Source organism: Arthrobacter sp. Soil736 (assembly GCF_001428005.1).
Taxonomy (GTDB): Bacteria; Actinomycetota; Actinomycetes; order Actinomycetales; family Micrococcaceae; genus Arthrobacter.
This window is the reverse complement of record NZ_LMSB01000009.1, coordinates 1-95,077: the sequence shown is the minus strand read 5'-3', so window position 1 is coordinate 95,077 and position 95,077 is coordinate 1. Positions and strand designations below refer to the sequence as shown.

The following is a 95,077-nucleotide window of genomic DNA, read 5'->3' as shown; positions in this document are numbered from 1 at the left end:
TCAACACCGCGGCCGACGTTCACTATGGGTTGGCTGCGGCCAAAACCGTTCAGCGGTCGGCGACCCTGGCCGCCGCCCGGACCCGGAACCCCGAACGCTTCACCACCACRGCCGACCCGAAGATCCTCGCCCTGCCCGGCACGACCTGGATCAACAAACCTCCCGAGAAAAGCCAGACAGACACGGAGCCAACGACCCACAAGAAACTAGCCGCCTAAACTCACGCTGGCCTCATTCACCTTGACAAGTTCCGCGCTTAACGACGAAGTCGTCAGCCTTGGCCTCAAGCGTGTCCTGGTCGCCCTGCCCGGCACGACCTGGATCAACAAACCTCCCGAGAAAAGCCAGACAGACACGGAGCCAACGACCCACAAGAAACTAGCCGCCTAAACTCACGCTGGCCTCATTCACCTTGACAAGTTCCGCAGCGGTGCTCCAGGGCACAGCAAGTGATTGAGTCACAGTCTGAGATAGATAAGCGGACAAGCTTCCACTCAAGCCGTGGATCCGACTCGCAAGTACACCTACGTCGAGATCTCGCCCTGTTCGCATCCATGGCCGCTACTTTCAAATGGGCGAGGAAGCGGAGCTGTACTGAGACCGAACAGGATGGACGTCGCAGCGAAATCGCCGACGTCGTCCCGGGTGCTGGCTGGAGACGTCCTTCGCCATGACGCCACACAGCGGGACCTTTGACCCTTGCATCGTGGACGGCCTCCACGGAGCATGGTGGAAGCGGACGGTGCCGGGACAATGCAACCGCAAACCCGGCTTCGTCGAAGTTGGTGTTTTGAATGCATGAATGTCCTAACCGAGGGCCGCCGGTAGGACCTCGTCGGCATACTTCACGCCAGACCCAGATCTCGCCGGTTTCCTTCACGTTGCCGCGGGCTGCCTCCGCCAGCTCGGCGGATTCAATCAGTCTCCCGAGATCCTCGGCATGGATCAGCGCCGCAACACGGCGGCCGCGCCGCAAGGGCTGGGTGCGGAACGGACCGACGTTCACCCCCGTTCCCCAAGATGGTGACTTCGGGCCTTGTCGGCGGCCGCGGACGGCCGTAAGACTAGTGGCATAACACGGCTCGCTTCCCGCGACCCGGCAGGACGGTAGCACCCTAGCCCAGGAGGATAATGCCATGGAAAATGACGAACACCCCGGAACCGTTTTGTCCGACGGCCAATCGTGGAGCGTGCTCGAACGATGCCAGCATGGTCGCCTTGCCGTAAGCGTTATGGGCGAGCCAGACATTTATCCCATCAATTTCATCGCGCACGACGGTGTGCTGCTGCTACGGACGAACCCGGGCACAAAGCTGGCCGAACTGACGGTGAATGACAAAGTGGCCTTTGAAGTGGACGAGGTGGCCGACAACGAGGCCTGGAGTGTGGTGCTCAAAGGCACAGCAAGAGTGATTGAGTCACAGTCTGAGATAGATGAGGCGGACAAACTACCTCTGAAGCCGTGGATCCCGACGCGCAAGTACACCTACGTCGAGATCACGCCTCATCGCATCCACGGCCGCCACTTTGAACTTGGCGAGGAACCGGAGCGGTACTGAGATCGTAAATGATATAGATCGACGCGCAGTTGGCTCCGGGCAATGGTGACGGCTCATGGCCGACAGCGACGCGTAGCGGATCACCTGGACTCCTGCCTGCAGGAGGTTCACCCACTGGGGGAATGCGTGTTCGGTCTCCAGGGTCGGCGGGTTCCAAATCCAGCTGGAACGGCGGATATGCGTCGCCCATGAGGGGCCACGTACGTGATTACGCGGGAGATCCAGCGGTTCAGGCCCAGGAGAAGGTCAAAGAGTCCGGTCCGGTAGCGTCCCGTGAAAAGCAAGATGAATCCAGCGATGAGGACGAGCAGCCCGATGAGCGAGATTCCCCCGGTGTCTTGGAAGCCCACCCAACCGCCGTCGCGCGCGCCCCCCAGGGCATCTGCCGCGGTCTGGTCATTCATATCGTCCAGCAAGGCCGTGCCGCCCCTGGCCACGACGCTCCACGCTTCCTCCGTTGCGGGCTCGTACCCGTCGATTTCGAAGGCAGCGGGCTCGTCCTTAGCGGATTCCCATAGCATTGTCCCCGCGGCCGTGCGGAACACGATGCTACGACGCTCAATAACAAAGTTCACCGGGAAGATTTCGGGGTGGCCATCGACGATGACGGCCAGCCTCCCTACACTGCCAGAGGACAACAGCTCCCAGCAGTATCGAATGACAGCTCATGGCTATTCGGTAAATCGCTCATGGTTACAGATGCTACGGCTCGTTGAGGTCCAGCGGCAGGGCGGGCGGCCAGAGGGAGCGGGCCGTGGGTCATCCTTGAAGGGCGCACTGCCGTCGATGATGCCAGCCCTGATGACCGTCTCGGGCGGGCTCCCGGACGGCACGCTGCCCCGCAGATCCGGCCCTCGGCGTGCTCTCCGCAGTCCATCTAGCTTTCCAGTGATCCCATGGCTGGGACGCCCAACCCGCAAGGGCAGCCGCGAAAAGCGGATGATCGGCCACAACGGGCCACACGACGGAAGCCGGCCGTGGACGCCTCCGCCATCACCGGGCGGCGGCATCGTGGCGAGGTGGAAGGGGATTCCTTGCCGACGGAGCCCTCCGTGGCGCGTGGATTTCGACGAGCCGTCTAGGATCGGAGGTGTCGCTTCCCTATGCTGGGGCGCATGGAAGCCTCACCGACAACGAGCGCGAAACCGATTCTTACTCTCACGGTGAACCCTGCTCTGGACGTCAGCACCTCTACTGAACGGGTCTTCAGCGGTCATAAACTCCGGTGCGGCATGAGCCGTCTCGATCCGGGCGGCGGAGGCGTGAACGTGGCAAGGGTGGTTCAGAGACTCGGCGGTCAAACCCTGGCGGTGTACACCGCAGGCGGTCCGACAGGAGATGCCTATCGTCGGCTCATTGAAGCCGAGCGCATCCCCACCTTGGCGGTGCCGATCCGGGGGAGTACTCGACAGGACTTCACTGTTGATGAGACGGATACTGGGAAGCAGTTCCGTTTCGTCCTCGAAGGTCCCGAACTCAGCGACGAGGAATGGCGGGCCTTTCTGGCTGTTGTTGCGGCCTCGATCCCCGTGGGAGGGTTCGTAGTTGCCAGCGGCAGTCTGCCGCCGGGGGTTCCGAAAGATTTCTATGCCCGGGTTGCCCGGCTGTCACGCGAGTGCGGTGCCCGCTGCGTAGTGGATGCCTCCGGCCCGGCCCTGTCCGCAGCGCTTGCCGAGGGGGTCTTTTTGATCAAACCCAGCCTGCGTGAGCTGGGCGAGCACCTAGGCGCGGCCCTCGACACCGAAGCGAGCCAGATTGGGGCGATCGAGACCCTGGTCGCGGACCGTGCCGCGGAATACGTCGCGCTGACCCTCGGTGAAGCGGGCGCGGTACTTGCCTCGAAGTCCGCCATTATCCGACTTCCAGTGCCAGCGGTGCGCGTGATCAGCACCGTCGGGGCTGGTGACAGTTTTCTTGGCGCGTTTGTGCTCCGACTCGCGCAGGGTCACCCTGTGGAGGCGGCCTTCCGGGCTGCCGTTGCCGCTGGAACCGCAACAGCGATGACGCCTGCGACCGAGCTCTGCCACCGTGCCGACGTCGAGCGGCTGGAAGCAGAGCTGGCGGCGGCGGTATTTTGAATTGCATGGGGCATCAAAGAGCATGCCCCAACGTGGGGGTGCGGGGTCGGTGTGGCCAAGGACAACCCATGCTAATGAACCTGTGACCGAGGCAAGGGCGTCCGAGGCCCAAGCCCGCGCCTGGATTCTCCTCGGACTGGACCCCGTGCCTTGGGCTTCCGATCACCAGAACTTCCCGAGCCGTAACGGCTTACAGCTTGTCCTTGGCGTCCTGCCCTGTGCTGTTGCGCCGGGAGATTAGCACAGGACCTTTGACATGGTGAAGGACTGCATGGGCGGTGGAACCGATGGTGCTTTTATGAGTCCGTGGCCTTTGGTCCCCACGACTGTCATGTGGACACGTGGGATGCGTTGAGGATGGCTCGGGGGATGGAGGTATCGGTGAGCAGTTGTTGTTCGACGGTGGTTCCGGGGGCCAGGTCGCGGGCAGTAACGACGGCTGAGTTCAGAAGTGCCCCTGCTGCAGGGTAAGTGTCCACGGGATCCCGAAGCATTCTGTAGCCAGCCGGGGCATGCTCTACGTGAACGATCTTGAGGTCTGCTCCTGTGGCGCTGGCCAGCGTGCAGGCATCTTCGAGTGCTGTTGCGGAGCCTGAGCTGTCCATGGCGACCAGGATGGGCCCGTCAGGGTGTTGGTCGGACCGGATCACTGCAACGGGACAGGCTGCGGTGGCTGCCATTTCGAGACTGACGGATCCCACGAGCAGTCCCGTGAACCCGCCGATGCCGCGGCTTCCGACGACGAGCACTTCTTCTCCGGCCGAAATTTTGGGGAGATGTAGACTGGGCCGGCCGTATAGGAGGGAGGTTTGGATTTCCACGCCGGGCGCGGCACGCTTCGCTTGTGCAAGGCCCTCCTCGAGGGTTGCTTGCGCGGACCGTTGCCGTCCGCTGTCCGCCACGTCGGGGACCGGGTCGAGGTTGAGGGTCAGCGGCGGCGACAATGTGCAATGCACCAGATGGAGGGGACAGTTGCGCAGGGCTGCTTGCTCGGCGCCCAACGAACGGCTTGTCCCGCGTGGACCGAGCCGTCGTAGCCGACCACGATGGTCTTTGACTTATGCACGATTTCCCCTTGTTTGGTTTCACGCTCGGATGCGTGTTCTGTCAGGCACGCTGCGGACCGCGGAAGTCCGGTCACGTTGCCTCTGAGGCTACTGTGTGGCCCTCAGGGCCGCGGGGGATCAGCTTGCGGCCTCCTCGTGGATGCAGTGCTTCTCCGTGCTGCTGGCAGCCTTCGAAATCGCGGTACCGGGTCCCTCTGAAACCAGGAACCACGACCGCAGCTCCTGATCCCCAGGTCAGCAACCATCCGTCGGCGGCCCCGTCGTGCATACTAAAGGCTCGGTCGGCCGTGGCATGGACATGCACTAGGCAGCAGGTTCCAGGAGCTCCTAGTTCCTCGTACGCTGATCGCGGCGCGAACAGGCCGTCCAGCATCGCACCTACCGCCTTCATCTCAATTGTCAGTCACCACGCAGGGCTACGACACCGGCGTCGGGTGCCCATGGACCAAGGCTTGGCTGACGCAAATGCATGTCAGTTTCGCAGAGATGGCACCATTGCGAGCATCGGTTAAGGATGCCCGCTCACGTCAGTCTGGTTCACGGCCCGGAGTGCTCCGTGGGGCCGGGCCAGGCGTTCGCGCAGCCGGCTGTTCTAAGTCCGCCCACATGGACTACGCCCCGTCCGCACTGTCTGAAACTTAACGATTCCCCTGTTTGAGTGTGCGTCATCTGGTCCGAGGGACAGAGAACAAAGTCCTGCTCTGTCCCCCGGGACCGGAGATGGCGGTCTACAGAATCTGGGTGGTAGGAGTCACGGGCCCGTCGGGTCATCTGGTGTGACCTTGGGCACTACCTGTTTGGATAAATAGCGCGGATTCTAAAGGGGTAGCCAGTCGGCAAGAGCGAACACCGGCTTAAGACTTCGACTACCGGCTCGGCTGCCGTCGCGGGACGCCGTGTTGGCCGGACAAAGTGCACGTTTGGCGACACTGAAAACGAAAAGCGCAGGAGACCAAGGATGTCGCTCTCGGAACACGAGCAAAGAACGCTGGACCAGATCGCCGAACAGCTCGAGCGGGAGGATCCGAAACTCGCCTCAAAGTTGGGCTCCGGCCGCATCGAAGCTGTGCCGGGACGACTTGTCGCAACGGGTGCACTTGCCGTCGTCGTGGGATGCCTGGTCCTCGTAACGGGTATCGCCACTCAGGCACTTGTTATGGGCGTCACTGGCTTCGCAATCATGAGCCTCGGCGCATATTTGGTCACCCTCCGGGTGCGCTTCTCCAGTGTCCGCTCTGCCCAAGGAACGCACCCGGCCACGGGCCAAACCGGGCTCGGTTAGGCCGCCATAACATGGGCTCCGCCCCTACGTTTGGGCTCATCCGTGGACTCGCCACGCACGGTTCCGAGTAGCAAGACGGCCTCGCCTGACTTGCAGCCTGCACATGGTCGTCACCGATCTTTGATTTGCTGCGAAGGTCGCTGTAAGGAAGGTATCGGGGGAGTGGAAGTCCGCGAAACCTTGACCGGGGTCTACGTCGTCGCTGACTCTGGTGCCAACCACCAAGGGCTGGACAACTGGCTGGCGTCGCCGTCGTATCAGCCGAGTATCACGGCGTCGCCCGGTTCGAGGTGGGCTCAGAAGCATGTGGGTTCGGTTTCGTGTAGAGGTTCGCCGGGTTGTTGCTCGTGATGGAGCGGGCGGAGCGCGGCGGTTTGCGGGAACCAGAGCACGGTGTCGTAGCGCCCTGCCATGCGGGTGGGAACGTAGTCACCAGTCTCGCGGTGCGGATCGTAGACCACACCGATGGCTCGGTGGCCGTGCCGGGCGGTTAGCCTGGGACCGGTACGGTCGGGGCCGAACATCAGGAGGGCAGCTTCGCCGAGGCCCTGGTTGAGGAGGTCTTCGTGGCTGCCGGGCTGGGCGTTCGGCATCGTCATGATCTGTTCGGGAGCGCCCCAGGCTTCCGCCGCGGTGACCGTTCCGGAGTAGGACGCGAAGCCGGCCAGGAGCACCTCCCCTGGGTGGCGCTGGCGCATCAGCTGTCCGATGTTGACCATCCCGGCGCGTGCCATGTCTGTCGCGCGTGCGTCGCCGATATGGGTGTTGTGTGCCCACACCAGTCCTTTGGAACCGGGCCCGTGGTGGTGTGCGATGCGGTCGATGGTATCGCTCATGTGGTGGTCGCGGATGTTCCAGGACTGCCGGTCGCCGCGGACCATGGTCCGGTTGTAGCGTTCGGCATTGGCTGCGATCAAGGCGTTCTGCGCGCCGTCGAACGCGGCCGGATCGCTTTGCAGCCGGCCGTGGGTTCGCCGGTGTTCCTATGCAAGCAGCGCGACGACGACGTCCGCCTCGCAGGATTGAAGTCGCAGCCGGCTGCTCCCGGCCTACCGATGTGGATCCTCTCCGAACGGCAGGAAGCAATGCCAGGCCCGCCGCGCCGCAGGCGGGGCATCGGGCGCGTTTGTCTCGAGCCATGTGAAGATCTCCCGCAGCGAGTCCCATAGTGAGTACACGTCGAGACCGTAGAAGCCGGTGTGCTCGTGTTCCGGCCGTGCGAGGTTCCACTTACGCAGCCAGGTCAGGAACTCAGCAACCTCATGGTTGGCCCACATCCATGTCGGCCAGCGCTCGAAGCGGGCGAGCAGCTGGCACGCGTCAAGGTCCCGGTCTCCCTGCCCCCTGGCCCAGCGGTTGATACGCCAGCAGTCGGGCCAATCGCCCTCGACCCCGATCCAGCTGAAGCCGTGCTCTTCGATCAGTCGACGGCTGATCATTGCCCGCCACCGGTAGTACTCGTGGGTGCCGAGGGACGCCTCACCCAGACACACGTAACGGGCCGCGGCGGCGAGGCGGACCAGGGCATCCAGGTCCTCGGCCCCGGCCAGCCGATGTGCCAGGACGCGGATCTGAGCGAGCTCAGCCGCCCGACCCGCGGTTGTGTACCCGGTGCTGCGGTTCACAGCTGCACCTCCGGGGCAGGTTCCTCGTTCCCGGCGGGCAAAAGGTATTGGATGAACCATTCAGCGGCCAGGGTGGCCGCCTGGGTGAGTGTTCCGGGTTCTTCGAAGAGGTGTGTGGCTCCGGGGATGATCTCCAGCCGGGTCGGTGCCCGCATCAGGGCCATGGCCTGGCGGTTGAGTGCAAGGACCTGGGGGTCGGCGCTGCCGACGATCAGCAGAGTCGGGGCACGCACGGCGGCCAGCCGCGGGCCGGCCAGGTCCGGGCGCCCGCCCCGTGAAACAATGGCGCCTATCCGTGCGCCGGGTTCGGCCGCGGCCCACAGCGCGGCACCGGCACCGGTACTGGCCCCGAAATAGCCGACAAGACCGGATGAGGTGTCGTTCCTGGTGCCCAGCCACCGGGTTGCCGCCATGAGCCGCCGGGCGAGCAGGGCGATGTCGAACACGTTCTCCCGGTTGACTTCCTCAGCGGGGGTCAGCAGATCCAGCAGCAAGGTGCCCAGCCCGGCGCGCTGAAGGACCGAGGCGACGAACCTGTTGCGGGGGCTGTGACGGCCGCTGCCGCTGCCGTGGGCGAACACCACGATCCCGTTGCACCGTGCGGGCAGGTGCAGGTTGCCCTGGAGACCTATGGCACCGGACGGGATTTCCACCTCTTCTTCGACGCCGGGCCCTTCCGCTGCCAGGACACGGTGCAGCCGCCGGGCTGCGGCGTCGAGCAGTTGCACGACCTCCTCGTCCGCTATGGGGGAGAAGTCGCTGTAGTGGTAGCCGACGGCCTGGAAGTTCCGGGCGGAAATCAGGCAGACGACGTCGTCCGGCTCCGTCAGCGAGGCCAGCATCTGGGTCGGGGCTACAGGCACGGCCAGAATCACTCTCGCCGCACCCAGTTGCCGTGCAACCCGGCAGGCGACACGGGCAGTGGACCCGGTCGCGATACCGTCATCGACGATTATTACTGTGCGGCCCTTCAGATCCGCGCGCACCCGCCCTTGGCGGTACCCCGCAACCCGGGACTCCAGAAGGTCCCGCTCACGCCGCTCGACCGCCTGCAGGTCGGCTTCGGTAACACCTGACAAGGAGATGACACGTGCGTCAAGCACCCGGGCGTTTCCTTCCCCGATAGCACCCATCGCCACTTCCGGCTGGAAAGGCACACCCAGCTTGCGAACCACAATCACATCCAGCGGCGCGTCGAGCGCCTTCGCAACCTCGAACGCGACCGGAACGCCGCCGCGGGGCAACCCCAGAACCACCACGTCCTGCCCCCGCAGCTGAGCCAGCCTTTGCCCCAGCCTCCGACCTGCATCAACCCTGTCGCGAAATTCGTACATCACGCTCACCCTCGTGTAGGGATTCCAGCCGGACTTGAACTGGACCTTTGACGGTGCGTTCACCAGGTGGGGGCTTGTTTAGGGCCCTGGTGTAGTTCCCACGTGGCGGGCTGCCGCGTGGCGGTCCCCGGTCAATCGCGGGACTCCAAAAAGTCCCGCCCCTTACACGGTTGTCTATTCTTCCTGCTCCAGCGCGGAAACCGCCGCAGCAGACCATGACAACCGCAGGACAAAATGGCCGTCTGCGCTGTTTCTCGCAATGACCGCCCCTGCGTCCCCTGCCAGTTTCACTCCGAACTCAATTTCCATGTGCTCGGGAGCGACTTCCCTCATTGCCTCTACCACTGCAGCGGCGGCTGGGCGGACACTGGCCAGAGCATCCTCCAGACGCCGGCCCACATTCAAAATTCCCTCTGCGTTCCGGGCAGGGTGGTTCACGCCATAACTGTCCCCATCCACTTCAACGAGTACAGTCCCGGATCCGACTTCATATCGCAGTACCTCAGCCATGCCAGTGCCTCTCTCGTGCGGCCTGGTGGGGCTCCCGGCGGCGGGCAGTACAGCGGCCCCGGATACTGCCCCGGCCAGCCCGGGTGAGGTGAACCCGATGTTCCCGTGGCTGTCTGCCCAAGGGGCCTCTGTGCAGTTCGTAGTGCGTTCGGGTCACCAGCCGACGGATTCCTCAGATCCCCGCCCGGAGGGGAACTGGCTCGGTTATCGGGTGGGATGCTGTGGCCCCGGCTCCAATGGCGGTGGTACGGGTTACAGCAGCGGTCAGGACCGGGGCGGTGCGCCTGTGCTGTACCGCCACGGGATGCCGTGCCGGTGGTCTTCGGGCTGGACTGCATCGAAAAACCGCTTGGTGCCGTGGGCGGCGAAGGCGCTGTGGGCCTGGTTCCGGATGAACACCATGTCCTCCGCCGTGAGCCGGATCTGCCCGTGGGGGTCCTGGGGGAGCGGTTGCTCCGCGGCCCGGCACAGGGCCGCGGAGATTGTGCGGGGCACGATGGCGGTGCCGGTGTGGTCCATGAACCACTGCCGAGTTTCTGGGTCCAGTCGGGTCCACAGGGATCTGATCTCCAGAGCAGTTCCGGTGCCGGAATCGCCGGCACCGGAACTGGTGCCGCGTTTCGAGAAGGGCATCGCTAACCGCGGGTAATCGGGAGTTTCTTCGGAGCCTCGGGCTGGGCAGCCTCGTCGGGAAGGGGGGTCCGGACTTCCAGCACCCCGTCGTTGTAGGAGGCTTTGATGTCTTCTTCCTTCACCCCCTCGGGAAGCGGGATGCTCCGGCTGAAGGAACCGTAACGGAACTCGGAGCGGAAGTGGCCTTTATCCTTGTGTTCTTCCTTTTCCTGGCGTTCAGCCCGGATGTGCAGGTACCCGTCATCGATAGTGATCTCCACGTCTTTGTCGGAATCGACGCCAGGCATCTCGGCGCGCACCACCAAGGTCTTGCCGTCGACGAATTCCTCGACGCGGATCGGGGCAGGGCCGGTCGCGGAGTCAAACATGCGATCCAGGGAGTCCATCAGCTCCGATGGGTGCCGCAACAGGGTGCTGAACGGCCACCGGGGTGAAGCGAACGGGGACCATTTGAGCAAATCAGACATGGTATTTTCTCCAAACTCTGGGCAGGGACAGCCCCATGGATGGGCCGGTGTTCTTTCAGTAGATACCCGCGCGGAAACGGCTAACAGGGACTAAAGGCCCGCCGGTGCTGCGAATGCCATTGCGAGCACGGCCCCCGCACGTCCATGGCGCCGTCATGGGCCGTCGACAGGATCCGGACGAAACTGATCACCACCGGAGCCTCGCGCTCGTCCCAGCGATTGCTTTCGTCATCATGCGCCGTCTCGGCGGCCCTGCACCAAGCCGCCACGGACGCGTCCGGCAGTCTGCGCCATCGACAAGCTGGGCTCGCTTGCCCTGCGTGGACTCCCCAAGCTTGGACCAGACATCTCAACACCTGCCAGGCATCGGCAGTTAAGGAGTGTAGAGAAGCAACGCAATACAGGACACCTGCTGGAATGGTCGCCGGGAACCACTCGGCGGGTTCCCGGCCAATAGGTCCCCGATGAACCTGCTCATGGGGCCGGTCAGATGCCTCTGGTCTGCCTGTTCTTCGGCTGCTATCGGCGTCCGGATGACTGCGGTGAAACCGGCGGGGTCTTAGAACAAAATCATGGCCCGACGCCACAAGTCCGGCAATGACTAACGGCCTCGTCCTTCTCCTCCTGTCGGGCTTGTGAGACTATCCGGTAATGGGCAAAGTCAGCAGCGAAGATGGGGACGAAGAGGTTCCCGGGACTGGCGTGAACGACCATGCATGGGAACGGGAGCACCGGCATCCTACGACGGGGCAGCTACGGTCTATCGGCTACCGGAGAAGGGACGCGGAAGCAAAACTGGAACAGCATCAGCAGCCCGGCACAGGGCCGAGAAAGATCACGACAACCACGACGGCTAATTCCGCGAGACTCAAATACGTCTGCTCCGCTCTGCTCTGCTCCCGCAGGAGGCGTGGCTGCAGCTTTTCGATGGAACGTAGTCATATCCCAGTTCTTCACAGTGTCCGGCCCCGGGAGACACGGATCCGAAAGGACTTTCTGCCCGGATGCGTGCGAGGGACCACATGCGCGGGACTTTCTACTCTAGGCAGCAAGACCGGGCGGGAGTCCGATGGAACCATGACGGCAGGAACCGAACCATCCACCCGCTGGCCCACCATTTCCAAGGACATCTCCGGCTTCCCGGTCCGGCCGAATCTAGTGGACTACGAGACGGCCTTTGCCGCGTTCTCTTGGGATGAAGCCCGGCGCGCCCTTTCGGGGCTGCCTGGTGGCCGGGGCGTCAACATCGCGTACGAGGCGGTGGACCGGCATGCCGCCGGTGAGCACGCCGGCCGCGAGGCATTGCGTTTCGTCCGGGCCGACGGCAGCACCCATTCCTTCAGTTTCGCGGAGCTGGCCGGGCAGACCAACCGGTTCGCCGCCGTGCTGCGCAGCCTGGGAATCGGGCGGAGGGAGCGCGTCTTCTCACTTACCGGCCGCGTGCCCGCCCTGTATATTGCGGTGCTCGGCACATTCAAGAATGCCAGCGTCTTTTGTCCGCTGTTCTCCGCGTTCGGGCCCGAGCCGGTCCGTCAGCGGCTGCACCTGGGATCGGGCCGGGCGCTGGTCACGACGCGGGCGCTGTACCGCAGGAAGATTGCGCAACTCCGCGATTCGCTGCCGGAGCTTCAGCATGTCCTCCTGACCGACGCAGACGGCGATCCGGAACCAGGCACCCTGGACCTCGCCGCACTGATGCGGGAAGCCCCCTCGGACGGGGAGATTGCCGTGACGCAGGCCGAGGACATGGCCTTGCTGCACTTTACGAGTGGCACGACTGGGACACCGAAGGGAGCCATCCACGTGCACGACGCCGTCACCGCCCACCATGCGACCGGCAGCTTGGCACTGGACCTGCATCCCGGGGATGTCTACTGGTGCACAGCCGACCCAGGCTGGGTCACGGGCACCTCGTACGGCGTGATCGCCCCGCTCACCCACGGGGTGACGACTATCGTGGACGAGGAGGAAATGGACACGGACCGGTGGTACCGGATCCTCGCCGAACAGCGCGTCACCGTCTGGTACACCGCCCCCACCGCCCTGCGGATGCTGATGAAGGCCGGGGCGGAACGCGCCGAAGGCCACGATTTGTCCGCCCTGCGCTTCGTCGCCAGCGTGGGTGAACCGCTCAACCCGGAAGTCGTGGTCTGGGGCCAGGAGGCCTGGGGTCAGCCCGTGCACGACAACTGGTGGCAGACTGAAACGGGCGGGATCATGGTCTCCAATTACGCAGCCACGGAGATCCGGCCCGGTTCCATGGGTCGGCCGCTGCCCGGCGTCGAGGCTGCCCTCGTGGCGCGCGATGATGAGGACAGGCCGATTGTCCGCGACGGCGAGGCGGTGCTCGTGACGGCTGCTGATACGGCGGGCGAACTCGCGCTCCGGCCCGGCTGGCCGTCGATGTTCCGCGGGTATCTGCACGAGGAAGAGCGCTACCGCCGCTGTTTCGTGGGCGGCTGGTACCTCACCGGGGACCTCGCGAAACGCGACGCCGACGGGTACTACTGGTTTGTCGGCCGGGGCGACGACATGATCAAGTCCTCGGGGCACCTTATCGGCCCGTTCGAGGTGGAAAGTTCCCTAATGGAGCACGAGGCCGTAGCCGAGGCCGGGGTGATCGGCGTCCCCGACCCGGTGGCCGGCGAGGTCGTCAAGGGCTTCGTGGAGCTCCGTCCGGGCTGGGAGCCTTCCGAGGCCCTGCAGCTGGACATCATCGGTTTCGCCCGCAAGCGGCTTGGCCCGGCGGTGGCCCCCCGCTTGCTGGAATTCACTACCGCGCTGCCCAAGACCCGCAGCGGCAAGATCGTCCGGCGCCTACTCAAGGCCCGCGAACTAGGCTTGCCGGCGGGCGACACCTCAACCATCGAGTCCTCTCCCGAGGCTTCCCCTCCGAAGGCCCCGCCGGAGGATCACAAATGACCGACCCCATGTCCGCGACACGCAGCCCCCTGGATCCCGAGCACGGCCGGCACCTGCTGCTGCAGATGCTCCGGGTGCGCCAGCTCGAAGAAAAGTGCGTCGAGCTATACAGCGCCGTGAAGATCCGCGGTTTCCTGCACGTCTACATCGGAGAGGAAGCCGTCGCGGCGGGCGTTCTGGAGACCCTGTCCCCGGACGACGCCGTCGTCGCCACCTACCGGGAGCACGGCCATGCCCTGCTCCGCGGCGTCGCCGCGGGTGCGATCCTGGCCGAAATGTACGGCTACGCGGAGGGCTGCTGCCGCGGACGCGGCGGATCGATGCACCTCTTCGACGCCGCGACGCACTTCTACGGCGGAAACGCGATCGTCGCCGGCGGGCTGCCGCTCGCCGTCGGGCTGGCCCTCGCGGACAAGATGGCAGGGCGCTCCAACGTCACCGTGTGCTTCTTCGGCGAAGGCGCCGTCGCGGAAGGCGAGTTCCACGAAAGCCTCAACCTCGCCGCACTCTGGCAACTACCCGTGCTGTTCTGCTGCGAAAACAACCTCTACGCCATGGGAACCGCACTGGGCCGCTCGGAATCGCAGACGGACATCGCGCTCAAGGCCGCAGGCTACGAGATCTCGGCCTGGGCTGTGGACGGAATGGATGTCCTGGCCGTGGAGGAGGCCGCACGTCGCGCCGTGGACGCCGTCCGTTCCGGCGGCGGCCCACATTTCCTGGAACTGCGCACCTACCGTTTCCGCGCGCACTCGATGTTCGATCCCGAACGGTACCGCGAGAAGGCCGAAGTCGTGAGATGGCAGGAGCGGGACCCGATCACCCTGCTCCGCAGCAGCATGGAGGCGGCGGGCCAGCTTGCCGAGGAGGACTGGGCGCAGCTCCAGGCGGACGCCGAGGCCGAGATCAGCGCCGCCGTCGACTTCGCCGAAGCCGGGACGCTGGAGCCGGTAGAGGAACTCACGCGCTTTGTCTACAGCGAGCGGAGCGCGCCATGAAGTCCAGCTACCGGGAGGCGTTGCGCGCCGGGATCCGCGACGCGATGCAGCGTGATCCGGGCGTGTTCCTGATGGGTGAGGACGTTGGGATCTACGGCGGATCGTTCGCGGTGAGCCTGGGACTGCTGGAGGAATTCGGCCCCGAGCGCATCCGGGACACCCCGCTGTCGGAGTCCGGCTTCGTTGGCGCCGGGATCGGCGCGGCGCTCGGCGGGATGCGGCCCATCGTGGAGATTATGACCGTCAACTTCAGCCTCCTCGCCCTGGACCAGATTGTGAACAACGCCGCATCCCTGCTGCACATGTCCGGCGGGCAGTTCCACGTGCCGCTGGTCATCCGGATGACCACCGGCGCCGGCCGCCAGTTGGGCGCCCAGCATTCGCACAGCCTTGAAGGCTGGTATGCGCACATCCCAGGCCTGCGCATCCTCGTCCCGGCCACTCTCGAGGATGCCCGCGGAATGCTGTGGACGGCGCTCGAGGACCCGGATCCGGTGCTGATCTTTGAGCACGGCTCGCTCTATAACGTCGCCGGCGAACTCGACGACAATGCCGGCCCGGTGGACATCGACACCGCCGCAATCCGGCGTCCCGGCAGTGACATTTCGCTGATCACTTACGGCGGGACGCTTCCTGCCGTGCTCGACGCCGCGGAGCAGCTCGCGGGGGAAGGTATCGACGCCGAGGTGCTGGACCTGCGCACGCTCCGGCCGCTCGACGAGGCGACCATCCTCGCATCGGTCACCCGGACGCACCGGGCCGTGGTGGTGGACGAGGGGTGGCGCAGCGGGAGTATTTCGGCGGAAATCAGCGCCCGGATCACCGAGAACGCCTTCTATGACCTGGACGCGCCTGTGGGCCGAGTCTGCAGCGCGGAGGTGCCGATCCCCTATTCCAAGCACATGGAACTGGCCGCCCTGCCCTCCGTCGAGCAGATCATGGCCGCGGCCCGGGAGGCGGCAGGGGCCCGTGGGTGACTTCCTGATGCCCTCCCTCGGGGCCGACATGGACCACGGCAAGCTCGTCGAGTGGCTCGTCAAGCCCGGCGACTACGTGCGCCGCGGGGATCTGGTGGCCGTCGTCGACACCGACAAAACCATCATGGACGTGGAGTCCTTCCAAGAGGGCGTGGTCGCTGACCTTCTGGTCGGCGTCGGCGAAACGGTGCCGGTGGGCACGCCGCTGGCCCGGATCACGCAGACCCCGGCCGAGACCGGCCCGCCGGCCCATGAGGCGCCCGGCCGGGCGGCGGGTAAGGCTGCTTTTTCGAAGACGGCGGCGCCGAACGCTGTCGCCCCCAAAGCCCCTGAGACAGCAGCCCCGAAAGAAGCCGGCATCATCGCGCCACCGGTCCGGCACCTCGCGCACCGGCTGGGAGTGGACACGGCGCAGATTCACGGCACCGGCAAAGGCGGGGCGATCACCCGGGCCGACGTGGAGCATGCCCTCGCCGCCGGCCCCGGCAACCGGATACGGTCCTCGCCCCGGGCCCGGCGGTTAGCCGCCGAACTCGGCGTCGAGCTCGCCACCATTACCGGCACCGGCCCGCAGGGGGCCGTGACCGAGGCGGACGTGCACCGCGCCGCGGTCGGCAAGGCGGAGGCGCTGGTCCCCGAGATCCGCGCTCCCGTCCCGCCGGCCCTCCCGAACGGCACGCCGGAAGAGCCCGTCAAGCCTTCGGAGGCGCGTGAGCGCGTGGCCAGCCTGCGCCGCGCCATCGGCGCCCTGATGTCACGCTCGAAGAAGACCATCCCGCACTACTACCTGAGCACCACCCTGGACCTGCGCGCCGCCGTTGACTGGATGCAGTCCGCCAACGACCAGCGTCCCGTCGCCGCCAGACTTGTCCCCTCCGCACTCCTGCTCAAGGCCACGGCGCTTGCGGCCCGAGAGGTACCCGAAGTCAACGGTTTCTACGGCGACGGCGGGTTCCGGCCGAGCACCTCGGTGCATCTCGGCGTCGCGGTGGCCCTGCGCCAAGGCGGGCTGGTGGCTCCCGCGATCCACGACGCCGACACTTTGCCCGTGGAGGTGCTGATGGAGCAACTGCGGGACCTCGTCAGCCGCGCGCGTGCCGGCCGGCTGCAGCGTGCCGAAATGGCGGATCCGACCATCACGGTGACCAACCTTGGGGATCTCGGCGTCGAGAGCGTGTATGGCGTGATTTATCCCCCGCAAGTCGCGATGGTCGGCTTTGGGCGCGTGATGGAACAACCCTGGGCACAGGACGGAATGCTCGGGGTGCGCCACGCGGTCATTGCCACCCTGTCGGCCGACCACCGGGTCAGCGACGGCCTGCGCGGCGGCCGCTTCCTCGCGCGCATCGAAGAGCTGCTGCAGAAACCGGAGGAGCTGTGAATGAACAGGAAGCCCGCATGGCGGTCAATGCCGCCATCGGTAAGGTCGCGCCGGATGTGGACATGGCGGACGTGGGCGAGGATTCCCGGCTGCGGCAGGACCTTGAACTTGATTCACTGGATTTCCTACGGCTCGTGGAAACCATCGACACGGACACCGGCGTCAACATTCCCGAGCGGGACTATCCTGCGGTGGCCACCGTCAAAGGACTGATCGCTTACCTTGCCGCCCATGGCTGAGCAGGCTAAACGCGTGGCTGGGCGAAGAACGGCGCCCGCTTCGACCGCTGCAGCGGGCAGCCCTGAGCGAGCGGGCTTCCCGGCCGGGGCTGTATCGGAGGCGCGAAGCCTGGTTTTTATTCGATTCCGGCCCGAGTGGCATCGTCCAGGGGGGTTGTCCACTGCGTGGTGGGAGTGAGGGTGAAGCGTCTTCCCGTGACTGAGTCGGGCTCGATCCTGACGAGGTAATCTTTGCCGATTCCCTGCCAGGGGAACAGTGCGCGGCCAACTGCATCGATGGCCTGGTCGGTGGACGTTGCCCTGACGGCCCGCCCCTTCACTACAACGCTCCACGCCACGCCGAATTCGGCGCTCACCCTGTCGGCCTCCAAGGCGACCGGAATGCCTGCGTCGAGTGCCTGTTGTTTGGTGCCTGTTCCGGTGCGGAAGACAAGGGATTCGTTGTCCACTTTGTAATTCACGGGGAAGACGTCGGGATGGTCATCCACGATTACGGCCAGACGCCCCACTGATGCTTCACGGAGCAACCTCCAGCACTCTTGCGCGTCGAGGACCTCCGCTGCCGGGATCATGTCTTTGCTATTCATGCAGACGATGCTACGGCTGGGACCCGATACGAAACAGGGCATAAGTACCCGACCGGATGTTTCCCTGCGCTCGGAAACTACACCAATTGGCCGCCGGACGGCGAACTTCTTGAGTTGGCTACACCGTCAGCGACGCGCTGCGGGCTCCATGCGGGCGGCGGGGACCGCAGCGCCGGCATCGAGCCCGGCATGGTCTCCTCACACCACGTTCGGCGATGGGGGAGGGTGCGGGCCTGTCCCGGGAAGCGGCGCGGCCGGCGAGGAAAGCGAAGCGGCTTCGGGCCACGGCGACTCCGGGCATTAACCGCAGGAATGGCTGGGCGGCAGGAGAGGTCCTACCGGCTTGCCACGCGTGCCTTCCGGACGTGACTTTCGGCCCTACGTGCGGACCCGGCGTGAGCGGAAACTTGAGGTACGTCGCGGATTCACAAGTCCAACGCGATTCACACGTCCAATGCGTTCGGGTCCATGCGCCCGCCGTAGCGCCGGCGGCCCGAGGCTAGACAGGCATGGGCAGCGGAACGGGAGCACCATGAAACACCAGCAGGCGACCCTCCGGTTTCTCGGAGCCACCGATACCGTCACCGGTTCCAGGTACCTGATCGAATCCGGCGGCCAACGCGTGCTGGTCGACTGCGGACTTTTCCAGGGCTACAAACGCAGCCGCGAACGCAACCGCGCACCCTTCCCCGTCGCGCCAACTTCCATCGACGCCGTGGTCCTGACCCACGCGCATCTGGACCACACGGGATACGTGCCCGCGCTGGTCCGGGACGGCTTCGGCGGACCTGTGTACGCCACAGAGGGCACCCTCGAACTCTGCAAGCTGATCCTCCCTGACAGTGGGCATCTGCAGGAAGAAGATGCCAGGTACGCATTCGACCGCGGATCGTCCCAATACAGCCCGCCGCTTCCGCTCTACACGGCGGCTGACGCCGTGAAGTCCCTCAACAGCTTCACAATCCATGGGTTCGACACCCCGCTGGAGCTTGGCGGTGGCATGGAACTGACGTTCCTGCCCGCTGGTCACATCCTGGGGGCCGCTCAGGTCCACGTCCGGATCGGCTCACACTCCGTGCATTTCACCGGGGATCTGGGCCGAGCGGATGATCCTTTCATGTACCCGCCGCGCCCCCTCGCTGAGACCGGCGTGCTGGTGACCGAATCAACCTACGGCAACCGGAAACATTCCGCCGTGGATCCGGAGAAGCAACTGGGGGAGATCATCACCCGGGTCGCGAAACGCGGCGGGGTCATCATGTTCGCGGCGTTCGCCGTCGGCCGGGCTGAGACGCTCATGTTGTACCTTTCCAGGCTCCGCAGGAAGAACGCGATCCCGGACATCCCGGTATACCTTAACAGCCCCATGGCCATCGACGCCTCCGGAATGTACCAGCGGCACCGCGAGGAACACCACCTTAGGCAGGACGAATACGAGAACATGTACAAGCTCGCCAAACTCACCCGCACCGCGGATGAGTCTAAATTGCTGAACCTGCGGGGCGGCCCAATGATCATCATCTCGGCCAGCGGCATGCTGACCGGCGGCAGGATCTTGCATCACATCGCAGCCTACGGACCGGACCCGAAGAACGCCATCATCCTCAGCGGCTACCAGGCCGGCGGCACCCGCGGCGCGATCCTTGCCGCCGGGGAGCGTGAGCTCCGCATCTACGGTGAGGGCGTCAAGATCCGCGCCGAAGTCATCCAGATGGAAAGCCTGTCCGCCCACGCCGACTCCGACGGCCTCATCGCATGGATGAAGGAGGCGGAAAAGGAGCCACGCATGACCTACATCACGCACGGCGAACCCGAAGCATCGGATGCCCTGCGCATCCGGATCAAACGGGAACTCGGCTGGCGGGCCCGGGTGCCTGAGCATCTGGAACAGATCTCCATCGAGGATCCCCGATGAATCCCGGCAGGGTTCAAAATGCACAACGGTGCGCGGGACTGCTGGCAACATACGTCAACAGTCCTCTGCACTCAGCTGTTTCCGCGTGAACCGGTGTAGGCGACTCCTGAAAATGACAGACTGGTCGGGGGGAGTGGTAGCCCCGGGACTGTTTCAGTCCTAAGGAAACGGGATAGTGAGCAAATATTCCTGTGCAGCAGACGCGGAGCGCCTGGGCGAAAGGTGTTCGCCTCCTCTATCAGAGCCCAGTGGGCGAATTCGCTAATCTCGTCCGGTGCGGACGTCTTCGTTGACGAGTCAAAATCCCTCATTGCTCAAGTGATCCCGGAAGAAGGCGAGGATGCGCCTGCGCGCGTCCTCGGCAGAGGGCTCGTGATAGTTGGCGGCAACCAGCTTCGCGAGCACCTTGTCCCCGAACGTGAGGTCCGACGGGCCATGCTTGTTGAGGAAGCCATGACCGGCACCGGCATAGACCTTGATGTCATGGTCGATGCCTGCGGCGACGAGTAGAGGCTCAAGACGCGCTGGTACCTTCCGCACCCCCGGCCAGCGATCCCTGTCGCCGAAGCTCCCAACGATCGGGCATGCGCGAGGCATTGCACGGGCGGTTTCGTCGTCGAGGCCGCCGTAATTCACGCTGGCTGCGGCGAAGCCATGGCCCGGGGCCAGCATGAGGGCAAATCCGCCGCCCATGCAGAAGCCAATTACGCCGATCCGGCCGCTGCAGTCGTTCTGCCCAGCCAGCCAGGCGCGGGTGAGATCCAGGTCTTCGAGGGGCCGCCAGCCGCGGATGAGGGACCATAAGCAAGTCGCCCGACTGCCCCAGTAGAACAGGTCGGGCGCGACTGTGAGGTAGCCCTCGCTGGCCAGCCAGTCCGCGTGGTTGCAGGTATCGCGGGTCAGTCCGAGGGCATCATGGATGACGACGACGCCGGGCCAGGGGCCAGCGCCGGCCGGTGTCGCGGCGTAGGCAGGCATGTCCCCGCGTTCAGTGCGAATGCTCACCTCTGTCACGTGGTCTCCCGGGATTCTCCGATTCGTCACGACCTGCTTATCGGTTTACCAGCGTCGTCCCATTCGTGGGAAGAGCGCTCACTCGGGCTCTTCCAATGCCTAGAAGCTCGAAGAACTACCCGAGCCGGAGAAGCTTCCGCCACTGTTTCCGTATCCGGTGGTACCCCCGCCGCCCCGAGCGGTGCTGACGCTGCTGACTCCTGTGTTGAAGCCGGAGTTGAAAGTGGGGACGGAGAAGAAGTAATACGACGGGTACACGGTGCCCAGGATGCTTGGTTCGTGCGTTCGCCGGTGGTCGTGCTTCCCTCCCTCGCGCGCACTCTCCATCTCCTTGCGCATCAGCTTGGCTTCGCGCTCATTGTTAGCGAAGCCTTCGATCACGGTCTCCGCGTGGTTCTTCAGGAGTTCAGTCAACCGGGTTCGGGCGTCCAGCAGGCGGTCCAGGGTTACGTCCGGTGTCGTCCTCCCATCGGCAAGCTGGGCAGTCCACCGTTCGATGTCGCGCAGGCTTTGGTCCCGGAAGGACCGGAGCGCCGCCGCGGTGGCGGAATCCCCTTGTCCGTGTCGCTTGCTGAGCAGCTGTTCCAGCCCGGCCAGGTCGGCGCGGAATGGCGCCAGTTGCCGGTCCCATGCTGTGGGCCAGGTGCTGGCCCGGTTGAATAGCGAATTTGTGTCTGCGATTGCGTCGTCCAGGGCGTCCAGTTCGGAGGTGGCGTCCGCGTATTCCCGGGCGAGTTTCAGGTTTGATCTCCGGCTCAGTGACCGGGATCCAAGGGCATGAACCCGGTTCGACAGCTCCGTGGCGGTGTTGTACCGGCTCAGGAACGTGCGGTGCTTCTCCACGACGGTGCTGCCGTATTTCGAAGAAACCGGGATCGTGCTGGCGTTCAGCTCCGTAACGTTAAGGTCCATGGTCACGTTGGCATAGCTCCGGTCGCCGCGTCGTAGTTCTTTCCGGCTGCTGGCCCTGGTCATCGCCCGCACGATGAGCAAAGCGGCTGCGCCGAGGGCGGTGACTGCACCGGTGGCCCACGCCGTAATCATGAAGGCAACCGAGCGATACCAGGGCTGATTGATCAGTTCGGCACCGCGGCGGATCCCCGCGATGGTGCCGTCCGTCCACTGGGCGTCACGTAATAGGTCCTTCGTGGCGTTTTGAATGTCATCGCGTTGCTCCAGGGACACTTTACGGTCTTCGCCCATGTACGTCCCGACATGCCGGCCCACGGGATCCAGGGCGAAAATGAACAGTCCGTCCGCCCACTTCTGCCCATCGACGCTGATCCACTCCGGATGTTCCGCTCGGGCGAACCTCAGTATCTCCTCGTTGAGATTGTCTGCTGGCTTGCCGTTGTACGTGTAGACGGCCACTTGGGTGGGCTCGTAGAAGTCGATCGCCTCGATGGCGGGAACCAGGGAGTTGCGGTCCAGCACCCCGGCCCGGTCCTCCACGACGACGCGGACCGGCGCGACAGCGAAGGTCGCAGGGGCGCTGCCCAACAGCATTACGAACACCAGCAGCATGGCGCTGACCGTTCTGCGCATGGTCCCCTTCTCCAACTGTCTTCCCGTTGGTCCCCCGACTGCTTTCAGGATCGCCTGTATCCGAGGCGTCCAAAAGGGCCAAAGGACACGGCCCCAGGCAGCCTGGCGGGGTTCTCAGCTGCAGCTGCGGGCGTGCCGGTCCCTACCTTCGGCCGCGTCATGTGTCGGGGCCGGGGGAGGATTTCTCTACGGCTGGCAGTTGGTTAGGGGGCGAATTCGTCGACCGGGCGGGGTGTATGGACGACGAGGACGGGGCAATGGGCGTGGGCGACACACGCCGAACTCACTGATCCTATCGACAGGCCAACGAATCCGCCGTGACCGCGGCGGCCAACAACGAGGAAGGAAGCATCTTTGCTTGCGTTGATCAGTGACGGTCGCGGCGCGCCGTGCACAAGTCTGGGACTCACGTTCGGTGGTCGTTCCGGACCGAAGGCTTTTGTAATGGCCGCCTGCAGTGCCTCCTCAGCCGTGTGGGCGAATCCGTCCGTCCCCATCGCTTCGTAGGCCTCATGTCCGACGGGGAACTCCCAGCAGGACCAGGCTTCGACCTTGGACCCCAGACCCAATGCTATGTGTTGGGCCTGGCGCAGGGCCTCGATCGAGGAATCGGAGCCATCAACGCCAACGATGATCCTTTTATTCTGTGGGCCCGTCATGGTCGCATTCCTCTCCGTCAAGATTGCTGTCTTTCTAAGAATCGACGGAACGTTCACGTTGAAACTAGGGCCCAAAGTCACTTCATCGTTGACCTACGCTCTTCGTCGTAAAGCCTTGCGTGGACGTGGGCCAGGGCTGTCAGCCCGAGAACTCCGCCGAGTGCGATAACGAGTGAGGCAGCGAAGAGGGCGGGTGAAGGCCATGTCAGCATGAAGAAATCCTGGAGGACGGGGACTGTTAACACGAGGGCAAGTCCCGTGCACATGGCGGCGATGATGATTACGCGCGTGCGGTTCAGCGGCCGGGAGATTTCTGCCAGAATGCTGAGCGCCACCAGCGAAAGGGTGATGACCGAGGCGGTTCGGGTGACGTCGGGGGCATGGCCACCGGAATGCGAATACAGGTTCACGGCAAGGACGGTGGCCGTGACGATGAGCCCGGCAGGGACGGCGAACGAGAGCGAGCGTTTGAGAAATCCGGGCCTATAGCGGCGGGAGTTGGGCATGAGGGCCAGGAAGAACGCGGGGATGCCGATGGTGAGTCCGTCGGTGGCGGAGAGTTGGCGAGGCAGGAAGGGGAAGCTCCACAGCAGCGACCCAAACGTCACAGAAAGGGCGACTGCATAGGTCGTTTTGCTGAGGAACAGTATTGATACTCGCTCGACGTTCGCAATGACCCGGCGGCCTTCCGCGAGGACGGCGGGCAGCCTGTCGAAGCGCCCGTCCAGAAGCACCAGGCGGGCCACGGCCTTGGTGGCGGCGGCAGCTGAATCCATGGCGATGCCGAGATCTGCCTCTTTCAGTGCCAGGGCATCGTTGACGCCATCACCCGTCATGGCCACGGTGTGCCCCTGCCGCCTGAGCGCCAGGACCATCTCTTTCTTTTGCATCGGCGTGACCCGCCCGAAGACCACATGGTTCTCAAGTGTCTGTTCCAGCAAGAGCGGGTCCTTCGGCAACTGCCGGGCATCGTATCCACCGTCTGGGTCGATGCCGACTTCACGGGCGACTGCGGCCACGGTCTGAGGATCATCGCCGGAGATGATCCTCACGGCCACGCCCTGTTGGCGGAAATAGGACAGTGTCCGTTCTGCGTCGGGGCGAATCTTTTCCCGGAAGGTCAGCAAGACTACGGGGAGCGGGTCCACTGGCAGCCGTGCCCGTTCCAGCCCTTGAGCAGGCAACGTCCCGGGTGCGTAGGACAAGACCAGCGTGCGCAGGCCTGTCGAGGCCAGTTCTTTCGCCGTCTTCAGGGCACGAGCCGCGTCCAGGTTGTCCCCGTCCAAAACCATCTCCGGTGCGCCGAGGACCCAGGTGCCCGCAGCCGCGTGATTCCGGCCGAAGCTGACCGCGCTCCACTTCCTGGTGGAGGAAAAGCCGGCCACAGAGGCGGGCTGGAGGACACCGTCGGCGGGAAAGGCCTCCGCCAGGCACCGGGCTGTTGCGTTGGCGTTGGGATCGGCGCCAAACCACCCCAGGGCTTTTCTCCAGCCAGGTACAGGCGGCGCAGCGATCTCATGTACAGCGTCAAAGACGATCCTTCCCTCCGTCAGGGTGCCTGTCTTGTCGAGGCAGAGGATGTCCACGCGGGCGAGACCTTCAACGGCCGCCAGCTCCTGAATGAGCACTTTGTCCCGGGCCAGCCGCACGCCCCCGACGGCAAAAGCAACGCTGGTCAGGAGCACAAGCCCCAAGGGGATCATCGCGATGATGCTTGCCACCGCGCCCACTGCTGCGGCGGCCCAAGTGCCCGAGCCCAGGGCGCGGTCCCAGCCGCCCTGGGCCTGCATCTGCCCGTTGACGACGAGGGCCGTGACGGGAAAAAGTAACCAGGTGATCCAGCGCAGAACCCTATTGAGGCCGTTGCGGATCTCTGAGTTCACCAGCGAAAAGCGCTTTGCCTCGGCGGTGAGGCGGCTGGCGAAGGAGTCTGCGCCCACGCTCAATACGCGTGCCCTTCCCTGCCCTGCAACTACGTTCGAGCCTGAGAGCACCCGTGCGCCGGGAACTTTGCCCACGGGGTCGGATTCTCCGGTCAGCAGCGATTCGTCAACTTCCAGGCCTTCGCCGTCCAGGACGGCGGCGTCTGCTGTCACCTGGTCCCCAGTCCGCAGAATCAGGATGTCGTCGCGGACGACGCCCCCCACGGCAATGTCCTTAACAACGCCGTCGCGGAGCACGCGTGCGCGCGGGGATTCGAGCACAGCCAGGCGGTCCAGCGTCCTTTTGGCCCGATACTCCTGCACTACGCCGATAACTGCATTGCCGACTGCCGCGAAGCCAAACAGTGCGTCCCTCCATTGGCCCAGCAGCAGCAGCAGTATGAAGCTGCCGCCAACAATGGCATTGAAAAGCGTCAGGACATTAGCCCGGAATATCTGCCACAGGCTCCTGCTGGAATAGTCAGGGACCTCATTGACCAGGCCAGCGAGGACGCGAGCCTTGACGTCCTCACTCGTCAGGCCCGACTCTGCCTGTGAGGTCCTGTCTTCGTGGCCCGGGGTGTTCTCCTGGCTCATAGGGCGCTCCTTTTCCATGGCAGCGGCCACCACTCTGCCTCTTGCCTGAGGCGACGGATTGGCGCAATTCCTGTCCTTCCGAGGTCTGAGTCAGGAGTCGATTAGGATGTGGGGGACAGCGCGGCGGCGAGGATCCCGCCCCACTCGCGTGCCCCACTCGCGTGCCCTGTCCCGTTCCTCCGGTAAGAGACGATTATCCTTGCCGACGATGAAGCTGACTGGCTTGGCCACGAGTTCGCATCCGTGCTGTCCGAGCTGTTTGGCGATGCTTTTGGAAGCGTGGCCTGTCAGCATTTCTGGACCTTGGAGCCGTGTGTCGAAGGCGGCCGCTTTCCCGGTTCCCGTCTTCATGGCGTCGAACGATTCACGTAGCCCTGTTCCACCCGCCGCAGCATCGGTTTGCAGACCCTTTTCCGGATGTTCCAGGGCGTCTTTCAGCGCCGCGTCGCGTAACGGTTTCCGGCTCATGCCGTGAATGTGTGTCGGTCCTCCGACTACCAGCAGGTCCACGCGGCTTAGGTCAGTGCTTTGAGCCTCTTCGACAGACAACACCTCTGATTCGGCGGCCGGTTCGAGTCCTTCCGCTATTGCTTCAGCTACGGAGCGTGTGTTTCCGTACATGGATTCGTAGATTACAGCGGCTTTCATGGGTCCTTCTCCTTTTCGGTGCCATTTTGCGGGTCACCGCACTGCTGTGAGGGCCAGGGGTTAGTCCAAGTGTGCTTTCATGCCGTGATCACGACTTTCAGGGCCTTCGTTTCTGCCGCGCGGGCGAAGGTGTCATAGGCCTCCATGAACTGGTCGAAGGTGAAATGGTGCGTAGCGAAGCTGTCCGCCGGGATCTTCTGCTGCGCCACGAGCTTGAGGAGCATGGGTGTGGAGTTTGTATTGACGAGCCCCATGGTGATGGCGATGTTCCTGATCCAAAGGCTTTCCAGATGTAGGTCCACAGGCTTCCCGTGCACGCCCACGTTGGCGACGTTGCCGCCCGGCCGGACGATGTCCAGGCACATAGTGAATGTGCCCGGGATTCCCACCGCCTCAACGGCGACATCGACCCCCTGCCCGTCAGTCAGCGCCAATACCTGTTCCTTCCAGTCCAAAGAACCGGAAAGCACCGTGTTCGTGGCGCCGAATTCCTTGGCCCGCTCCAACCGGTTGGCGTCCAGGTCCACGGCAATGACGGCCGCGGCGCCGTAGAGGCCGGCGGTGGCGATCACCGCGAGTCCCACCGGCCCTGCACCGATCACGGCGACGGTGTCTCCAGGTTTCACACGCCCGTACTGCACACCGATTTCGAATCCTGTGGGCAGGATGTCTGAGAGCATGACAGCCTGTTCGTCGCTCACGCCGTCGGGTAGCCGGTGGAGGGAGTTCTCTGCGTAGGGTACGCGGACGTATTCGGCCTGGGTGCCGTCGATGAGGTGGCCGAACACCCAGCCGATGCCGGAGGCGCCTTCGTCGCCTAGGCAATGTGAGTAGAGGCCACTCCTGCAATTCTCGCAGTGCCCGCACGATTTGATGCAGGAGATGATCACTCGGTCGCCAGCTTTGAGGCTCGTCACCGAGGATCCGACTTCGGTGATGGTTCCCACGCCTTCATGGCCCAGTATCCGGCCGTATTCAACGGCCGGAACGTCGCCTTTGAGGATGTGGAGGTCGGTGCCGCAGATGGTAGTTGTGTCCACCTTGACTATGGCGTCAGCGGGGTTCTTGATTTTCGGGTCCGGGACGTCGGTCCAGGATTTCTTCCCCGGTCCGCCGTACACGATGGCTTTCATATCGTTCCTAGGTGTTGGTTGTGGTCCGCATGGTTCATGCCGCGGAACTCTAACGGGCGCCGTCACGGGTGGTCAGATCGGTTCGGGCAGATGCCCTCAGAAGCGCGATTGCAGACACTCCGCTCGTCATGCTGTCGGAGCTCCAGGACTGCGGTTGGGGACGGGGAAGGGAATCCGGCCGCCGCAGGTCATTTGTGGGATTGCCATACTGTCCTTGTCGGCAGATTCAGGAAATAGGGTTGCCGTTGCGATGCGAACTAGTTCTGCAGCCGGCGGCCCCTAGCGCTGTCGAGGCCGCCCGAGACCAAGAATGACGGCAGATCTGCGGAATGGAAAGGGACGAAAGTCCCGGTTTGGAGGGGTGGTGAGCACAGTTCCTGCAGGGCCCAGGCCGGGCCTAAGGCCTTCAACGTGGAACGCAGACCTTCTGTGGTGCATTTAGGTCTGGGGCCGGTGGTCGGTGCTGCGCATCCGCACGCCCACCAGCACGCCGGATGCCGCGGTGAGGGCGGCGACGACGCCGACTGCTGCCGGGATGCCATAGGCGTCGGCGATGAGGCCGGAGAGCAGGGCGCCTATGGCGAACCCGCCGTCGCGCCACAGCCGGTAGATCCCGACAGACCGCGCCCGCCAGATGGGGTGGGCAACGTCCCCGATCGCCGCGAGGAGGGTGGGGTAGACCATGGCCGTGCCGGCACCAAGCAGTACAAGGGCAGCCAACCAGATCCCGAAGTCCGCTCCGACGGCGACCAAGGCCAGGCCTGCCGCCTGGACGAGCATGCCTCCGGCGATCAGTGGTTTGCGGCCGATCCGGTCAGAGAGGGCACCGGTGACCAGTTGCCCGGCGCCCCAGACGGCCGGGTACACGGCGGCGAGGATGCCGATGCGTTCAATGCTGAGCCCTGAGGCGGCGAACAGAACCGGGAACAGTCCCCAGGCCAGCCCGTCGTTGAGGTTGTTCACCATGCCCGCCTGACTGACGGACGACAGGGACTTATCCCGGAAGCTAGTCAGGGTGAAGACGGCACGGTTGCTGAGGTGCGCCTGCGTTCCTGCATGGACGGAGACGTGGGTGGCGGCCTCAGCTTTGGCATGATGGTGCGTTTCGCGGACGGTCAGCACGGTCAGCCCGAGCCCGACGGCGATGAAGGCGGCGCCCAGCAGGAACGGCCCGGGATGCAGCCCGTAGGCGGACGCGATGTAGCCGGTGGCCAGGGCAGTTCCTGCTACGCCGAGGTAACCGGCTGCTTCGTTCAGGCTCATCGCCAAGCCCCGGCGCTCGGGGCCAACGAGGTCCATTTTCATGATGACGGTAGTGGACCAGGTCAGGCCCTGGCTGATGCCCAGCACCACATTGGCCGCGACGATCCAGTCCCAGGAAGGCCCGAAGATCAGAAGGAAGGGGACCGGGAGGGCGATGAGCCAGCCAGCGACAAGTACCGGCTTGCGCCCGTAACGGTCCGAGAGGGTGCCTGCGAAGTAGTTGGTGGTGGCTTTGGCCACGCCGAAAGCGAGGATGTAGGTCAGTGCGCTGGTGTAGTGGTCCAGGTGGAAGGCCTTTTCGGCAAGCAGCGGCAGCACCGTGCGCTCCTGGCCCAGGGTGCCGCCTACAAGGGCGTTGACGGCCACGAGGAGCATGAACTGCGCCAGGTTCTGGCGCAGGCCCAGCGTGATGGCATCCCTTTGCCCGGGGTGCTGCGGTGAAGAGGTGTTGCCGGATGTCATTAACGCGCTCCAGTGGTCGGTGCTTCCGTTGCCGGGGACACAACTTTGGCGGCGGCGGGGTGCTCCGAGCCGCCGCCAAGGCTTTCAATCAAGGCTTGGCGGTGCCTTGATTAGTTGCTGGGCAGGGACTCCCGTGCCTGCTGCCAGGCGGTCCAGCCGGCGTAGCTGCCGTCGAGTTCGACGACGTCGTACCCGGCGCGGCGCAGGGCACTGGCGGCTACGGAGTTCCGGACGCCGCTCTGGCAGTAGGTCACGATGGTGCCGTCGGTGGGAAGTTCATCGAGGTGCCACATGATCCGGCCGCCGCTGAGCTGGTGGGATACGGGGATGTGTCCGGCGGTGTGCTCGGTGCGGTTGCGGACATCCAGCACCATGGCTGCACCGAAGTCGGCCAGGTCGGCGGGCTGGACGAGCTTTGGGGTGGACGTGGGCAGGCCCTGGATGCTGGTGACGTAGCCGGCGACGTTGTCGATGCCGACGCGAACCAGGTGGTCCCACATGTCCTGCGCGGCTTCCTCGTCCGGGGCCAGGAGCACTAGGGGGTTCTTGTCGGTTTCGGGGTCTACCACCCAGGCGCCGTAGCTGGCCACGGACTTGCCGGCAGGGACGTTCAGGGAGCCGGTGACGGTGCCTTCGTGGACTTCGCTGTTGGAGCGGGTGTCGATGAAGGTGACCGTGTCCCTTGCGAGGTCCTTGGCGACGTCGGCGGCGTCCAGTTCCTGCAGCGGGTTGCGTTCGCCCATGACGGCCGGTCCTTCGCGGTTTTCGCGCTTCATCCGGCCGAAGTAGGCGTGGGCGTCGGGCTGGCCGTCGAGGAGTTCGTCGATGAAGCCCTGCTCGTCGTTGGCGGCCAGGTACGGGCCCCACCAGGCGTAGAGGCGTTCGTAGCCGACGGTGGAGGAGGGGATGGCGCCGAGTGCCTTGCCGCAGGCGCTGCCCGCGCCGTGGGCAGGGTGCACCTGGACGTAGTCCGGCAGGGTCAGGAACTTGTCCCGCAGGCTGGCGAAGAGCTGCTTGGCTCCGACGAACCGGGTGTCCACGCCGCCGGCTGCCTCATCAAGCAGGTCCGGGCGGCCCAGGTCACCGGAGAAGACGAAGTCGCCGGAGAGCAGGTAGCCGGGCTGGTCGCTGAATGCGCCGTCGGTGACCAGGAAGGACAGATGCTCGGGCGTGTGGCCCGGGGTGTGGACGGCCTGGATGGTGATGTTGCCCAAGGTGATCTTGTCGCCGTCGTGGAGCCGTTCGCCGTCGAATGCGTATTGCCAGTCCGGGCCGCCTTCGCCGGAGACATAGACAGTGGCGCCGGTAGCAGCGGCCAGTTCGCAGGTGCCGGAGAGGTAGTCGGCGTGGATGTGGGTCTCGGTGACGGCCACGATCTTCATGCCGTTCTTCTTGGCGAGATCCTGGTAGACCGCGATGTCGCGGCGGCCGTCGACAACCACCGCCTCGCCCTTGGCCTGGCAGCCGATCAGGTAGCTGGCCTGGGCCAGGTCTTCGTCGTAAATGCGCTCGATAAGCATCTGGTGCGCTCCTTCTGAAAGGGGTCGGTCGTTTCCTGTGTTCTGCTAACCAAAATAATACCCCTTGGGGTATTCTGCAGCGTTGCGTGTGCCGCCGTGCCCAGGGGTTTGCAGGTGTTAGGCCTGCTGCTGTGCGGCGTCGGCCCGGATCTTCTCCATGTCCAGGTTCCTTACGCCTTGAATGACCTCTTCCAGCCCTGTGGAGTTGAGGGCCCCGGGCTGGGAAAAGACCAGTGTCTTGTCCTTGAACGCCATCAGGGTGGGGATGGAGGTGATGCCGGCCGCCGCGGCCAGGGCCTGTTCGGCTTCCGTGTCCACCTTGGCAAAGGTGATGTCCGGGTGCCTCTCGGCGGCGGCACCGTAGGTGGGGGCGAACATGCGGCAGGGGCCGCACCAGGCCGCCCAGAAGTCGACGAAGACGATGTCGCTGTTCTCCAGGGTCTCAGCGAAGTTCTGTTCGGTGATGTCGATGGTTGCCATAACCTGTTCGTGTCCTTCCGTGTGTTGTCTGAACTGGTTCTATGATGTGTGATCCCTTGCGGAAGAGTCAGGTGGTGGGGAGGCCCGCACGGGTCCAGGCGATCATGCCGCCCGCCATAGTGTCCGCGGTGAAGCCTGCGCCGTTGAGGGCTTCCGCAACGCGGGCGGACCGGTTGCCGCTGCGGCATACGGCGATCACTGGAACGGCAGGGTCCAGTTCTGCCAGGCGTGACTGCAGTTGGCCCATGGCGATGTGCAGGGCGCGCGGGATCATGCCTTCGGCGACTTCGAAGTCCTCGCGGACATCAAGGATCAGGGCGGTGGAGCGGCGCCGGTCGGTTTCGGTGATGGTGATTTCAGCCAAGGGTTTCTCCTTCGAATAGTTCGGCCGTGATTAGCGGACGGGTTCGCCGGCCCGGCGCCAGGCGCCCGTGCCGCCGCGGACGGAGTAGGCGTCATGGCCCTGTCCGGCGAGCAGGCACGCGGCGGAGGCGGAGCGGACACCGGACTGGCACATGGCAATCACGGGCCGGGTCTTCTGGATCCCGGCAGTGCTGGTCTGGAGCCTGTCCAGCGCGAGATGCTTGGCTCGCCGTGCGCGCCCCAAGCGCCACTCCTGGGTGGTGCGGACGTCGATCAGGGTGGCACCTGAGGCCAGAAGTTCCTTGGCCTCAGCGACTGAGACGGTCTTGTAGGGCTTGCTGAAGTCTTTCTTCAGAGAGCTGATGAGGCCCATGCTGTTCTCCTTGGTAGTGAGGGATTCAGGCGGGCGAGGGAACGTTGCGGTTGCGCAGCGGGCAGGAACTGACGAAAAGCCAGCAGATACCGGCCGTTGCCGCTGTCAGGAACGCGGTGCCGGCGGCGATGAACCAGCGCAGGTCGGCCGGGGCCTGCTGGATGAGGACGAACGTTCCCATCGCCAGGACAAACCAGCCGAAGGCCTTCCGAAGTGCGGCTTCCGGGATGTTGCCCGCGAGCCGGGAGCCAATGAGCGTCCCGACGATGGCTGCGGTCGTCACGCCGAGGATGACGCCCCAGTCAAGGTGGACAGTGGTGAGATAGCCGGCGAGCCCTGCAAAGGACTTCATGGTGATGACCACCAGCGAGGTGCCCACTGCAACGGACATCGGCAGGCCGCCGAGGAGCGCCAGGGCCGGGACCACCAGGAATCCGCCGCCTGCCCCGACCAGGCCGGTCACGAGCCCGACGACGGCGCCGTCCAGCAGGACCCTGCCAAGGGGCAGTTCGTGCCTGACCGGTGCAGCGCCGTCGGACTTTTTCCTGCGGCCGCGGAGCATGGCCACGGAGGTGGCCACCATCATGATGGCGAAGGCGATGAGCAGGATCTGGCCCGGGATGTGTCCGCCCAAGAGGCCGCCGACGAACGCGCCGGCCATGCCGGCCGCACCGAAGATCAGTCCGGTCCGCCACATCACGCGTCCTCCGCGGGCGTGGCTGAACACGCTCACGGACGAGGTGACGCCGACGACGAATAACGATGCGGCGATGGCTTCCTTGGCCTCAAACCCTGCCACGTAGACCAGGATCGGCACGGTCAGGATCGATCCGCCGCCGCCCAGGACACCGAGCGAGAGCCCGATGACTACCGACAGGGCAAGGACGAGGAGCAAGGTGGCGGTCATTATGCCCTGGCCGCGGCGATCATATCGGCGTTGGCTTTGGCCTTCACGTCGGTGTTGACGGGCAGGGCCAGGATGGCGCTCTCGCGGGTGGGCTCCTTAGCGGTCTTGTTCCACGGCATGGCGGAGATGGCCTGGCCCATGGCGCAGGTGTTGGTCGCCGCGGAGAAGGTCAGGCCAGCGCCGATTGCTCCGGCCAGCATCCGGATCCTGGGGGAAATGAACTTGCCGCCGGCCAGGCCCAGGACCACCAGGCATCCTGCGGCGAGGCGGACCTGCCGTTCCAGATCCCAGCGGTCCTTGCCTTTCACGACGTCGCCGCCGGCGGCTGCGAAGCCGGGAACGCCGCCGGTGAGGACGTAGGCCGTGTCGATGCCGGCCTTGCCGAGGCGCTGGCGTGCCTGCTCGGCGCGGGCTCCGGACTGGCAGGCAAGGACGACGCGGCTGCCAAGACGGGCAGCGAGTTCGTCGGCGTGCTCGGACAGCAGCGGCAGCGGAACGTTATAAGAGCCGCGGATGTGCACGGACTCGAACTCGGCAGCGGAGCGCACATCGATGACCACGAGGTCCTGATGCTCGGAGATCCAGGTGTGCAAGGTGTCCGGGGCGAGCGCCGTAACAGCTGTGTTCGTGGAAGGGGAAGTCATTGATGTCCTCTCAACTGACTGACTATTGAATACCCTGCCGAGTATTACAGATACCCCAGGGGGTAGTCAAACACCCCGTGGGGTATATAGTTGATGGCAAGACCCCACCCTTGGAGACCTCATGCAACTCGATTCGACTGAACTGACCCCGGTGGTCAACCGCCTCAAGCGCGCCCAGGGCCAGCTGGCGGCTGTGACCCGGATGCTGGAGGAGGGCCGGGACTGCAAGGACATCGTCACGCAGCTGGCTGCCGTTTCGAAGGCTCTGGACAGGGCCGGCTTCGCCATCATCGCCAGCGGCCTGGAGCAATGCATCGTCCGCGAAGACACCACCATGGACAGGAAAGAGCTGGAGAAGCTCTTCCTCTCCCTCGCCTGAGAGGCGGGGGTCCACAGGCCCCGTGCCGGGGTGCAGGTTCCCCCAAACTGCCCCCGCACGGGCCCAATCTGACGCCCCCGGACCGCATCCGGGGACATAACTGTGACCATGGAGCCGCGCGTGAGCTACACACACACGGTTACCCGTCCCGCTGTCCTGGGCAGACGCCGTCCAGCGAACCCGCGAGGTACTCGGGGAACAGGACTTCGGCATACTCACGGAAATCAACGTCCGCGCTACTTTTGAGTCCAAACTCGGGACCGACGCCGCCGATGCCCGTCGGTGACTATGTCATCCTTGGTGCCTGCAACCCCACCCCGGCCAGCCGCGCCCTCGCTGCCGAGCCGGAACTCGGCGCGCAGCTTCCATGCAATGTCGTTGTCCGACGCGGCAAGGACGCGGGCGAGACCACCGTTGAAGCCATCGATCCCCAGACCACGGTCCAGCTCAGCGACAGCCTGGCCGTTCGGCAGGTTGCGGACGATGCCGATGCCCCTCTCCGCAAAGCCCTCGCAGGCCTGGGCGCCCTAAAGGGAATTTCCGACTGACCGAACTCGAAGCGCGCCTTCACGCCTGGCTGACGACCACGCCGAGGACGGAATTGGAACCGGACGAGCATGCGACCGGTGCTGACGGCGTGCAGGCTGCCAACGCCCATATCGCTACGCGCTAACGGAGCAATTGGGCGAAGGCCCAGCTCTGACCATCCCCATGGGCCGCCTCTGCCCCTGTAGGCAATCGCCATCGGTTGACAGGGGCCAGTGAAGGCTTATCCTGGTTCTTCGCCGCGGGTACTCGGAGCTGCGGCTCGGAAACGGCTGCTCCTTGCGTGGCGGCACCTGGGCGAAAGCTAGGTGGATCGGCGTTGTAGCCTTCCGTCCGGGTCTGATGCTTATCGGCTGGGGATTTTGGCTTGAAGCGTGCCTGTTCGCGTGCGAGCTCTCGTCAGCCCTTCAGGTTAATCCTCCGACGCTGGGATACGACCACCGTAAAATCGCGACAATGGGACTACGGGCTCAACGTTCTGGACATGGCCCAGGTTCGGGGCGGGTGACGTGGCGGACGCTGCAGCTCAGCCTTCAGGCCCTTGAGGTTTCCTCCGGGTTGTGCCGCGAAATCAGTACGGGACACCTGGCGTGGTGAAGGACAGCGTGGGCTGTCGACCCGACCGTTCCCCTGACGAGCCCTTGGCCCTTGGTCCCGACAACGATGAGCGCGGCACCGCGGGCGGCATTGAGAAGGGCACGGGGAGTGGACGTGTCCTCCACCAGTTCTTCCTCCACTCTTGCTCCCGGGGCCATGCCCCGGGCGTTGCGTACTGCACTCTCCAGAGCCTTCTCGGCAGCCTTCCGGGTGCCGACGGATCCTACACCGCCTTTTCCCGCGCCGAAGTGCATTCTGAGGACATGGATGACCTTCAGGTCCGCCCCTGTTGCTCTGACCAGTTCGCACGCATCGTGGAGGGCCGCCGGCGACCCGGATGAGTCCACGCCGACGACAATGGGGCCGCTGGGGTGATCGTCAGATCGGACCACAGCAACCGGGCAGCTTGCAGTCGCTGCCAGCTCCAGGCTTACAGACCCCACCAGAAGACCCATGAATCCACCAATGCCGCGGCTTCCGAGGACAAGCATCCTCGCTTCGGCGGAAACTCTTCGGAGATGATCGGCAGGCCATCCATACAACAGGCTGGTTCGGGTTTTCAAGCCGGGGGCCGCCTCTACGGCGAGGGCCTTGCCCTCGTCTCGGACGGCCTCTGCGTAGTGCTGCAGTCCGCTGTCAGCAACGCCAGGAACCGGTCCGAGATCGTGGGTCAGCAACGGCCATAACGAACAGTGCACCAGATGGAGCTCGCAATTGCGGAGCTCTGCCTGCCGCGCGGCCCAGCGGACGGCTTGGCCGGCTTCAACGGACCCATCGTAGCCCACCACAATGCAGTCAGGATGGTGCATGGTTCCCTCCGGCATCCCCTCATTTGGCGGCATGTCCGTGCCCCTGGATTGCGGAAATCCCGGCAGGCAAGTCGGTGCCGTGGGCGATCAGGACCGAGCATTTCGCGTGCTCTGCGACCGCTGCGCTCACCGTCCCCAGCAGCAGCTCTTCAAATCCGCCGTGGCCGCGGCTTCCCAAGATTACAAGTGGAGCGTTTCGGCTCTCGTCAATCAAGACCTTGGCGGCAGGGCCCTGCCGTATCGTCATTTCGAGACCTTCCGGCGGTGCACCACCGAAGGCCTTTGCGACAGCCTCCGCGCAGATGTGCCTGGCTTCCTCATCCGGACGCCACACAACCGGGGTGAAGGTGCCAAAGGCTATCTGGAACTGCCAGGCGGTCACGGCTTTTATGTGCGTCTGGAACAGAGGCGCCAGCGCATCGGCCCAACGCAGGGCCAGAATCGAGGGAGCGCTTCCGTCAACGCCAACGACGACGGCCGGCCCCTGGGGCGCTTGGTTCATGATCCATGTGTTCCTTCGTCGGTCTCGAGACGGACCCAGGGAAAGCTGAATCGCTCATGTGGCTGGAGCCTACACACGCCGGCGCCTCAGGCGTAGGGTCAAAAGTCCTCTGGCCCCCTGCCGTTTCGGAGCCGGCGGGGTGCAACCGATGCAACCGGCGCCTGTCCGGCTTGTACGGGGAGTTTAGGCCATGTGGGTGGGAGCAGACTGGAAGAGGGCCCTTGGTCCCTACTGCGGCGAGGTGCGGCGGTGAACGATGGTCTTCACAGATAGGTGCCGGCCGAGGGCAGCAATCCGGCGGTATCTGGACTGGGGTGGGAGAAAACAATGGCGGAACACCAGGTGGTGTGGTTTGACGACGTCGGCATGGGTGATGTCCGGAGAGTGGGTGGAAAGAATGCGTCACTGGGCGAGATGACCCGTTCCCTCAAGGCCAGTGGTGTGCATGTTCCCGAGGGGTTTGCCACCACGGCTACCGCCTACAGGGCGTTCATCGACGTAAACGGGATCGAGCCGGCGCTTCGTGAAAGCGTCCGGCAGTACCGCTCCGGGGCCGTGTCGCTTCGGAATGCAGGGGAAAAGCTCAGGGCGCTTGTTCTCAGCGGTATGTTCCCGGAAGCACTCGCGCTGCAGATCAGGGAAAAATACCAGGCGCTGGCGCGACGGTCCGGAATCGAAAATCCGCCCGTGGCGGTGCGGAGTAGTGCAACGGCGGAGGACTTGCCCGATGCCAGCTTTGCCGGTCAGCAGGAAACCTTCCTGAACGTGGTGGGCGAAACGGAGCTGCTGGACGCCTGTCGCCGCTGTTTTGCATCCGTGTTCACAGACAGGGCCATTAGTTACCGGGAAATGAAGAACTTTGACCACTTGGACGTGGCATTATCCATTGGCGTGCAGAGGATGGTGCGTTCTGATGTTGGCGCCTCCGGGGTCATGTTCTCCATAGACACGGACTCCGGATTCCCCCGCGCGGCAGTCATCAGCGCGGCGTGGGGCCTGGGTGAGCCGGTAGTCCAGGGGAGTGTGGACCCTGACAAATACCTGGTTTACAAGCCTCTCCTGGACGAACCGTCGCTCGTTCCTATCATCGAAAAGATCATCGGTTCGAAGGCGCGAAAGATGGTGTACGGCGTGGGCGGAAGTGCACGCACGCGAACCGTGGACACCTCCGAACAGGAACGGCGATCCGTGGTCCTCAATGACGCGGAGATCATCCGGCTTGCACGCTGGGCCTTGCTTGTGGAGGAGCATTACGGGTGCCCCATGGACATGGAATGGGCAAAGGACGGACTGACCGGGGAGTTATTTATGGTCCAGGCCCGGCCCGAAACCGTCCAGGCACGAAAGAGCAGCAGCAAGTTCACTGTTCACCGTCTTCTCCAGGGCGGAAAGCTCTTGCTCAGCGGGTCAGCCATCGGCGACTCCATTGCCCACGGTAAAGCCTGCATTGTCCGGCAGGCGGCGGACATCGGGAATTTTCGTGACGGGGCAATACTGGTTACCGAGATGACTGATCCTGACTGGGTGCCGGTCATGCAGCGGGCGGCCGCCATCATCACCGACCATGGCGGGCCGACCAGCCATGCGGCCATCGTGAGCCGGGAGCTGGGAGTGCCGGCGATCGTCGGCACCGGCATGGCCACTTCCGTCCTCACCGAGGACCAGGCACTCACGGTCTCCTGTGCCGAGGGCGACGAAGGCCATGTCTACGAGGGAACCCTGGCCTTTGACACGTCTGAAGTCGACCTGGGCACACTGCCCCGTACCCGGACCGCGATCATGGTCAACATTGCCAGCCCCGCCGCGGCCTTCCGATGGTGGCGGCTACCGGCAGACGGCGTGGGACTGGCCCGCATGGAGTTCATCATTGCCAATCTCATCAGGGTCCACCCGATGGCCCTCATCCATCCCGAACTGGTGACAGATGACGAAACGCGGCGGACTATTCAGGAACTTACCCGGGACCATACCAACCCTGAGGACTTCTTTGTCGAAACACTCGCCCTAGGTATCGCCAAACTTGCCGCTGCATACCATCCCCGTCCTGTGATCGTCCGCCTGAGCGATTTCAAGTCCAATGAATACGCCCACCTGATCGGCGGGGCATTCTTCGAACGGCCGGAGGAAAACCCGATGCTCGGTCTCAGGGGAGCCTCCCGCTACTACCATGCCCGCTACAAAGAGGGGTTCTCCCTGGAATGCCAGGCCCTGAAGCGTGTGCGGGAAGTCATGGGCTTCACCAACGTCGTCATCATGGTGCCGTTTTGCCGCACTCCGGCCGAAGCCGACCTCGTCCTGGAAACCATGGCCGCTAACGGCCTGACCCGCGGCGACAAGGGCCTGCAGATCTACATGATGTGCGAGATACCGTCCAACGTGATCCTGGCGGAACAATTCGCTCGCCGGTTCGACGGCTTCTCCATAGGCTCCAATGACCTGACGCAACTTGTCCTGGGCGTCGACCGGGACGCCGAGGACCTGGCTGGACTGTTCGACGAACGGAATGAAGCGGTCACCTCAATGATCGCTGACGTCATCCGCAAGGCGCATGGAGCCGGCATCAAGGTCGGCATCTGCGGCCAAGGGCCCAGCGACCATCCAGACTTTGCCGCTTTCCTCGTCAGAGAAGGCATAGATTCGCTATCACTGAATCCAGACAGCTTCCTGCAAACGGTGCATATAGTCGCCCAGGCAGAATCGCCGGCCTGACGCGCGGTGAGTTCGGGCACGGAGAGGATCAGGGTACAGGCGAGGACGAGGGTACCGACGCCCGTCGCACAACCGTCCGCGCGCACAACCGTCCGCGGAGAAACCGGCTTAGATCCTCGATTCCTTCCTCTCAGGTTCCGGCCCGGCCTCGGAGTCCTGGCCCACGACCAGCACCGGGCAGTGAGCGTGCGCGGTGCAGGCTGCACTCACCGAGCCCATGATCTGGCCAAGGAGACCGCCGTGACCCCGCCTGCCCACAACGAGAAGTTGGGCATCCCGGCTCTCTTCGACGAGGACCTTCGCCGGCGGTCCGATCTTCACCGCCGTTGTGAGGTTTTGTGGACGATCCTGTCCATAGGCCCTTTCGATGGCTTGTTCCACGAGGCGCTTGGCGATCGCCTCCAACTGCACCGTGATCTCCAAGTTGCCCGGCGGCAGGTGGGAGGGAAGATAGAAGTCGGACCACCCCAGACAGGTGATGACATCGATCGGAGCATTCAGCGCCGAGGCGATGCGCCCGGCCATTTGAAGCGCCGCCGGGGAGTATTCGGAACCGTCGATACCGACAACAATGCGTTGGTTTTCATTCATGCGATTTACCCTGCCCCCGGCCACGGCACGGGTCTAGGGCCGAAGGTCACGGCCCAATGGGACCTTGGCCGGGTCCAAGGCCCCTGTCCGTCCCGCACACAGCGGAGTAGCACTGTATTAGCCAGGCTTCGGCCAGCAGTGCAGCGCACGTCCGCTCAGAAAGGAACGACGCATGGCGCCCGCGCAGTACAACGGGAGTTCATCCCCGACGGCAGCATCGGCCCTGTCCCCGTTCGATGCCGTCATTTTTGACCTCGACGGCGTCGTCACTGACACAGCCGAGATCCATGAGTTGGCTTGGAAGGAGCTTTTCGAATCGGTCCTCCGCGATCCCCGAGTGCACACCCCGGCCAGTCAGGCCCCCTTTTCGCACAGCGATTACCGCCGCTTCGTTGATGGGCGTCCGCGGGAAGATGGCGTCCGTGTCTTCCTCCAATCGCGCGGGATCACCATCCCCGAAGGACATCCTTGCGATCCGCCGGGCACATGGTCCGTCGCCGGGCTCGGTGCCCTCAAGAACGAGATCTTCAACCAGCGGCTGAAGAACGGCCGCGTCCGCGTCTTTCCGGGTACCGTAGACCTGCTCAAGAGGCTTCACGCTGGACGCGTCCCGGCGATACTTGCCTCCTCAAGCAGGAATGCCCGAGCCGTTCTGGGACGTGCCAGGCTGCTGGATAAGTTTGATCTCATCGTGGATGGACAGATCGCGGCGGCCCTCCGGCTGCCAGGGAAACCTGACCCTGCCCTCTTCCTCGAAGCGGCCCGCAGAATCGGCGTGCCGGCTGGCCGCGCGGCCGTGATTGAAGATTCCGTGGCCGGCGTCCGGGCCGCCCGGGCCGGAGGATTCGGGCTGGTCGTCGGGATAGACAGGGCCGAGCAACGGGCCGAACTGGAAGCGGCAGGCGCGGACATTGTCCTGAACGACGTCAGCGAGTTCGACATCGGCCTTGTACTCACCCAGCCCTGGCTTCTCACCTACCAAGGCATGGACCCTGCCCACGAAGGCCACCGTGAGGCGCTGACCACCCTGGGTAACGGGTACATGGCGGTCAGGGGAGCTGCTCCGGAAAGCACCTCGGACGGGATTCACTACCCTGGGACATACATGGCCGGGATCTACAACCGGCTTACGAGCAACGTCCACGGCCAGCAGAGCGAGGATGAGCACATGGTTAACGTGCCCAACTGGTTACCGGTGGACCTTGCCGTGGACCCGGGCCGGTGGTGGTCGACCGAGGGGCTCCGGTTATGCAGCGAGCACCGCGTACTAGATATGCGGCGGGCGGTATTGTCCCGGCGCGTCGTGCTCGCCACCGATGACGGCCGCCGGCTGGAGGTTACGCAGCGCCGGGTCGTCTCCGCGGCCCAAGCGCATTTGGCAGCGCTGGAAACGACACTAACCGCACGAGGCTGGAGCGGGAACGTCGTCATGCGCGTCGGCCTGGACGCGGGCATCACCAACTCCAACATTCCTGCCGACGCCCTGCTGGCCCACCGGCATCTGCGTCCCGTGGCCTTCGGAACGACAGCCGACGGGATCGACTTAATCGAGGTAGAGACCACCAGCAGTCATATCAGGATCGGCACCGCTGCCCGCGTACTGGGTGATGAAACGGGGGCGGACGCCGTCCCCGCCACCCGGGTGAACCGGCTGCTCTACCGGGAGATGGTGCTTGACTTGCAGGACGGTGTTCCGACAGCCATAGGCAAGGTCGTAGCGGTGGTGTCTTCGAGGGACACGGCCATCTCATCGCCGCTTGGAGGGGCCCTGACGGTCTTGGCCAGGGCGCCTGCGGCATTCGACCAGATCCTGGCAGCACATGAGTCTGCCTGGCTCCGACGGCTGGCCGCCTTTACGCTCGAACTGGACACAGACCGACAAACCCAGTTGATCCTCAACCTTCACATCTTTCATTTGCTCCAGACCCTCACGCCGCACACCTCTGATCTTGATGCCGGCGTTCCTGCCCGGGGGCTGCACGGAGAAGGGTATCGCGGCCACGTGTTTTGGGATGAGCCGTTCGTCCTGCCCGTTCTCACATCCCGCCTGCCGGCCGTTGCGAGGTCGCTGCTTGACTACCGCTGGCGGAGGCTTGACATGGCCCGCCACGCCGCCAGGAATGCCGGACTGCGCGGCGCGATGTTTCCCTGGCAGAGCGGAAGCGACGGGCGGGAGGAAACACCGCACTGGACTTTCAGTCCCCGCCTCAAAGACTGGGCAGCGGACTATTCCAGTCTTCAGCGCCATTCCGGGCTGGCCATAGCCTATAACACCTGGCAATACTTCCAGGCCACAGGGGACCGTGCCTGGTTGATGCAGCGGGGGGCGGACATCATCGTCGACGTCGCACGGTTGTTCGTTTCCATGGCCGTGCACGATCTAGAGACCGACCGATTCCACATCACCGGCGTCATGGGGCCCGACGAATACCACACCGGTTACCCCGACCGGCCGGGGCAGGGAGTCAATGACAATGCCTACACCAACGTGATGGCCGCCTGGCTCTGCGCAACGGCCCTGCATCTCATGAGATCCGTGTTGCCGGGGCACGAACAGCAGGAGCTGGCCGCCCGACTGGAGATCGGGCCGGAGGAGCTGGACACGTGGGAGCACATCAGCCACCGCATGTACGTACCGTTCCACGGCGACGGCATCATCAGCCAGTTCCAGGGATACGGCGAGCTCGAAGAATTTGACTGGGAGCACTACCGGCGCACCTACGGAAACATCGAACGCCTCGATCTGATTCTGGAGGCAGAGGACGATACGCCCAACCGGTACATGCTGGCCAAACAAGCAGACGCCCTAATGCTGCTCTACCTGCTGGGAGAGGAGCAGCTGACCGGATTTCTGGGAACTCTCGGCTACGCCATCGACTCAGCGACGCTGGCCCGTACGGTTGATTTCTATCTGGCGCGAACCGCCCACGGATCAACGCTGAGCCGCATGGCCCATGCATCGGTGCTTGCCGCCACGGACCCGGAGCGGGCTTGGAGCACGTTCCGTGAGGCACTTGATGCCGGCCTGGACGACACGCAAGGCGGTACAACCCGTGCGGGCATCCATCTTGGCGCCATGGCCGGCAGTATCGACACCGTCCAGCGGAGCTTCGCCGGCCTACGGATGGCGCAGGACGAGCTGGTCTTCGCCCCCCGGCTGCCCACAGGCCTGCACAGAGTCAGCTTCACCGTCCGCTACCGGGATCAGGTACTGGAGGTGGCCCTTGACCATGAACGGTTGACGGTGACCGCTGCCCCCGGTGTGGCAGCTCCCGTCCGAGTACGCATGGGCCTTGACATCGTGCTGCTGCACACCGGGCAGTCGCACGGCTTCCTCATCCGCCCTTCAGCGTGAAAGCCGCCCGTGCCGCAGGACCTTGTACACATAGTCCGCGGCCAGCACCGCAGGTATCGCCAGGAATGCCACACCCCATCCCAGCGGGGGCGGCGGGGCGTGCCCCAGCAGCGCCGCGACCGGGCCCACGCCGAGAAATGCTGCCAGCGCCGCAAGTTCAATCAGGACAGACCACAAAAGCAACCTGTTGGTGAACCAACCCAGCCGCCACGGGGGGAAAGTGGAACTGCGGCAGGCGTAAGCATTGGCGAGCTGGCCCAGGACCACCGCGGCGAAGGCCGCCCCGGAGGCTGCAATCAGCGCGCCCCCGGCGGGGAGCGAACCCCCAAGGTGCCAGCCTGCTGCCGTCAGCACCACGGTAAACGCTGACATCTCCATTAGTGCCTCCACAGGGCCTAGCACGGCGAAGACGCGGACCATCAGCGCCCCGTCCATCAGGTGCCGTCGCTCGGGCGGGCGGCGCATGAGGCCCTTGCCCGGCTGCTCAGCTCCTAGGGCGAGTGCCGGGAGCAGGTCTGTGCCGATGTCAAGAAACAGGATCTGCAGCACGCCAAGGGCGAGCGGAAAGGAACCTCCGGAGAGAGCCCAGATCACGAACGGAGTCAGCTCTGCCACGTTGTCAGTCAGGTGGTACGTGAGGAAGCGGCGGATATTGGCATAGGTCGCGCGGCCCTGTTCGATGGCGGCCACAATGGTGGCGAAGTCGTCATCGAGCAGAATGAGGTCCGCCGCCTCCCTCGCTACATCGGTGCCGCCAATTCCCATGGCGACGCCAACGTCCGCCTCCTGCAGTGCGGGGCCGTCATTCACGCCGTCCCCGGTCATCGCCACCACATGCCCGCGTCCCTGCAGCGCCCGGGCGACCCGCAGCTTCTGCTCGGGGGAGACCCTGCTGATGACCACACCGTCATGGTCCAGCAGCACACCGAGGGCCTTTTCGTCCCCGGGCAAGTCAGAGCCAACCAACACCCGCTCATCATCCAGCAGCAGGCCCACCTCACGGGCGATCGCCGCCGCTGTCGACGGATGGTCCCCGGTGACCATGGCGACCTTGACGCCCGCCTCCCGGGCGGTCCGCAATGCCTGCGCCACTGAAAGGCGCGGTGGATCATGGAGGCCGATAAGGCCCAGAAGAGTGAGGCCGGATTCGGCCTGGTCCGCCCCGAGGGAGCCCGCCGCCAGCTCGCTTAATTCCGCCGCCGACAGCCCGCGTTCTGCGACAGCCAGCAAACGAAGTCCTTTGGCGGCCATCCGCTGTATTTGCTGCTGCACCTCGGAGAAGCCGTCGGTCATGGGTGTGCCGGGGCCGGGCACCGTCGGCACACACAGCGGAAGGACGGTCTCCGGAGCGCCTTTCGTGGACACGGTGCTGTCAACGATCACCGATTCGCGCCGCCGCGCCGGGCTGAAACTGAATCGGACGGCCGAAGACAGTTCCGGCCGTTCTGCGGGCCGGGGAGCCGGTGCAGCAGGGTATCCAGGGCCGCCTCCATGGGGTCACCTTCCGGCTGCCAGGTTCCGTCGCGCATGACGATCCTTCCCCTGGACGCGAGGGCGGCAGCACGACTGACCCTGCCGGCCCGGGCAATGGCCGGCTCGTTCCCCGATACGGAGGCCACGGGTTCGTAGCCTGCACCGGCCACCGTCACCGTGCCTTCCGGCGTCCACACCTCCACCGCGCTCATCCTGTTCTGAGTTAGGGTTCCGGTCTTGTCAGTGCAGATGAAGGTTGTTGAACCAAGGGTCTCGACTGCCTGGAGGTGCCTGACCAGCGCCTTCCTGTGGGCCATCCGCTGGGCTCCCATTGCCAACGACAGCGTGACTGTGGGGAGGAGTCCCTCGGGGATCAGGGCCACAGAGACTCCGATGGCGAACAGGAACGCATCCTGCCAGGAGATACCGATCAGTGCGGACAACGCGAAGAACAGCAGTCCCACGCCCAGGGCAACAGCGGCGATAGTCCGGACAATCCGCCGCAGTTCCATCGTCAGCGGGCTTTGCGGGGGTTTTACCGTGGTGGTCAGCGCCGCAATTTCCGCCAGCCGGGTCCGGCGTCCGGTGGCAGTGACGATGCCCTCGGCCTCTCCGTTGACCAGGAACGTGCCTCCGATCCCGGCATCCATGGTTTGTTTGGGGACGGGGTCACTTTCACCGGTCAGCATTGACTCATCGACGGTGCAGCTGCTTGTTGCGCCGAACCACAGGTCCGCTGGTATGCGGTCGCCCGCTGCGAGGATGACGAGATCCCCCGGCACGAGGTCAGCTGCTTCCAACCGGGCCGGATGACCGTCGCGGCGGACCCGGACCTGTGATGGCAGCAAGGCACGCAGCTTGGTGGCGGCGTGTTCGGCGCGTTCTTCCTGCACATAAGAAAACATGCCATTGATGAGCACCACGGCCACCACCGCGACCCCGAGCTGCGGCATGCCGGCGACGAAGGCCAGCCCTGCGGCGCACCAGAGCAGGGCGGCAAAGAAGTGTGTGAATTCCGCCAGAAACCGGCGCCACGCCGGGACGGACGCCTCCGTCGGGATCCGGTTCGGGCCGTGTTCAGCGAGCAGCGCCAGGGCCTCGCTGGTGGACAGCCCTGTGGCGACCGGCGCGCTCCCCGCCACCCTAGTCCTTCCGTGCGGCGTCCATGAGCAATACCGCGGCGCCAGTGAAGCTGTCTTGGGACAGATCCAAGAGTGCCCGGTCGGCCTGCTCCATCGGATACGGCACTGTTGTCGCGCGGAGGGGTATACGTCCGGCCAGATCGAAAAACTCCTGACCGTCCGCTCTGGTATTCGCCGTCACGCTGCGGAGCTGGCGTTCCTGGAAAAGGTCTGTTTCATAGTGCAGGGCCGGGATGTCGCTCAGGTGGATGCCGGCGACGGCGAGCGTGCCGCCGCGGTCCAGTGCGCGTAGTGCCTGCGGGACCAGTTCGCCCGCCGGAGCGAAGAGGATGGCGGCATCCAAAGGCACCGGAGGCCCGTCTTCGATCCCGCCGGCAAAAGTCGCCCCCAGTTCAAGGGCGAGTCGCTGCGCCGCAGCCGAGCGCGTCATCACGTAGAGGCTGGCACCTTCATAAAGGGCCATTTGCGCGGTGAGATGCGCCGATCCGCCAAAACCATAGATGCCGAGCCTGCCGCCGGGTGGAAGGTCTGCCCGCCGAAGGGCGCGATACCCGATAATGCCGGAACACAGCAGGGGGGCAGCCTCTTCGTCCGTCAGGTCTTCCGGTATCCGGTACGCGTAGTCTTCATGAACGGTCATCAGTTCGGCATAACCGCCGTCCTTGTCCCAGCCGTTGAACGTGGGGGAGAGGCACAGGTTCTCGGCCTCGCGTTGGCAGAACCGGCACAAACCGCACGTACGTGCGAGCCAGGCCGCACCTACACGCTCACCCAGCCGGAACCTGCTGCAACTCGGTCCTGTCGCAATGACTTCGCCGACAGCCTCGTGCCCCGGGATCCTCCCAAAAGCGCGGGGCTGAAGGTCTCCTTCCGCAAGGTGCAGATCGGTGCGGCACACACCGCACGCATGCACTGAGATCAGGATTTCCCCTGTCTCGGGTGAAGGATCGGGCCGGTCGCCCTGCCGCAGTGGTCCAGACGCGATAGGTCCTGGAGTTTCAACCCACCATGCGCGCATGACCGTCTCCGTTTTCTCGTGCAAGAAAGGGACTGCCGTCAGTCCCTTTCCGGCCGGCAGTTTCTCCGTCCAGCATTGAATGAGCAGAGCGCAAACCGACAGGGCCGAAAGCCCCGGCACTCAATGGAAGTAGCCTGAACTGGACTGCACTCGGAATGTTGGACATGAAATGGGAAATTCTCCTTTCTCAGACGTGCAGTTCGATGCCGTCAGGCGGAGATTCCAATGCCCGGACCCGCCGGGCGCGATGGGACTCTTGGATGATGGACGCTTGGGTGCTGATCCGTCCTAGGAGGGCTGCTTCCGCCGCATGTCGGGGGCTGGAGCGCGGTCATTAGCCCCCGAGCGCTTTGACCGGCGGGGCTTGAGTGCCCGGAGGGCGTTCAGGATCGTCGCGAGGTCCACGACCTCCTGCAGCAGCGCGCCAGCGACAGCGGGAATGTGTCCGAAGGCTGCGGCGAGCATCAGTCCGACACTCAGCCCGATCCCGATCCAGATGCTTTGCAGCGCCATGCGTGTGGTGTGACGGCCAATATCGACGGCTAGAGCGGCCTTTGACAGGTCATCAATCATGATGACGACGTCGGCCGATTCGCTGGCGGCAGTTGAACCTTTGGCGCCCATCGCGACACCAATGTCGGCGGCTGCCAGAACGGGGGCGTCATTGACTCCGTCGCCGACCATCATCACGGGACGGTTGCCCAGTGCCGCTACTTCCGCGACCTTGTCCGCGGGCAGACAGTCGGCGCGGACGTGCCTGATTCCGGCCTCCGCGGCGATATGCCTTGCCGTTGGCTCGGAGTCGCCGGTCAGGAGCATGGTTTCCCGGACGCCCAGGCGGTGCATCTCCGCCAGAGTGCGTATGGCATTTTCCCGCAGCGGATCGCTCATGATCAGAGCCCCGGCGTACCGCCCGTCGACGCCTACATAAATTCCGAGCTGACCGCCGTCCAGTTCTGCCTCTTCGAATCCTGACGTGGTGGACCTGATGAACAGGGGTTTTCCCACGGACACCGCGTGGCCATCGCAGACTGCTGTCACGCCCTGTGTGGCATGTTCCTGTGCGAGGTGCCCGGTCAGCAGCGCGAGACCTCGGGTCCTGGCCGCCTCGATAACGGACGCGGCCAGGACATGGGATGAGTATTGCTCTGCGGAAGCTGCGAGCTGCAGGAGCCGCCCTGAAGTCATCTTCGCATCCTTGGAGACCCGGATCTCCCTGAGGGTCGGACGGCCTTGAGTGAGAGTGCCGGTCTTATCAAAGACAGCAGTCCTTACTCGGGCGAGCCGTTCGAGGGTTCCGCCGTTCTTGACGATGATTCCTGCATGGGCTGCTCGGCTCATGCCACCAAGGAAAGCTACCGGGGCAGCCAGGAGCAAAGGGCACGGAGTGGCCACGACGAGGACTTCGGCGAACCGCCCTGCGTCCCGGCTGATGTACCAGGCGGCCCCGGCGAGCAGGAATGCCAGCGCCGTGAAGGGCACGGCGTATCTGTCGGCCAGCCGGACCACGGGTGCGCGGCTGGCCGAAGCCTCCTGCACCAGGACCACGATTCGGCTGTACTGGGAGTCCTCCGCAGTCGCCGTCGCTCTCATCCGCACCGCGGCATCACCGTTCACCGAACCACTCAGCAGTCCGTCCCCGGTACGGTGTTCCACCGGAAGGCTTTCGCCAGTGAGCGCAGACTCATCGAAAACGCCGATCGCGGAGATGAGCCGGCCATCAACGGGCACCACTTCAGAGGGCCTGACGACAAGAACGTCACCGACGCGGACCTGAGCCACCGGTATGTCTTCCAGGGTGGCGCCGTTGCCTTCACGGTGGGCGCTTTGGGGCGCCCGTTCGAGCAGCGACCGAAGCTCCCGGACGGCCCTTCCCTCGGCGTAGTCTTCCAGCGCGTTACCTCCAGCCAGCATCAGCACGATGATGAGGGACGCGATGTATTCCCCGACCGCGACGGTGCTGATGATCGCTGTCACTGCAAGCAAATCAATGCCCCAATGTCCGCGGAGGATGTCCTTCGCCATCATGATCGAACGGTATGCTGCGACCGTCAGGGCGTAGACACTCGCCACCCACTGTGCGGCACTATCCTGACCAAAGGCTAGAAGCGCGGCTGTGCAGGCTCCTGCTACAACGGCCGTTGTAAGTAGCGCGAAACGGCGAATGGCGGTCACGATTTCATACCTGCTGGGCCGCGGGGCTGGGTCGGGACCCGAAAGGTGCCTTACGTCCTGGCGCAGTGGTGCGTTTGCTTCTCGACGCGCCTGGCAGCGTACCGTGGTCTCATTCCAGCCCGGCACGTGTGGCGTCGTCCAGCGGGCTCCACCAGGTCAGCGGCGGGGCGATCGTGAAGCGTCTCCCGCTCACGGTGTCCGGGACGATCCGTATGAAGTGGTCTTTGCGTCCGGTCTCCCACGGAAACAGGAGCAGTCCGACGGTGTCCAGAAGCTCTTGCGTCCGTTCGACGGCGTTGGCTTGGCCCTTGACGACGACGCTCCAGGCGACGCCCGCATCCGCGTCGACACCGTCGGCTTCCAGCGCAACCGGTGCTCCAGCCAGTGCTGATGAAAGTTTGGTCCCGGCACCGGTGCGGAAGACCAGCGTTCCGTGATCAACTTTGTAGTTGATGGGGAAAATATCCGGGTGGTCATTCACCCAGACAGCAAGGCGACCCAACGAAACGCTGCGCAGCAGCCGCCAGCACTCATGACTTGCGAGGACTTCCGCCTCCGGTACTGATGCTTCGTTCATCATGGGGCCGAGCGTACGCCGTCGTACGGCCCTTAAACAGGGCCCAAAGACCCTCGATGCGGAAGCCCCCAAGCGTAGATGTTCCGCCCCTCGAGGGGTAGTCTGGCTGCACGGGTGCCGGACGGGGGAGCGGCAAGCCGACCGCATGGATAACCTTCCGCCGGGAGGCGGTGTCCTTGAATCAACATATCCAGCCATCCGATCAGGGAACCCGCCAACCGGCCGCGGGGGCCCGGATAGAGGAACTCTTAACCGACTTTGTTGACAGGGCCGGGGAACTTCTGCAGGCCCAACAACGCATGCAGGGACTCCTGGAGGCTGTTGTAGGAGTAGCGGAGGATCTAAGTCTGGAATCCGTCCTGCACCGCGTCGTCAGTTCAGCCTGCCGTCTCCTGCAGGCTGAATACGGGGCTTTGGGAGTCATCGGCGAGGACAGGGCTTTGAGCCATTTCATCACCGTGGGCATCGATGAAGAACTGGCCCGGCGGATCGGGCCTCTGCCCACGGGGCACGGGGTTCTCGGGCTGCTGATACGTGACCCAAAACCGTTGAGGCTCCATGACCTGCAGCAGCACGCCGAGGCTTATGGATTCCCTGAAAATCACCCGCCGATGAAGTCTTTTCTGGGTGTGCCCATCCGTGTCCGGGACGTGGTGTTCGGCAATCTTTATCTGACACAGAAGGAGGGCGGCGGGGACTTCACCGCTGAAGACGAGGACCTGGCCGTCGCTCTCGCAGCTGCCGCGGGGGTTGCGATCGAAAACGCCCGTCTTTATGACGACGCGAGGCGCAGGGGCAGCTGGCTTCAGGCGTGCATGGACGTGACCGGAAAAATGATGGGGGAGGAGAACACGCCGGAAGGTGAGGGCGGGGGATTGGACATGATCGCCGCCCGGGCGCTGAGGGAGGCGAATTCCGAGCTGGCACTTATCCTCGTTCCGGAGAATCCCTCCGGGCCGTTCAGGGTCGCTGGAGCGGCAGGAGACAGCGCAGCGGCGTGGGCGGGTCGGGTTCTGGCTATGGAGTCGACCGAAATCAGCGCTGTCGTCGCTACGGGGAACGCCGCCGTCCTTGATGATCCCGCGCTCGTCCTTGGAGGCAGCGACGATCCCGAACCGGGCTGTGTGCTGGTGATAGCGCTTAATTCCAGGGGTGGCCACCATGGGCTTCTCATGCTGGTGCGAGGGCGTGAAAACGGGGTCTTCAGCCGGACGGATGTCGAAATGGGTGCCGTGTTCGGCTCCCACGTGGCCCTTGGCCTCGAACTTGCCCGGGCACACCGGTTGCGGGAACAAATCGCGGTGTTCAGTGACAGGGACAGGATCGCCCGTGACCTCCATGACGTCGTCATTCAGCGGCTCTTCGCAGCCGGGCTGAGCATTCAGAGCCTTCGCCGACTCATCACCGACAGTTCCGCCGCCCAGACAATCCAGACGGTGACCGCTGAACTTGACGAGACCATCCGGGATCTTCGCAACACCATCTACTCGCTGCGTGCCACGTCCGGTGAGACGGAGCTACTTAGCAGCCGCATCCTCCAGACCGTCCGGAGCACGGGAGGGTCCCTCCCATTCGCCCCGGTTTTGACACTCACCGGGCCCATCGACGCGGTGCGGGATGAAGAAACGATTTCGAACATGCTGGCTGTCATCTCGGAAGGTCTGAGCAACGCGGTCCGTCATTCAGGGGCGGATTCCATTAGCGTCTCCGTCTCGGTGGACAACGGTAGCGCCGTCGTCCAAATCGAGGACAACGGCTCCGGCTTCGCTGACCCGGCGCCGGGAAACGGGCTTGCAAACATGGACCACCGTGCCCGCGCCCTGGCCGGCTCCTTAGCGGTCACGTCCTCCCCGGAATCGGGCACCGCCCTGACCTGGACAGTCCCCGTCTTTTGAATGACACCGGCCGGAACATTCACTGGCCGGACGCTGATTCATGTGCCATGTGCACAGCCGCCTGCGTCCTGCGTTCAAAGCCCAGCTTTGCCAGCAGGGATGAAACGTAGTTCTTGACCGTCTTTTCCGCCAGAAGCATCCGGTCACCGATCTGACGATTGGTCAGGCCTTGTCCGACAAGTTCAAGAACGCGACGTTCCTGCGGCGTCAGCGAAGCCACCCTGGGATCCACCCGCTTCGGCTCCGCTAGTCCCTGAATGATTCTTGCCTTCAGGTCCGCGTCAAATAACGATTCCCCGCGCGCGGCCCTGTTCACGGCGCCGATGAGGTCCGAACCACCGATCTCCTTGAGCACATACCCGGCGGCGCCGGCCAGCACTGCGCCCCGGAGGGCGTGTTCGTCGTCGTAGCTCGTCAGGATCAGGCACTTAAGCGTCTCATCCACGGAGCGGACGTCCCGGCAGACCTCGATGCCGGTGCCATCCGGCAGTCGGGCATCCAGGACAGAGACGTCCGGGTGCAGCGCGGGAATCCGACGCGTCGCTTCCGCGGCCGAGCCGGACATACCGACGACGACGAAACCTTCGCTTTCCAGCAGGTCCTGGAGCCCCCGCCGCACCAATTCATGGTCGTCAAGAATGAACACCCGGATGGGGGCAGGAGAAGAAGCGTCACCGCCTCCGACCGATGATGCTGGCCCGTCCATGTTCGTCTCCTCTCGTGCCATGCGCCGCGGGTGCGATGCGACCTGCGTGTTGCGTGTGACTAATTCTTTAGGAACCAGGGTGGGGTCACAAGGGTCCAACGGCCCGGGAACGTTGGGCTCTCCGTGAGGACCTGTGACCTATGGCCATACTTTTGTCGTCGTGTCCGGCAGAAAGTGGTGCCAACGGCTCGATGACGAACGGGAGACCCGCGATGGCGAGAGTGGACGATGCATTCAAGATTGTGGTGGGCGTCGACGGCTCGGAAGCCTCCGTCGAAGCCTTACGGCAGGCGCAGCGTTTTGCGAAGCCGCTGGCAGCGGAGATTGAAGCCGTGGCGTGCTGGGAGTACCCGAACATGTATGACAGCTATGTGGCCGTGGGCATCGGAGGGTTCAAGGAGCGCGCCGAGGAACTCCTTCAGGAGGCCGTGACCATGGCCTTTGGCGCCGAACGGCCGCGGAATGTGCACACGCGGCTTGTCGAAGGATTCGCCCGGTCTGTGCTCGTCGATGCCAGCAACGAGGCCGACCTGCTAGTGGTCGGACGGAGAGGCCGCGGCGGCTTCGCCGGTTTGCTGCTCGGGTCGGTCAGCTCAGCCTGCGTCGCCCACGCCCATTGCCCTGTGCTCGTCGTCCGGGCGGCAGCCAAAGAGGGCTCGGCACGTTGGGCAGTTCCGTTTCCGCTTGTTCTCTGAAAGCAGTTGCAATGAAGGACAGGAATATGCTTCTGCGGAGCGGCTGACACCGTCACCGGGTCGCGTAACCTTGTTTGAGTCCCAGGGAACACGCATCCTGATCGACTGCGGGCTCTTCCAAGGCTTCAAACGCATCCGTGACCGGAATCGCTCACCGTTTCCCGTCCCGCCCCGGTCGATTGACGCTGTGCTGCTGACCCATGCACACCTGGACCACAGCGGTTACATTCCGGCGCTGGTCAGGAATGGCTTCAGCGGTGCTGTTTACGCCACCCCGGGCACCGTAGAACTGAGCACGCTGCTTCTGCCTGACAGCGGCCACCTTCAAGAAGAAGAGGCGCGCTACGCAGACCTCCGCGGTTACTCCGTGCATCACCCGCCCGTACCGGTATATTGAGCCGCCGACGCCGTCAGGTCGTTGAACAGCTTCCGGGAGCAGGACTTCGACACTTCCCTCGGTCTTGGGGGAGGAATCGAGGCCACCTTCCTGCCGGCAGGACACATACTGGGAGCTTCGCAGATCCTGCTGACGGTCCAAGGCACGCGGGTGCAGTTCACCGGCGACCTGGGCAGGCCGAACGATCCGCTCATGTATCCGCCCCGTCATCGTGGCGCCGTGGACGTTCTGGTGACCGAGTCAACGTATGGCAACCGGACCCACCCGACGACGAACCCGGAGACAGAGCTCGGTGAGATCGTCACTCGTACAGCGAAGCGAGGAGGCGAGATCCTCATCGCCGCCTTCGCCGTGGGACGGGCCGAAACACTGATGCTCCATCTTTGCCGGCTCCGGCGCTGGAAGGCGATTCGGGACATCCCATTTATCTCAACAGCCCCATGGCCATCGACGCATCAGTCATGTACCAGCGACACCCGGACGAGCATCGCTTGGAGCCGCAGGAGTATAAGGAAATATATGGTGTAGCCACCCTGACGCGGAGCGTCGATGATTCAAAGCTGCTCAACCTCCGGGGTGGACCAATGATCATTATCTCGGCGAAACGGCATGCTGACAGGCGGCCGTGTCCTGCACCACCTGCAGGCATACGGCCCCGATCCCAAGAACGTCGTGATACTGCGGCTATCAGGCGGCGGGAACCCCATGGTGCCGCCCTTGCCGAAGGCGTTAAGTATCTGCGGATCTACGGCGAAGATGTCCCATACCCATAGGGGCCGAGGTTGTGCCGGTGGACGAATTCTCAGCCCCGATTTTCATGAAATCATCGACTGGATGCGCGCTGCCCCTCAGATCCCGGGCATGACTTACATCACCCACGGAGATCCCGACGCTTCGGACGCTCTGCGACTACGCATCAAAAGAGGGTTGGGCTGGAGCGCCCGGGTCCCGGAACACCTCGAAACCGAATCTCTCCGACAACCCTGCCTAAGCGGTTGCCGGTTCCGCCGGGGGAGAAACTGATCCATGCCAGAGCTCCGTCAACCATTCTGCCGGCGGGGAACTCTCTTAGGGAGGGCGCCGACATCAGGCCTGACACCCGATTCAGCTAGTCCATGGATGAAGCCGCGTCGCGGGGCTGCCACCAGTGCTGGGGCGAACTGATGACGAAGCGGCGTCCGCTGAGTTCTGTCGGCGTGATTCGGATCAGCTGGTCCTTGACCCCTTCCTCCCAGGGGGCCAGGTCACGATCGGCCGCTTGCAGGCGGTCCCCTTCCACGGCTGCAGTTTCGGGCTGTCCCTTGAGAACGACGCTCCAGGCGATAGTGCCGTAGTCGTTCAGCCCGTCCGCTTCCAGTGCCACGGTTCCCCCTTGAAGGACAGCGTCCAGCTTGGTACCCGGGCCGGTCCGGAAGATCACCGTTCCGTCCTCCGGCAGGTAGTTCACCGGGAAAATCTCTGGCACGGCACCCTTGATCACTGCCAAGCGGCCCACGGAAGCGGACCGCAGGTACTTCCAGCAATCATGAACACTGAGAATTTCTGTCTTCGGCCCAGCTTCTGAGGTACTCATGCTCGGGATCCTACCCACCACAGGGATCGCTCACCAGGGCAAAAAGTCCTGACGTACAGGCCCGCCTGCCCATGGTCTACAACATCTCTTCAGTCCCCGGGCGCGGCGTTGTGGGCCAGACCAGCGGTCTCTCCTCCGTCAATAACGAAGGATGAACCGGTGGCGAAGGCTGATTCGTCACCGGCCAGGTAGAGCACCAGCTCGGAGATTTCCTCAGGCTTCCCGACTCGGTTGAGAGCAATGTGGGAAGTGCTGAGGCCAAGACCCTCTGTCATGGGTGTGAGGACGACACCCGGGTGCACCGAATTCACGCGTATGCCATAACGGGCGAGGTCCAGGGCCGCGCTCTTGGTCAAACCGGTGACACCAAACTTGGACGCCGTGTAGGCGGATAGCTGCTCGTAGCCCTGGACACCCGCGATCGAGGAGATATTGATGATCGAAGCAGCCCCGGAAGCCTTCAACGCCGGCACAGCAGCCTTGATCCCGTTGAACACCCCGGTGAGATTCACATCCAGAATCCGGGCCCACTCCTCATGCGTGCAGTTCTCGACGCTGCCGAAGCTGACGATGCCGGCGTTGTTGACGAGAACGCTCAGCCCCCCGAAAGCGTCCGTGGTCCGGTCGACGGCTTGACCCCACTGTGCGGGGTCGGTGACGTCGAGGTGCACGTACAGGACGCCCTCGCCCAGCTGCGCAGCCAAGGTTTGGCCTTCCTCGTCGAGAATGTCGCCCAGGACAACCCGGGCTCCCTCCGAGCTGAGCCGTTTGCCGATTGCTGCTCCGATGCCTCGCGCTGCCCCCGTGACCAGGGCGACCTTTCCATCGAGTCGGGCCATTTCTTCCTCCTGGCGAGCCTTGGGACCGCTCGGGCGACCCTCTTGCCAGTGTCCTGCACTGGCACCGGTCTTTGAAGAGCCTTTCGGCCCTGTTCGGCGCGGGGGCAGTCACTGGAATGGATGGAGTGGGAACGGTTCGGATACGGCGCTCAGGTTCGCGCCCCGAAGCATGGCTATTCCCTCCCGCGGACCGGCCACCCCAAACGACAGGAACGGTGCAGACGTGACGAAGATCGGGATCCTAACCAGCGGTGGTGGCTGCCCGGGGCTCAACGCAGTGATCCGCGGCGCCGTGCTGAAAGGAATTACGGTCCATGGCCAGGAGTTCGTCGGCTTCAAGGATGGCTGGCGCGGGGTCATGGAGGCTGACAGCATGCCGCTGCCGCGGTTGAGCGTTCGCGGGATCTCGAAGCAGGGCGGGACCATTCTTGGCACATCCCGGACAAACCCTTTGGCAAACGGCGGACGAAGGGCAGTCAAGGCGACGTTGGATCAACTCGGAATAGAGGGTCTCATTGCCATCGGCGGTGAGGGTACTCTCGCCGCCGCACGGGCCCTAACCGAGGCCGGCCTAAAGGTCGTCGGAGTTCCCAAGACCATCGACAATGATCTCAACGCAACCGACTACACTTTTGGCTTTGACACGGCGGTGCAGATCGCAACGGAGGCGATCGACAGGCTGCGTACGACGGGCGAATCACATCACCGCTGCATGATCGCGGAGGTTATGGGGCGCAACGCCGGCTGGATTGCGCTGCAGTCCGGGATGGCATCCGGAGCCCATGCGGTCCTGATTCCGGAGCACCGGGTGTCCTTGGACCAAGTTGCCCAGTGGGTAATGTCGGCTCGCAGGCGAGGTCGGGCACCTTTGGTCGTTGTCGCGGAGGCATTCGTGCCTGTGGACACCTTCGGCCGGCCGCGCCTCGGAGGCATCGGCCTCATGCTGGAACCTGAGCTGGAGGTACTAACAGGGATTGAAACGCGTGCCACGGTGCTGGGGCATATCCAGCGAGGCGGTGTGCCGACAGCGTTTGACCGCGTGCTGGCCACGCGCATGGGAATGGCTGCCGTCGATAAGGCGGCCCGCGGCGAGTGGGGTGTCATGGTCTCCCTTCGCGGCACCGAGGTGGTCGCCGTGGATTTCGATTCAGCGCTGGGCCAGCTGAAGACCGTGCCAGAACACCGCTACCAGGGGGCGGCCGTCCTTTTCGGGTGAGAGCTGTTCCGTGACTGAATCAAGATGGGGATGCGGCCGATAGTCCTTGGCGTGTGGCGGTGGCATTCCGGATCATGGAAACACTCGCAGTGCGGTGTCCCAGTTGAAGTGCGTGTGCTCCGCGCTAACCTGCAGACCCATGATGACGATCATGAAGGCCTCAAGCTCGCGGGCACGCCGGAGGGGACCGACATCAATGGGCCGCATTCCTGCATGCGCTACAGCTGCACTGACTTTCTCCTTGGCCTCTTCCGAATCGCCGGCGATGAATACGTCCAGGTGTTGGCCCGCGACCGTTCCTGCTTCCAGCGTTGAGGGAAATGTTGTGTTGAAGGCTTTGACCACGTCTGCTCGTCCGTGGAGCAGGTGAGCTGTTTCTTCAGCGGCAGAGGTGCCGGGTTCCGTCGTCAGGCGGTCGAAAGTCGAGACGTCCACGGGGTTACTGATGTCCACGACGACTTTTCCATCAAGGGAGTCTCCGGCCTCCAAAATGGCGTTCCGGACTTCCCTGTGGGGAATCGCCAGGATGACGATGCCGCCGGTGACGGGTGCGCCGGTAATTCCGCCGGTGGCTCCAGGCCCCAGGCTTTCGACCAGGTCGCGGGTCCGTGCCCCATCCCGTCCCAGTATCTGCACCGGCTGGTTTCCACGGAGCATGGCGGTAGCGAGCCCGCGGGCCATGTGCCCGCTTCCGACGATTGTTATGGTTGCCATTGCGCTTCCCTCTTATCGGGCTCGAGAGCATCGAAGACTGATGTCATCGGTGACGGGTCGAAGGGCGGCCGTTTCGATATAGGGGACATTGCTGTTTCTCCTGCAGTGGGGTGGGGAGGGACGGACCCTGCAGGTCCGCCCTTGGACATACTGGCTCGGGGCCGGGTGACAGGGACGGAAGTCAGATGGCGGGTTTGGTCCTGTAGTCAGAGTGGATGTGTGCTTCGCCTACAAGTTCATGGAGCCCTTCAACAGCATCCGCCAGTGACAGCTCGGGTGACAGCGCGATGAAGGGCATCAAAAGCCGGTTTTCTTTGTCCAAGTGAAGTGCGAAGATGTGTTGAACTGCTCCGGCGGCCACCGCGGCACTTACCCCTTGAGCGCGCCTGAGCTCGTCGACGAGTCCCACGATCACTCGATGCTCGGCCAGCATCCCCTCCACCAGCAGCCTGCCCTGTTCGGTCTTGCCTGGTCTCTTGTAGAGCGGCCCCTCTTCTGCCAGCGCATGGGGTATCAGCTCTGTCTCGCACCATTCGACCAGCACCTCGCGGGCGTTGACCTCCGCTGCGGGATCATGAGCTTCGACGGCGTGGATGAGTGCCGCCACGAGCGCCTTGAGTCGGGTGATCATATCGGCGTGATGATGCTCGACTGCTTCCAAAGCCCGTCTTTCCGATCGGTCGTCCTTCTGCATATTCATTGTTCTCCGCCCCCTGCAATCGTTACTTGTCACTCCTGGCCAGACCGGCAGCTTGGGTCCGAACCGTCGGTGACACAGGCAATTTCTTGAACACCGGAGATTGCCCCCTCCTGGACAACGGGTAATCCAACCCGCCTCCTTTTCTCTTCCACGCGGAACACATGGCCGAGCCTGACCACTACCACGGGATCGCCAGTGTCTTTGGGGAAGGGCCGCTCAATTTCACAGTATTAGGTGTCCTGCTCCCTGCTAACAGGGTATTTGGGCCCAGATGCTGGGGCGCATGCGCTGCGGAACTTGGGAAGAAGAACAGGCCCTGTTAGTCCGGCAGGGCCTTCCGGCACTGGCTCTCCCACAGCAAGGAGGAAGGATTTAAGACCCCGAGGCAGGCCGACAGGATGGGAGCGCGGAATGGGAATGCAGGAGGTTCTTGTAGGGGCTGACGGCTCGGCTGCCGGCCGGAAGGCCGAGGATTGGGCTGCGCAGAGGGCGAACGATCTGGGTTTGCGACTGAATCTTGTACGAGTTGTCCCCGGTCCATGGGCGTACAGGCGGCCCTCGCAATATCGGGACGCAATGACGCAGGCCCAGGCGCTGCTGGAGGCAGAGTCCGCCCGCGTTTCGGCCCTCGTTCCCTCGGTGGAGATCGTCGTGACGCGGCGTACCGGCGAAACGCCGTCGGTACTGCGTCTGCTGTCCGATGGCGCCGAGACGGTGGTTGTCGGGTCGGACCGGCCGCCGGATAGGCACGGAGAAGGATTCGGCTCGGTCAGTTTTCAGGTGGCCGTCCTCAGCCGCAGTCCCGTGGCGATCATCCCTGGCCTTGGCCTCGGCCCCCGGGACAGTGCAGGGGTCGTGGTCGGCGTCGACGGTTCAGCGGACTCCGCGATCGCGTTGGATCTGGCGGGTGTGGAGGCGCTGCGGATGGGTGAAGAATTGACCGTTGTGTACGTGAAACCAAACGTGGATGCCCCCTCGGCGGGGGAGTCCTCACCCGGTGGCCGTGAGCCGGGGCAGGACGGTCAAATGCTGATTTCTGCCGCGGGTGCGGTCCGAGATTCGAACCCGGGGCTCGTTGTAAACGAAACTCTCGAAATGAATGATTCTCCTGCCGACGCGCTCCTCCGTGCCGCTGCACACGCTCGGCTTCTGGTCATCGGCTGCCGCGGACGCGGTGGGCTTCGAAAGCCTGTCGGCGCCATTGCTGAAAAAATTCTCCTGCATCTTCCCTGCCCCACGATCGTCACCCGTCCCGCTACCCAGCGCGCCGCTTAGCCTGTGCACTGCCGGGTCCTGACCACATCGACCTCGGCCTCAGACGCGAGGAGGCACTCAGCGGCCTCTAAAACTGCAGCCATGAAACGAACCAGTCAGGCCAACCTCCATCACCCTTATCTTGGTTCGAAAAGGCCGGGATCTTCGGCCCTTGCGGTCAAAACCACGTGGGGAAGACACTAAGGGCAACACATGTAAACAACCTGGCGGAGGGCGGCGCTCATGAGCGGCGATCGAGTATTCAGGCACGTGGCCGGTGGAGACGGTTCGGCCCCGTCACGTGTCGCTCTGGAATGGGCAGTCACGGAGGCGCGCCTGCGCAACATCCGGGTCAGGGTCGTGGCCGCGCGGGAGTTCCCGCCCGTAACCGTCGGGATGGAAGGCCTGGTCCGGGACCCGGACGTCTCCCCGCAGATTTCCTGCCGCTTCCAAAACGAAGCTCTGGACCGCGTGGACAGCGAGGGCGTGACGGTGACCGGTGATGTTATTCAGGGAAGCGCGGCCGCCGTGCTCCTCCGGGCGGCAGAGAATGCTGGCCTGCTGGTTGTATCCGGCGGTCTCGGCGGATTTACCGGGATGCTGCTCGGCCCCCGTGTCGACGCAGGTGGTTCATCACCCGCTCTGTCCTGTGCCCGTGGTTCGAACCCGGTTCCGGACCGGCGGCGAGGAATGAGGAATCCGTTGACCCGCAGGGAGCGTCCATACGGCGAAAGCAGCTACCGTGACCCGTGACCACTCCTCCCACCTGCATCCAACGGCCGGCCCGCACGGTGTGACGGTTCCGGCAGGGCCGACCTTCCGAGGCAGGCTCCACGCGCTGTGGCACACAGTGGTCGGCGCGGTGGGCCTGATCATGGGGCTGCTGCCGCACGTCCTGCACCACATCGGGCTGCTCGCCGGGACCGCACTTGTGGCCGGATCCGGCGGCACTGTACTGTTCGGCGTGCTGGGGTTGCTTGCGTGCACTCCCATGATGGTCCGGCTCTACCGGCGGTTCAGCACCTGGATCGCACCGGCGCTGGGACTGCTGGTCTTCGCCGCCATGTTCTCCCTGTCCGCGTTTGTCATCGGCCCGGCAATCAGCGGCACCGGAGGTGAGGTGAACCCTGGCCCGGTACCCACCGTAGACCACACCGCAGACCACTGAACGCCCAAGAGGTCCGGGACACCCAAGAATCCGGTCCTGGACGCCCTGCCGTACTTGGGCATGGTGCTCATGATGGGCATGCACCTGTTCATGCACGGCCGCCACGGCGGCGCCAGCCGGCCCGGGGGCGGGAAGGAGTTAGACATGTCCACGGACTACGGATATGACCTGTGGTGGTTGGTGATCGTCAATTCGGCCGTGTTCATCATCTTCGCGTTCAGTTTCGTCCGGCCCAGGACGAAACTGGACTGGCGGGCGCTGGGCGGTTTTTCCGCGTTCATCGTGGCGCTGTTCACCGAGATGTACGGCTTTCCGCTGACAATCTACCTGGTCTCGGGATGGCTGGGGAACCGGATACCGGGCCTGAACCTCCTGAACCACAACTCGGGTCATTTGTGGCAGGACCTGACCGGCTGGCAAGGGGATCCGCACCTGAGCCCGGTGCACCTGGTCAGCAACGTGCTGATCGCGGCAGGGTTCATCCTGCTCTACCGGTCCTGGCAGGTCCTCTTCGCGGCCCAACGTGGCCACCGGCTCGCGACCACGGGTCCCTACGGCACGGTGCGGCATCCGCAGTACGTGGGTTTCCTGACGATCATGGCAGGGTTCCTGCTGCAGTGGCCCACGCTGCTGACCCTGCTGATGTTCCCGGTGCTCGTGGTCGTGTACCTCCGCCTGGCCCGGATGGAGGAACGCCTGATGGACGCCGAGTTCGGCGAAGCCTATGCCGCCTACCGGCGGCGCGTCCCGGGCTTCTTTCCCGCGGTTCGGACGCCGTCCCGCCGGCGGGACCAAAGACTCTGACGCCGCAGGCCGGGCGGGACGATAGTGAACCGCAGGGGCACTGGTGCGTCCGCGGAAAAGGAGGAAACAGCGATGATGTATTGGGACGGGAATATGGGCGTCTGGGGGTACATCCTGATGGGGGTGAGCTTTGTGCTTTTCTGGGGCGCCATCATCACCGCCATCATCCTCTTCGCCCGCTCCATGGGAGCGGGCAGCCGCCGGTACGAGGGCGGCGGAACCGGGCCGGGCGTCGCGGAGAATCTGCTCGCGGAGCGGTTTGCTCGCGGTGAAATCGACGAGAGCGAGTACACCGCCCGCCTCACGACGCTCCGCCGAGGCCGCGGAGCGTGACCCGCCGGCGTATCCGCCATGTCCGTCCGGAGACCCTTGACCGATACACCTAGCGGTATATCTTCGGTGTAACCGGAAAGCGATCCCGGGCCAAGCCCCTACGCAGTGAAGGTCCGACAACGGGCGGACCGAGCCCCCTGTCCTCCCCGTACACCTCGGCGAAAGGACGCACCATGACTGCTTACCCGAAGCCCGCACCCGGATCCGCTCACCGGCCCGCACCGGCCAGGACCTGCAGCATTCCTGCTGCCCGTGTGGCCGATCCGGCAGCGCCGCTGAAGGAGGAGCAGTGAGCACGCCTCTGAAAAGCACCGTCGTGGAGGTCCGCGGCCTGCACTGGGCCACCTCCAAGGCGGTCGTGGAACACGTCCTGCTTCAGCGGCCCGGAGTCGCCGCCGTCGACGCGAACCCGGTTGCCCAGACCGCGACGGTGAGCTTTGACCCCTCAGTGACCTCCGTGGAGCAGATCTCCGGGTGGATACGGGAATGCGGATACCACTGCCGGGGCGAATCGGTCCCCGACCACGTCTGCTACCCGATGGAAGAAACAGTGCGCACCTCCGGGATGATGCATGACACCGCCCGGAAGACCGGCGGCGGCCATCCGCCGGCGGACAGCCATGCCGGCCACGGCGCGGGCCAGCACGGTGAGATGCCCCGGACCCCGCAGGACGTGATGGGCCACGGCGGACATCACGCCGGCATGTCGATGGATGACATGGTCAAGGACATGCGCAACCGGTTCCTGGTCGCCGCGGTCCTGTCCATCGGCGTGACGCTGTGGTCCCCGATGGGCCGGGATATGTTCGGCTTCACCGCCCCGACGCCGTTCGGGCTCCGTGACGATGTCATGGCCTTGATCCTGTCCCTGCCGGTCATCTTCTACTCGGCCTGGATCTTCTTCGATGGCGCCTACCGGGCGCTGAAGGCCCGCACGCTGGACATGATGGTCCTGGTCGCGATCGCCGTGGGCACCGGGTGGCTTTACAGTGTCTGGGTCACCGTCACCGGCGGCGGTGAGGTGTTCTATGAAGCCGCGACCGTCCTTGCGGCCTTCGTGCTGCTGGGCCACTGGTTCGAGATGCGCGCGCGGGGAGGCGCGAACGAGGCCATCCGCACGCTGCTCGAGCTTGCTCCGCCGGTCGCGGTCGTGATCCGTGACGGCGATACGGTCGAGATCCCCACTTCTGAAGTCCAGACCGGGGATCTGCTGCTGATCCGGCCGGGGTCGAAAATCCCCGTTGACGGGGAGGTCGAGGATGGCCAGTCGGAGGTCGATGAGTCCATGGTCACCGGTGAGAGCCTTCCGGTGACCAAGGCCATCGGGTCGGAAGTGATCGGCGCGTCCATCAACACCACCGGCACGATACGGGTCCGGGCCACCAAGGTCGGAGCCGACACCGCCCTGGCGCAGATCGTGGCCCTTGTCCAGGAAGCCCAGAACTCCAAGGCGCCAGGCCAGCGGCTGGCCGACAGGGCAGCTTTCTGGCTGGTCCTCGTCGCCCTGATCGGCGGAACGGTGACGTTCGCCGCGTGGCTCGCCATCGGCGCCGGCGTCCAGGCGGCCCTGCTGTTCGCTATCACCGTTGTCGTGATCACCTGCCCCGACGCGTTGGGGCTCGCCACGCCGACGGCGATCATGGTGGGCACCGGGCTCGGCGCCAAACGGGGCGTCCTGTTCAAGAACGCTACTGCCCTGGAGGTCTCTGCCCGGATCGACACCGTCGTGATGGATAAGACCGGCACCCTGACCAAGGGCGAACCGGAAGTGACCGACGTCGTTGTTGAAGGGATCGGCCACAACGAGCTGCTGGCGCTGGTCGCGGCGGTGGAGCAGGAATCCGAACACCCGCTCGCTGCGGCCGTGGTCCGGCACGCCCGGGAACACGGTGCACCTGCTCTGGTTGCGTCGGATTTCCTGAACGTTCCCGGTCACGGTGCCGGCGCTACCGTTGACGGACACCGGGTGCTGGTGGGCAATCGCAAACTCATGGCCAACGAAGGCATCGACCTGGGCCCGCTGGCCGCGGTGCGCGATGAACTCGCAGCCACCGGACGGACCGCGGTGCTCGTCTCGGTGGACGGCCGGGCCGCGGCGGTGATCGCTATGGCGGATGCCGCGAGGGAAACCGGGGCCGCCGCAATAGCTGCCTTGCACGAGGCCGGGATCGAAGTCGTCATGCTCACCGGGGACAACGAAGCCACCGCCCAAAGGATCGCCGGCCAGCTGGGCATCGACACCGTCATCGCCGAGGTGCTCCCCGGAGACAAGTCATCGAAGATCGCCGAGCTGCAGCAGCGCGGGAGGGTCGCCATGGTCGGCGACGGCGTGAACGACGCCCCGGCCCTGGCCCAGGCCGACCTCGGCATCGCGATCGGCGCCGGCACCGACGTGGCCATCGAAACGGCCGACGTCGTCCTGATGCGCTCGGACCCGTTGGATGTGCCCATCGCCCTGCGGATCGGCAAGGGCACCTTGCGGAAGATGCGCCAGAACCTGGGCTGGGCCGTGGGGTACAACGCGATAGCGCTGCCCATCGCAGCGGGGGTGTTCGCGTTCGCCGGGATCGTCCTCAGCCCGGAGATTGCGGCCCTGTCGATGTCCGGTTCCAGCTTCTTGGTCGCCGTCAACGCCCTCCTGCTCAAGAGGCTCCGGCTGCCTCGGCCGGAAACGCCCGAGGCCACCACGGCGCGTGCTTCCCGGCCGCTTGCCCCGGCCGGGACCCGCTAGGCCCACCCGCTATGGACTTCCGCCTCATCTGCCGCGTGCTGTTCCTGCGGGCCGCATGGCGGAGAAGGGACCACTGGGACGCCGCCCGGATCACCGCGCATCAGGACCATGCCCTGCAGGAACTGCGCCGCGCAGCCTAAGCCGGCTCGGAGTTCTACCGGCGCCGTCACGCCGGCCTTCACGAGGCTCCCCTGAACCGGCTGCCGTCCGTGACCAAAGCGGACCTGATGGAGCACTTCGACGAGGCGGTCACCACGCCGGACGTGAGGCTGGCGGATCTGGAGAACCATCTGCGGTCCCTGACAGAGCGCGGGGGAGACCCGGGGGTGCCGTGGAAGGGCCGGTGGTGGGCCGCGGCAACGGCCGGGACCACGGGCCGGCGCGGAGCCTTCGTCTGGAACCGCACGGAATGGGGGACCGTCCTGGCGTCCTACGCCCGCGCGAACGACTGGGCCGGGATCTCCGCCGGGCCCACCCGGCCGCTGAAAATGACCCTGGTCAGCTCGCGCGTCCCCACGCACCAGTCCGCCGTGGTCGGAGCTTCCCTGTGCTCCGGACTCGTCCCCGCCCTGCGCTTGGATGTCACCGCACCCATGGCTGAGACGGTGGCCGCGCTGAACCGGTTCCAGCCCAGGGTCCTGGTTGGCTACGCCTCAGCCCTTAAGCCCTTGGCGGCAGAGCAGCGCGCCGGACGGCTGCACATCTCCCCGCAGGGCGTGATGTCCGCCTCGGAAGTGCTCAGCCCGCATACCGCGTCGGAACTGGAGGCTGCATGGGGAAGCGCCCCCTTCGATGTCTATGCCGCCACCGAAACGGCCGGGATCGCCTCCCCGTGCACCTTCCGGAACCGCCATGTCTACGAGGACCTGCTGATCATCGAACCCGTGGACCAGGCCGGGGCCCTCGTGTCGCCCGGAACAACCGGCGCAAAGCTCCTCGTCACGGTCCTGTTTTCGCGGACCTGCCGCTGATCCGTTACGAAATGTCCGACACCGTGCGGCTGGGCGGACGAGGCTGTCCCTGCGGACGCTCCTTCACCCTCCTGGAGGACATCGAAGGCCGGCTCGAAGACGTCCTGCAGCTGCCGGGCAGGGAGGGCCCGGTTACCATCCACCCGATCGTATTCCACCATCTACTGGATCAAACTGCCGTTTCGGGGTGGCAAGTCATCCAGGAGGCCTCCGGACTGCGGGTCCTCCTTGCAGGCCTCGCGTCAGGAGGCTCAATAGACGGAGTCCGCGCCGCAGTGGGCGCCGCCCTCACCGCAGCTGGCGTGGTGCAGACCCGGGTGCACGTGCAGTTGGTGGAACAAGTTGAAAGGACAGCCCTGGGCAAGGCGCCGTTCGTGCGCGGGTTGATGGGCGGGCGATGACGCGTCCTTCCTCCTGCGACGACGTCGGCGCTGACCGCACGTTCACCCCAGAGCAGCGGTGATGCCTGCGGCGACAGCGGCGTCGTCCACGGACCGGTGCACCGCAGCGACCTGACACCGTGATTCCCACTTCCATGTCGCCCGAACAATGGCAGCTGTGCACCATCGCCAGAGACGCTTTTTGGGACACTATACGGCGCCCACGTCACGAGGAGGCGAGGCTACTCGAAGGACGCCCGACGCTGATCGCTCAAGCGGGTCTTCCATATGTCCGGCGCGTTGACCCTGAAACGCCGGCCAGTGAGTGCCTTCGGTGACAGCCGGACATAATGCGCTTTGGCCCCTGGCTCCCACGGCTCCAAGCCGAGGGCATCCGCCGCGGATTGCTCATCCACACTGTCGATCAATGCCGTGCCGCCCCTGGCCACGACGCTCCAAGCTTCCTCCGTTGTGGGCTCGTAGCCGTCGATTTCAAAGGCAGCCGGCTCCTCCTTCGCCGATCCCCACAGCTTTGTCCCCGCGCCCGTGCGGAACACGATGCTGCGGCGTTCAACAACAAAGTTCACCGGAAAGATTTCGGGATGGCCTTCGACGATGACCGCCAGCCTCCCCACGTTGGCAGAGGACAGCAGATCCCAGCAGTCGTCGAATGAAAGCTCATGGCCTTTCCGTGCTTCGTTCATGAACACAGATACTACGGCCCGATGAGGTCCATCGGCAGTGCCCGTGACCAGGCATCCGCACTATTTCTCCGTCAATGCGGGGGGCTGTTCGTGTCGATGAGCCGTCTTGCTCCCATGCCATCAATAGATCCACCTCCGAGCACGAATGCAGCTGCGCTTCACGGACCCGCATTCTGTGTTCAGGTATGGCTGATGTGGGACGTTGTGCCCTTGTCACTGCCATCCCAAAGGCAAAAGCTTGATCCATGCCGATGAGCTCTTCACTCCCCATTTCACTGATGTTTCCAGTCCTGAGCAGTCTGGCCCGTGAGATGACTAGACATGCAGCAACTGGTCCGGAGCATGGGGCAAACGGAGGTGGTCAGTGAGCGCAGCACGTGAGCACGGCATCCGTGAAGAGGGTTCCGCCAAGGGAGAGCCGCATCATGCGCTGCCCGTTCACGAGGTCGTGCTGCTCCTGGGAGTGGATCCTGAGGCCGGTTTGAGCGACGTGGAAGTGAGTCGGCGGCGGGAGCGTTTTGGTCCCAATAGCCTTCCGGTGCCACGGGCCGGTGGGCCTCTGCTCACGGTCCTTCGGCAGCTTCATCACCCGCTGGTTTACGTCCTATTGGCCGCTGCGGTGATCACTCTTGGCCTCGGCGAGTACGTTGATTCGGCTGTCATCCTGGGCGTAGTGCTGATCAATACCGTTGTTGGCTTCATTCAGGAGTCGAAGGCGGAAGCGGCTCTCGACGCTCTGCGGATGATGGTAAGCACCGAGGCAACAGTAGTGCGTGAAGGGCTTCAACAGTCTGTTCCGTCGGAGGACATCGTCCCAGGTGACGTCGTGGTGCTTGAGGCGGGGGCAAAAGTTCCGGCTGACCTTCGGTTGACCCGCGTGGAGCAGATCGAAGTGGACGAGTCGGCCTTGACAGGCGAGTCTTTGCCGGTTGTCAAAGACGAAGTTGTTTTGGCATCTTCGACCGCCGTGGCGGACAGGCGCAACATGGTGTATTCAGGCACGTTGATCACAGGCGGCAGTGGGGCAGGGATGGCGGTAGCAACCGGTGCCCAAACGGAACTCGGCGAAATCCACCGTTTGGTGGGTTCGACTCAGAACCTCGCGACCCCGCTGACGGCGAAGCTCGCGCGCTTCAGTCAAATTCTGACCGCAGCTATCCTCGCCCTCGCGGCCTTGGCCTTCATCATTGGGGTGAGCCGTGAGCAGGAAGCGGTATCGACTTTTACTGCCGCCGTCGCCCTTGCCGTGGGCGCCATTCCAGAAGGGCTGCCAGCAGCAGTAACCATCAAACTGGCTATTGGAGTCGCCAGAATGGCCCGACACGGTGCGGTGATCCGCAGGTTGCCCGCTGTTGAAACGCTCGGCAGCACGACTGTCATCTGCTCCGATAAGACCGGAACACTGACTGAGAACCAGATGACCGTGCAATCGCTGTGGACAGTGGACGGCACGTTTACTGTGACCGGTTCAGGGTACGGTCCGGAGGGAGTTGTCCTGGACCGTGACGGTGGTACCGTCAACATCTCGGCGAGTCAGGCCCTGCGTTGGTCCCTCCTCGCCGGGGCCGGCTGCAGCGACGCAGAACTGGTCCCCGGCGACGGAAGCTGGAAGCTAGTCGGTGACCCGACGGAAGGAGCTATGCTTGCCGTTGCCGCCAAAGGTGGAATCGACCTAAATCAGCTCGAGGAACTGTACCCACGCCTCGCTACTCTGCCGTTTAGTTCCGAGGCGCCCTACATGACGACTCTTCGACGGGAGGCAGCCACGGGCCGGCACGTCGTCCTCGCGAAGGGAGCGCCAGAACAGATCGTAGAGCTATGCTCGCGGGCGATGCGTGCCGATGGGAGCACAAGCAGGCTGCAGCCGGACGTCGTACTTCAAGCCACGCATGAGCTGGCAGCCCAGGGACTGCGGGTCCTCGCCACAGCAACAGCTGAGGTGGAAGATCCCGCATTGTTTGAGAGTGCCGCGCAGTCAGGGCGAATGGTCCTGACCGGGTTGCAGGCCATGCGCGACCCGCCCCGAGCGGCCGCGGCCGCCGCTGTTGAGGCCTGCCACAACGCCGGCGTCAAAGTGAAGATGATCACCGGCGACCACGCTGCGACAGCCGCGGCCATCGCAACGCAGCTGGATCTGGTCGATCAAGGGAGCACGAAGACAACAGTCATCACAGGCGCTGAACTTACTGCGCTTCCGGCTGACAAGTATGGGGACGCTGTCGATGCTGCCCAGGTTTTTGCCCGAGTTTCCCCAGAGCAGAAGCTGCGGCTGATAGAAGCACTCCAGAGCCGCGGGCACGTCGTGGCGATGACCGGAGACGGCGTTAATGACGCGCCTGCCCTCCGCCAGGCCAACATCGGAATCGCGATGGGCGGCAATGGAACCGAAGTGGCCAAAGAAGCCGCCGACATGGTCCTCACCGACGATAACTTCGCGACAATTGAGGCAGCGGTCGAAGAAGGACGCGGGGTTTTCGATAACCTGACCAAATTCATTGTCTGGACGCTGCCGACGAATATGGGGGAGGGTCTGGTGATTCTGGCAGCGGTCGTGTCCGGTGCCACGTTGCCGATCCTGCCCACTCAGATCCTCTGGATCAACATGACTACGGCAGTCGCCCTCGGCCTGATGCTAGCGTTCGAACCCAAAGAGCCGGAGATCATGAACCGACCGCCCCGTCCCCCGGAGCGGCCCTTGCTCACAAAGGCGCTCATCGTGCGCACGCTCCTGGTTTCTGCGCTGCTCGTCGCGGGCACCTCCGGGATTTTCGAATGGGAAGTGGCAAAAGGCGCCTCTGTTGCGGAAGCGCGCACGGCAGCGGTGAATCTTTTCGTCGTCGTCGAGATCTTCTACCTCTTCAGCTGCCGTTCCCTCACTAAGTCCGCGTGGAGGCTTGGCTTGTTCAGCAATCCATGGGTTATCGCCGGAGTGAGCGCCCAAGCGGCCGCCCTGCTGGCCTTGACGTATCTGCCGGTGATGCATGCCATCTTTCACACGGCGCCGGTCCGTCCGGAGGCCTGGCCCTGGGTGCTCCTTATCGGCGTGCTCGCTTCCTTCATTGTCGGGATTGATAAGCGACTTCGCAGGGGTGTCATCTGATAGCCCGCTCCTGCCAGTTTCTCCGACCCCGTTGGGAGACTCTGAGGTCCGGAGCCACCAGAGGCGCCAGCAAGAATTAGTGGCCCGGGAACACTGCCCGATTGTTCAGGCGCGCGGCGGCCAGCCGAGCGCTATGCCTGGTGCTTTATGCGCTGTACGCGGGTGATGACGGTGGGGCACGGCAGGTGCGTCAGGACCCCGTGTGCGGTAGAGCCGAGCAAGAGCCGTCTAAAGCCGCCCCGGCCGCGACTCCCCACCACCAGCATTTTTGCCTCCGTGGAGGCTTCCAGCAGCGCCTCGACTGGCCCTTTACGGGCTTCCAGCACTTTATTCACGATGAGGTCAGGATAGTCTTCCCGGAGGCCGGCTACTGTTTCGGCGAGAACAATGCGTTCCTCTTCAACAATGAGCCCGGCGAGGTTGTCCGGCGTCAGACCCGCGTCAACAAGCCGGTCAGGACCGCTGAATGCGTGAAGCACCGTGAGTTCCTGGCCGTCCCTATCCGCCTCAGCAGCCGCGAAGGCGACGGATTGGATGGATTCTTCCGACCCGTCAACTCCTACGACAATTCCATGGCGGCCATCGAGATCCTGCGTTCCGATGACGGCTACGGGACACTTGGCGGCCGCGGCCACTTGTAAGGCCAGGTCGGTCAGTGAACCGCCCAAGTGTCCGCTCCCGGACCCAACCACCAGCATTGATGTCTTGCCCGAGTACTTCCTTAACGAGCCTCCGACGCTTCCTGTCATCAGTTTGGTGATGATTTCAATCGGGAAGCTTTCCCGGGCACGGCCGGCCGCGTCTTTGAGGAGTTTGTTGCCCGTATCTTGCAGCGCCTCGACCCAGGGACGAGCCGCTGCCAGCCAGCGGTCGTCAACGACATGAACGATTACCAGCGGTACGTTGGCACGTTCGGCCCGGCGCGCTGCCCACGCCACTGCTGCCTGGCTCTGGGCGGAATCGTTGGTGCCGACGGCGATTGGTTTACCCGTGCTCATGACTTACCTTCCTGATTTACTCCCTGTTGCTTGCCAACAAGGACGGGCGGTGCGCGTACCGCAACACTGGCACAGGAAGCAGGACGCCGACCGGGGCGGACGGGCTAGCCAGGCGGCTTCCGTGATGAGTGCCGTTGCCGTGCTGTGCCTGTCCTTCGCTCTACAGCTTGGTCTGTTCCTCTGCGGGGCTGTAGGGCCGAAAGTCACGACCCTCTACATAAAGGTTGCATGGGGTTAGGCATAGGGTAATGCGTTCCGGACCCGGCAGTTCTCAAGCTGGATCCGCGGCTAACAAGACCATCCCGTGCCGGGGAGATGCGAGCACGACAGTCCGCCACCAGACCGGATAGGCACGTCTGGCAGCGCCGCACGGTCGTGCCAGGATGCTTCCGCGACCGTCAATCGGCTGGTGACGGACGGTGGTTCTGCTCGTCCAGTGTCTCCGGCGGCGGACCAGGTGGCGGCCAACCGTGGACAGTCATCGGCCCGGACCCGCCAGGTCCGAGGTGTCGCCAGTCAACGACCGTACCAGTTGCTCAAGAAACCTCAGCTGCCTGGCATTGACCTTCATCAGCAGTTCAATCTCCGCACGCGCGGCGACGTCCGTGTCGTAATCGTGCTGGGCCATAGCGGCCGCGATGGCATCCTGACGCTTGGCTGCAATCAGGAGGATGGCACCCTGAAGCCCTGCCAGCATCGAACGGACGAGATTCAACAGAATGTAGGGATAGGGATCCCAAGCGGAGCCCTGCAAGATCCAGATATTAATCCCGGCCCACACCAGCATGAAAGCAATAAACACACTGACGAAGGGCCAACTTCCCATTCCGTTGCGAAGGAGGTCAGCTGCGCGCTCGCCATAACTCAGTGATGCTTTATGTTCCGCGTGCCATGTGAACGCCCGCCCTGTCATGCGCGGTGCTTCGGGCGAGATGGCCTGCGTTGCTCTCGGGCTGCTCCGCTCTCCGGCTGGATTGCCTGGTCCTGCGCGCTAATCGAGTTGCCTGGGGCCAGGAAGCCAGGCAAGAGTGTTGCGGGAACGCGACCGGAACGCCGCCGTGTGGCGACCCCGGAACAACGAGGTAGCGGCCCTTCCGGCGTCAACTCTGACGCCAAATTCATGCATCACGATGGACATACCTCAAGGGGGATAGACGGCGCCCCGAGGCGGCCCGTCACGTAATTGCCGGCAGCGCGCAGCCGGGAAGGGCACGCCTAGCCGCGTGCGATCGGAAGTTTCTTCAGGGTCTCGGGCTGGGCAGCTTCCTCGGGAAGGGGAGTCCGGACTTCCAGCACGCCATCGACGTACGAGGCCTTGATGTCTTCTTCCTTTACGCAATCCGGAAGAGGGATGCTGCGGCTGAAGGAACCGTAGCGGAACTCGGACCGGAAGTAGCCCTTGTCCTTGTGCTCTTCCTTTTCCTGGCGCTCGGCGCGGATCCGCAGTGATCCACTGTCGATCGTGATCTCCACGTCTTTGTCGGGATCGACCCCGGGCATCTCGGCGCGTACCACCAGGGTTTTGCCAGCGACGAACTCCTCGACGCGGATCGGGGGTCCGGTGGAAGCATCAAACATCCGCTCCACGGATTCCAGGAGGTCCGAAGGAGACCTCAGCAGGGTGCCAAATGGAGTAGTCCACCGGGGCGTCGCGAACGGGGACCACCTGAGCAGATCAGACATGACAATCTCTCCAAACTCGAAACGGGGAAGGACCCACAGCCGGGGTCCGGTGCTCTTCCAGTTGATACCCTCCGGGAACAATGCGACAGGGACGAAAGACCCGCCCGTTCGGGCAAGCTACCGCAGCCGCCCCATCCTGTAGACGGGAGACGGGATCTCCCCGGCCGCAGCCAGGACCCACGACCTTTGGCGCCTGTGCGACGACAGTTCCGGAACATGGGGTCGGAGTACGGTGATGCTGAGGCCGGGGAGGAACCCTGTGTCCCGCGCGCAGGTGGGCCGCAACGGCAACACCGCCAGAGTAGCCAGGTTGACGGAGGCACAACGTCGGGTGGAGGGCTGGCGCTCAGGCATGGCCGTCAGAAGGCGATGATGTTTAAGGGCCACGAACCAGCTGACTCGGAGTTGGTGGTCCTAGGGCTGTGGCATTGATTCAGGCCCGTGGAGGTCCCGAGCGATGGACTTGGCCCACTCCTCGATGCCTGCCCAGTCACGGTAGTCGCCGAATCGGCCCCCGGCTGCCCGGAACAGGAATCGCCCCCACCGGGGAAGCAGGTCGGGGCTGCCCACTCCAGAGAAAACGCGGTGGTTGCGTGGCCGGACTTCGACTGGAAAGGCCTGTGCAATGCGTTTCTCTTGCGCTCTGCGTCCCGGCCCACGGAGTGGGGCCGGCAACCCGGCCGACATGCCGACACTGAACAGCCATATCGGCGTACCGGCCAAGTTACCGGACTGGCGGTAAAGGAAGTCTGAGGCTTCCGGCAGCCACGCCTGATTGTGGATCGCGCTGCCCAGCACAACGCCGTCGTAGCCCTCGACGCTCTTCGCTTCCTTCATCGGGAGCACATCCACCTCGTCCGAAATCTGCCGGAATATTTCGGCGATCCGCTCGGCGATCTCCGCGGTGGCGCCCTGTCTACTCGCATGGCCGATGAGAATCCGCATCTGCAACCTCCCTGGGAGTTGGAACCAGCCTAGAATCTGAACCCGTTCTGGGCCCACGTCTTCCTCACTGCACCTCGATGACGCCCATCATGCCGAGGTCTTCGTGGTCAAGGATGTGGCAGTGGTAGACGGAACGCCCGCGGAAGTCCTTGAAAGCCATCCTGACCTTCACCCGACCGTGTGCAGGCACGTTCACCACATCCTGCCAAACGGCGTTGTCCATTCCTTGGCCATTTACCTCGATGATTTGCATCGGCCAGACGTGTAGGTGGAACGGGTGGTCCATGGGGCTGGTGTTGATCAGCGTCCACTCCTCGACGTTCCCGTCTGCCACTGTTGTGTCTGTTCTTGCCTGGTTGAATTCTCTGCCGTTGATGGTGAAACGCATCATGCCTGCGCCCATGCCCATGCCCATGCCGGCGGCCAGGACGACCTGTCGGCGTGCCGCGACGGCGGATGACCGCAGGTCTGCCAGTCCCTGATAGACAGGCACGGGCATCAGGGGTGCGGCCGGTTCGCCGGATACGCGGAGGGTGGCCAGTGCGGCGCCGTCCGGCTGGTCTGCAGGGTTGCGTGCTCCGAATCCCGGGCCCATCATTCCTGGCATGCTTCCCCGGTTCTGGTAGAGCGCGCGCAGCACGGAGTCCCCGGCCGTGGTGGTCACGAGGAGGTCTGCCCGGTTTCCGGGCGTCAGGAGCAGTTCATCCAGTGTCTCGGGTGTCGGGAAGCGGCCGGAGTCCATGCCGAGGAGCTGCAGCTGCTGTCCGTCGAGCCGTAAACGGAGGTAGCGGGCCACGCAGGTGTTGATGATGCGCCACCGTTCACGCTCGCCCGGGCGGGCGCTTAATTGCAGGTTGCTTTGACCGTTGACCAGGATCAGTTCACCCTCCCGGCCCATCATCCGTTCCATCGCCGGGACTTCCGGGATGTTCCCCAGGCCGTCCAGGGTGGTGTCCGAAATGACCAGTACCCGTTCCACACTCGTCTCGATGGGTTCAGGGTCCTCGACGATGATTGTTCCGAAGAGGCCGGCAAAAATCTGATCGGCGACCATGCCGTGGTGGTGGGGGTGGTACCAGTACACGCCCGGGGGATGATCCCTGGGAAGTTTGTATTCGTAGTCGAAAGTGCTGCCGGGGTCGATCGAGACGAAGACGTTGTCCCCGTTGCCTTCGGGGGAAACGTGGAGGCCGTGCACGTGCAGGTTGGTGGTCTGGGTCAGCTTGTTGACGAGCCGGACGTTGAGAACATCGCCAGCGCGCACGCGAAGAGTGGGGCCGGGGATGCCGCCGTTGTAGCCAAGGGACAAATGCGGCTGGCCGGCGAGTTGCATCCGACCGGGTGCGGCTTCGAGCCGTACTTGCAGCTGGCCGTTTGTGCTCCGCTCCTCCGGAGGCTGGATCAGTTCGCTTCCCGTAACGGGGGCCTCCCGCGACGCCAGGGTCCAGATCAGCCCGGCACCGCCGACCGCTGTCCCCGCAATGCCGAGACCTCCCAGCAACAACGCCTGGCGGCGGCTGATGGGCTTCACTACGGGCCCTCACCGAGTACTCTGAGGTGCTCGCGGTACTGGTCCGCGGTGAGTTCTCCTCTCGCAAAGCGCTCGTCGAGGATCTGGCGGGCCCTGCTCGCTCCGGCAGGCGGCGGTCCGCCTGGCCCCGCCGGGCCCGGCGGCCCGTATCCATCACGGACGCCGCCGCCAGCGACCCTGACCGCAAGCACCACCAGCAGCGCGATCCCGATGAGAAGCAGAGGAACCCAGAGCCACATCCACCCCATGCCTTGTCCGTAACCCCACATCATGATCGGCGCCTTTCCCTTCAGAGAGTTACTCCGAGTCTTCGCGCGGCCTCCGCTGACAGGTAGAGTCCGAGGTCCCGGTCCACCCGGGCCGGTTTTCTACGCATCCGCACCAGCCGTCGGAAGGCCGGCTGGTACTCAGGCCGATGCAGCCAGGAGGGAGACGCGGGCCGCTTCAGACCGGTGGCCGGCCTCGGCAGAGATCCTGCAGTGCTCGTGCGGGTCAGGAGGCGTCGGCGGGACGGAACGTGACTCCGCCGTCGGTGGAGAGGACGAGCCCGCTGGCCGTGGCGGCCCAGATGGTCGGGCCGGCCTCCTGGCCGTTGACTGCGGCCACGGCCTGGACCGTGTCGTGGATTTTGCCTTTTCGGGTCCAGGTCGCGCCGGCGTCTGTGGAGTAGTGGACTGTCCCGTCGGGTCCGACTCCTACAGCCTCCGCAGAGCTGGCGAAAGCGGCGAACTGGATCACGGGTCCGGATTTCACCGTGTTCCAGGACTGGCCGCCGTCAGTTGAGCGGCGGATTGTGGCGTGGTTGCCAGGACAGTGTCGCTGGTCGGGGTTCCGGCGAGGATGGCCGGGACGAAATCCGCGGCTACAGTTTTCCAGGTTTTCCCGTCCGGGCTGGTGCGCATTGCGTCGTCGAAGCCGACGAGTCCGGATTTGGTCGCGGTGAGTGCGTGGAAGTCGGATTCACCCTGACGGGAGAGCTGTTCCCAGGTTTTACCGGCGTCGGTGGATCTGGTCAGCCCGAGCGGGTTGGCCAGGTCGGAGCCTTCTCCGGGGTGTCCGGAAGCGTAGAGGACGCCGTGGTCGGTGCCGCCGGCGAAGCCCATCAGGTCGTCGGTGGCGCCGATTTTGGCGGCGGGTTGTTTGGTGATGTCGAACAGGCCATCGTGGGTGGCCAGGAGCACCTGGCCGGTTGTGCTGCTGACGCTCAGCCCGTGAACGTGGGCGTCCGGCAGGGTGATGCCGGCGTTACCTGCAGCTGCGGGTTCTGCCGGGAGGTTGGAACGGCGGCAGAGACTTCAAGCGATTCCTTCTGAAACTCCGGCGGCTATGCGGGCGGCGTCCTCATACGAGGACGGCGCAGTCTTCCGGAACGCGGCGTCGGCATCCGCGCGAAGGACATCTCCGGCGAGCACGCGCACCTGGACCGGTTCCCCATACGCACCCCTGCAGGCCAACACGTCACCACGCACCGGGGGATTGTCTGCGGCATCGCGGGCGACGGGCTGGAATATGACCCACCAGTTCTCTCCCGCGGTGTCCGTGAACGTAAAGCCAGCCGCATGCCGGTACGCCGCGCCATTGACACCGCGATCCCCGTAGCCGGCAACCGAGCCCGGCGGTGCCACGAAACTGACTCCCCTGTGTCTCTCGGACCGACGATGACTCACCCCACACTCCCTGTCAGCGTCTCAGGCTTTCCGCGTAAGGCAGGACGGTCGTCAAGTCGGGCGTGCCGGCTGCCAGGCGCTCCCGGGCGATGGCCATGACATCGAGGTCGCTGTTTTCGGCCAGGTGGATCACGGGGTAGCCGGTGGGAAGCAGCCGCCACGAGGCGGATAGATTCCGGATCAGGACGGTACCGATGAACAGGCCGGTCTCGATGCGGAGGCGCGGAGCCGGGGGCCTGCCCGCGGCACGGCCGGCGAGGAGCCCCTCCAGGACCTCGAGTCCTTCGGCGGTGTCGGAGAGACCCCCGACGCTGGCGGCCCACTGGCGAAGCAAGCCGCATTGCCCGAGGTAGGTGTTCAGTTGCTCCGCGGCCCCGGACGGATCGCCCGCGTCGTTCTCGGTGATGAACACTGCGTAGTCACGGACGGCGCCCCGGCCAGAGCTCTGCCAAAGGAATTTCGTGAGGTACTCGCTCATGCGCCACATCCTCTTGGCGCCCGAACGAGGGGCTGCCCTGCTTGGAGGTTTCGTGCGCCCCGCGAAACCCTGCCTCCCGAGCGGTCTGTTGCTGGCATTGTTATACTAAATTATGAATCTATAAAATAGTCAAGCAAAGGGTGTTGCGATGGGCAGGGAGGCGGGCGTGGAGGATTTCGCGGATTTCCGGGCGCCGTTGTACGAGGTGAAGGCCAACCTGTTTAAGGGGCTGGCCCATCCGGTGCGGATCCGCGTGCTGGAGCTGCTGTCGGCCGCGCCTGAGGTGTCGGTGACGGAGCTTCTTGCCGCAACGGGGCTGGAGGCTACGAACTTGTCCCAGCACCTTTCGGTGCTGCGCCGGTACCACCTGGTCAGGGGGGAGCGCCGGGCACTGCAGATGTTCTATACACTGGCGTACCCGCAGGTCGCGGACCTCCTCTCCGTGGCGAGACTGCTGCTCAATGACATGCTGAACACCACCCGGGAGCAGCTGGAATCCTCAGAGAAGACTGCCCGGGCGTCGGCCGCAGCGGACAGCACACGGTGAAGGCTCTGGTCGCGGCCCGGGCCTTCCTGCCCGGGCGGCAGGACTATGCGCTGTTGCCGCGTACCTGGAAAGGGGACCTGCTCGCCGGGGTCACCGTCGGCATCATCGCGCTGCCGCTGGCGCTGGCGTTCGGTGTCAGCTCCGGCGCGGGTGCTGCCAGCGGACTGATCACCGCCGTGATCGCCGGGGTGATCGCGGCCGTGTTCGGCGGTTCCAACATCCAGGTCTCCGGACCCACCGGAGCCATGGTCGTGGTTCTGGGCCCGGTCATCGCCGCCCACGGGCTAGGTGCACTGGCCGCGGTCTCGGTCCTTGCCGGGGTGATCGTGGTGGCTGCCGGGCTGCTCAAACTCGGGCGGGTCGTGACGTTCCTGCCCTGGCCGGTGATCGAGGGCTTCACCGTCGGAATCGCTGTGATCATCTTCCTTCAGCAGGTCCCTGCCGCGTTCGGCGTCAAGCCCGGGCCCAGCGGCAACGCCGTCGTCTCGGCCATCCAGGCCCTCGGCACCGCGTCCCCAACCTCGATTCTTGCCCCGGTTGCCGTGGTGGGCCTGGTCGTGGTGATCATGGTTGCCGCGCCGCGGATCCACCCCCGGCTCCCTGGCTCGCTCATCGCGATCATCATCGCCAGTGTGGCCGCGCAGCTACTCGAGTTGCCCGTGACCCGGATCGGAGCCCTGCCCGATTCCCTGCCGGCCCCGGTGATGCCGTCCCTGGACCTGGCGACGATCACCGGGCTGGCCGGGTCCGCCGCCACGATCGCGGCCCTGGCCGCGATCGAGTCGCTGCTCTCGGCACGGGTCGCGGCGTCGATCTCCGATACCGGCCCCTATGACGCGGACCGTGAGCTCCTGGGCCAGGGCCTGGCGTCCGTTGCGTCCGGGTTCTTCGGCGGCATGCCCGCCACCGGTGCCATCGCCCGCACCGCGGTGAACCTCCGCTCGGGCGGCCGGACCCGCCTCGCCGCCATCACCCATGCACTGGTCCTGCTGGCCGTGGTGTATCTGGCCACCGGCCCGGTTTCCCGCATCCCCCTTGCGGCGCTGGGTGGGGTGCTGATGGTCACCGCGACGCGCATGGTCTCCCTCAGGACGCTGCGCAGCGTGATCGGATCAACCCGTGCCGACGCGGTCGTGTTTTTCGTGACCGCGCTGATCACCGTGTCCTTCGATCTGATCGAGGCCGTGGAGATCGGAATCGCGGTCGCCGCCTTTTTCGCCCTGCGCGCCCTGGTCAGATCCAGCGGCGTGCACCGGGAGGAGATCCCCGGTCCGGTCCATGAAGGGGATGAGCACATTGCTGTCTTCCGGCTCGACGGGGCACTTTTCTTCGCCGCAGCCGAGCGCGTCCTGGAGCGGGTCAGTGCCATCCGGAACGTCGACGTCGTGATCATCCGCATGTCACAGCTGCAGATCCTGGACGCAACCGGGGCCAGGGTCATCACAGACATCATCCAGGCCCTGGAACGCCGTGGAATCACCGTGCTGATCAAAGGAATCCAGGACCGCCACCTCCGACTCGTCACCCAGGTCGGGGTCCTGGACTCCCTTCGCCACCACAAACACCTCTTCACCGAACTGGCCCCCGCCGTGGAACACGCCCGCAGCCACGTGGTCCGCGCCCGCGCCGCCCGCGACCCCGGCCGGGAAACGGAATCCGGTCCAGCCGCAACCGACACCGCCGAGGAATGAAACCGATGGAAAAACACCTGAAAACCATCCGGAGCGCCACCTCAAACCGCGACAGGCTTCCGCTCCAGCACGATCAGGCCCACGCCGAACTGGTCCAGGTCCTGTGCGAGGCCATGGCAGCACAAATGCCACCCGCCGACGCCGCAGCAGCTGCCAACATGAGCCTCAGCGAATTGTTCAACACCCTACGGAAGCACGGCTGAGGACGTACCTCCCGGCAGCCGCCCAAACCATCCTGAACGCGCCCGCGTCCAACCATCCGCCCCCCCTTTCCCTGACCCCTTCCAAGGAGCGACCATGACCGCATCCACGCACAGCCCGACACCGAAGGCTCCCGCCCGCGGATCCCGGATCGTCGGTGTCGGTTCCTACCAGCCTGACAGGGTCCTCACCAACGCCGAACTCAGCCGGATCGTGGAGACCAGCGACGAGTGGATCCGCAGCAGGGTCGGTATCGAAACACGCCGCATCGCCGACACCGAGACGGTAGCGGACATGGCCATCGCGGCCGGGCTGGACGCGCTGCAGCACGCCGGAATCGACGCCGGGGACCTGGACCTGATCATCGTGGCCACCGTCACCGCGCAGGACCGCTCCCCGAGCACCGCCGGCCGGGTCTCGGCGGGGATCGGAGCGCGCAACCCGGCCGTCTTCGACATCAACGCCGCCTGCTCGGGCTTCACGCATGCCCTGGCCGTCGCGGACCAGGCGATCCGGGCCGGATCCGCCGGAACGGCCCTTGTCATCGGGGCGGAAAAGCTCAGCGACTTCACCGACTGGACCGACCGGAGCACGTGCGTGCTGGTCGGCGACGGCGCCGGAGCGCTCGTGTTGCAGGCCTCGGATTCGCCCGGGGTGGGGCCGGTCCACTGGGGTTCGGTTCCGGAGCTGTCCCACGCGGTCAGGATCGAACAACCCACCCTTCAATTCCAGCAGGAAGGGATGTCCGTTTTCCGCTGGGCCATTTCCCAGGCGGCGAAGCTGGCCAGGCGTACCTGCGAGATGGCCGGTATCCTGCCGGAAGATCTCGCCGGCTTCGTCCCGCACCAGGCAAACCTGCGTATCATCGAGCCCCTTGCCGAGCAGCTCGGGATGCCCCGCACGATCACGGCACGCGATGTCGTCACCTCCGGGAACACCTCCTCCGCCAGCATCCCCATCGCGCTGGCCAAGCTCATCCGCGGCGGCCAACTCCCGTCCGACAGCCCCGTGCTGCTGTTCGGCTTCGGCGGAGGATTCTCCTACGCCGGCCAGGTCGTCCGGACTCCCGCCGCAGGCACCCCGCCCGGGGCCTGACGCACCACCAAGACCTTACGCCCAGGCCAAGACAAGGGAAATAGCACATGCCACTGCTCAAAGAACTCCAGGACAAGGTCCGCGCCACCCACCTGCTGGTCCGCCCCGCCGATGAATGGAACAAACTCTCCGAAAAGGTCCGTCAGGCTTGGGCCGGCGGCGACGAACATCAACTCGACACCGCCCGGAAATTCCACCTCATCGCCTGGGCATCCGTCGCCCGGAACATTCTCACCGACCCCTTCGAAGGAGTCGGCGTCACCACCACCCCGGCCACCACCGACTGGGGCATCGCAACTCTGAGCACCGGCAAACGCAGCTGCCAACCGCAACTAACCCAAACGGAGACCGCCGGGACCACCGGCGCCCAGCCCCGACTGCGGAACTTCGAAGAAGTCATGGCCGAGTACAACGCCTGCCTCAACTACCTGGCTGGCACCACCAGCGAGCCCTCCCCGGCCCGGAACTACAGCTGACAACGGCAATAAACACCCCCAGCCGAAAACCGCAGTAAACCGCAGGGCCCCTTCCCGATGCTGCGAACACCGCCTGGATTTTTCCTGGCACCCACCCCCCGCCCCGTCCGTCGTCCGCCGTCGACCTGTCCACGAAAGTCCGCTTGTGTTGAAGCCCCGCTACGTCAAAGACTGGACCACCCTTGCAGGCGCATGCGTCGAGATCCGGATGCAAGGACAGCTGGTGGACAGCGGCTGCGTCGACGCTGTCACCGATGACGGCGCCATCCTCTGGCTCGTGAACCCGGCACAGATCCGGAAACTCTACGAAAAAGCTGAATGGTACGGAGCCTGGGTGATCGAGGAGCCCGCCGCGTCCGGGGACCGCGGCAGGAAGGACACCACACCATGAACGGCTCCAGACCCGGCCGGCTGGGCGGTGACGTTGTTCGCCGCGATGCCGACGCGTTCGCCGGACACGCGCCGTCCTCTTATGAGCACGCGGCCGGAGTGGCCAGGATTTCCCAAGACAGGGCCTCAAGCCTAATTGGCTGCACGCTGTTCACCCTTGACGCAGGCCCCGGCGGCCTGAGCACCACGGAAGGTCATCCATGACGGTCACCCAGCTCGGCAGCTTCCTCCGCGACTGCATCATCACCCACGAAACGACTGAAGAAGGCCTGACACCCGACGAACTATATGGGCTATACGTCAGCTGGTGCTTTCTGGCCAACGTTCCCCCTGCCAGCGACCGCAACTTCCGCTCCGCCCTCGCAGCACACGGCATTCGCCCGGTCGGGCGGGGCCACCACAGCATCTACCCGGGCCTGTCCATGACCGGCCCCGCAGCAACCGACTACATCCTTAACAGTGCCCCCGGAGCCACGGACTCCGCAAAACGCCTTGACAGAAATCTGCCGCCTGAATGACGTTCCTTCGCCGTGTGAATGGGCATTCCAGAAGTCGACCGCACGGAACGTCCAGGCGGCCCTCTGTAAGATTCAGACGCCCCGGGCTCTTACTCCTCATCGAGCAGACCGGCGCACAGCCCGAACTCGTACAGTTCCGCGGCCGCCGCGGCCTGACGGCGAAACGCCGCGCTGTCGCCGCGGGATACCGATTCCCAACAGACGGTGTCGCCCAGCCGCAGTGCCCGTGCAGCCACCGAGCCCAGCACTGCCACCGGGGCAGTTTCAGCTTCCCGGCGCAGCTCCTCGAATGCACTCCCAGACGCCGGGTCCGCCGCCCGCTGCAGCTGGGCCAGCAGCAGCGACAGCCCGCCCGCGAGATAGTGCTGTGTCACCGTGATCGCCGCCTCTCCCGGCTCCTCCGGGAGGCTCTTTAGCATATGCCTGGGCTGCCCGGGCGTCCGGAGGGAGGTCTTTGCCTGCGTTGAGAGGTTGAAGCTCTTGTTGCCCAACGGGAAGTCGGGCACGAGCGTGCCGGCCACTGGCAGCGCCGGCAAGTTATAGAAGCTCGGGTCGACGACCTTCACCCGGGCAAGCATGCCGTCCCGGGCGAATCCAAGCGCAGCTCTTGCAGGCCGAGGCAACCGCCGAGTGCGCTGACATGGATTTCCTTTTGCTGAGGGAAGACCGAAGGCCCGCCGGCCCTGCCGCACTATAACCACCAGGACGCCCGCAGCGCAGCTGGTCAATGTCCGGACATCCACACCTTCTGTACCCACAAAGCTGTTGTTGGAGGCCTTGTGGACGCTCGAGCGCTTCGACTGTCATCTGGATCAGATGCTCATTACCGGGCAACGACACGGCTGCTTTGCGGGTGTCTCTGCGCATCAAGTGAAGTACCGCAGCCAGACGTAGAGCCAGGCCATGAGCGTGCTGAGCACGGTCACGATGATGCCGTACTTGGTGAACTGCCAAAACGAGATGTGGTGCCCGGCTTTCGCTGCGATGCCAATCCCGACGACGTTGGCGCTTGCCGCGACGGCGGTGCCATTGCCGCCGAAGTCAGCGCCGAGAGCGAAGGCCCACCACAGTGCCTGGCCCGTGCCGGGATCCGGGACCTCGGCGACGAGGTCCTCGACTACGGGGGCGAGCGTTGCAACGTAGGGGATGTTGTCGAAGAACGCACCGAGCAAACTTGATCCGAGTAGCAGGGCGGTCGCGGCGCCGAAGTAGTTGTCGCCGATCACGTCGATTGCCCAGGTGCGATGGCTTTGATTACGCCCGTGTGCACGAGTCCGGCGACCATGACGAACAGGCCCATGAAGAAGACGAGGGTGCGCCATTCGATTTCGCGGAGCGCGTCGACAGGGTCGATGCGCGAGACCAGCAGCATCACCCCGGCACCGACGAGGGCAACGATGGACGGCGCGACCTGCAGGACGGCGTGCAGGCAGAACCCGGCAATCACGCCGGCGAGCACGATCATGCGCGTACGAGTAACGCGGGGTTGGTGATGGCGCGTCGTTCCTGGAGCGCCGTTACGTTGGCGACCTTCTCGGGGTTGAACTGGAAGGAGTTGCGGAATAGCACTCGGGTGAATAGCACGAAGGCGATGAACACGATCGTGACGATCGGCGTCATGTGAATGAGGAAGTCGTTCAACGACAGCCCGGCGCGACTGCCGATGATGATGTTCGGCGGATCCCCGATGAGCGTGGCAGCACCGCCGATGTTGGATGCGAGGATCTCCGCGATGAGATAGGGCTGCGGCGAGATCCCGAGGCGGTGGCAGACGACGATCGTGACCGGAGCGACGAGCATGATCGTCGTTACATTGTCGAGGAACGGTGATGCGATCGCGGTAATCACCATGAGCATGACCATCAGCCGGTAGGGGCGACCGCGGGACATCTTGGCCGCCCAGATCCCGAGGAACTCGAAGAAACCGGTCTGCTTGATGATGCCGACGATGACCATCATCCCGAACAGCAGCAGGAAGATTGCGTTCCAGTTGATGCCGGCGTGCTCGGAGTAGAAGGCCTCGGACCCCGGGATGAGCCCCAGGACGGCCATCGCACCGGCCGCGATAAGCACGACCTTGACCTTGTCCACCTTCTCGCTGGCGATGAAGACGAAGGCGATCAGGAAGATGACGAGCGCTACGATGCCGGTCACGGCCGGCATCCCGACGGTCCGCTGGTGCTGACTGGATACGGGCGCACGGAGTACTCCTCCTGGCTCGGTGTAACCGGCGAGGGTCGGGTGACGCGAGGGCGGTAGTGCTACTCGTCGAGGCGCGCGATGGCCAGACTCGTCAGCAGACGTTCAAGGGTGATCGCGCCGGTCAGGATGCCGTTCCGGTCAACGACGGCGACGATCGGACTGTGCAGGCGGGCCATCAGGGCGGCGACCTCGAGCAGACTGGCGTCGGCCGGGACCGTCACGGGCTTCGGCGCCTTGGCGGGCAGACACTGACCGACGGTCAGCTCGAGAGTTCACACGGCGTCGCTGGGTTCCCTTTGCTTGTACTTGAGCCAGCTCCGGACGGCGAACCACTGGGCGGCGACGTCGGGGTTGGTTTTGGCCGGGGAGAGGGAGAGCGGCGGGTCCCAGCGGGCGGCGGTCCCGGGGCGTCGTGGCCGGCGACCGCCAGCACATCGAATGCGATGTAGCAGGAGTGGGTCTGCTACACCGTTCCAGGCAGGGTCCTGGACCCGGCGCCGAGCCGCTGCTGCAGCGCGGTGAAGTCCAGTCAGCCGTCAGTTCAGATCAGACGTTGCGCCGTCGATCACGCATCTTGGGGAAACCGCGGCAGCCAAGGCCTTGACCAGTTCCTGAAGTACCTGGTGAGATCGTTGCCCTGCCGGGACCACAGGCTGACCCGTTGCTTCCCTGATCCAGAGTGGCCTGTAGCCGTCCAATTTGCGCTCGTACAGGCTCCCGCCGGGCAGTGCGGTGGCGGAGGCATTGTGGTGACGGCCCGGGCCAGCGCGACCTTGACCGGCGGGGCAACGGCCGCCGGCATCCCTGTCCCGGCGCCTGCTTCTAGCTGGGCCTTTCGGCAGTTCCTGAGACTCGGCAAGGGCTCATCTCCACGAATACGAGATCGCCGGCTCGCTGCCGTCATCCTTCTCAATCCAGGTCATGAAATCGGCGAGGGACATGAAGCTGTAGTAGTCGTAATACCGTGGCGGCGTCGCTCCATCGGTGCCAAACCGTCCGGACAGAATCCGCCCTTCATTTGGGCTAATAGCTGCGTCCTGAGCAGTTTGGTGCTTTTTGCCGACGCGTTTGGGATTTGCCCGCGGCTCCGGGCGAGGGGAACCCTGCCAGGTCTGATTTTCGGTCATTATTTCCCCTCCTGACTCCCTGCGCTTCTGTCCCTGCCGCGTGACGGTTTTCAGAACATGACCTCGCTCAAACAGCCCCATTGAGCACGGTCCGGGGGGCGTACGTGGACCTCGACGGAGCCCGCTTCCTCGCCCACGTCGATACCGACGAAGCACTCGCTCCCAATACACCGGTGGAGTTGAGGGTGGGAGCCATAGGTGAGGATGATACCGGCCCGCTGTCCTCATACATTGTCACCGAAGCCAGTGAAGTGACCACGCCCGGAGACGCACAATGAGGCCGGTGTACGTCGCAGGCGCCGCGGTTCACCCCTTCGGCAAGCACCTGGGCGTCAACGCCGCAGAACTGGGCTACCGGGCCGTTCAGGAGCTCCTCGCAAGCACCGGAATCAGCCCCGAACAGGTCGATGCCGGATACGGCGGGTCGACATACGGCGGTTCACTTCTTGCCCAGCGTGTCCTCCAGCGGATAGGCGTGTCCGGCCCTCCCGTCTACACGGTGGAGAACGCCTGCGCCAGCGGTGCCTCCGCAGTCCACCTCGGATGGCAGGCCATCGCCGGCGGATTCGCCGACTGCGTGATCGCCTTCGGAACCGAGAACCTGTCCGGGTTTGGAGGTGGAACTCTTCCCCTCACGACCAACGACGTCGAAATCTCCCAGGGCATGGTGATGACAGCGGCTTACGCCATGCGCGCCCAGCGCTACCTCCATGACTTCGGGGCGACAGCCGATGACCTGACCCGGGTATCGGTAAAGAACCGCGGCAACGGAGCACTGAACCCACGCGCCCACTTCCAGCAGGCAATCAGCCCCGAGGACGTAGAACAGTCACGCCCCGTGGCCGACCCCTTGCGGCTCTTGCACTGCTGCCCCAACAGCGACGGTGCCGCGGCAGTCCTGCTGTGCTCGGAGGAATTTTCCAAGCAGCTCACCACACCGAGCATCCGCCTGCGGGCCAGCGTGGTGCGCTCAGGGGACTTCCACACCTCCTACAGGGACATGACCTGGCCGGACATCACCGCCCGGGCAGCCAAAGCCGCCTACGACATGGCCGGCCTCAAACCGAACGACGTGGACCTCGTGGAGCTCCATGACGCCTTTAGCGTGGCCGAGTTTCTGCACACCGAGGCGCTCGGAATCGCCGAGCGCGGGCAGGCATACAAAGCCACGGCACGAGGAGAGTTCGACCGGGACGGGCGTGTAGCCATCTGCCCCAGCGGCGGCCTGCTCTCCCGTGGGCATCCGGTAGGAGCCACCGGCGTGACGCAGATCTGCGAATCCTACTGGCAGCTGACCGGTGAGGCCGGAGACCTACAGGTACCGGGAGCAGAGGTCGCCCTCACGCATGTGACCGGCGGCGGGATCTTCGGGGTCGACAACGGCGCCTGCTCCATACACATCCTGACCACAACCTGAACAAGGACTAGGTACCAATGACTGACTCACAACCGCGACACCCCAGGCTGGCAGTCCTCGCCTCCCCGGGAACCGCAATCGCAACGGCAGTGGCCGACAGACTGCGCTCGGGCGGGTGGGTGGTGAAGACCATCGGCCAAGATCCTGATCCCGGGGAAATCAACGCTCTCCTGGCAGGCCAGGAAGCCATCGACGGGCTGATCTATGAACCGGGACTGCTGGACGGGGGCAACGCCATCAGCGCCGGAGGCGTGGTGGGCAGCCTGCTCAAGCTAGTCGAGCAGCTGCGCCCTCATCTCCGTGCCCGCGCGGATGGCGGGGCAAGGATCGTGGCCATCAGCAGCCGCGACGGGCTCGGGTGGCCAGACCGTCCACACATTGCCGCTGCCGCAGGGCCACTCGTCGCCGTCTCCCGCAGTCTCGCGCTGCAGCTGGGTCAGGACGGCGTCACGGTGAACGTGGTGGCTGCCCTCCCTCCTCAGGGCAGCATCCTTCGGGACGCCGGCCAGCCCGCCGGAACACACCTGCGCGAACCGGAGCCCCTCACCCCGGCACCCGTCACAGCAGAGGACATCGCAAGCACCAGCGAATTCTTCCTCGATGACCGGAGCGGCTACATCACGGGCCAAGTGCTGTACTGCTGCGGCGGCGCGAGCCTGCTCTCCAGCCTCTCGGTCTGACCAGAATGGCGAAAAGTCAGAACCCCACAATCAACAAAGGACAATTCTCATGAGACTCAAAGGAAAGGTCGCCGTGATCACCGGGGCCGCCAGCGGCATCGGTCTCGCAGTCGCTGAAGACTTCACGGCCAACGGAGCCAAAGTTGTCATCGCCGACATCGCCGGCGACCGCGCGGCAGAGGCAGTCAAGCGCATTACGAACAACGGCGGTACAGCGATCGGTCTGGCCGTGGACGTCACCGACAGGGAAGCGGTCGAGGCGCTTTTCAAACAAACAGAAGCGGAACTGGGCCCCGTGGACATTCTGGTAAACAATGCCGGGATCAGCATCGACCGCGGGGTACGCCGAATCACCGACGAAGAATGGCAGCGCACCATTGCCATCAACCAAACGGGGGTCTTTCTCTGCTCGCAGGCAGCAGCCACGAGCATGATCAGCCGCAGGACGGGGCGAATCATCAACGTTTCATCCCGCGCCTGGCTGGGATGGTTCGGCCAGCTCGCCTACTCATCGTCCAAAGGGGGAGTCGTGTCAGCCACCAGGTCTTTGGCGATCGAACTCGCCAAATACGGGATCACGGTGAACTGCCTGGCCCCCGGACTGATCGACACACCACTGCTGCGCCGGGAGCCACAAGAAGTCATGGACCGTCTCCTCCGGGCCCAACCCATGGGATCCCTCGGCGCGGTAAACGATGTAGCATGGGCGGCACGGTTTTTCGCAGACCCGGCGAATCATGCCGTGACCGGACAAGTCCTGTACGTATGCGGCGGAAAGAGCCTCTACGCACAGCCGGCCAGTAGTTAACAGGCGAGCTGACGCCACATGCCGCGGGATGCGCGTATTTACGGATGGGAGACCGAATGTCCCAGATAGGTTTGGGCCACGGCTTGACGAACATGAGCGGCCGCGACCCGAACGAGACTGATCGTTCTGCCACACCTCTGGAGCTGCTTTACGACCTGACCTTCGTGGTTGCCTTCGGACTGGCAGCGGATCAGCTCGCCCACATGCTTGCAGAGGCACACATATGGGAGGGAATCGGCGGCTTCAGTTTCGCAATGTTTGCCATTTGCTGGGCTTGGACGAACTTTTCCTGGTTTGCTTCAGCATTCGACACCAATGACTGGCTCTACCGAATCATGACCATGGTCCAGATGATAGGCGTTGTCATCCTGGCCCTGGGTTTGCCGCCTATGTTCCACTCGCTGTTGTCCCTCGAAGCGGGCGGCAGTTTAGACAACCGGATAATGGTGGCGGGCTATGTCATCATGCGCGTGGCAATGGTTGCCCAATGGCTTCGAGCGATTTCCCAGGCTCCTAAGCACCGCAGGGCGGCACTGGCGCACGCGTCTTTTATTTTTGTCGCGCAGCTAGGATGGGTAGCCTTGGCACTAACCGACGCACCGCCGGCAACGGTACTGGCAATGTTTCCGGTTCTTATCCTGCTGGAACTCGCCGGCCCGGTTTTGGTCGAAAAGAGGCACGGCGGTACGCCTTGGCACGCTCACCATCTCGCGGAGCGCTACGGCTTGCTCACCATCATCGCGCTGGGAGAGGGAGTATTCGGTACGGTTGCTTCGGTTTCGGCTCTGGTGGAGAGAGAAGGATGGAGTACGGAAGCAGTCGTCGCCATCGTCGCGGGGGTGGGACTAACCTTTGGCCTCTGGTGGAATTACTTCATCACTCCCTCGGCCCAAGTCCTCGCCCGCCACCGTAGGCGGGCGGTGATCTGGGCATGCAGCCACATTGTTACTTATGCTGCGATTGCCGCAACGGGGGCCGGCTTGCACGTCGTTGCCTACACGATTCAGGGCACCTCGCGTATAGGCACGCTAGGTGCCGTCACCGCGGTCGCTGTTCCAGTCCTGATTTTCGAGATAGTCCTCTTTGCCCTCTATACGTTCATGATGCAGGAATTCGACATATTTCATATCGCACTCATCGTGGCAACGATTCTGCTGATTGCCACAGCCCTAGCCCTGGCAGCATTCGGGTCTTCAATTGGTTTATGCCTCATTATCGTTACCCTTTCACCCGCGATCGTTGTTGTTGGTTATGAAACAATCGGACGCAAACATGCCGCTGAAGCGTTGGCTAGGACATTGGCGGGAGGGCAAGCCCTTCGCTGACGTACATCAGATGAGATACGCAGAGTACAGCTTGACGTAGTCTTCCTTCTCGGCGTTGTGGTCGCCACTTGGCTGTCCGGCCGAGGAGGGCGAGCCCGGCCGGAGAAGCTCCAGTTCGGCTGTGAGTCGCTCTTTCTTGAGCCGCCGGTCATCGGCTGAACGGGTGGCCGGAATGGCCGATAAGGGAAAGAATTATCGTGGCGAGGTCATTTAGAAAGCTGCGAAATCCTTCATCCACGGCAAGTCCATAATGGGGAAGCCAATAGTATGGCACGTAAAACAATAGTTACTCTTGAAGACGACCTCGACGGCTCAAAGGCCAGCGAAACCGTGATTTTCGCTGTTGACGGTACGGAATATGAGATTGATCTCAACGACGAGCACGCAAACGAACTCCGCGAAGCGCTTCGCCGTTATACCGATGCCGCCCGCAAGTCTTCTGGTAGCCGCGGCCGGTCGGCACGCAAACCGAGCCCCAACGACGCCAAGGCCATTCGGATGTGGGCTCTCGACAACGGTATCCAGGTCAACACCCGCGGCCGGATTCAGGCCGACGTAGTGGAGCAGTACCGAGCTGCCCACTAGCAACACATGACCGCTAGGAGGCTAGAGATTCGACGGACTGACTTCGGCTAAAACAAGCCTAGAACGGCGAAAATCCGGACGACACGTACACAACTAGGGTCAGAGCTCATTTGGGCTTCTGACCCTAATTTCCCCAGCAGCATTCCGCCCATGCTAGGTGCCAAACCATTGAAGCATTTATGGTGTTTTGCTTCCAAGGTTGAGTATTACTTTCGGTAGTATCAGCGCTGCTAATTCCAATGACTGTTGCTACTCCCATGGTTTTCGCTTACTGATCGTCGGCCAAGAAATTGAACTAAAGACCTGGCATCAGGGGGAAGAAAAGGTGCCGGTGAGTTTTAGAAACTTGGAAGGCGCAGCGCCAAGGCCACGGATTCTGTAAGAAGGCATAGGCCGCCCCGTGCATGGACGGGACGATCTACACGGTCGGCCTGGCGTGCAGAAGGCAACTCGACCAGGGCAGGGAGGCGACATGGACTGGATGGTGCGGGTTGTTATTGCCGGGCCGACAGTGGCAGTCTCGATAGGCTACCGGCTGTGGGTGATGGCCACACGCAAACCCCATACACCGCATCCTCAATCGGAACGTGCGATCCGGGACTTCCGGCGGCCCCAAACCCTTGGCAGGTCCCACTTCGTCGGTCTCGACAACACAGGCCATCACCGCTGATCCTGACCAGTTCCGATGGGGCAGCCGTTGCTGAGCTAAGGGCCGGCGACGGCTGGGGTACCAGAGCCCCGGTCTCGGAGGGCTTCAGTTCGTCGCCGGCCCGGTCAAACCCGCGAACGCACCGCGCTGGAAGTGGTGAAGCAGCCGCTGAGCCCCCGCGGCGGGGCCTGAAGGGCTGCTTCGCCTTCAATTCAACACTGGCCGCCCGTGCCCTGCATCAGTGGCGGATACCTGACTTAGTGCGTGCCCGGCTACTCACCTGCGCAGGTGCCACCTCCGATGGATGGGCATTCCGCCGAACCAGCGGCCTGAGGCAAACTCACCTTCTACATCGTCCTCGTCGATGACTTGGTCTGCAGCATCGGCCGGGCCTTCGACGCTCTGGCTTGCGAGGTCCGCAACGAACTCCCCGACGCTGATCGGATCACCGCCGCACGGGTGTGGACTGAAGACGCGGGCTAATGACCGCGGCGACGGGCCAGCCATTGGGCGGCGGCAAAGTGCTCTGGCACTGGACGCCGCAGTGAATCCGCCGACATGGTCCGTGTCGTAGCCCGGCCCTGACCTCATCCAGTTCTCCTGACCCGGGAACAACGGCGCATCGGTGTACGTTGCAGTCTCGTCAGAAAAGAACATCAGAGAAAAACGTCAGAAATGAGAATCACCTAAGTGGCAACCGATTACGACGAAGTCCGTTCCGACGTCAAGGAATCTCAGGACCGTTCTCTGGAGGCACTACAGTCTGCCAACGCCCCGGATGCCCGCAGCGTCGTCAGTGATCTGGACGAAGCCGAAGCACTCGATGAGGGCCTGACCCCCGGCGGAGAGATTGTCGCCGAGGAGCTCATCATTCAGGTCATTCCCCAGGCCGCGGACGAGTTCACCTGCTATACCTGTTTCCTGGTCCGGCACCGGTCCCAACTCGCGCGCGAGAGCAACGGCCACGCATACTGCATCGAGTGCGAAGGCTAAGACATTCCTCCACTGGGACGCCGGCTCGGACAGGCCAAATCAGCGCGACAAATTCTCCCCTATCGGCCGGAGATCCATTCAGTACATGAGGTTGGGGGAGCGGTCGCCTTCCCCTTGCTTGGCTCGACTCTCGCGGCCAATAGGCCGATGCAGACTAAAGCTTCCGTCTGAACGAGCGGAACTGGTGTAGAACGGCCCGACGCTCAGACACCTGGGCTGCCCACCCGTTGGCAGCGGCTCACCGCCCGATCACTTCGAGCACGTCGAACACGGTGGGAGCAGCGCCAGGGCGAGGCTGCATGCCGCGATCCACAGCCCCGCGACCTGGACTCGGGTCGCCTTGCCACTGCCTTGTTCGTTCACCTGAGACCACCTGTTCCTTCGACTGGGCTCGACCATCGTAGGGGCAGGGTGCTGACACTTTGAGGGGCCGGAAAAGCCCCGGCGACGGCTGTACACAGCCTGTCCACGGCCCTCGCCGGGCCAGATCAGGGACCTGTGAAGACGCGCCTTCTGGTTACCCACCAGAAATCGCTGGCGTGTCGGAGCCGCCGGGAGTGTCGGCCCGGGTGTTCCGGCGCTGCAGCCCCCGCTAGATGACAGCGCGCGTCCTCCGGCGGTGGGGGCGCTGCCGAAAGATCAATCGGCACGTGCTCCCAGCCATGTAGGACGTCAGCACCCGGTTATTGCTGTTCTTGCCGAGTCAACAACCGTGCCCTAGCCTGTGATCTCAGGCACCAATGGGCCTGCACAACTGGGGGAGGCGTGTTATGGCTGACATCAACGCGGTACTGGCTGGGCTGACGTTCGACGAGCTCGAGGAGATCAAGGCGCTTGGGCCGAAGGGGCACCTGGGGCGGCACCTGATTGCGGCCCTTGACCGTGCAGCGGGAGGTCCGGATGCCGGGAGAGGCTTCTACGTCCTGGACGGCACGGTCAACGGCAACGGCGGGCAGTTCCACGTACTCCGCAATGACGTGAGTGAGCGGGTCCTGCAAACCCAGACCACCCAAGCGTGAAGCTGGCGCCAGAAGGGTGAGCGCGGAGATGAGTCGACGTCGGCCGTGCTTGGCGGGACGTGTCTGCCGGCGGTGGGCGGACAGCCTTCGGCCTCCTCCGGTGCGTCGGGCATCGCCGCAGGAGGCCTGCGCGACAGTCAGGCTCTAGGAAGGTTCAGGACGGTCGCCGGCAGCTGGATTTCGCTGGCGGCAAACTCCAGTTCGCTGCCCGGCTGCAGCCATGACCTCCCGGCCTTCACGTAGGGCCGCCGCGGTATGACTGTCGTGGCCGCGCTGATGATGACGGACCCGTCAGGCAGTGCCTCAAGTCCCCCAATGTCGGCGAGGTTGGTCTTTTCTCCGGTGTCGCCCAAGGACGCTCCCTTTCTCTCACGGTGGGTTGCAGGCGCTGGTTACGCCCTGCTTAGCGGTCCTCATAGGGTCGTCATCCCAGGATATTTCGGGGTGCGCCAAAGAGGAAGGCGTTCTCGTGGCCGCGCAGCAGTCTGGCTGCGAGATCGACGAGATCGTCTTTGGACAGCCGGGCTCCCGCGGAGATGATGTGGGCAAATTCCGGGGCGGCCTGGGTCTTGAGGTCGATGGTGTCAGCCATGGGTCCTTTCCTAAGTGTTGCTGTCTTGGCCTCCATCCTATTTGCGCACGGTGAGGCGGCTCACGGCGAAGCGCGATCCGGCCGGGGTCGTTCGCAATTCCTCACACGTTTTCGACTGATCCTTTAACGCCGATTTCCTGCCTTTCGTCGGCCGACGTGGACGGCTGCCTAATGCTGCGTTGGACCTTGACGATGCTCTTCGTCGACGTTTATCGACATCTGCCAATTGCAAGCGCCCCGGCCGTCTGGCTGATCGGCATCCAGTCATGCTAGTTCCCGGGCTTGAGCCCATGAGATGCCTGAAGGGAGGAAGAGCAGCCATGAGGGATTTCGAGTCAACACATGTGATGCGAACTAATGCGTCCGGAATCGACTGGCCGGAAAGCCATTCCGGAAGGTTCCTGGCCCGGAACATGAAGCTGCCGCGCCCCCGGTTGGGGAGCGCGGCAACAATTGTGTGGCTCGAAATCGGTCAGGAAGGGTGTGTGGACAATGTCAACAAATTTGGCTTCGGACTGGGCCGTACATCGGCCGGACTCGGCCGGATTCGGTATATATCAAGCTGTTTGTGACAGCTGGTTGGTTTTGTAGTTGATGCCGGCGTGGGCCGGGGCGGCTGGTGCGGTGGGTTTGTTTCGGTAGCGGTGAGGATGCCGGGCGTGGCAGGCGTCGAGGGTTGCCTGCCGGCGTCGGCGTGCGTGGTCCGCTCGTCCTTCGTGGACGGTGTCGGGCGTGCGTGTAGTAGTTCAGGCCGCTGTGGCGGTGGTTGGTGTTGTAGTCCGCGAAGAATGCCGCCATRTRTTCGCGGGCGTGCTGSAGGTGCTGGAATCGGCGGGGAAAGTCCAAGTCGTATTTGACGGTCTTGAACAGGGATTCCGAGTAGGGGTTGTCGTCGGAGACCCGCGGGCGGGAGTAGGACAGTGTGATGCCCAGGGACTGGGCAAGCTGGAGGGTGCTGCCGGCCCGCATGGGTGCGCCGTTATCGGCGTGGAGCACGGCAGGGTGCTGTCGGTTTTCGGTGACCGCGCCCTTGATCAGTGCGCCGGCGAGGGACGCCGTTTCGGTGTGTTCGACGCGGTGTCCGACGACTCTGCGGGAGAACACGTCCAGGATCGCGTAGAGCCGGTAGGTGTGTTTCCCCGGGCCGTGGAGCATCGTGATGTCCCAGCTCCACAGCTGGGCGCCGGCGAGGGACGCCGTTTCGGTGTGTTCGACGCGGTGTCCGACGACTCTGCGGGAGAACACGTCCAGGATCGCGTAGAGCCGGTAGGTGTGTTTSCCCGGKCCGTGGAGCATCGTGATGTCCCAGCTCCACAGCTGGTTCGGGGCGGTCGCGTGCACGATGGGTTTGGCTCGTTTGGGGCCGGTTCCCGKGCGCTGTTCGCGGCGGTCGCCGTTYTGCCCGTTCCGGGCCACGATGCGGTGGGCGGCGGCGATGGAGAAGAAGCAGYGCCCCGCGTCGAGCATCCGGTAGTAGGCCTGGGTGACGGAGAGGTTGGCGTATTCCYTGGAGTTCAACAGCTCCATGAACGCCGCACCTTCGGCGTCGGTGATCCGGTTCGGGTAGKCCCGGTCGGCATGGGGCACGGTGATCCCGGCCGGCGTAGCCGGGCTCAGACGCCGNTGGAGTTCAACAGCTCCATGAACGCCGCACCTTCGGCGTCGGTGATCCGGTTCGGGTAGKCCCGGTCGGCATGGGGCACGGTGATCCCGGCCGGCGTAGCCGGGCTCAGACGCCGGTACCAGGCCGTGCGGTGAACKCCCACCAGGGCACAGGCCTTCACCGCGGACCAGCCGGCGGTGATCAGTTTCCCGGCAAAGGTCAGGGCGAGGTCTTTCCAGGTTTTGGCGTCAGCCATTCCGGCCGTCCCGGCTCCGGTTCCTCCACTTTTGGATCCGTTGCCGCCGCGCTCTTGGCCATSGCRTCCAAGAGCGCGGAAGCTTTTCCCAGAATGTCCACCGCGGCCTCGGACCGTGCCAGTTTGGCCTTGAGGACTTCGTTTTCCTTCAAGACCCGTTTGAGCAGTTGCTTATCGCCTGCGTTCAATCGCTGATCCTCCCTTAATGTGTCGGATCTGGACTTGAGTTCCCCGGATTCCCGCTGGCGGCACCAGTGGTTCATGGTGCCTTCGGTGATGCCCACCGCCCTGATGAATGCGGCTTTGGAGCCCCACTCGAGGCATTTGTCGTACTCGTCCAGAATCGCGTGCTTCTGGTCGGTAGTGAAGTGTTTCCGGTTCGTAGCACGGACAGGCATAACGAAATCCATGATGGACCTTTCCCCCGCTCTGAGCACCGGCTCC

96 protein-coding genes and 4 pseudogenes are annotated in these 95,077 nt (G+C 64.3%); 47 read left to right on the top strand and 53 right to left on the bottom strand.

The features are described 5' to 3' along the window. Both ASG92_RS28935 and ASG92_RS07620 read left to right on the top strand, forming a co-directional pair. Positions 1–218: pseudogene (locus ASG92_RS28935) on the top strand (hypothetical protein); the annotation flags it as partial. A 918-nt stretch (positions 219–1,136) separates the two neighbouring features. Next, positions 1,137–1,559, top strand: a complete 423-nt coding sequence (locus ASG92_RS07620; protein ID WP_056626524.1) for a pyridoxamine 5'-phosphate oxidase family protein — start codon at positions 1,137–1,139, stop codon at positions 1,557–1,559. 107 nt (positions 1,560–1,666) lie between these two features. Here ASG92_RS07620 and ASG92_RS29645 read toward each other — a convergent pair whose 3' ends face one another. Beyond that, positions 1,667–2,197: a pyridoxamine 5'-phosphate oxidase family protein gene (locus ASG92_RS29645; protein ID WP_056626523.1), complete on the bottom strand. Its 531-nt coding sequence runs from the start codon at positions 2,195–2,197 to the stop codon at positions 1,667–1,669. 477 nt (positions 2,198–2,674) lie between these two features. Between ASG92_RS29645 and ASG92_RS07610 the strand changes: the two genes are divergently transcribed. Further along, complete coding sequence (locus ASG92_RS07610) at positions 2,675–3,637, top strand: 1-phosphofructokinase family hexose kinase (RefSeq protein ID WP_056626547.1); 963 nt, start codon at positions 2,675–2,677, stop codon at positions 3,635–3,637. A gap of 329 nt (positions 3,638–3,966) precedes the next feature. Here the strand turns inward: ASG92_RS07610 and ASG92_RS07605 are convergent, their stop codons facing one another. Continuing rightward, complete coding sequence (locus tag ASG92_RS07605; RefSeq protein WP_240987042.1) at positions 3,967–4,593, bottom strand: universal stress protein; 627 nt, start codon at positions 4,591–4,593, stop codon at positions 3,967–3,969. Positions 4,594–5,662: 1,069 nt separating this feature from the next. On the opposite strand from ASG92_RS07605, the gene ASG92_RS07600 reads away from it, so the two are divergent. After that, positions 5,663–5,986, top strand: coding sequence for a DUF3040 domain-containing protein (locus ASG92_RS07600; protein ID WP_056626522.1), 324 nt, complete (start codon positions 5,663–5,665; stop codon positions 5,984–5,986). 296 nt (positions 5,987–6,282) lie between these two features. Here ASG92_RS07600 and ASG92_RS07595 read toward each other — a convergent pair. From ASG92_RS07595 to ASG92_RS07575, 5 genes and pseudogenes are all read right to left on the bottom strand, one after another. Then, positions 6,283–7,425 (bottom strand): annotated as a pseudogene (locus tag ASG92_RS07595) (erythromycin esterase family protein). 182 nt (positions 7,426–7,607) lie between these two features. Further along, positions 7,608–8,945 carry a phosphoribosyltransferase gene (locus ASG92_RS07590; protein ID WP_056626545.1) on the bottom strand — a complete coding sequence of 446 codons (1,338 nt, stop codon included), beginning with the start codon at positions 8,943–8,945 and terminating at the stop codon, positions 7,608–7,610. 174 nt (positions 8,946–9,119) lie between these two features. Then, entirely contained in the window at positions 9,120–9,455 is a 336-nt protein-coding gene (locus ASG92_RS07585; protein WP_056626520.1) for a CU044_2847 family protein, read from the bottom strand. A gap of 264 nt (positions 9,456–9,719) precedes the next feature. Continuing rightward, a complete protein-coding gene (locus tag ASG92_RS07580; protein WP_240987041.1) occupies positions 9,720–9,974 on the bottom strand; it encodes a hypothetical protein in 255 nt (84 codons plus the stop codon). A gap of 116 nt (positions 9,975–10,090) precedes the next feature. Further along, the gene (locus ASG92_RS07575) at positions 10,091–10,555 is read right to left on the bottom strand and encodes an Hsp20/alpha crystallin family protein (RefSeq protein WP_056626518.1); all 465 of its coding nucleotides are present in this window, start codon (positions 10,553–10,555) and stop codon (positions 10,091–10,093) included. 1,077 nt (positions 10,556–11,632) lie between these two features. Between ASG92_RS07575 and acsA the strand changes: the two genes are divergently transcribed. The 5 genes from acsA to ASG92_RS07550 are packed head-to-tail and all read left to right on the top strand — an operon-like array spanning position 11,633 to position 17,072. Further along, positions 11,633–13,477: an acetate--CoA ligase gene (gene acsA, locus ASG92_RS07570; protein WP_056626516.1), complete on the top strand. Its 1,845-nt coding sequence runs from the start codon at positions 11,633–11,635 to the stop codon at positions 13,475–13,477. Further along, entirely contained in the window at positions 13,474–14,475 is a 1,002-nt protein-coding gene (pdhA, locus tag ASG92_RS07565; protein ID WP_056626514.1) for a pyruvate dehydrogenase (acetyl-transferring) E1 component subunit alpha, read from the top strand. The genes acsA and pdhA overlap by 4 nt, the downstream gene beginning before the upstream one ends. After that, positions 14,472–15,452: an alpha-ketoacid dehydrogenase subunit beta gene (locus ASG92_RS07560; RefSeq protein ID WP_056626513.1), complete on the top strand. Its 981-nt coding sequence runs from the start codon at positions 14,472–14,474 to the stop codon at positions 15,450–15,452. Before pdhA ends, ASG92_RS07560 begins: the two co-directional genes overlap by 4 nt. Then, a complete protein-coding gene (locus tag ASG92_RS07555) occupies positions 15,445–16,833 on the top strand; it encodes a 2-oxo acid dehydrogenase subunit E2 (RefSeq protein ID WP_056626511.1) in 1,389 nt (462 codons plus the stop codon). Before ASG92_RS07560 ends, ASG92_RS07555 begins: the two co-directional genes overlap by 8 nt. Next, entirely contained in the window at positions 16,830–17,072 is a 243-nt protein-coding gene (locus ASG92_RS07550) for an acyl carrier protein (protein ID WP_056626509.1), read from the top strand. Before ASG92_RS07555 ends, ASG92_RS07550 begins: the two co-directional genes overlap by 4 nt. Positions 17,073–17,188: 116 nt before the next feature. Here the strand turns inward: ASG92_RS07550 and ASG92_RS07545 are convergent, their stop codons facing one another. Beyond that, positions 17,189–17,659: a pyridoxamine 5'-phosphate oxidase family protein gene (locus ASG92_RS07545; RefSeq protein WP_056626507.1), complete on the bottom strand. Its 471-nt coding sequence runs from the start codon at positions 17,657–17,659 to the stop codon at positions 17,189–17,191. 532 nt (positions 17,660–18,191) lie between these two features. Here ASG92_RS07545 and ASG92_RS07540 point away from each other — a divergent pair. After that, a complete protein-coding gene (locus ASG92_RS07540) occupies positions 18,192–19,574 on the top strand; it encodes an MBL fold metallo-hydrolase (protein ID WP_056626505.1) in 1,383 nt (460 codons plus the stop codon). A 297-nt stretch (positions 19,575–19,871) separates the two neighbouring features. Here ASG92_RS07540 and ASG92_RS07535 read toward each other — a convergent pair whose 3' ends face one another. From ASG92_RS07535 to ASG92_RS07475, 13 genes are all read right to left on the bottom strand, one after another. Further along, the gene (locus ASG92_RS07535; protein WP_240987040.1) at positions 19,872–20,579 is read right to left on the bottom strand and encodes a dienelactone hydrolase family protein; all 708 of its coding nucleotides are present in this window, start codon (positions 20,577–20,579) and stop codon (positions 19,872–19,874) included. A 108-nt stretch (positions 20,580–20,687) separates the two neighbouring features. After that, the gene (locus ASG92_RS07530; protein WP_056626501.1) at positions 20,688–22,133 is read right to left on the bottom strand and encodes a DUF5129 domain-containing protein; all 1,446 of its coding nucleotides are present in this window, start codon (positions 22,131–22,133) and stop codon (positions 20,688–20,690) included. A gap of 203 nt (positions 22,134–22,336) precedes the next feature. Beyond that, positions 22,337–22,792 carry a universal stress protein gene (locus ASG92_RS07525; protein ID WP_056626499.1) on the bottom strand — a complete coding sequence of 152 codons (456 nt, stop codon included), beginning with the start codon at positions 22,790–22,792 and terminating at the stop codon, positions 22,337–22,339. A gap of 77 nt (positions 22,793–22,869) precedes the next feature. Continuing rightward, entirely contained in the window at positions 22,870–25,311 is a 2,442-nt protein-coding gene (locus ASG92_RS07520; protein ID WP_056626497.1) for an HAD-IC family P-type ATPase, read from the bottom strand. A gap of 90 nt (positions 25,312–25,401) precedes the next feature. Beyond that, positions 25,402–25,959: a flavodoxin domain-containing protein gene (locus tag ASG92_RS07515; protein ID WP_056626496.1), complete on the bottom strand. Its 558-nt coding sequence runs from the start codon at positions 25,957–25,959 to the stop codon at positions 25,402–25,404. Positions 25,960–26,036: 77 nt separating this feature from the next. Then, complete coding sequence (locus ASG92_RS07510) at positions 26,037–27,092, bottom strand: zinc-dependent alcohol dehydrogenase family protein (protein ID WP_056626494.1); 1,056 nt, start codon at positions 27,090–27,092, stop codon at positions 26,037–26,039. A 438-nt stretch (positions 27,093–27,530) separates the two neighbouring features. Further along, positions 27,531–28,817 carry an MFS transporter gene (locus ASG92_RS07505; protein ID WP_056626492.1) on the bottom strand — a complete coding sequence of 429 codons (1,287 nt, stop codon included), beginning with the start codon at positions 28,815–28,817 and terminating at the stop codon, positions 27,531–27,533. A gap of 110 nt (positions 28,818–28,927) precedes the next feature. Then, positions 28,928–30,337, bottom strand: coding sequence for an MBL fold metallo-hydrolase (locus ASG92_RS07500; RefSeq protein ID WP_056626490.1), 1,410 nt, complete (start codon positions 30,335–30,337; stop codon positions 28,928–28,930). 117 nt (positions 30,338–30,454) lie between these two features. After that, complete coding sequence (gene trxA, locus ASG92_RS07495) at positions 30,455–30,817, bottom strand: thioredoxin (RefSeq protein ID WP_056626488.1); 363 nt, start codon at positions 30,815–30,817, stop codon at positions 30,455–30,457. Positions 30,818–30,884: 67 nt separating this feature from the next. Beyond that, positions 30,885–31,181, bottom strand: coding sequence for a rhodanese-like domain-containing protein (locus ASG92_RS07490; protein ID WP_056626486.1), 297 nt, complete (start codon positions 31,179–31,181; stop codon positions 30,885–30,887). 30 nt (positions 31,182–31,211) lie between these two features. Beyond that, complete coding sequence (locus ASG92_RS07485; protein ID WP_056626484.1) at positions 31,212–31,553, bottom strand: rhodanese-like domain-containing protein; 342 nt, start codon at positions 31,551–31,553, stop codon at positions 31,212–31,214. Between the two features lie 25 nt (positions 31,554–31,578). Continuing rightward, positions 31,579–32,460 (bottom strand): sulfite exporter TauE/SafE family protein, encoded by an 882-nt coding sequence (locus tag ASG92_RS07480; protein ID WP_056626482.1) that lies wholly within the window; start codon positions 32,458–32,460, stop codon positions 31,579–31,581. Next, the gene (locus ASG92_RS07475) at positions 32,460–33,104 is read right to left on the bottom strand and encodes a rhodanese-like domain-containing protein (protein WP_056626480.1); all 645 of its coding nucleotides are present in this window, start codon (positions 33,102–33,104) and stop codon (positions 32,460–32,462) included. Before ASG92_RS07475 ends, ASG92_RS07480 begins: the two co-directional genes overlap by 1 nt. A gap of 121 nt (positions 33,105–33,225) precedes the next feature. Here ASG92_RS07475 and ASG92_RS07470 point away from each other — a divergent pair, with 121 nt between their 5' ends. Continuing rightward, on the top strand, positions 33,226–33,483 hold the full coding sequence (locus ASG92_RS07470; protein WP_056626479.1) for a metal-sensitive transcriptional regulator: 258 nt from the start codon (positions 33,226–33,228) through the stop codon (positions 33,481–33,483). A gap of 120 nt (positions 33,484–33,603) precedes the next feature. Beyond that, positions 33,604–34,031: pseudogene (locus ASG92_RS07465) on the top strand (DUF302 domain-containing protein). A 531-nt stretch (positions 34,032–34,562) separates the two neighbouring features. Here the strand turns inward: ASG92_RS07465 and ASG92_RS07460 are convergent. Further along, entirely contained in the window at positions 34,563–35,435 is an 873-nt protein-coding gene (locus ASG92_RS07460) for a universal stress protein (protein ID WP_056626541.1), read from the bottom strand. Positions 35,436–35,454: 19 nt separating this feature from the next. Continuing rightward, the gene (locus tag ASG92_RS07455) at positions 35,455–35,937 is read right to left on the bottom strand and encodes a universal stress protein (protein ID WP_056626477.1); all 483 of its coding nucleotides are present in this window, start codon (positions 35,935–35,937) and stop codon (positions 35,455–35,457) included. A 327-nt stretch (positions 35,938–36,264) separates the two neighbouring features. On the opposite strand from ASG92_RS07455, the gene ppsA reads away from it, so the two are divergent. Next, positions 36,265–38,646: a phosphoenolpyruvate synthase gene (gene ppsA / locus ASG92_RS07450; RefSeq protein ID WP_056626475.1), complete on the top strand. Its 2,382-nt coding sequence runs from the start codon at positions 36,265–36,267 to the stop codon at positions 38,644–38,646. 108 nt (positions 38,647–38,754) lie between these two features. Here the strand turns inward: ppsA and ASG92_RS07445 are convergent, their stop codons facing one another. Beyond that, positions 38,755–39,237: a universal stress protein gene (locus tag ASG92_RS07445; protein ID WP_056626473.1), complete on the bottom strand. Its 483-nt coding sequence runs from the start codon at positions 39,235–39,237 to the stop codon at positions 38,755–38,757. Positions 39,238–39,409: 172 nt separating this feature from the next. Between ASG92_RS07445 and ASG92_RS07440 the strand changes: the two genes are divergently transcribed. Further along, on the top strand, positions 39,410–42,592 hold the full coding sequence (locus ASG92_RS07440; protein WP_056626471.1) for an HAD-IA family hydrolase: 3,183 nt from the start codon (positions 39,410–39,412) through the stop codon (positions 42,590–42,592). Here ASG92_RS07440 and ASG92_RS30440 read toward each other — a convergent pair. The 5 genes from ASG92_RS30440 to ASG92_RS07420 all read right to left on the bottom strand — a co-directional run bounded on the left by ASG92_RS30440 (position 42,584) and on the right by ASG92_RS07420 (position 48,980). Continuing rightward, on the bottom strand, positions 42,584–43,975 hold the full coding sequence (locus ASG92_RS30440; protein ID WP_346762984.1) for an HAD-IC family P-type ATPase: 1,392 nt from the start codon (positions 43,973–43,975) through the stop codon (positions 42,584–42,586). The genes ASG92_RS07440 and ASG92_RS30440 overlap by 9 nt on opposite strands. Further along, positions 43,972–45,207, bottom strand: coding sequence for an HAD-IC family P-type ATPase (locus ASG92_RS30435; RefSeq protein WP_346762983.1), 1,236 nt, complete (start codon positions 45,205–45,207; stop codon positions 43,972–43,974). The genes ASG92_RS30440 and ASG92_RS30435 overlap by 4 nt, the downstream gene beginning before the upstream one ends. Before the next feature lies 1 nt (position 45,208). Next, positions 45,209–46,225, bottom strand: a complete 1,017-nt coding sequence (locus ASG92_RS07430) for a zinc-dependent alcohol dehydrogenase family protein (protein WP_056626469.1) — start codon at positions 46,223–46,225, stop codon at positions 45,209–45,211. A 288-nt stretch (positions 46,226–46,513) separates the two neighbouring features. Continuing rightward, on the bottom strand, positions 46,514–48,253 hold the full coding sequence (locus ASG92_RS07425) for a heavy metal translocating P-type ATPase (protein ID WP_157372146.1): 1,740 nt from the start codon (positions 48,251–48,253) through the stop codon (positions 46,514–46,516). 256 nt (positions 48,254–48,509) lie between these two features. Next, positions 48,510–48,980, bottom strand: coding sequence for a pyridoxamine 5'-phosphate oxidase family protein (locus ASG92_RS07420; RefSeq protein ID WP_056626467.1), 471 nt, complete (start codon positions 48,978–48,980; stop codon positions 48,510–48,512). 296 nt (positions 48,981–49,276) lie between these two features. Here ASG92_RS07420 and ASG92_RS07415 point away from each other — a divergent pair, with 296 nt between their 5' ends. Then, positions 49,277–50,872, top strand: a complete 1,596-nt coding sequence (locus ASG92_RS07415) for a GAF domain-containing sensor histidine kinase (protein WP_082579369.1) — start codon at positions 49,277–49,279, stop codon at positions 50,870–50,872. Positions 50,873–50,891: 19 nt separating this feature from the next. On the opposite strand, the gene ASG92_RS07410 is transcribed toward ASG92_RS07415, so the two are convergent. Then, on the bottom strand, positions 50,892–51,578 hold the full coding sequence (locus ASG92_RS07410; protein ID WP_056626465.1) for a response regulator transcription factor: 687 nt from the start codon (positions 51,576–51,578) through the stop codon (positions 50,892–50,894). A 212-nt stretch (positions 51,579–51,790) separates the two neighbouring features. Between ASG92_RS07410 and ASG92_RS07405 the strand changes: the two genes are divergently transcribed. The 5 genes from ASG92_RS07405 to ASG92_RS30415 are packed head-to-tail and all read left to right on the top strand — an operon-like array spanning position 51,791 to position 53,693. Beyond that, on the top strand, positions 51,791–52,273 hold the full coding sequence (locus tag ASG92_RS07405; protein WP_056626463.1) for a universal stress protein: 483 nt from the start codon (positions 51,791–51,793) through the stop codon (positions 52,271–52,273). Continuing rightward, positions 52,263–52,670 carry an MBL fold metallo-hydrolase gene (locus tag ASG92_RS30430; RefSeq protein ID WP_346762982.1) on the top strand — a complete coding sequence of 136 codons (408 nt, stop codon included), beginning with the start codon at positions 52,263–52,265 and terminating at the stop codon, positions 52,668–52,670. Before ASG92_RS07405 ends, ASG92_RS30430 begins: the two co-directional genes overlap by 11 nt. 21 nt (positions 52,671–52,691) lie before the next feature. After that, entirely contained in the window at positions 52,692–53,198 is a 507-nt protein-coding gene (locus ASG92_RS30425; RefSeq protein ID WP_346762985.1) for an MBL fold metallo-hydrolase, read from the top strand. Further along, positions 53,111–53,443, top strand: coding sequence for a hypothetical protein (locus ASG92_RS30420; RefSeq protein ID WP_346762981.1), 333 nt, complete (start codon positions 53,111–53,113; stop codon positions 53,441–53,443). Before ASG92_RS30425 ends, ASG92_RS30420 begins: the two co-directional genes overlap by 88 nt. Beyond that, positions 53,376–53,693 (top strand): MBL fold metallo-hydrolase RNA specificity domain-containing protein, encoded by a 318-nt coding sequence (locus ASG92_RS30415; RefSeq protein ID WP_346762980.1) that lies wholly within the window; start codon positions 53,376–53,378, stop codon positions 53,691–53,693. Before ASG92_RS30420 ends, ASG92_RS30415 begins: the two co-directional genes overlap by 68 nt. 85 nt (positions 53,694–53,778) lie before the next feature. On the opposite strand, the gene ASG92_RS07395 is transcribed toward ASG92_RS30415, so the two are convergent. Then, positions 53,779–54,243 (bottom strand): pyridoxamine 5'-phosphate oxidase family protein, encoded by a 465-nt coding sequence (locus tag ASG92_RS07395; protein ID WP_056626461.1) that lies wholly within the window; start codon positions 54,241–54,243, stop codon positions 53,779–53,781. 89 nt (positions 54,244–54,332) lie between these two features. Beyond that, positions 54,333–55,082, bottom strand: a complete 750-nt coding sequence (locus ASG92_RS07390; RefSeq protein WP_056626459.1) for a glucose 1-dehydrogenase — start codon at positions 55,080–55,082, stop codon at positions 54,333–54,335. A gap of 223 nt (positions 55,083–55,305) precedes the next feature. Between ASG92_RS07390 and ASG92_RS07385 the strand changes: the two genes are divergently transcribed. Further along, positions 55,306–56,298: an ATP-dependent 6-phosphofructokinase gene (locus ASG92_RS07385; RefSeq protein ID WP_240987039.1), complete on the top strand. Its 993-nt coding sequence runs from the start codon at positions 55,306–55,308 to the stop codon at positions 56,296–56,298. Between the two features lie 72 nt (positions 56,299–56,370). Here the strand turns inward: ASG92_RS07385 and ASG92_RS07380 are convergent, their stop codons facing one another. After that, complete coding sequence (locus ASG92_RS07380; RefSeq protein ID WP_056626455.1) at positions 56,371–57,012, bottom strand: NAD(P)-binding domain-containing protein; 642 nt, start codon at positions 57,010–57,012, stop codon at positions 56,371–56,373. A gap of 181 nt (positions 57,013–57,193) precedes the next feature. Beyond that, entirely contained in the window at positions 57,194–57,706 is a 513-nt protein-coding gene (locus ASG92_RS07375; RefSeq protein ID WP_240987038.1) for a hemerythrin domain-containing protein, read from the bottom strand. A 417-nt stretch (positions 57,707–58,123) separates the two neighbouring features. On the opposite strand from ASG92_RS07375, the gene ASG92_RS07370 reads away from it, so the two are divergent. The 9 genes from ASG92_RS07370 to ASG92_RS29635 all read left to right on the top strand — a co-directional run bounded on the left by ASG92_RS07370 (position 58,124) and on the right by ASG92_RS29635 (position 65,374). Next, positions 58,124–58,987, top strand: coding sequence for a universal stress protein (locus ASG92_RS07370; protein ID WP_056626451.1), 864 nt, complete (start codon positions 58,124–58,126; stop codon positions 58,985–58,987). Positions 58,988–59,209: 222 nt separating this feature from the next. After that, the gene (locus ASG92_RS07365) at positions 59,210–59,719 is read left to right on the top strand and encodes a universal stress protein (RefSeq protein ID WP_082579365.1); all 510 of its coding nucleotides are present in this window, start codon (positions 59,210–59,212) and stop codon (positions 59,717–59,719) included. Then, complete coding sequence (locus tag ASG92_RS07360) at positions 59,709–60,134, top strand: hypothetical protein (RefSeq protein ID WP_056626447.1); 426 nt, start codon at positions 59,709–59,711, stop codon at positions 60,132–60,134. The genes ASG92_RS07365 and ASG92_RS07360 overlap by 11 nt, the downstream gene beginning before the upstream one ends. Positions 60,135–60,278: 144 nt before the next feature. Further along, positions 60,279–60,938 (top strand): isoprenylcysteine carboxylmethyltransferase family protein, encoded by a 660-nt coding sequence (locus ASG92_RS07355; protein ID WP_056626535.1) that lies wholly within the window; start codon positions 60,279–60,281, stop codon positions 60,936–60,938. Positions 60,939–61,010: 72 nt separating this feature from the next. Further along, entirely contained in the window at positions 61,011–61,271 is a 261-nt protein-coding gene (locus ASG92_RS07350; protein WP_200951909.1) for a hypothetical protein, read from the top strand. Between the two features lie 289 nt (positions 61,272–61,560). Beyond that, positions 61,561–64,002, top strand: coding sequence for a heavy metal translocating P-type ATPase (locus tag ASG92_RS07345; protein WP_200951908.1), 2,442 nt, complete (start codon positions 61,561–61,563; stop codon positions 64,000–64,002). An 11-nt stretch (positions 64,003–64,013) separates the two neighbouring features. Then, complete coding sequence (locus ASG92_RS30260) at positions 64,014–64,142, top strand: hypothetical protein (protein ID WP_277308328.1); 129 nt, start codon at positions 64,014–64,016, stop codon at positions 64,140–64,142. Between the two features lie 69 nt (positions 64,143–64,211). Continuing rightward, positions 64,212–64,973, top strand: coding sequence for a hypothetical protein (locus ASG92_RS29640; protein ID WP_240987037.1), 762 nt, complete (start codon positions 64,212–64,214; stop codon positions 64,971–64,973). Between the two features lie 11 nt (positions 64,974–64,984). Continuing rightward, complete coding sequence (locus ASG92_RS29635; protein ID WP_240987036.1) at positions 64,985–65,374, top strand: hypothetical protein; 390 nt, start codon at positions 64,985–64,987, stop codon at positions 65,372–65,374. A 221-nt stretch (positions 65,375–65,595) separates the two neighbouring features. Here ASG92_RS29635 and ASG92_RS07335 read toward each other — a convergent pair whose 3' ends face one another. Next, complete coding sequence (locus tag ASG92_RS07335; protein WP_056626445.1) at positions 65,596–66,057, bottom strand: pyridoxamine 5'-phosphate oxidase family protein; 462 nt, start codon at positions 66,055–66,057, stop codon at positions 65,596–65,598. A 364-nt stretch (positions 66,058–66,421) separates the two neighbouring features. Between ASG92_RS07335 and ASG92_RS07330 the strand changes: the two genes are divergently transcribed. Next, the gene (locus ASG92_RS07330; RefSeq protein ID WP_200951907.1) at positions 66,422–69,157 is read left to right on the top strand and encodes an HAD-IC family P-type ATPase; all 2,736 of its coding nucleotides are present in this window, start codon (positions 66,422–66,424) and stop codon (positions 69,155–69,157) included. 131 nt (positions 69,158–69,288) lie between these two features. Here ASG92_RS07330 and ASG92_RS07325 read toward each other — a convergent pair whose 3' ends face one another. The 10 genes from ASG92_RS07325 to ASG92_RS07290 all read right to left on the bottom strand — a co-directional run bounded on the left by ASG92_RS07325 (position 69,289) and on the right by ASG92_RS07290 (position 76,459). Continuing rightward, a complete protein-coding gene (locus ASG92_RS07325; RefSeq protein WP_056626443.1) occupies positions 69,289–70,155 on the bottom strand; it encodes a universal stress protein in 867 nt (288 codons plus the stop codon). A 478-nt stretch (positions 70,156–70,633) separates the two neighbouring features. Continuing rightward, on the bottom strand, positions 70,634–71,068 hold the full coding sequence (locus ASG92_RS07320; protein ID WP_056626441.1) for a DUF1003 domain-containing protein: 435 nt from the start codon (positions 71,066–71,068) through the stop codon (positions 70,634–70,636). A gap of 302 nt (positions 71,069–71,370) precedes the next feature. Beyond that, positions 71,371–71,838, bottom strand: a complete 468-nt coding sequence (locus ASG92_RS07315; protein WP_056626440.1) for an Hsp20/alpha crystallin family protein — start codon at positions 71,836–71,838, stop codon at positions 71,371–71,373. A gap of 414 nt (positions 71,839–72,252) precedes the next feature. Beyond that, the gene (locus tag ASG92_RS07310; protein WP_056626528.1) at positions 72,253–72,783 is read right to left on the bottom strand and encodes a flavodoxin domain-containing protein; all 531 of its coding nucleotides are present in this window, start codon (positions 72,781–72,783) and stop codon (positions 72,253–72,255) included. A gap of 64 nt (positions 72,784–72,847) precedes the next feature. Beyond that, positions 72,848–74,314, bottom strand: coding sequence for a multicopper oxidase family protein (locus ASG92_RS07305; RefSeq protein WP_056626438.1), 1,467 nt, complete (start codon positions 74,312–74,314; stop codon positions 72,848–72,850). Next, positions 74,314–74,586 carry a hypothetical protein gene (locus tag ASG92_RS07300; protein WP_056626436.1) on the bottom strand — a complete coding sequence of 91 codons (273 nt, stop codon included), beginning with the start codon at positions 74,584–74,586 and terminating at the stop codon, positions 74,314–74,316. Before ASG92_RS07300 ends, ASG92_RS07305 begins: the two co-directional genes overlap by 1 nt. A 220-nt stretch (positions 74,587–74,806) precedes the next feature. After that, positions 74,807–75,067: a hypothetical protein gene (locus tag ASG92_RS30410; RefSeq protein ID WP_162256308.1), complete on the bottom strand. Its 261-nt coding sequence runs from the start codon at positions 75,065–75,067 to the stop codon at positions 74,807–74,809. Next, positions 75,064–75,495: a hypothetical protein gene (locus ASG92_RS30405; protein ID WP_162256307.1), complete on the bottom strand. Its 432-nt coding sequence runs from the start codon at positions 75,493–75,495 to the stop codon at positions 75,064–75,066. Before ASG92_RS30405 ends, ASG92_RS30410 begins: the two co-directional genes overlap by 4 nt. Before the next feature lie 114 nt (positions 75,496–75,609). Further along, positions 75,610–75,939, bottom strand: coding sequence for a hypothetical protein (locus ASG92_RS28180; protein ID WP_157372144.1), 330 nt, complete (start codon positions 75,937–75,939; stop codon positions 75,610–75,612). Positions 75,940–75,994: 55 nt separating this feature from the next. Continuing rightward, positions 75,995–76,459, bottom strand: a complete 465-nt coding sequence (locus ASG92_RS07290; RefSeq protein ID WP_056626434.1) for a DUF6278 family protein — start codon at positions 76,457–76,459, stop codon at positions 75,995–75,997. Positions 76,460–76,607: 148 nt separating this feature from the next. Here ASG92_RS07290 and ASG92_RS07285 point away from each other — a divergent pair, with 148 nt between their 5' ends. The 8 genes from ASG92_RS07285 to ASG92_RS07250 all read left to right on the top strand — a co-directional run bounded on the left by ASG92_RS07285 (position 76,608) and on the right by ASG92_RS07250 (position 81,377). Then, a complete protein-coding gene (locus tag ASG92_RS07285) occupies positions 76,608–77,006 on the top strand; it encodes a metalloregulator ArsR/SmtB family transcription factor (protein ID WP_056626432.1) in 399 nt (132 codons plus the stop codon). After that, on the top strand, positions 77,003–78,697 hold the full coding sequence (locus ASG92_RS07280) for a SulP family inorganic anion transporter (RefSeq protein ID WP_056626430.1): 1,695 nt from the start codon (positions 77,003–77,005) through the stop codon (positions 78,695–78,697). Before ASG92_RS07285 ends, ASG92_RS07280 begins: the two co-directional genes overlap by 4 nt. Positions 78,698–78,702: 5 nt before the next feature. Beyond that, positions 78,703–78,900, top strand: a complete 198-nt coding sequence (locus tag ASG92_RS07275; protein WP_056626428.1) for a hypothetical protein — start codon at positions 78,703–78,705, stop codon at positions 78,898–78,900. 94 nt (positions 78,901–78,994) lie between these two features. Then, complete coding sequence (locus tag ASG92_RS07270) at positions 78,995–79,993, top strand: beta-ketoacyl-ACP synthase III (RefSeq protein ID WP_056626427.1); 999 nt, start codon at positions 78,995–78,997, stop codon at positions 79,991–79,993. Positions 79,994–80,040: 47 nt separating this feature from the next. After that, entirely contained in the window at positions 80,041–80,469 is a 429-nt protein-coding gene (locus tag ASG92_RS07265; RefSeq protein ID WP_056626424.1) for a hypothetical protein, read from the top strand. Between the two features lie 145 nt (positions 80,470–80,614). Then, a complete protein-coding gene (locus tag ASG92_RS07260; protein ID WP_056626422.1) occupies positions 80,615–80,860 on the top strand; it encodes a hypothetical protein in 246 nt (81 codons plus the stop codon). After that, complete coding sequence (locus ASG92_RS07255) at positions 80,857–81,063, top strand: hypothetical protein (protein WP_056626420.1); 207 nt, start codon at positions 80,857–80,859, stop codon at positions 81,061–81,063. Before ASG92_RS07260 ends, ASG92_RS07255 begins: the two co-directional genes overlap by 4 nt. Continuing rightward, a complete protein-coding gene (locus ASG92_RS07250) occupies positions 81,060–81,377 on the top strand; it encodes a hypothetical protein (protein WP_056626419.1) in 318 nt (105 codons plus the stop codon). Before ASG92_RS07255 ends, ASG92_RS07250 begins: the two co-directional genes overlap by 4 nt. An 89-nt stretch (positions 81,378–81,466) precedes the next feature. On the opposite strand, the gene ASG92_RS07245 is transcribed toward ASG92_RS07250, so the two are convergent. The 5 genes and pseudogenes from ASG92_RS07245 to ASG92_RS07230 all read right to left on the bottom strand — a co-directional run bounded on the left by ASG92_RS07245 (position 81,467) and on the right by ASG92_RS07230 (position 84,706). After that, the gene (locus tag ASG92_RS07245; RefSeq protein WP_162256306.1) at positions 81,467–81,943 is read right to left on the bottom strand and encodes a hypothetical protein; all 477 of its coding nucleotides are present in this window, start codon (positions 81,941–81,943) and stop codon (positions 81,467–81,469) included. 300 nt (positions 81,944–82,243) lie between these two features. Next, the gene (locus tag ASG92_RS29625) at positions 82,244–82,603 is read right to left on the bottom strand and encodes a hypothetical protein (RefSeq protein ID WP_240987034.1); all 360 of its coding nucleotides are present in this window, start codon (positions 82,601–82,603) and stop codon (positions 82,244–82,246) included. Continuing rightward, positions 82,600–83,540: pseudogene (locus ASG92_RS07240) on the bottom strand (SLC13 family permease). The gene ASG92_RS29625 and the pseudogene ASG92_RS07240 overlap by 4 nt, the downstream one beginning before the upstream one ends. 98 nt (positions 83,541–83,638) lie before the next feature. Further along, positions 83,639–83,800, bottom strand: coding sequence for a CBS domain-containing protein (locus tag ASG92_RS07235; RefSeq protein WP_200951906.1), 162 nt, complete (start codon positions 83,798–83,800; stop codon positions 83,639–83,641). Positions 83,801–84,442: 642 nt separating this feature from the next. Beyond that, entirely contained in the window at positions 84,443–84,706 is a 264-nt protein-coding gene (locus tag ASG92_RS07230) for a hypothetical protein (RefSeq protein WP_056626417.1), read from the bottom strand. An 80-nt stretch (positions 84,707–84,786) separates the two neighbouring features. Between ASG92_RS07230 and ASG92_RS28175 the strand changes: the two genes are divergently transcribed. The 8 genes from ASG92_RS28175 to ASG92_RS07190 all read left to right on the top strand — a co-directional run bounded on the left by ASG92_RS28175 (position 84,787) and on the right by ASG92_RS07190 (position 92,182). Beyond that, positions 84,787–84,984 carry a hypothetical protein gene (locus ASG92_RS28175; RefSeq protein ID WP_157372143.1) on the top strand — a complete coding sequence of 66 codons (198 nt, stop codon included), beginning with the start codon at positions 84,787–84,789 and terminating at the stop codon, positions 84,982–84,984. Next, a complete protein-coding gene (locus ASG92_RS07225) occupies positions 84,981–86,123 on the top strand; it encodes a thiolase family protein (RefSeq protein WP_056626415.1) in 1,143 nt (380 codons plus the stop codon). The genes ASG92_RS28175 and ASG92_RS07225 overlap by 4 nt, the downstream gene beginning before the upstream one ends. A 17-nt stretch (positions 86,124–86,140) precedes the next feature. After that, positions 86,141–86,803, top strand: coding sequence for an SDR family oxidoreductase (locus ASG92_RS07220; protein WP_056626413.1), 663 nt, complete (start codon positions 86,141–86,143; stop codon positions 86,801–86,803). A gap of 49 nt (positions 86,804–86,852) precedes the next feature. After that, entirely contained in the window at positions 86,853–87,611 is a 759-nt protein-coding gene (locus ASG92_RS07215) for an SDR family NAD(P)-dependent oxidoreductase (RefSeq protein WP_056626411.1), read from the top strand. A 56-nt stretch (positions 87,612–87,667) separates the two neighbouring features. Then, the gene (locus ASG92_RS07210; RefSeq protein WP_200951905.1) at positions 87,668–88,936 is read left to right on the top strand and encodes a low temperature requirement protein A; all 1,269 of its coding nucleotides are present in this window, start codon (positions 87,668–87,670) and stop codon (positions 88,934–88,936) included. 267 nt (positions 88,937–89,203) lie between these two features. Continuing rightward, positions 89,204–89,521 (top strand): Lsr2 family protein, encoded by a 318-nt coding sequence (locus ASG92_RS07205; RefSeq protein WP_056626409.1) that lies wholly within the window; start codon positions 89,204–89,206, stop codon positions 89,519–89,521. Positions 89,522–90,860: 1,339 nt separating this feature from the next. Next, positions 90,861–91,163 carry a DUF4193 domain-containing protein gene (locus ASG92_RS07195; protein WP_056626405.1) on the top strand — a complete coding sequence of 101 codons (303 nt, stop codon included), beginning with the start codon at positions 90,861–90,863 and terminating at the stop codon, positions 91,161–91,163. 770 nt (positions 91,164–91,933) lie between these two features. Further along, the gene (locus tag ASG92_RS07190; RefSeq protein ID WP_056626402.1) at positions 91,934–92,182 is read left to right on the top strand and encodes a hypothetical protein; all 249 of its coding nucleotides are present in this window, start codon (positions 91,934–91,936) and stop codon (positions 92,180–92,182) included. A gap of 137 nt (positions 92,183–92,319) precedes the next feature. Here ASG92_RS07190 and ASG92_RS07185 read toward each other — a convergent pair whose 3' ends face one another. The 3 genes from ASG92_RS07185 to ASG92_RS07170 form a co-directional block, all read right to left on the bottom strand. Then, positions 92,320–92,535, bottom strand: a complete 216-nt coding sequence (locus ASG92_RS07185) for a hypothetical protein (protein WP_056626400.1) — start codon at positions 92,533–92,535, stop codon at positions 92,320–92,322. A 71-nt stretch (positions 92,536–92,606) separates the two neighbouring features. Continuing rightward, positions 92,607–92,774 carry a hypothetical protein gene (locus tag ASG92_RS28170; protein ID WP_157372142.1) on the bottom strand — a complete coding sequence of 56 codons (168 nt, stop codon included), beginning with the start codon at positions 92,772–92,774 and terminating at the stop codon, positions 92,607–92,609. 1,822 nt (positions 92,775–94,596) lie between these two features. Next, the coding region (locus ASG92_RS07170; protein ID WP_056626394.1) for a hypothetical protein at positions 94,597–95,077 on the bottom strand (481 nt) is incomplete at its 5' end.

What these genes read in the sequence shown, in the direction of transcription:
- ASG92_RS07425 (WP_157372146.1), bottom strand. Translation starts at nt 48,253, where the DNA reads ATGATGGCGAAGGACATCCTCCGCGGACATTGGGGCATTGATTTGCTT.
- ASG92_RS07355 (WP_056626535.1), top strand. Translation starts at nt 60,279, where the DNA reads ATGTCCACGGACTACGGATATGACCTGTGGTGGTTGGTGATCGTCAAT.
- ASG92_RS07350 (WP_200951909.1), top strand. Translation starts at nt 61,011, where the DNA reads ATGATGTATTGGGACGGGAATATGGGCGTCTGGGGGTACATCCTGATG.
- ASG92_RS07455 (WP_056626477.1), bottom strand. Translation starts at nt 35,937, where the DNA reads ATGAACCAAGCGCCCCAGGGGCCGGCCGTCGTCGTTGGCGTTGACGGA.
- ASG92_RS07420 (WP_056626467.1), bottom strand. Translation starts at nt 48,980, where the DNA reads ATGATGAACGAAGCATCAGTACCGGAGGCGGAAGTCCTCGCAAGTCAT.
- ASG92_RS07225 (WP_056626415.1), top strand. Translation starts at nt 84,981, where the DNA reads ATGAGGCCGGTGTACGTCGCAGGCGCCGCGGTTCACCCCTTCGGCAAG.
- ASG92_RS07575 (WP_056626518.1), bottom strand. Translation starts at nt 10,555, where the DNA reads ATGTCTGATTTGCTCAAATGGTCCCCGTTCGCTTCACCCCGGTGGCCG.
- ASG92_RS07585 (WP_056626520.1), bottom strand. Translation starts at nt 9,455, where the DNA reads ATGGCTGAGGTACTGCGATATGAAGTCGGATCCGGGACTGTACTCGTT.
- ASG92_RS07590 (WP_056626545.1), bottom strand. Translation starts at nt 8,945, where the DNA reads ATGTACGAATTTCGCGACAGGGTTGATGCAGGTCGGAGGCTGGGGCAA.
- ASG92_RS07230 (WP_056626417.1), bottom strand. Translation starts at nt 84,706, where the DNA reads ATGACCGAAAATCAGACCTGGCAGGGTTCCCCTCGCCCGGAGCCGCGG.
- ASG92_RS07440 (WP_056626471.1), top strand. Translation starts at nt 39,410, where the DNA reads ATGGCGCCCGCGCAGTACAACGGGAGTTCATCCCCGACGGCAGCATCG.
- ASG92_RS07285 (WP_056626432.1), top strand. Translation starts at nt 76,608, where the DNA reads ATGGGCAGGGAGGCGGGCGTGGAGGATTTCGCGGATTTCCGGGCGCCG.
- ASG92_RS07325 (WP_056626443.1), bottom strand. Translation starts at nt 70,155, where the DNA reads ATGAGCACGGGTAAACCAATCGCCGTCGGCACCAACGATTCCGCCCAG.
- ASG92_RS07600 (WP_056626522.1), top strand. Translation starts at nt 5,663, where the DNA reads ATGTCGCTCTCGGAACACGAGCAAAGAACGCTGGACCAGATCGCCGAA.
- ASG92_RS07510 (WP_056626494.1), bottom strand. Translation starts at nt 27,092, where the DNA reads ATGAAAGCCATCGTGTACGGCGGACCGGGGAAGAAATCCTGGACCGAC.
- pdhA (WP_056626514.1), top strand. Translation starts at nt 13,474, where the DNA reads ATGACCGACCCCATGTCCGCGACACGCAGCCCCCTGGATCCCGAGCAC.
- ASG92_RS07190 (WP_056626402.1), top strand. Translation starts at nt 91,934, where the DNA reads ATGGCTGACATCAACGCGGTACTGGCTGGGCTGACGTTCGACGAGCTC.
- ASG92_RS07480 (WP_056626482.1), bottom strand. Translation starts at nt 32,460, where the DNA reads ATGACCGCCACCTTGCTCCTCGTCCTTGCCCTGTCGGTAGTCATCGGG.
- ASG92_RS07405 (WP_056626463.1), top strand. Translation starts at nt 51,791, where the DNA reads ATGGCGAGAGTGGACGATGCATTCAAGATTGTGGTGGGCGTCGACGGC.
- ASG92_RS07395 (WP_056626461.1), bottom strand. Translation starts at nt 54,243, where the DNA reads ATGAGTACCTCAGAAGCTGGGCCGAAGACAGAAATTCTCAGTGTTCAT.
- ASG92_RS28170 (WP_157372142.1), bottom strand. Translation starts at nt 92,774, where the DNA reads ATGGCTGACACCATCGACCTCAAGACCCAGGCCGCCCCGGAATTTGCC.
- ASG92_RS07375 (WP_240987038.1), bottom strand. Translation starts at nt 57,706, where the DNA reads ATGCAGAAGGACGACCGATCGGAAAGACGGGCTTTGGAAGCAGTCGAG.
- ASG92_RS07275 (WP_056626428.1), top strand. Translation starts at nt 78,703, where the DNA reads ATGGAAAAACACCTGAAAACCATCCGGAGCGCCACCTCAAACCGCGAC.
- ASG92_RS30260 (WP_277308328.1), top strand. Translation starts at nt 64,014, where the DNA reads ATGGACTTCCGCCTCATCTGCCGCGTGCTGTTCCTGCGGGCCGCATGG.
- ASG92_RS07205 (WP_056626409.1), top strand. Translation starts at nt 89,204, where the DNA reads ATGGCACGTAAAACAATAGTTACTCTTGAAGACGACCTCGACGGCTCA.
- ASG92_RS07485 (WP_056626484.1), bottom strand. Translation starts at nt 31,553, where the DNA reads ATGGGCCTCATCAGCTCTCTGAAGAAAGACTTCAGCAAGCCCTACAAG.
- ASG92_RS30415 (WP_346762980.1), top strand. Translation starts at nt 53,376, where the DNA reads ATGGTGCCGCCCTTGCCGAAGGCGTTAAGTATCTGCGGATCTACGGCG.
- ppsA (WP_056626475.1), top strand. Translation starts at nt 36,265, where the DNA reads ATGGCGGAACACCAGGTGGTGTGGTTTGACGACGTCGGCATGGGTGAT.
- trxA (WP_056626488.1), bottom strand. Translation starts at nt 30,817, where the DNA reads ATGGCAACCATCGACATCACCGAACAGAACTTCGCTGAGACCCTGGAG.
- ASG92_RS07470 (WP_056626479.1), top strand. Translation starts at nt 33,226, where the DNA reads ATGCAACTCGATTCGACTGAACTGACCCCGGTGGTCAACCGCCTCAAG.
- ASG92_RS07215 (WP_056626411.1), top strand. Translation starts at nt 86,853, where the DNA reads ATGAGACTCAAAGGAAAGGTCGCCGTGATCACCGGGGCCGCCAGCGGC.
- ASG92_RS07270 (WP_056626427.1), top strand. Translation starts at nt 78,995, where the DNA reads ATGACCGCATCCACGCACAGCCCGACACCGAAGGCTCCCGCCCGCGGA.
- ASG92_RS30420 (WP_346762981.1), top strand. Translation starts at nt 53,111, where the DNA reads ATGGCCATCGACGCATCAGTCATGTACCAGCGACACCCGGACGAGCAT.
- ASG92_RS07415 (WP_082579369.1), top strand. Translation starts at nt 49,277, where the DNA reads ATGCAGGGACTCCTGGAGGCTGTTGTAGGAGTAGCGGAGGATCTAAGT.
- ASG92_RS07410 (WP_056626465.1), bottom strand. Translation starts at nt 51,578, where the DNA reads ATGGACGGGCCAGCATCATCGGTCGGAGGCGGTGACGCTTCTTCTCCT.
- ASG92_RS07430 (WP_056626469.1), bottom strand. Translation starts at nt 46,225, where the DNA reads ATGCGCGCATGGTGGGTTGAAACTCCAGGACCTATCGCGTCTGGACCA.
- ASG92_RS07370 (WP_056626451.1), top strand. Translation starts at nt 58,124, where the DNA reads ATGGGAATGCAGGAGGTTCTTGTAGGGGCTGACGGCTCGGCTGCCGGC.
- ASG92_RS07560 (WP_056626513.1), top strand. Translation starts at nt 14,472, where the DNA reads ATGAAGTCCAGCTACCGGGAGGCGTTGCGCGCCGGGATCCGCGACGCG.
- ASG92_RS07520 (WP_056626497.1), bottom strand. Translation starts at nt 25,311, where the DNA reads ATGAGCCAGGAGAACACCCCGGGCCACGAAGACAGGACCTCACAGGCA.
- ASG92_RS07300 (WP_056626436.1), bottom strand. Translation starts at nt 74,586, where the DNA reads ATGATGTGGGGTTACGGACAAGGCATGGGGTGGATGTGGCTCTGGGTT.
- ASG92_RS07580 (WP_240987041.1), bottom strand. Translation starts at nt 9,974, where the DNA reads ATGGACCACACCGGCACCGCCATCGTGCCCCGCACAATCTCCGCGGCC.
- ASG92_RS07540 (WP_056626505.1), top strand. Translation starts at nt 18,192, where the DNA reads ATGAAACACCAGCAGGCGACCCTCCGGTTTCTCGGAGCCACCGATACC.
- ASG92_RS07220 (WP_056626413.1), top strand. Translation starts at nt 86,141, where the DNA reads ATGACTGACTCACAACCGCGACACCCCAGGCTGGCAGTCCTCGCCTCC.
- ASG92_RS07265 (WP_056626424.1), top strand. Translation starts at nt 80,041, where the DNA reads ATGCCACTGCTCAAAGAACTCCAGGACAAGGTCCGCGCCACCCACCTG.
- ASG92_RS07335 (WP_056626445.1), bottom strand. Translation starts at nt 66,057, where the DNA reads ATGAACGAAGCACGGAAAGGCCATGAGCTTTCATTCGACGACTGCTGG.
- ASG92_RS07365 (WP_082579365.1), top strand. Translation starts at nt 59,210, where the DNA reads ATGAGCGGCGATCGAGTATTCAGGCACGTGGCCGGTGGAGACGGTTCG.
- ASG92_RS07530 (WP_056626501.1), bottom strand. Translation starts at nt 22,133, where the DNA reads ATGCGCAGAACGGTCAGCGCCATGCTGCTGGTGTTCGTAATGCTGTTG.
- ASG92_RS07475 (WP_056626480.1), bottom strand. Translation starts at nt 33,104, where the DNA reads ATGACTTCCCCTTCCACGAACACAGCTGTTACGGCGCTCGCCCCGGAC.
- ASG92_RS07310 (WP_056626528.1), bottom strand. Translation starts at nt 72,783, where the DNA reads ATGCGGATTCTCATCGGCCATGCGAGTAGACAGGGCGCCACCGCGGAG.
- ASG92_RS07380 (WP_056626455.1), bottom strand. Translation starts at nt 57,012, where the DNA reads ATGGCAACCATAACAATCGTCGGAAGCGGGCACATGGCCCGCGGGCTC.
- ASG92_RS07390 (WP_056626459.1), bottom strand. Translation starts at nt 55,082, where the DNA reads ATGGCCCGACTCGATGGAAAGGTCGCCCTGGTCACGGGGGCAGCGCGA.
- ASG92_RS07290 (WP_056626434.1), bottom strand. Translation starts at nt 76,459, where the DNA reads ATGAGCGAGTACCTCACGAAATTCCTTTGGCAGAGCTCTGGCCGGGGC.
- ASG92_RS29635 (WP_240987036.1), top strand. Translation starts at nt 64,985, where the DNA reads ATGTCCGACACCGTGCGGCTGGGCGGACGAGGCTGTCCCTGCGGACGC.
- ASG92_RS07525 (WP_056626499.1), bottom strand. Translation starts at nt 22,792, where the DNA reads ATGACGGGCCCACAGAATAAAAGGATCATCGTTGGCGTTGATGGCTCC.
- acsA (WP_056626516.1), top strand. Translation starts at nt 11,633, where the DNA reads ATGACGGCAGGAACCGAACCATCCACCCGCTGGCCCACCATTTCCAAG.
- ASG92_RS07315 (WP_056626440.1), bottom strand. Translation starts at nt 71,838, where the DNA reads ATGTCTGATCTGCTCAGGTGGTCCCCGTTCGCGACGCCCCGGTGGACT.
- ASG92_RS07210 (WP_200951905.1), top strand. Translation starts at nt 87,668, where the DNA reads ATGTCCCAGATAGGTTTGGGCCACGGCTTGACGAACATGAGCGGCCGC.
- ASG92_RS07500 (WP_056626490.1), bottom strand. Translation starts at nt 30,337, where the DNA reads ATGCTTATCGAGCGCATTTACGACGAAGACCTGGCCCAGGCCAGCTAC.
- ASG92_RS07610 (WP_056626547.1), top strand. Translation starts at nt 2,675, where the DNA reads ATGGAAGCCTCACCGACAACGAGCGCGAAACCGATTCTTACTCTCACG.
- ASG92_RS07505 (WP_056626492.1), bottom strand. Translation starts at nt 28,817, where the DNA reads ATGACATCCGGCAACACCTCTTCACCGCAGCACCCCGGGCAAAGGGAT.
- ASG92_RS07620 (WP_056626524.1), top strand. Translation starts at nt 1,137, where the DNA reads ATGGAAAATGACGAACACCCCGGAACCGTTTTGTCCGACGGCCAATCG.
- ASG92_RS07445 (WP_056626473.1), bottom strand. Translation starts at nt 39,237, where the DNA reads ATGAATGAAAACCAACGCATTGTTGTCGGTATCGACGGTTCCGAATAC.
- ASG92_RS07320 (WP_056626441.1), bottom strand. Translation starts at nt 71,068, where the DNA reads ATGACAGGGCGGGCGTTCACATGGCACGCGGAACATAAAGCATCACTG.
- ASG92_RS07250 (WP_056626419.1), top strand. Translation starts at nt 81,060, where the DNA reads ATGACGGTCACCCAGCTCGGCAGCTTCCTCCGCGACTGCATCATCACC.
- ASG92_RS07545 (WP_056626507.1), bottom strand. Translation starts at nt 17,659, where the DNA reads ATGAATAGCAAAGACATGATCCCGGCAGCGGAGGTCCTCGACGCGCAA.
- ASG92_RS07460 (WP_056626541.1), bottom strand. Translation starts at nt 35,435, where the DNA reads ATGCACCATCCTGACTGCATTGTGGTGGGCTACGATGGGTCCGTTGAA.
- ASG92_RS07255 (WP_056626420.1), top strand. Translation starts at nt 80,857, where the DNA reads ATGAACGGCTCCAGACCCGGCCGGCTGGGCGGTGACGTTGTTCGCCGC.
- ASG92_RS07515 (WP_056626496.1), bottom strand. Translation starts at nt 25,959, where the DNA reads ATGAAAGCCGCTGTAATCTACGAATCCATGTACGGAAACACACGCTCC.